The organism is Klebsiella sp. MPUS7, from assembly GCF_009905335.1.
Lineage (GTDB): Bacteria > Pseudomonadota > Gammaproteobacteria > Enterobacterales > Enterobacteriaceae > Klebsiella > Klebsiella grimontii.
Window position 1 is genome coordinate 3,099,949 of record NZ_CP047604.1, and the last position, 115,343, is coordinate 3,215,291.

A 115,343-nucleotide genomic window follows, 5' to 3' on the forward strand; every position below is an offset into this window, starting at 1 on the left:
CGTCGCGCAGGAGCCGGCGCTGCAGGCGTCTAAGCTGCATAAAGCCTATAACAATGTCGAAGTGCTGGGCGCGGTCAGCCTGCAAATTCAGCCCGGCGAAGTCGTCTCCGTCATTGGCCCATCCGGCTCCGGTAAGACCACGCTGATCCGCCTGCTGAACGGCCTTGAGCAGATCGATAACGGCGAGATCAAAATCAACGGTCAGCCATTTATTCACCTCGACCGCCAGGGGCAGCAGAAGCCGCGTTTTATGGAGAACAGCGAGCATCGCCAGAATATCGGCATGGTCTTCCAGAGCTTCAACCTGTTTCCCCACCTGACTGTGCTCGGCAACCTGCTGCTGGCGCCTCGCTATCACCATCTCGCCAGCGAAGGCGAGCTTAAGCAGCACGCCTGCGAACTGCTGCATAAAGTTGGGATGCTGGAACACGCGTGGAAATATCCGCATCAGCTTTCCGGCGGCCAGCAGCAGCGGGTAGCGATTGCCCGCGCCCTGATGATGCGCCCACAAATTATGCTGTTCGATGAACCCACCTCGGCGCTGGATCCGGAAAAGGTTAACGAGGTTCTGCAGGTTATCGAATCGCTGGCCCATGAAGGTATCACCATGGTGATCGTCACCCATGAGATGAACTTCGCCTTTAAGGTTTCCGACCGAATTGTGTTTATGGAAAAAGGACGCGTGGTCTGCGACGACACGCCTCAGGCAATGCGCGACGGCCAGCATCCGCGCGTGGACGCCTTCCTGAAAGATGTCTCTTTGGCTTAACGCCTCCGTTCCCGAAAGGAGAAAAATATGATCGCGCAGTGGCAAATCGAACAGTTTCATCAGCAGGGTTTTCTGGTTGTTGAAGAGGTGCTCTCCGCCGAGGAGGTGGCTCTGCTGCAGACCGATTTCGACGCCTGGGTCGAAGAGAGCCGCCAGCATAGCGAGGCGTGGGGCGAAACCCTGGACGGCCGTCCGCGCTTCGACCTCGAAAGCGATCACGCGCCGCATCACCCCTCGCTGCGCCGGGTGAGTTCGCCCACCGAGATTTCCGCCGCCTACCGCCGCGCCGCCCTTGATTCGCGGATGGCGGCGATTGCCGGCCAGCTCATCGGCGGCAGCGGGACCCGTTTTCATCACAGCAAAATCAACTCCAAGCTGCCGCACACCGCTACGCAGGTGAAATGGCATCAGGATTTTCTGTTCACCCCCCACAGCAACGACGACATTATCACCGCCCTGCTGATGGTTAGCGAAGTGACGCCGGAAAACGGTCCGCTCAACGTGGTCCCGGGAAGCCACCAGGGGCCGCTGTGGTCCCACTGGCAAAACGCGCGTTTTACCGGCGCCGTGGACCCGCAGGTCGAAGAAGCCCACTGCCAGCAGCCGCAGGCCTGTTTCGGCCCGGCGGGTTCAGTGTGCTTTATGCATACCCGCCTGCTTCACGCCTCCAGCCGTAATGAAACCGACCTCCCGCGCACGCTGTTTATCAGCGTCTACGCAGCGGAAGATGCCCTGCCGTTCGGCGAAAATCCGCTGCCCAGCCTTCACGCCGGGCAGATGGTTGCCGGCGAAGAGAGCGGCCTGGTGCGTAGTACCGTTAATCATTTACGTCTGCCGCAAAAACCGCGCGGCGCATCCTTTTTCGTCCAGCAGGCCGGTACCGATCGCGCCAGCATGTAATTTGCCCACTCTTTGGAGGTTCTATGAAACGTATTAATGCTTTGCGCCCTGCTGTCCTGCTCCTTTGCGCCGCCGGCGCCCTGTCGTCCTTTAGCGCCCTGGCCTTCCAGCAGCCGGGGAAAATCACCGCCGGTTCGGATATGACCTTTTTCCCGTATGAATATATGGAAAACAACAAACCCGCCGGGTTCGATATCGAGTTTCTCGCCGGGCTGGCGAAAACCATGGGCCGCGAGGCGGTGAATATTGATACCCGGTTTCCGAATTTGATTCCGGGTCTGCAGGGCGGACGCTTCGATATCACCAACTCGTCGATGTACATCACCGCCGAGCGTTTGAAGGTTATCGATATGGTGCCCTATCTGAAAAGCGGCGAAGCGATCCTCGCGCTGAAAGGCAGCGACTATCAGCCGAAAACGCCGGAAGAGTTTTGCGGTCATAAAATTGGCTCTATGGGCGCGACCTCATGGCTGGCGCAGCTGCAAAAGCTCTCCGCCGACTACTGCGTGAAAAAGGGCCTGAAGCCGATAGCGCTTAGCGAATATACCACCGACCCGCAAACCACCCAGGCGCTGCTGTCGCGGGCGGTTGAGGCGCAAATCACCGATGCGGCGGTGGCGCGCGGCGTGATTGATAAGCTTGGCGATCGGGTGACGATCTCTTCCGAAACCTTGATTTATCCGGTGCTCAACGGCTTTGGGGTGAAAAAAGGCAATAGCGAAGTGAAAACCGCGCTGGAGGAAGGGCTGAAGAAATACAGCGCGACGCCGGAATACGCCGCGCTGCTGAAGAAATATAACTTCCAGGCGCCGACGCCGGAGGACCTGCAAACCCTGATGCCGAAGGCGGAGTAACGACATGGCCCGGTCTTATGAAGAACAGACCCGCATCGACCTGGCGGCGACCTTTCGTATCATCGCCCATCTCGGAATGCACGAGGCGGTGGCCAACCACTTTAGCGCGGCCCTCTCGGCGGACGGCAAAAAATTCCTGCTGAACCCGAAATGGAAACACTTTTCGCGCCTCCGCGCCAGCGACCTGCTGCTGCTGGACGCCGATGATGAAGCCTGCGCCCGGCGATCTGACGTCGACGCCACGGCGTGGGCGATTCACGGGCAAATCCACCAGCGCCTGCCGGAGGTGCGGGTGGTGCTGCACCTGCATCCGGTGTATACCACCAGCGTCGCTTGCCTCGAGACGCCGCATATCCCGCCGATCGATCAGAATACGGCGCGCTATTTTAATCGGCTGGCCGTCGATACGTTATACGGCGGTATGGCGGATACCACGGCGGAAGGCGCGCGTCTGGCGGCACTGCTGGCCGATAAGCGCCGGCTGCTGATGGGCAATCACGGGGTGCTGGTGACCGCGCCGTCGATTGGCGAGGCTTTCGATGATATCTGGACCCTGGAGCGCGCCTGTCAGATTCTGGTGACCGCCTGGTCAACGGGGCAGCCGCTGAAGGTGCTCTCCGCTGCGGTAGCGGAGAAAACCGCGCAGGATTGGGAGGGGATCGCCGACTTTTCGCGCCAGCATTTTGAAGAGATGAAGCAGATGATGATCGACGCCGATCCGTCATTGCTGGACTGACGGCCTACTCCCGGAGAAAAACGCCCGGTGGCGGCTGGCGCCTTACCGGGCCTGCGGGGTCGTGCAGGATTCAAGGCGCCGAGCAGCTTGTAGCCCCGGTAAGGCATCAGCCGCCGCCGGGGAACAGGCGGCTAGTAACGCACGCAAACCGACTTCGTTTCGCACCAGTCGTCCAGCCAGTCGGGGCCGAAATCGCGGCCGGTACCGGACTGCTTCATGCCGCCGAACGGCAGATTGGCGTCGATCAGCGTATGGCTGTTGACCCACACCGTCCCCGCCTGCAGGCGGTCGGTGTAGCTCAGCGCCTGAGTCAAATCGCGGGTCCAGACGCTGGCGGTCAGGCCAAAATCGCTGTCGTTGGCCAGGCGCAGCGCCTCTTCGTCATCGGCCACGCGCACCAGATTCACCACCGGGCCGAAAACCTCTTCCCGGCTCAGGCGCAGCCCTGCGTCGGGGTTAATCACCAGCGTCGGTGCAATATAGTAGCCCTGCGCATCCGGCCCCGCGTGACCGCTAATTAGCTCAGCCTTCTGCTGACGGGCTTCATCAAGATAGGCGGCCACTTTGGCGCAGTGCGCCTGAGACACCACCGGGTTAATCTGGCTGCTCTCGAGCATTCCGGGTCCGATCTGTAGCGACTTCACCGCCTGCTCAAAGCCGCTCACTAGCGTATCGAACAGCGGCGCTTCGATATAAATTCGCGAACTGGCGGCGCACACCTGCCCCTGATTCAGGAAGCTGCCGGTCATTAAGCCCTCAATCACCCACTGCGGATCGGCATCTTTCAGCACGATAGCCGGGTTCTTGCCGCCCAGCTCCAGCGTGACCCGGGTCAGGCGATCGGCGGCCATGCGGGCAATCTGTTTACCGGTAGCAGTCGATCCAGTAAAGCTCACCTTGGCGACCAGCGGATGCGAGGTCAGCGCCGCGCCGCATCCGGCCCCGCTGCCTGTCACTACGTTAAAGACGCCGTCCGGCACGCCCGCCTCGGTTGCCAGTTCCGCCACCCGCAGCAGGGTCAGCGGGGTGGTCTCCGACGGCTTAATGACGATTGAACAGCCAGCCGCCAGCGCGGGCATCACTTTCCACATGCCGATCATCAGCGGGAAGTTCCACGGCACGATCCCGGCCACAACGCCCACCGGCTCCTTTTTGGTCCACGCCTGATAGCGCGCGCCCGCCGGGAAGGGAATCGATACGTCCAGGGTGCGGCCGCTGATTTTGGTGGTCAGCCCGGCGGTATAGCGCATCCAGTTCAGGGTGCAGCCCACTTCAAAGGCGCGGGAAATGTTAATCGATTTCCCCTGTTCAAGGGTCTCCAGCTGCGCCAGCTCCTCGCCGTGCTGCTCCACCAGATCGGCGAAGCGCAGCAGGATCCGTTCGCGGTCGGCGGGGGTCCGCCCTGCCCAGCTGCGGGAAACGAAAGCGCGCCAGGCGGACATTACCGCCCGATCGACATCCGCGGCGTTAGCGTCCGCGGTGCTGGCGATAGCCTGACCGGTGGCCGGGTTCCAGATGGTTAAACGCTGTTCACTCTCTGCCGCCTGCTGCGTACCGTCGAGGTACAAACCATGCTGTCTGTCTAAAAACTGCTGCACGCTGGCGAGTAGCGCGACCTGTGATGTGGACATACCCCTTCCTTATTGTTCGCGGATAGTGGTATCAGTCTATGCCGGGGTCGCGATTCACGCTTTTTTCTCTGTGACATTCGTTTTTGCCGCTGTGACAGCCGCCGCAATGAAGTCGATTAGATGGGCAGGTATACATTATTGAAAAACGCCTGCTGACCAGGCCTGATACAGATGTTCGAGGCCACCTTCAATGATGATATCCTCTCCTGTCGTTATATTAACCTTGCTACCCTTCTCATTTATCCTGGCAAAATGATAATATTGCCTCGTCGATAAACGACCTTGACTTTCTGTCCGACAAAAAAAGGCATTCCTCTTGTTGGCTGGACAACAACAAAATCACGTCCGTCAGTGGGCCTGATAAATAATTCAACAAGCTGGCTACGAGCCAACCGTCTTTGCATCGCTTGCCCGGCCAACACGCCAGCGGCCGCAACACCCACTATCACCTGGCGCTGACCAGTAAGGGTATATCCGGTAATACCACCGAGAGCCCCGCCGCTAATTGTACCTACAGTATTGTAACCCGTATCGTTTTGGATAGTTATATAGTTTACACCAGTAACAATACCGTATGAGGGGGGTATTTCTTGTCCATAAAACGCCTTTTTCATATAATTATCGGCATTAATTGAAGGTCCTCTACACCCTACTACTGCGAGTAAAAAAAACACAAAAAAGACGATATTCCTGAGCATTAACCCTATCACTCACAATAATCATGGTATATTGAAAAAACTATGCAAGCAGTGGTTCTATTAAACCCACCCCAATATTATCAATACTTATATTTCAGCATATAAATAGTTCTCACTGTACTGAGCATGGCATATTTAAACATTATGGAGATAATATTCTGCAATCGCAGATAGATTCGTCGATGACACATCGAGCTCCTGACCACGGCTCTCTTTTTTTTATTTAATAAGCAAACCACATGTAAGATAATGCCACAATATCATGCCTTATTAAACGATTTATAAACGACCCTCAATAGTCTTTTAACGTTCGTTAAATTGATTCCGATCAAGGAGCCTGCCTCCTTTGTTTAACATCCGTTTAATATTGATTACTAACATCTGGTTAATAAAGCGAAAACCAATTGCGTGAACATTATGAAACATAAACTAAAGAGAAAAAAAAGTATCAGCAGAATTATATTCACTGCATTCATCATAGTGAATGCAGTAATGCTAACCATCAGTATTTACACACTATATTTTAGTCCCTCATCCCCGTTCACGGAACATCGAATGCGTCACGATACGACATTCTGGATTGGCGCTATTAAAAATATCGCATTGCTAAGCGGTCTATGGATTTTCGTAGATGTCATTTTTGCCATTTTTTTCTACTTAAAGTCTAAATTCCATTAAAACCATTGTATAAAAGGAAATGATATGTTGTTTATTATAGCCTGGCTTATCGCCATGGGCACCAGTGAACTGTTGTTGTGGTCTTATGGCTACCTTCACCTTATTTCTCCAGTACTATATATTTCACTATGTGTTATGTTTATCTATCAACGTAGAAAAATCCATAAAAATAAAGATCTCAACTTCTATGAGAAAAAAATAGAGTCTATGCGAATGGGCATAATGTTTGTCCTGTCTATGCTGGTGATGTTAGCCATCACTGTCAATATTCGTTTTTTTACGCTTATTTATACCGGGCTTTGACATAATTTGACGGGATGCTACCTCATTTTTACCTGTATGGACTTACGCAGAGAATCTACTGCGAGAAGAGTTTTATTATTAATTTATAAGAGCAAGATATTCAATCATGAATAAATCAGATGCAAAGCTGTCTTTGCCTGCGCTGACCGCATTGGTGGTCGGTTCGATGATTGGTGCAGGGATATTTTCACTTCCCGCCACTTTCGGACGCGCAGCTGGAGGGCTTGGTGCCATCATCGCGTGGTGTATCGCTGGTGGGGGAATGTTAACCCTCGCCCTGGTCTTTCAGACTCTGGCGACAAGAAAACCACATCTGAATTCGGGTATATTTATTTACGCTCAAGATGGCTTCGGTAATTACCTTGGGTTTACTTCTGCGCTCGGTTTTTGGGCGGGGACCTGTATCGGCAACGTATCTTATTTTGTGCTGATAAAATCAACCCTCGGCACATTTTCCCCTATCTTTGGTGATGGCAATACTTTATACGCGATTCTCACTGCCTCTATTGTTCTGTGGTGTTTCCATATTCTGGTATTACGGGGCGTAAAAGAAGCTGCAATTATTAATACGGTGGTCACCTGGGCCAAAATTATTCCGATAGGTGTCTTTATTGTCGTTCTTATGTTCGCGTTCAACGCTGACATTTTCACCGTTAACTTCTGGGGGGGACCCGACATCAGGGATATTGACTCCCATACCCTGTCTGAAGGGTACCATGACCTTGTGCACTATATCGCCGCGCCTGACAATGAGCACGAGTCCTTATTTTCGCAGGTCCGCAATACCATGCTGGTGACGGTATTCGTCTTTCTCGGGATAGAGGGAGCGAGCGTGTATTCCCGCCTGGCGAAAAAACGTAGCCATATCGGTACCGCCACGGTGTTCGGTTTTATCGGTGTCCTGTGCATTCTGTGTCTGGTTACTCTCCTCTCATATGGGGTACTTTTACGACCGGAGCTTGCCGCGCTTCGTCAACCCTCGATGGCGGGGGTACTGGAGACAATTGTCGGTCGTCCGGGGATGATATTTATCAGTATTGCTCTGGTCATATCGGTTTTAGGCGCCTATCTCTCCTGGTCATTACTGGCAGCAGAAGTGTTATACAGCGCTGCAAAATCTGGATTGATGCCAAAAATATTGGCTAAAGAGAACGCTAATCGAGTTCCTTATAAGGCCGTGTGGTTGACCAACATATTTATTCAGGTCTTTTTAATCATCACGTTGTTCACCGACTACGCCTTTCAGCTAGCGTTGGAGTTAACCAGCTCGCTGACGTTAATTCCTTATTTCCTTGTCAGCGCATATGCTTTAAAGCTTGCGTTAACCGGGGAATCCTACTCCGGCTCTGGAACAGAGATAAGGAAGGGGCTGATATTGTCCGCTATCGCCCTAATTTATTCACTGATGATGATTTATGCTGGCGGCGTAAAATATCTTTTACTTTCTACCATTATTTACGGCCCGGGAACCATTCTTTACTACCTCGCAAGGAAAGAAAATTCGTCAAAAGTTTTTACCCGACGTGAACGCCTGCTGTTTGTCCTGCTGATGGCCGGAGCCATCATCGGTATCTATGCTATCGCAACTGGGCTCATCCATATTTAATAAACGGAAATATTATGCTTACTGAAAATAAAAACATATCTTCCACCTTTGGCGTTTATTCTGAGGTCGGTAAATTAAGGAAAGTCATGGTATGTTCACCCGGGATGGCGCATGAACGCCTTACCCCGGGCAACTGCGACAGAATGTTGTTCGACGATGTGCTGTGGGTGGCAAACGCCAAGCGCGATCATTTCGATTTTATGAATAAAATGCGCGAGCGCGACGTTGAAGTTGTTGAGTTTCATCACCTGCTGGAGGAGACGGTAAACAATCCTCTGGCGCGTAAATGGATCCTGGATTTACAAATTGTAGCGGATGAAGTGCCCCTGGGCCTGATAGACGAAACGCGAGATTTTCTCGATAATATTCCCGCCCGCGAACTCGCGCAGACTCTCCTTGGCGGTCTTTCAACGCTGGAACTGCTACACGCCTCAGGCGGAAAATACGATAAAGAAGAGTGCAGACTTCTTCACGCCGCTATCGCGCAGAGTCAGTACCTGCTTCCTCCTTTACCTAACGCGCTTTACACCCGTGATACCACCTGCTGGATCAATGGCGGCGTTACTCTGAATCCCCTCTACTGGCCAGCCCGCCATGAAGAGACGGTGCTTGCGACTTCCGTTTATAAGTTCCATCCGGATTTCGCTGGCAAGGTTAACGTGTGGTACGGCGATCCAACGATCCACCACGGTACGGCTACTCTTGAAGGAGGTGACGTCATGCCGATCGGTAATAATACAGTGTTAATTGGCATGAGCGAGCGCACCTCTTACCAGGCGATAGCGCAGCTTGCTCAAGCGCTCTTTGCGGATCAGCATTCGGGTATTGAGAGGGTGATGATTGCCGCCATGCCGAAGCAGCGAGCCGCGATGCATCTTGATACCGTCTTTACCTTTTGCGACCGGGACCTCGTCACGCTTTATCCACCTATTGTTAATCAAATTAAAACATTTTCATTGCGCCCTGATGAAAGATCGCCCTACGGAATACGCTTAACCAAGGATGAAGATAATTTTGTAGACGCGGTAGCCAGCGCGCTTAATCTCAAAAAATTAAGAGTCGTGGAAACAGCCGGTAATGACTACGACATGGAGCGTCAGCAGTGGGATAGCGGCGCGAATATGGTTGCGCTGGAACCTGGTGTTGTCGTGGCCTATGACCGCAACACCAAGACCAACGCACAACTCCGTAAAAGCGGGATTGAGGTGATAACCATTGTTGGTAGCGAGTTAGGTCGCGGTCGCGGTGGTGGTCACTGCATGACCTGTCCGATTATCCGGGACTCAGTTGATTATTAATAGCAAAGCGAAACAAATTTGCAGCTCGCAGGAGGCGGATAGCATTTTGGAAAAGGAAAAATAGTCTCGTGGTGAACAGTACAGGAACAAGGATATTTATCTGGTTCCTGTACCGTTCCATTAATCGGGATAATTTTGAAGTTATCCTTGTTAATTACTGCATGGCCTACTGCTTCAAAAACTGGCGCTACGCATAGCGTTATTTAAAATAAACAGATTACGCCCCATCCACGAATCACCTCTTGTATTATCCGACAATGGGAAACCGGTCGATGATAACGCCATGTCGCGTCAGAGCATCTCTTTTAGATAGGTAGCTTACATACCCGACCGCGTTTCCTGTTAGCGTCCCGAGAATGATCTATTTATTACGAAAAATCCCGTTATCGATATAGATGCTTGGGTCAGGATAGATTTCCCTGGAGCCGATCCCCGCATATCCAGTCCTCCAGCGGGCAGCAACATGCTGCGAATGATACAAGCAGATTCTAAATATATTTATATTCCACATTTACAAACATAAACACAGACTGAAATACACCACCCTCTGGTAATGCTAATATCAATCCAACATTGATGAATAACGCTGGAATAGTCTAAAAGACTGAACGGGAGTGCTTTATGGAAAAATCGTCTCAGAAACCCTTTTGTGCAAAACAATGGTCACAGAGACCTGAATTACAGGACCCTCAACAAAAACGCTTTGATCAACTATGGACACGCCGCAAGGTTGCGGGAGAGACAAAAAGAACATGAAAAAGGTGCGAAGCTGGCGTACATGGTAGTTCTGCACAAGACGGTAAAACGGTCCCTGAATTTTTGAGTAAACTCACAATATAATGACTTCGTCTGCCGCATTGACGAGAGAATATACTCTCAACTATAGCGTGAGAACTGCGGGCACGAAAATCATCCGATGAATATAGGGAGGGAATTGTATTCTTATCTAGTTTACTAGCAGAATATATCCCCTCCTTTTTTAAGCGGGTTAATTGTCAAAAGGATAAGCAGCAGAAGAGTAACGTGTAACATAATATTTTTTTAAAATGATACTGTGATCCAGGTAATAGTTCTTTCATATACTCCGCCTTCTGCCCTTGCCTCCGGCATCATAAATGCAACAATGCAAAAACATTATTATTACAAGGGATGCGCGATGAATACGGAAAATCGTGGGCAGAATTACCAGCATTGGTTAGCAAAAATCAATCAGGTCTGCGGGCAGTTCGCCGCCCGTCCGCTGGATGATCATTTCCACGGTGAGATCGACGCCAGCTATGCCGGCGACCTGAAAGTCAGCACGGTGACCGCCCGCGGCATCAATCTCTACCGTACCCGACAAGAGATCCAGCGCGATAATGACGCCTGGTTTTATACCGTCTTCCAGCTCGCGGGCCAGGCGACGATCGAGCAGGATGGCCGCCAGGCGATGCTGGAGAGCGGCGATATCACCCTGATTGATGCGTCTCGTCCATGCTCGATTATCTGGCAGCAAACCTCGCGCCAGGCCTCCCTGCTGCTGCCAAGATCGCTGCTGGAGCAGCAGCTGCGCGGCAGTGAAATCAGCATCGCTACGCGGCTGGCGAAAAGCCTGCCGATGGTCCAGCTCAGCCAGCGCCTGCTACATGAAAGCATGAACAGCCCTGAACTCTCGGCCAGCGAAAGCAAAGCGGCGCTGGAGGCCATCGTCTGCCTGCTGCGTCCGATGCTGCATCATCAGGAAGCCCAGCCGTCCCGGCGCGATAAGCAGTTTCAGAAAATCATGGCGTTAATCGATGAGTCGATTCAGGCGGAACATCTGCGCCCGGAGTGGCTGGCCAGCGAAACCGGCATGTCGGTGCGCAGTCTTTACCGGCTGTTTGCGGAAAAAGGGCTGGTGGTGGCGCAATATATTAAGAATCGTCGGCTCGATTTGTGCGCCCGCGCGTTGCAAAGCGCCCATGATGATGAAAAGCTCGCGGGGATTGGCTACAGCTGGGGGTTCAGCGATCATAGCCATTTCTCCACCGCCTTTAAGCAGCGTTTCGGCGTCTCGCCGGGAGAGTATCGCAAGCGCTGCCGATAGCTATTTTTTCAGCCATTTGCCGTTAAGGCCCTTCACGTACTCGCCCGGCTGCGCCCTGGCGACCAGCTTCTGCCCGGCCATTTTCGCCACCTGATCCACCGGTAGATTATTGTCATCCGCCAGTTGTTGATAGCTGTCGCTGCGGGCGGCGTTGATCTGCTTCACCAGTTCAAGGGTTTCGTTATCCTGACGCAGCGGTTCAAGATAGCCATTGAGGGTTTCGCCGACCCGCCCCTGCTGGCGAGCTTCATTGAGGGTCAGGGCCAGCGCCTGAGCGCTGAACAGCACCAGCGCCAGCGTCGTGGTTATCAGTCGTATTCTCATCATCGCCTCAGAACAGATCGCTACGCGATTTGAGCAGATTCTCAACGTCTTTATCCAGCTTGATATGAATTTCATGCTCAATTTTGACATTCATATTGATGGTGATCGGCTCTTTCGATGCCGCGATTTCAATACGCGGCGTACAGCCCGCCAGCAGCGCGGTGGCCAGAAAAGCGGCGAATAGTTTGATCATTATTGTTGTTCCTTACAGGTATGACTGTCCTGACAGCGCGGCGCGGGCAGCCTGGCGTTCTGCTCCAGCCACGCCTGCAGATTGTCGCCGAAACGCAAGCTGCGCCACAGGTCAAAAATATTCTCTTCATGGGAGTAGTTTAAGTGCACCGTATTACTTTTGCCCTCTACCCGGCTGGTGCCGCTAATCGTTGCCTTCAGCGTCAGTACGCCGAGGTTATCGAGGTTGATCCGCGTCCACGATCTGGCCACCTCCATATAGCGCAGCCAGTTAATGGCCGCCCCGGCGGAGACGTTGTCGGCCACCAACGCGTCCGCGGTGTCTTTATCGAGGCGCATCGTCATCGGCCCCGGATTGCTGAACCAGCCGTCTTTGATAATCCATTTATCGTTATCCAGCCACAGCGGCAGCGCGCCGTTAAACGGGCCAGAGACGGCGAACTGCTTCACTTTAATCGCGCTCACTAATTCGCTGCTGGAGATGTTTTGCAGACGCAGCAGCGCCGGGTCATGCTGCGGCATCCTCAACTGCTGCATGGTCAGCTTGCCGCCGAGAATATCGACGCTGACGTTGCTCAACTGTAAAGGCGCGTCGTCACTCCAGGGCCAGGCGCCCTGGAGATCCGCCGTCAGATTGCGCGCGGTGAACTGGTTGACGACTTCCCCAATGCGCAACGATACCGGATGGCGAGTGCCAAGCTGCCAGGTGCCGTCGCTAAAGCGGAACGGCAGCACAAAATCGACGCCGTTGATCTGGTTATCCGGCATCCAGGCGCTGCCGCCCTTGAGCACACCGTGACCGCCCGCCTCGAAGCCCTGCCCGGCTGCGGCGGAGAATGCCACCTGCGCGTAAAGCGTTCCCTCACGCAGGTTCATCTTCCACTCCGGCGGCAACAGCGGCTGGAAAACGGTCAGCGACTGTTTTGGCCACCATGCCTCGCCGCGCAGACGTTCGCCGTCCCAGCGCCCGGTAACGCGCACGGGGCCAATTTTTTGCGCATGCAGGGAGCCGTTGAACTGGAACCAGGTCGGATCGCGGCCGTCGATATTAAATTTCAGCGTCGACGGCGGCAGTTCGCTGCCGCCGCTGAAGGTGGTTTTCCCGGCATCCAGCGATAGCGCGCCGGTCAGTTTGGGATGCTGCTCATCGCGCAGCCAGTGGATCGGTTTTTCCAGGGTCAGACGCGGCGCGCTCACCAGCATGGAACCGTACTGCAGCTTATCGAACCCGGTCGACAGGCTGTTGAGCACGATGGTGCTGTCGGCCCATTCGCCCGCGCCTTTGACATCCCAGCGCGCCTGCATTGGGGTGAAATGGCCCACGCCCCAGTAGCGCCACTGCCAGCGGCCATGGTCGGGCATAAAGTTGTCGGCCTGGCCGTCAAGATGCAGGGTAAAATCGCCCATCTCCTGTTCATGGGCGCGTAAAATAGCCTGCAGGCGGCCATCAACGCCCTGCTGCGTCACTTTGACGCCCGCCAGCGGCCAGCGGATTTCATCGATATTCAACGAATCGATGACCCGCCCGCGCGAACGCAGCAGCGCGCCGGGGTGAAAGTTGAGCACCGGCGCGGTAAGCGGCCCGCTCAGCTGCGCGGGCAGTTTGGCGTAAAAAATCAGATCGCCGAGCTTGGCCTCGCCGGTCAGCTGTAGCGGCATGTCGCTGCTGTCCATGCTCAGCTTGCCGGGGCCGATATTCAGCACGGCGTTGCCCTTCCCGGCCTGGCCCTGAGTGAGCACGTTAAGTCGCCCGCTGACCTGCATCTGCTCGGTGCCCTGCTGCCAGTTGCCCAGCGAAAGCGCGACGCGGCCGCTCAACGCGTTGCCCGCGTATTCGGTGTGCCAGCGGCCATCGCTGATGGTGATACGATCCGGAGCGATTTCCCACGGCAGGTCAAGCATCGGCTCCACCTCACCGCGCGGCGTGACCAGCAGTTGCCCGCGGTTCTCTTGCCACTCCAGTTCGGCATCGACCAGGCCGGGAGTTTGTGGAAATTCAAAGGTGCTGAACAGGTGGCCATCGACCGGCAAGCCGTCCGGCACCAGCGGCATCTGAAACTCGCCCACCAGCTTCACCGGCGCCTGGTCTTCCACCAGACGCGCGGAGAAGTCGCTGACCGTCAGCGCCTGGCCGCGCAGTCGCGCCTGGAAGGTGACCTCTTTCCCGGCATAGCCGATATCCTGCTGCTGCGGCGTGAGCGACATCACCAGCCGCCCCTGCCATTTATCCCACGGCGACAGGCGCAGGTTGTCAATCGTCAGCCAGCTATAAGGGAGCATTGATTGCCATTCGGCGAGGGTTTTCGGCGCCCCCGGCGCGGCTTCGCTCTCCGGCAGCTTGTTCAGACAGGCGCTGTTAATATCCAGCTCGCCGATATGTAAACGCCAGCGGCTGGGACGCGAGAGCGAGGCATTGGTGACGCGCGCGATTTCGCAGTCGCCGACCAGGTAGCGGAGATCCGGAATGCGCAGCGCAGAGCGCGTCAGGCGCGGGCTTTCATTGAGGGAGATTCGGGTTCCCGTAGGTAGCCAGATACCTGCCAGCGTGGGCACCCAGTGGGTGAGCGTCAATAGCAAAGCCAGCGGTAGCAGCACGAGGGCTAATAATAGCGCGATGGCGGCTTTATATTTACCCTTCATGGGCAGCTAATATCCTGATTCGAAATGAGTAAAAGCCGAGAGGCCGTTATTGTGGCACGTTCGACCTGTGAGTTAAAGTTTCCATCCCGTTTAAGCGTAGTCGTCGCCATGTGATTCTCCAGCGGGTCATTTAGCCGGGGTTTAGTTTTCTCCTGCGACACTGCTTTATACCTGCGAACGTAAACGGATGAGGCTGTGGACTTAATTATCTCGCTGATGGAATACGCTCAGGGCCGCTATTCATTGGTTTTGCTGATGGTTTTCCTGCTGACGTTCGCTAAATCCTGCGCCGTCATCTCGCTGCTGATCCCGGGCACCTCGGGGCTGCTGCTGTTCGGCGCGCTGGCATCGGCCAGCCCGGGGCATTTCCTGTTAATGTGGATGAGCGCCAGCCTCGGCGCTATCGGCGGATTCTGGCTCTCATGGCTGACGGGCCGCCGCTATCGGCGCCATCTGTATCGTATCCGCTGGCTCAATGCCGAGCGCCTCGCTCGCGGCCAGCTGTTTCTGCGCCGCCACGGCGCGTGGGCGCTCTTTTTTAGCCGCTTTCTTTCTCCGCTGCGCGCCACCGTGCCGCTGGTAACCGGCGCCAGCGGCACCTCTTTCTGGTATTTTCAGCTCGCCAACGTCAGCTCCGGGCTGCTCTGGCCGCTGATCCTGCTGGCGCCAGGGGCGTTAAGCCTCAGCTTTTGATGAAAGGTATTGTCTTTTAAAGAGATTTCTTAACACCGCGATATGCTCTAGAATTATTACTATAACCTGCTGATTAAACTAGTTTTTAACATTTGTAAGATTATTTTAATTATGCTACCGTGACGGTATTATCACTGGAGAAAAGTCTTATGAAAATCGCTGTGTATAGTACAAAACAGTACGACAAGAAGTATCTGCAGCATGTTAATGATGCATATGGCTTTGAACTGGAATTTTTTGATTTCCTGCTAACCGAAAAGACCGCCAAAACCGCCAACGGCTGCGAAGCGGTATGCATTTTCGTGAACGATGACGGTAGCCGCCCGGTACTTGAAGAACTGAAAGCCCACGGCGTGAAGTACATCGCGCTGCGCTGCGCCGGGTTCAACAACGTTGACCTCGATGCCGCCAAAGAGCTGGGCCTGCGCGTGGTGCGCGTCCCGGCATACTCGCCGGAAGCGGTCGCCGAACACGCTATCGGCATGATGATGTCGCTGAACCGCCGCATTCACCGCGCCTATCAGCGTACCCGCGACGCTAACTTCTCTCTGGAAGGGCTGACCGGTTTCACCATGCACGGCAAAACCGCCGGCGTTATCGGCACCGGGAAAATCGGCGTCGCCGCGCTGCGCATTCTTAAAGGCTTCGGTATGCGCCTGCTGGCGTTTGATCCTTACCCAAGCGCCGCCGCGCTGGATATGGGCGTGGAGTATGTCGATCTTGAAACGCTGTACAGAGAGTCCGATGTTATCTCCCTGCACTGTCCGCTGACCGATGAAAACTACCATTTGCTGAACCATGCCGCGTTCGAGCGAATGAAAGACGGGGTGATGATCATCAATACCAGCCGTGGCGCGCTCATCGATTCGCAGGCGGCGATCGACGCCCTGAAGCACCAGAAAATTGGCGCGCTGGGGATGGACGTGTATGAGAACGAACGCGATCTTTTCTTTGAAGACAAGTCTAATGACGTGATTCAGGATGATGTGTTCCGTCGCCTCTCCGCCTGCCACAACGTCCTGTTTACCGGTCACCAGGCGTTTCTGACCGCGGAAGCGTTGATCAGCATTTCGCAAACCACCCTCGACAATCTGCGTCAGGTGGCTGCTGGCGACGCCTGCCCTAACGCGCTGGTCTGATATTCCTTTCCCTTTTGTGCTCCCCCATGGCGGGGGGCACATTCAGATAATCCTCACAGAAATCGCCTGCGATAAAGTTACAATCCCCTTCATTTATTAATACGATAAATATTTATGGAGATTAAATGAACAAGTATGCTGCGCTGCTGGCGGTGGGAATGTTGCTATCGGGCTGCGTTTATAACAGCAAGGTTTCGACCAGGGCGGAACAGCTTCAGCACCATCGGTTTGTGCTGACCAGCGTTAACGGGCAGCCGCTGAATGCCGCGGACAAGCCGCAGGAGCTGAGCTTCGGCGAAAAGATGCCTATTACGGGCAAGATGTATGTTTCAGGCAATATGTGCAACCGCTTCAGCGGCACGGGCAAAGTTTCCGACGGCGAGCTGAAGGTTGAAGAGCTGGCGATGACCCGCATGCTCTGCACGGACCCGCAGCTGAATACGCTGGACGCCACGCTGAGCAAAATGCTGCGCGAAGGCGCGCAGGTCGACCTGACGGAAACGCAGCTGACGCTGGCGACCGCCGACCAGACGCTGGTATATAAGCTCGCCGACCTGATGAATTAATAGTTACCGCAGCTTCCGCCTGCCAGCGCCTGCTCGCTGCAGCGCTTGCCGTTCGGCAAGGCGCACATGCCGATAGCGGAGCCATCAAGCTGGCGGGCTACCGATAACGAGCCGCCAACCATGGCGCAGTTTGCCTGGCCGGAGCTGCTCATCGCGGCGCGCATCCCGGGCGACACGTGCGCCGCCGTCGCCTGCTGAACAGGCTCATCATGACTACTACACGCCGACAGTAACAGCGCAGCACATCCCACTAAAAACGCAGCTCGCATCTTCTCTCCCCCTCAGATACATCTTAAAATGAACAAGCCTAAGGATAATAGGCAGCTCAGCGCGCCGCGTCGAGAGGCGAAGTACGTATTTATGCGCTGTATTAACATTTATTAGCAAATTTTTTTGGCGTCAGAAGCCTCTCAGCATAAGCACATTCATCTCTGTACGACTGAAAAGCATCATAATGAGGCAATAGTTGCCCGACAGTAAAAGATGTAGTGCTTTGTTGTGCAAGAAGATTTCCTCCGCGATAGCACTATTCATAAAGCAGGGGCCGATATTTTTATGAATTGCATATCTTCATCCTTAGTTAAAATTAACGACCTGCGTTATTTTGATGGATTAATCAACGATAATATTAATCACCTGTTTTATCAAAATGCTGAAATGTCTTATCAGAATATTTGATATGAATCAGTTGCTTATTAATACTATTTGGTAAATACTACCTCAGTGACCACTAGTTGTTATGGCAACGCTATATAATATGTTCTGCTAATAGATGTTTTATTTCGTATCAAGAAATCCATTCGGCCCAGCCACACAGGCAATCAGAAATAGCCATTGCGGATGTGTACGCTTTTTTCTCAAGGTTTAGAGACCGGTGCCCATCCTGTATGCCGGTAATAAATCCCCACCTGCTTTCAGCCCTGCCCCAATTCTAATGGTATGACATAAATGGAAGATGCTGCAGAGGTGCCAGCGAAGAGCGCCAGGTTGCTTTATTATCGAATTCAGTGACCGCCTGAACGGCCACTGCTAAGAAAAGGCAGTTACACAGAACGTATGTACAGCCCCGTATATAACCAAATCTAGCTTTTAACAGCAATATCAACGGCTTCCCTGATTGACTTCAGCAATCCTGCTTTATCACGAAGTCCTATAAATTTTCTGTATACAGGCGCCTCCCAATTGCTCCCACATATCACGTTGACACTTAAATTATTTGAACCTTCGTGGAATGACACATCTACTGAAAAATCATTTGGATACTCAACTAATAATATATCTTCATCAATATAGCCTACTGGACCATCGAAATCCGTGATAAATAATGTATCATCAGTCACCACTCCACCTTTGAAATCTATATCTATACGATTGATACTCATTTCATGTACTCCTTGGCTTTTTGCTCCGATATTGGATGAGAGTGAACAACCCCCTGAGACTCTTTAACAACAACCCACTGGGTTTCTTTTCCAGCATAAGCACCAATTACATGATCATATTTTTTCACCTTCCATGTTGGGTGTTTGGCTGTCATTTGCCCATTTTTCCATGCGTCGATATCGATTTCAGCAATATTAACATCTGGTTTGAATTTAGCACTCCCTCCATTAGCTGTTGCATTAACAATATCCTTCCAGGATACACCTTTAGGGGGATAATGCTTGTGCTTATGATTAACTGATTTTGGCAGGCTACTTAACATAACATAAATCGGCTCAACGCCGGTTCCTGTCGCATCAGGTTGCCAGTAGATGAAGTCCTGCAGCGGCGGAACATCGGCTACTGGCAGTGAGGTGGTGACAATACTGTCCGCCTGTTTTACTTCCGTGCCGGTGTGAACCGGCGTCACTGGCACTGGCGTGCTGTTGCCGGTATGGGATGGCGCAGCGGGACCAAATGGTACAGGGTTGATCAGAATGCTCAGTGACGGAGCCCCGTCCACCGCCGGTACCATGATTTTATCAAGTCCGGAGGCCTTGTCGCGTACGCCACTCAGTACCGGTACAGTGGCAGATATGCCGCCTGTGCCAGTTTTCACCAGTTTCAGAGACTGGCGCCCATCCATTTCCATGGTGATAAATCCACGCACCGGCAGGTCAACGCTTTTCATCCCCGGATCGATGATCAGTTTACCAGCTGTAAACAGGCGGGCCTGGGCGGCCATTATCTCAATATCACGCCCGGGAACCTTACTGTCGTTACCGCCACCGGCACGGGGCGAGAAGAATATCGTCGATGCAGCAGCTACCATGGCACCAGCCGTTGTGGCAGTGGCGGCTCCTGCCACGCCCACAACACCCCGCCAGAGGGCTGATGAAATCCAGCCGGAGAATTCAGCGGTAGCCGTTATAACGGCACTGGCTACACCGGGAAGGGCAGCCGGTGCCCGTACCGCCACGGCGGCCATCTGTATCATTCCCGGCGCCCGGTTTAGCAATATTACCCCCGGTTTTAACATCAGAACGGAGACAGCTTTTACCATCTCCTGGGTGTAAACCGGGGTGCCCTGAATACCCACCTTCGCAAAAAGAGCCTTTTGCGCCTCCTCAGCCTTCAGTCGTTCAGCTTCCTCTTTCTCCGCCGCAACCCTGTCAGCTTCAGCCTTTGCTTTTGCAGCGGCCTCATGCGCCCTGGCTTCCTTGAGTTCCCGCTCAACTTCTGCCTGCTGGCGCTGCGCTTCTTCCTGCGCCAGCAGTGCGGCCTGATAAGTTTCCTCAGCCTTTTTAGCTTCCCTCTCCGCCTTTTTTCTGGCTTCGTTCAGTGCTTTTTGACGGCCAATTTGCTCCCCAAGCGCCGCAAGTTCCTGGTTGTTCTGATGTGCAAGGTCGGTGACGCTCGGCCCGGACCTGGCTTTTTGAAGAGCTTTGTCCGTCACGTCTTTCAACTGCTGCATGAGTCTGTCAAGGGATGCCTTTGCTGACTGCTGAGCTGCCGTAGCGGCACGGATTCTTTCCGCCTGCGCCGCCATCGTTTTTTCCAGATTTTCGGTTGACCATTTTGCGGTGGCTTCAATGGCCGCCGAGCATTCAGCCTGAAGACGGGAAAGCGTCTTCTTGCGCTGGTCAGCCAGTATACTGCCGCTACCAGGAACAATATTTGCGTGCCCGCCAGAAAAGCCTGCGCCGCCATCCCCGCCAATCACGGTCATCACCTCTTCACCGTCGGCATTAACGCCGAGGGAAACCATTCCTGGAGGAGCTGGTGTTAGCGGTGCCGGTTGATTTTCAGCCATCATTCTGTCTCCTGTCCGTCGCGGAGCTCCAGATCGGCCAGACGCTGGTCAATATCTGTTCGCGATTCCTGTTCTTGCAGCATCAGAGCTTTGTCTTCCAGACGAGCCTGACGTTCTTCCTTCAGAGCCTCAATAAGAAGTGCTACTACCCCGTTAATATTTAGGCTGAGGGCATCCTTCAGCACACGGCCATCGTTTAAAATCACTTCAGTCCGAGAGACGGTTTGAGGTAGAACAGCCTCCACCTCTTGCGCGATAACGCCAGCTTCGCTAACCCCCTGCTTCAGGTAGGTGTAACCACTGATGCGATTCAGTTTTTCAAACGCATTATCGATTTTTTCAACCTGGGTTTTCATGCGTGCGTCAGAACTGCTGTGCCAGGCGCCATTAGTATAGGCATGACCATCATTACGGAACTCGTACCAGCCCTGCGCGCCACCGTTGGCCACATGTAGGCCGAGAAAATGATGCTGGCCAATACGTTCCGAGTGATAGAGGTCTGCGGATAAATCTCCTGCCCCCTGAATGCATAAACCGTTCGTTATTCTGGCTGCGTTGTTATCTATCTGGCGATAACCTTTCGCGACAAACCATCCGTCTGAATTGCGTTTAACATACTGACCCGCATCAAGTTCATTGTTAGGACGGACGCGAAGCTCATTCCACTTTCCATGCCAGTCACGGTATGAAAGTAATCCGTAATCATCATGACCGGCGTTAACCCGAGCCCCCATAAGCATTCTTGTAACGACGCTGCCAGTCTTGAAATCGGTATACATAGGGGCAGAGTCATAGGTTTGACCGTTAATAAGCGCATCTGGCCCGGTCAATGTGGTAAAAACTCCCGCATTGTGAGAAACCATAGCCCCACCTGAAATATCCACGCCATTACGAAGAGCAACGCGCCCGGTTTTGAGGTTAAAGGATAATGGGCGAAGGGTATTCCATTGCCCGTCTTGCGCCTGCCCTTCAGGGGTGACGAGGGTGTGAAAATCATTCCCGTCATTGCGCAAGACGACTCCCGTTTTGCTACCTGCCAGGCGGAACGCGTTCTGCGATTTAGAAACGACTTCACCATCTGTCACCACACGTTTACGCAATGTGGTCAATGATTTCATTTCTGAAATATCGTCGTTAACGCCATTTAAAACTTGCGCATTACTTTTTTGGTCAACCATTTCTATATTCCTTATCGATGATTTAATTACTTACGGTATGAATAGCTGAATATATTTATCCAGCACTTCCACTTGGATTACTCCATTAACACCTAATTGCAATTCATTTAACTTAATTACCCGTCACGCTCATTCCAGAAAGCATTGAGAGGGTTAAATCATTAGATGTATACATATTCAATTTCTCCAGATTTCGATTACTGAAATGATTAAATTAATAAAACAGAAACTACATAGATACTCGCGTTCGCAACCAGCCATAGATAAACGATTCATTGGCATCATTTCTTTCAGCCAGCTCCAGATAATACTGCCCTTGACTACAGTTTAATGCCCGTAACAGTACAAGCTCTCCTTCGTTTCCTCTGCGAATAAGATAATGGCTCAAGGCATTTAAAGTTCTCGGCCCCATTACACCATCGGTCATAAGATCCGGATAAAGTGCCCCACGATGATTAAACGCATTTAACCAGCGTTGAAGCCATTTACCGGGTAGAACAGGCCCCATATTAACCCCGGCATCACACAGTTTTTCAGCGATCGCGGTAGATATTTCAGCAACATGATCGAACCGGGGCGCAATCCAGTAGTCAGCGTTGAGAATATCCAGCGCCTGCTGGCGCGTCAGTTTTTGCATATCGCCATCATAACCATGAGCCCGCGCGGTGACTTGAGTAATCCCCCAGTTTGTCGGCCCACCTCTATCATCAGCATGATTTACATAACCGCCCTCCTTTTCCAGAATGGCATTAAAAATCTCATCTTTATTCATCTATTCCTCATTTATCGATTAAATGCGCGATATTCCCTCTCACCAGGAGCACGGCAATAAAGACAAAAAAATTCACGGTAACAACCAACCAGTGGGTCGAGGTATACAAGCCGAAGAGATAACGAAACGGTATGCTGGCATAAGTGATGACCAGCAAATATGCCGTATACGATATCCATGGTCGATATCTTCGGTGCCGGACGCGCCGATAAAACATCAAGCTTAGGGTAATAAAAGCGCAGAGCGTTGCGTTTACCAGCGCGGGAAGATCATTTTCCATTCGGGCGCCCACTGTTGTTGCGGGTGAGTATTTTATACAGGTCGCTGAGATCCTGATTATTCAGAAAGGTAAGTATCTTAATAATCAGCGCCGATATCAGTACGGCACCTAACGCATCTAACGGTCTATCACTATATCCTGTCCAGATAGCCAACTTTGTCCCAATTAGCCCGGCGCCCAGGACACCAACAATGAAGGACGTCATAAAATAGGCCACTAGTCTAAAACGCGTTATATTAACCGCCGTCGCCACATAAAATACCGCGCCAGCAAACGCGCCAAATACAACGCCATAATCAATACCTGTCACCAGGCCAAACATACCGGCGCCCATTAATCCACCCGCAACAATTATCGACGTACCGGAAACAGGATCGGACATATACCCTCCCTTCTTTCACTATGAATAATGATGGTAAATAACGAAGCGCAGGGTCATTTTTCCTGGCACTGAGGCGTTACCTCGCCGTTACTTTCTTTCTTCTTTGCAAACCAAGCGCATAAATTGCCCTCTGACAGAGATAGCTGCCTGGTTCTATATAATCGTGTGCAAACTCGTGCTGATAAATAACGGTCGCTCGCACAATCTGTCGTTTATATTCCTCGCGCTGCCAGAAAATATCCTGCGCAACAAATTTAATCGGCAAAGCATCCTCAATACGGCTGGGCGTGTGGTGTCCTCCCTTTGCCTGAATCTGAGCGCGGGAAGGCGTGGGCCGGTGGATGAGATCGGAACTGAGGGTTTGCGGATTTTGTAAGTGGGCTCGCTGCGCGCGGCGTCGGCCGGCGGCGGAGCCATTAAACGCGGTTTTACGGGACATTGCGGTCTCCTTTAATGAGCTTTGGCGGTATGTACCCTTAATGGCTATACCCCAAAGCACATTGCGTCATGGCGCTGGCCTTTCAGCCACGTAGATTCCGTACGGAATCGTTGTATTTCATCATCAAGATGGTGCTGTACATCAGGTTGATGAAAAAAGAATACCTTAAGGTAACTTAAAAATAAATACCCATGGGTATACTTTATGGCGAATAAATCGCAATCCATTGAAAAATGAGAGATATTTTTTAACCTGTTGCCCAGCGACACCATTAAGAGCCGGAAAGGCCGAGGGAGCGCGCTGAACAGGGTGTGGCAGGGTTATGCGGGAAAAGACGCAGGTATGCCCGGCTTACACGCGGCATACCGGGTTAAAACTTATCGGCTGAACTCAGTACGAATGGCGACCTGCGTGGCAATGCACGCCTTTAAACGAAGCGTTTAACGCTGTGGCTATAAATCACGCGACCAATGATCTTCAGATACTGTTCATGGCTTTCGCCAATCGTCCAGTCTGCATATTTACTGTTATCCGAGTGAACAAGCAGGCCATCCGCCGTGAACTGAAGGCGCTTCACCAGCACCGCGCCTTTAAAGGAAAAGACGTAAATGCCGTCGCCTTCAAAGTAGTCTTTCGAGACATCGACAAAAATGTAGTCACCGGTCTCAATGGTGCCGGACATGCTATCGCCGGATACGGTGATCACCTTGATATGCTCTGCGGGCCTGTTACCAAAAAGCCGCAGCGCGCCGGCAGAGTCATAGGTGATACTGCTGACCGTTTCATCAACCTCGCTGGAGACAATGCAGCCCGGCCCGGCGCTGGCCTGGGCATCCAGAACCTCAATGACATATGGCATCTGTGGCGAATCCTCTACCGGTTCTCGCTCAATATCAATATTCCCGGTGATACCGTCCATCCATCCGCGGGGAAGATTGAACGAAGATTCAATAAGTTCGACCATCTCGTCAGCTATCCTTTTCTTTTGCTTTTTGCCTTCGGGGTAGAGCATTCTTGAGACGTAAGAAGGCTCCCGGCCAAGGGTTCGGGCCACATCAACGGCTTTGCCGCCGCATAAATTATCGCGGATATAGAGCAAGCGCTGCCGTCTGATTTCGTATTTATCCATCGCAAAGATTCTAACGCCATTTACCATCAGGTATCTAAAATATAGCAAAACCCAATTAAATTACCTATAGGTAATAAAAAACGGTCTGCTGCGGCTCCTTCGTCGCAGCGGAACCGCAACACTGCTACTTATGGAAAAATGACGCCATTGATTTTGGTGTAGGGTGTCGTTCATACGTGGACACCTATGTAATACGTTGAATTAATTTATCTGAACTATGGATTTTGTCGCTACTGGAGATCAAAAAATCATGTTCCTCCGGGGTCTATACTTAGACAGTAATTCGCAAACCCGGTCCCCCTGCCGGTAACCATGCAGGGAGAAACGAACTTTTACGCTACCGGTGAAATCGCGCCGATAGCGGTTGCGCAGAATGCAGAATAGATAAGCGAGTGCTCAGAAGGTATCAATGGGCATAAAAACATTTTTATCAAACATTTAGCAATGTGAGTATTGATATGATCACTATCGACGGTAATGGCGCGGTTGCTTCAGTCGCGTTTCGCACCAGTGAAGTTATCGCCATCTACCCGATTACGCCCAGCTCCACCATGGCGGAGCAGGCGGACGCCTGGGCCGGCAACGGGCTGAAGAACGTCTGGGGCGATGTTCCCCGCGTCGTCGAAATGCAGTCGGAAGCCGGGGCCATTGGCGCCGTACACGGCGCGCTGCAAACCGGCGCTCTCTCGACCTCTTTTACTTCATCGCAGGGTTTACTGCTGATGATCCCGACGCTGTACAAACTCGCCGGTCAGCTGATGCCGTTTGTGCTGCACGTCGCCGCACGCACCGTGGCAACCCACGCGCTCTCTATCTTTGGCGATCACTCGGACGTCATGGCCGTGCGCCAGACCGGCTGCGCGATGCTCTGCGCCAGCAGCGTCCAGGAAGCCCAGGATTTTGCGCTGATTTCGCATATCGCTACGCTGCAAAGCCGGGTGCCATTTATACATTTCTTCGATGGTTTCCGCACCTCGCACGAAATCAACAAAATCGCCCCGCTGGCGGACGATACCCTTCTCAGCCTGCTGCCGCAGGATAAAATCGATGAACATCGCCAGCGCGCCCTGAATCCCGAACATCCGGTAATCCGCGGAACCTCAGCTAATCCGGACACCTACTTCCAGTCGCGTGAAGCGACTAACCCATGGTACGACGCGGTTTACGAACACGTTGAAACGGCGATGAACGATTTTGCCGCCGCCACCGGGCGTCAGTACAAACCGTTTGAGTTCTACGGACATCCGCAGGCCGAGCGCGTTATCGTGATTATGGGCTCCGCAATCGGCACCTGTGAGGAAGTGGTTGATGAACTGCTGAGCCGCGGAGAAAAAGTCGGCGTGCTGAAAGTTCGCCTTTACCGGCCCTTCTCCGCCGCGCACCTGCTGGACGTTCTGCCGGAAAGCGCCCGCGCCGTGGCGGTCCTCGATCGCACCAAAGAACCGGGCGCCCTGGCTGAACCGCTGTATCTCGACGTGATGACCGCGATGGCGGAAGCCTTTAACCGCGGCGAGCGGGAAACGCTGCCGCGTACCATTGGCGGCCGCTACGGTCTCTCATCAAAAGAGTTCGGACCGGAGTGCGTGCTGGCGATTTTCAACGAACTGAGCGCCGCCAAACCCAAGCCGCGCTTTACCGTTGGCATCTACGATGACGTCACCAACCTTTCCCTGCCGCTGGTAGAAAATACCCTACCGTCGGAGGCGAAGCTGGAAGCCCTGTTCTACGGCCTCGGCAGCGACGGCAGCGTCTCGGCCACCAAAAACAATATCAAGATTATCGGTAACTCGACGCCATGGTTCTCGCAGGGCTATTTCGTCTATGACTCGAAAAAAGCCGGCGGCCTGACGGTCTCTCACCTGCGCGTCAGCGAGAAGCCGATTCGTTCTTCCTATCTTATTTCGCAGGCCGATTTCGTCGGCTGCCACCAGCTACAGTTTATCGACAAGTATCAGATGGTTGAGCGCCTGAAGCCCGGCGGTATTTTCCTGCTCAATACCCCATACAGCGCCGAAGAAGTCTGGTCGCGCCTGCCGCAGGAAGTCCAGGCCACGCTGAATCAGAAAAAAGCGCGGTTTTATATCGTTAACGCGGCCAAAATCGCCCGCGAGTGCAGCCTTGGCGCGCGCATCAACACCGTTATGCAGATGGCGTTTTTCCATCTGACGCAGATCCTGCCGGGCGATAGCGCGCTGGCGGAACTGCAGGGCGCGATTGCGAAAAGCTACAGCAGTAAAGGCCAGGAACTGGTCGAACGCAACTGGCAGGCGCTGGCCCTGGCCCGCGAGTCGCTGGCGGAAGTGCCGTTACAGCAGGTCGATGCCAACAGCCCGAACCGCCCGCCGGTCGTCTCCGACGCCGCGCCGGATTTCGTCAAAACCGTGACCGCCGCCATGCTGGCCGGACTCGGCGATGCGCTGCCGGTTTCCGCCCTGCCGCCGGACGGTACCTGGCCAATGGGCACCACCCGCTGGGAAAAACGCAATATCGCTGAAGAGATCCCTATCTGGAAGGAAGAGCTTTGCACCCAGTGCAACCACTGCGTTGCCGCCTGCCCGCACTCGGCAATCCGCGCGAAAGTGGTCTCCCCGGACGCGATGGAAAGCGCCCCGTCCAGTCTGCACTCCCTGGACGTTAAATCCCGCGATATGCGCGGCCAGAAATACGTTCTGCAGGTCGCGCCGGAAGATTGCACCGGCTGTAATCTGTGCGTCGAGGTTTGTCCGGCAAAAGATCGGCAGAACCCGGAGATCAAGGCCATCAATATGATGTCGCGCCTTGAACATGTCGAAGAAGAGAAAGTGAACTATGACTACTTCCTCAATCTGCCGGAAATGGACCGCAGCAAGCTGGAACGTATCGATATCCGCACTTCGCAGCTGATCAGTCCGCTGTTCGAATACTCCGGCGCCTGCTCCGGCTGCGGCGAAACGCCGTATATCAAGCTGCTGACTCAGCTCTACGGCGACCGGATGCTGATCGCCAACGCCACCGGCTGTTCATCGATTTACGGCGGCAACCTCCCTTCCACACCGTACACCACCGATGCCAACGGCCGCGGGCCGGCGTGGGCCAACTCGCTGTTCGAGGATAATGCCGAATTTGGCCTTGGCTTCCGCCTTACCGTCGATCAGCATCGTCAGCGCGTCATGCGTCTGCTATCGCAGTTCGCCGATAAACTTCCGCCCGAACTTAACGATGCGCTGCACGCGGAGGCAACGCCTGAGGTACGCCGCCAACAGGTGGCCGAGCTGCGCAAGGTGCTGGCAAATGAAGAAGGTGCGAAGGAACTGTTAATCGACGCCGACGCGCTGGTCGAGAAATCTATCTGGCTGATCGGCGGCGACGGCTGGGCCTACGATATCGGCTTCGGCGGTCTCGACCACGTGCTGAGCCTGACCGAAAACGTCAATATTCTGGTGCTCGATACCCAGTGTTATTCCAACACCGGCGGCCAGGCATCGAAGGCTACCCCGCTGGGTGCGGTGACTAAATTTGGCGAGCACGGCAAGCGCAAGGCGCGCAAAGATCTTGGGGTCAGCATGATGATGTACGGTCATGTTTATGTGGCGCAGATTTCCCTTGGCGCGCAGCTCAACCAAACGGTAAAAGCGATTCAGGAAGCGGAAGCGTATCCGGGGCCGTCGCTGATTATTGCCTACAGTCCTTGCGAAGAACACGGTTACGATCTGGCGCTAAGCCACGATCAGATGCGCCAGCTGACCGCGACCGGGTTCTGGCCGCTGTATCGCTTTGACCCACGTCGTGCCGATGAAGGTAAACTTCCGCTGGCGCTGGACTCCCGTCCGCCGTCAGACGCGCTGGCGGAAACGCTCCTGAACGAACAGCGCTTCCGTCGCCTGAACGCGCAGCAGCCGGAAGTTGCGGAGCAGCTATGGAAAGATGCGGCCGCGGATCTACAAAAACGCTATGACTTCCTGGCGCAGCTGGCCGGTAAGGCGGAAAAACCCACCAGCGAAAGCTAATTCGCTGCCGTTTTTATCAGCGCATAAAAAAAGCCCGAATATTCATTCGGGCTTGTCGCTTTACCGCTCAATAAAAACCATTCTCAGGAACGGAGGGTAATATAAATTCTTGAATGACAATAAAAGGCATATAACGAGCGGATAATACGATACTAAAATCGATATGTATAATTTTTATTTTGTATATTTCCCACCAAATCATTCATTATAATTATTATCATTTCATCTGAATTATTTATTTTAGATTTTACTCATATCGTAACAATTGATACTTACCATATCTCTATTTGCTCCTTTAGCATGAGTTCACTTCCCAGGAGGAAGCTAAAACAAAAACCGTTAAAGGATTGTCCAAATGAAAAGAAAAGTACTGGCCCTCGTTATTCCAGCATTATTAGCTGCTGGCGCTGCTCATTCTGCTGAAATTTATAATAAAGACGGAAATAAACTGGATCTCTATGGCAAGGTAGACGGTCTGCATTATTTCTCCGATGATTCATCGAAAGATGGCGATCAATCCTACGTCCGTCTTGGCTTCAAAGGCGAAACCCAGATTAACGATCAGCTGACCGGCTACGGTCAGTGGGAATATAACGTTCAGGCGAACAATACCGAAGGCTCTGACAACCAGGCCTGGACCCGTCTGGCATTTGCTGGTCTGAAATTCGCTAACTACGGTTCATTCGACTATGGCCGTAATTACGGCGTACTGTACGACGTAGAAGGCTGGACCGATATGCTGCCAGAATTCGGCGGCGACTCCTACACCCAGGCCGATAACTTTATGACCGGCCGCGCTAACGGCGTTGCAACCTACCGTAACAATGACTTCTTCGGTCTGGTTAACGGCCTGAACTTCGCCCTGCAGTATCAGGGTAAAAATGAAAATCAGTCCGGTGATGAAAATCAAGAAGGCACCGCCAACAATAATGGTCGCAACGTAAAAAACTCTAACGGTGACGGATTTGGCCTCTCCTCCTCCTACGATCTGGGTATGGGCGTGAGCATCGCAGCGGCCTATAGTTCTTCCGACCGTACCAATGAGCAGACCCATTATTCTACAGCCGGCGGCGATAAAGCCGATGCCTGGACCGCAGGATTGAAATATGATGCCAACAATATCTACCTGGCAACCATGTATTCAGAAACCCGTAATATGACCCCATATGGTAATAACAGCGATACTATTGCCAACAAAACGCAAAACTTTGAAGTGACGGCTCAATACCAGTTCGATTTCGGTCTGCGTCCGGCTATCTCCTACCTGCAGTCTAAGGGTAAGGATTTGGTTATGCAGGGCAATGCTGCTAACCCGGCAGGAAATACCGGTGACAAAGATCTGGTTAAATATGTCGACATTGGCGCGACTTATTACTTCAACCGTAATATGTCTACCTACGTTGATTACAAAATCAACCTGCTGGATGAAGACGATAGCTTCTATTCTAACAACGGCATCTCTACGGATGACGTCGTCGCGTTAGGTCTGGTTTACCAGTTCTAATGTCCGGGCCCGCTGGCAACGGCGGGCTTTGTCTTCCCCTCCCGGCGATCGACTGCATTCAAAGCAAAACAATATATCGATTACCTTAAAATAATCGTCCGTTAAATGATATATTGCTCCCTGGAATTGCCGTAGCCGTAAGAGGACGCCCGCCATGCACCATCACCCCGTAACATCATCCCGAATCACCTCCGTCGCCTATGATGAATCCGCCGGCATTCTTGAAATCCGCTTTCGCGATAACCAAACGCTGCAGTATATCGGTGTCCCGCCGCGCATTTTCCGCGACTTTCTGCTGGTGGTTTCTAAAGGCCGTTTTTACGATGGCGTCATTAAAGGAAAATTTACCGAACGCCGCTGCGCCTGATGACGAAAGTGTGATTGCGCGCAATGTACAATAATCGCCTGGATGACCTACACTTTAAGTGGTTACTTAAACAGGAGGTTTTATGAACAGAATGATTCTTGTGCCCATCGATATTTCTGATACAGAATTAACCGATCGCGTTATCAAGCATGTTGAAGCTGAAGCCAGAATCGATGATGCCGAGGTGCATTTCCTGACCGTCATTCCCTCCCTTCCCTATTACGCTTCGCTGGGAATGGCCTACACCGCAGAGCTGCCGGCGATGGATGACCTCAAAGCCGAATCGGAATCGCGGCTCAAAGAGATTGTGAAAAAGTTTAATATCCCCGAAGACCGTATCCATTTTCACGTTTCAGAGGGCTCGCCGAAAGATAAAATCCTTGCTATGGCGAAGTCTCTCCCCGCGGACCTGGTGATTATCTCTTCGCACCGTCCCGATATCACCACCTACCTGCTGGGCTCTAACGCCGCCGCCGTTGTCCGTCATGCGGAATGTTCGGTGCTGGTCGTGCGGTAAACTGACTCTGCCCGCCGCCGTGCGGGCTTTTTGTTTCTTTGATCTGACCCGCAGCGCCGCAGATAGGGTCATTTTTTAGCTGCGACTATTAAAATTAGTACGTTGTGACTTTTTCATTTTGCTGTATAAAGCCCTTACCCGAACATGGGTATGTCTTACAACAATTATAGGGATGATATGAAAAAGTTAATTATGGTAGTTTTAGCCGCAGCCGCTATTTCTGGTTGCGCCCAGCAGAGCTTCTCGGTAAATCCTGGCGTGACCGTTCAACCTCAGCAGGTTACCACTCACCACTTCTTCGTCAGCGGTATTGGCCAGACTAAACAGATTGATGCTGCGGCCGTGTGCGGCGGCGCCGACAAAGTCGTCCGTACCGAAGTACAGCAGACTTTCGTCAACGGCCTGCTGGGTTTCGTCACCCTCGGCATTTATACTCCACGTGAAGCGCGCGTTTATTGCGCTAAATAATCGCTGGCGGCAGGCATCATAAGTGCCTGCCCGTTTTCAACCACCGTCCCTTTGCCCCAACATACTCATCTTTTCTCGCCCCCCACCTGGAGGCTACCTTCTGATCGACCATACGAAGAAATCACATAAACGCCCGGCGCACGATGATGAGTGACCACGCACCGGCAGCTGGTTTCTCAGTCCCTACGGCGCTCCTTTAGCGCATGCCCATAAGCCCCCGAATGATACGTCCTATGGAAAACTGGAGTGCCCAGGCCGGGAAACACTCCAGTGTAACGATCTCATGATCGGGACTTAGGGGTTTTGCTTACAATACCCGCGAGCGGCAATGATTTAGAATCGATATTGAAGACCAGCTGTAATGGTATAGTTTTTATTTGCAATACCGGCCGCATCTCCTCCAATTGAACCTGATTCGCCGCTATTGGTATCTATAATCTGCGTGCCTCCCTTGCCCTCTTCATATTTACTGTAGGTGAATTCAGCAAAAACTTTGGCATGCGACGTGATGTAATATCCGGCATCAACCGATGTACCGTAATAACGCGAATTAGTGGATTTCTCCCGGAAGGTCAGCTCACGCATATAGTGCTCGTCGTTATCATGAGCCCGGACCCAATCACTGAATTTAAACAGGGCATTAAACTCAAAGTCATTAACACGATACTGCCCCGCGAGGCCAATGTAGGGCATGGAGAATCGCTGGCTGTAGCCAATACCGCGCTCGCCGGTCGGGAAATTGCCCGTAGTCGCACCGTTATCATAATTATAAGAACCACCGGTGGCCGTCCAGCTAAAACGGGTTTCCTGATATCCCGCAATGACGCCCGCTTTATAATTTTCGTTCTGGAAAATCCAGCCTTGCACGCTGAGATCGTATTCATTGGCATAATTGACGCTGGTGCTGGGATGAGATGAGTGGTCTGTCCACCCGGACTGATTATCGTTCATCCAGTCATAGTCATCCATATGACCGGAACCTGAAGCTAACGACGTCCAGCCGCGGGCGGCCAGGGTCAGGAAGGAGTAAGCATCCCATGAGATATCGCCTTTCACAATGGCGACATTCTTTATTTTCCAGTCCAGTTGGCTGACTTTTCGCCCCGTATCCGCGTCATAAACCCTCTCCTGAGATTTCCCACTCAGCATCCCCGCGGACGTCGATACGGTAAAACTTTCCGCCGAAAAATTCGGGCTTAATTGCGCTGGCTCAGCATAAGCTGTTCCTGAAAGAGTCGCTATCATCATTACTGCAACGGTACTTTTTTTCATTTTTATTCCCATCATTAAAAGATAATCCATAAGTTGCAGTGGAAGTTTAAATCTCCGACAAATGCCAGGCAACTGTCAATTTTTGTCATTACTTTATTCATAACCCAGAGAGTGAAAATGTTGGCTGGTTAAGCGCTTCGTTTTACAAGAGAAAATCATATTAATGAGATAGACTTTCAGATTATTATTAGGCATAAATCGAATAGCTATAAGCTTGAAGAAAAACCGCTCCTGTGACGCTTTTCTCTCAAACTTCGCGTCTATTAGACAGCGCCATAAAATATCTTCGCTGTATAATTATCAGGGTGCAAATAATCATATTGCGATCCGAACGGAACATGGCAAGAACAGCAATAATAAGCGTCAAAGCAGCGGCGTAAAAAATGATTCATGCGTAGATTACGCGCTAGCATTCGTCCTATCGCGAGGAGAGCATGGCCTCGGCGTGGCCAAAATTCGCCGCAGTATCGCCGGCAGATGAAAAGCCGCAGTAAAACGCGCTGGCATTCGTCGTCGGAATCCGTACCATACGCGACATACTTTTGCCTGCTGGCGACTCTCAGCCGGCGCTAACCCCTTGCTAACCAGATGGGGCATGAAAACGCGTAAATGATGCAGGCAGCTGACAGGACATGGATAGCAGAAACGAACGGCGATTGGGTACTGATGCCCAACGCCAGGCTTGCACCGTGGCGTACCTTTGCCCCTTTTGTTTCAGAGAACGTTAATAATGCTAGATAATCAGCAAGTTACAAAGAAAGAAAAATACAACCTCGACAAATTGCAGAAGCGCCTGCGCCGCAACGTCGGCGAGGCGATCGCCGATTTTAATATGATTGAAGAAGGCGACCGCATCATGGTTTGCCTCTCCGGCGGTAAAGACAGCTACACCATGCTGGAGATTTTGCGCAATTTGCAAAAAAGCGCGCCAATCTCTTTCTCACTGGTGGCGGTCAACCTCGATCAAAAACAGCCGGGCTTCCCGGAGCATATTCTGCCGGAATATCTTGAGCAGCTGGGCGTGGAATATAAGATTGTTGAGGAAAACACCTACGGCATTGTTAAAGAGAAAATTCCGGAAGGTAAAACTACCTGCTCGCTCTGCTCGCGTCTGCGCCGCGGCATCCTTTACCGCACAGCTTCTGAGCTGGGCGCGACCAAAATCGCCCTGGGCCACCACCGCGACGATATCCTGCAGACCCTGTTCCTGAACATGTTCTACGGCGGGAAGATGAAAGGTATGCCGCCGAAGCTGATGAGCGACGACGGTAAACATATCGTGATTCGTCCACTGGCCTACTGCCGGGAAAAAGATATTGAGCGCTTCTCCCAGGCGAAAGGTTTTCCGATCATTCCGTGCAACCTGTGCGGTTCGCAGCCCAACCTCCAGCGCCAGGTGATTGCCGATATGCTACGCGACTGGGATAAACGCTATCCTGGGCGCATCGAAACCATGTTTAGCGCGATGCAGAACGTGGTGCCTTCCCATCTTAGCGACGTTAACCTGTTCGATTTTAAGGGCATTCATCACGGTTCTGCGGTGATTGACGGCGGCGACCTGGCGTTCGATCGTGAAGAGATCCCGATGCAGCCGGCCGGCTGGCAGCCGGAAGAGGATGACGCGCAGCTGGATGAACTGCGCCTGAACGTGGTGGAAGTAAAATAACGTCTTGCGTCTCAGGCGCGCGCCTGAGACGCCTTTGTCGCGCTTATTTCAGCAAACGAACCCGGCAGGCCTTACCTTTAATCTTCCCGTTTTGCAGCTGCTTAAACGCTTTATGCGCTACGCCCTGGCGCACGGCTACGTAGACATGCGCCGGATGAACGGCAATCTTGCCGATGTCCGCGCCATCAAGGCCGATATCACCGGTCAACGCCCCCAGCACATCGCCCGCGCGCATCTTCGCTTTTTTACCGCCATCAATGCACAGCGTGGCCATCTCTGCCTGCAGCGGCACAACAGTGCTATTCGTCGGCCCGTTCATCCAGTTGAGCTTCATTTGCAGCATTTCGGCAAGAATATTCGCGCGCTGCGCCTCTTCCGGTGCGCAGAGGCTAATCGCCAGACCGCTTTCACCGGCGCGAGCGGTACGACCAATGCGGTGCACGTGAACCTCCGGGTCCCAGGCCAGCTCATAGTTCACCACCAGCTCGAGCGACTTAATATCTAACCCGCGGGCGGCAACGTCGGTCGCCACCAGCACGCGCGAACTCCCGTTAGCAAAGCGCACCAGCGTCTGGTCGCGGTCGCGCTGTTCAAGATCGCCGTGCAGCGACAGAGCGCTCTGTCCGGCGGCGTTTAGCGAATCGCAGACGGCCTGACAATCCTTTTTGGTATTGCAGAACACCACGCAGGAAGCGGGCTGATGCTGGCTCAGCAGCTTTTGCAACAGCGTGATTTTACCATGTTGCGAAGTTTCAAAAAACTGCTGTTCGATAGCCGGCAGCGCATCAACAGCATCAATTTCAATGGTCTGCGGGTTGTTCTGCACGCGGCCGCTAATCGCCGCGATCGCTTCCGGCCAGGTGGCGGAAAACAGCAGCGTCTGGCGCGAAGCCGGCGCAAAGCGGATCACTTCATCAATGGCGTCGCTAAACCCCATATCCAGCATGCGGTCCGCTTCGTCCATCACCAGGGTTTGTAGCGCGTCCAACGACACGGTGCCCTTTTGCAGGTGATCGAGCAAGCGCCCCGGCGTGGCGACGATAATATGCGGCGCGTGCTGTAGCGAGTCGCGCTGGGCGCCAAAAGGCTGGCCGCCGCAGAGGGTTAAAATTTTAATATTTGCCAGAAAGCGCGCCAGGCGACGCAGCTCACCGGCGACCTGATCCGCCAGTTCGCGGGTCGGACACAGCACCAGCGACTGCGTCTGGAACAGCGAGGCGTCAACGTGCTGGAGTAACCCGAGGCCGAATGCCGCCGTTTTACCGCTGCCGGTTTTTGCCTGCACGCGGACATCTTTACCCGCAAGAATCGCCGGCAAAGCCGCCGCCTGAACTGGGGTCATCGAAAGATACCCTAGTTCATTCAGATTAGTGAGCTGGGCGGCGGGCAAAACATTCAGAGTTGAAAAAGCGGTCACAATTATTTCTCGCATTACATTTAGGGGCGGACAATCTGCTGGCGCGTATCGTCGCAGATCTCCGCTCCCGATGCGACAATTTAATCGGCTCATCGTCAGGCGGTGGGTCGGGTAACGGGCGCGGGCGGGGTTTGGGATCGTGGACCGGTACAGGATCGTTGGGTTCCGGCGGAATGGGGATTGAGTTCAGCGGATGAATAGGCATATTGACTCCCGGTTATGGGCGGGTACACCAGTTAAGCGTAGAAGCTGAGAAACAGAGCGCAAAAAAAAAGCCGACTCATTAAAGTCGGCGTCGTACGAATCAATTGTGCTATGCAGTAATTCAAAAAAGGAAGTAAGACAATATGGAGCGCAACGCCCATCGCTTGACGTTGCATTCACCTGCGAGAGAGATATTGCCCTGAATGGGTAGACGGTTTATTGATTTCGCTCAAACATTGCCGGGTTTTCATCATCATCACCGCGCCAAAAGGCGATTCTTTACAACCATTTACTACGATGCAACCACCATGTAACACCCCCAATGAGAACGACTAACATTATGCAGAAAATAGAAAAACCCATATGCCAGCTATTGCCGGGAATGCCGCCGAGGTTGACGCCAAAGAGTCCGGTTAAAAAAGTGCTGGGTAGAAAAACCATGGCCATCAGCGACATCGTATAGGTTCTACGTGATAGCGACTCCTGCATAATTTGCGCGATTTCATCGCTCATAATCGCCGTGCGGGCGATGCAGCTATCAATCTCATCCAGACCTCGCCCCAGACGTTCGGCAATATCCTGCATCCGTCGCCGATGGTCGTCCGTCATCCACGGCAGACGCTCGCTGGCAAGCCTTGCATACACATCACGCTGCGGCGCCATATAGCGGCGCATGACGATAAGCTGTTTACGTAACAGCGCGAGGAAACCGCGCGGTGGGACCTGCTGATCCAATAAATCATCTTCCAGATCGATAATCCGGTCGTGAAGCTGCTCGATAAACTCGCTGGCGTGATCGGTTAGCGCATCGCAAACATCCACCAGCCAGCCGCCGCCGTCAATCGGGCCGTTGCCCTCACGCAAATCGCCGAGCACATCATCCAGCGCCAGGACTTTGCGCTGCCGGGTGGAGACAATCAAACGCTCGTCCATATAAAGACGCATCGCGACCAGCTGGTCCGGGCGCTCATCGGTACTGCCGTTAATACAGCGCAGCGTGATTAATGCCCCATCGCCAATTCTCGTCACTCGCGGGCGAGTGCTCTCGCCGGCCAGCGCATCGCGCACGTTATTGGGCAGCAGCGGCGTTGATGACAGCCATTCCGCGCTATCAACATGGGTATAGTTGAGATGCAGCCAGCAAGGATGCTCTTTATCAATGGTGTCACTATCGACCAACGGCTTTACGCCGCCCTGCCCGTCGAACACCCATGCAAAAACGGCATCCGGCACGTTCAGTTCCGATCCCTTAATGGCGTCCACTGGACCTCCGTTAACTCATGCACATTTCCGTAGTCTAGCCTTACGCGACGGTTACGCAAGAGCTAATCAGGGCATGCTGCTGAATTCACTGGCGAAAAGCGAGGAGCCTGAAAAAAAGAACCCGCCGGCGGCGGGTTGTGGATGTACTTTGCAATACTGTGTCTAACCTGCATTATTAGCCGCCGCCAGACGCTGGGCTGACGGGAAGGCAGGCTAGCAGGAGCCGTTCATTTTTTCTCTTCTGCGTATTGACGAGCGTTGTCATGCAAATGGGTACACATGCTTTTTTCCTCCATTTTAGTAAGCAAAATAAGAATAGAGTGATATTGCCGCTTTGCAAGTTTAACCGTGACCTTTAGCGCTATTCAGATAGCGCAGCAATAGCAGCAGGTCTAAATCGTTGCGTAGATGAAATTTAGACATAATCTGGCGCTTGTGTGCAAAAACCGTTTTATTGCAAAGCGAAAGTTTTCGGGCAATCGCGTTCACCGTTAACCCCTGATAGATTGCCGCCGCGATAATTCGCTGCTGTGGGGATAGTTTCCTCTGCGGGCAACGCTCGCATCGCAACACCGATTTTTCTTCCGCTGGCGGTGGGGGCAGAATCCATGAGAGTTTAATTTTCGCCATAACCTGAGAGATTTTCTCATCGCGCCCAACAAAGACGATCTCTTTCAGACAGAGCGGCAAAGCGGCTCTTCCCCGTCGGTTTCGCCTGGCAACCAAACCAATCAGCAATCCCGGTTTCCGATTTAACAACTCGGGATGACATACGAATTCTGCTCCGCGACATAAATCCAGCACGACCACATCAGCATCCTGCACGATCCGTTGATTAAGCGATGCGGCACATTGCGTAGATAATGCGTACTCCGGGAAGAGGCCCTGTAATATAAAGTGCAATCCTAAATTAAAAAACTGATTATTATTTTTAATGACGATATTCAACATCGGCTTAGCCTGCTGAAGAAAGTAAATCAAGTATTATCCAGACAGCTAACGATACGCAAAGTACCGCTATCGTCGATTTACAAAACACGATATAAATAAACATTATTTTTCGACCTGAGAACTGGCGCCCCACGAAATTTAAGTAGAAATAGCGTTCTGGCGCGGCGAATCAGCCCCGGCTAATTAAAATCGACCCGCCCCGTTGTGGATTACCCTCCCTCGCCTTGACTAAAAAAGAGATATTGCAAAAACGTTATATCATTCACATGGATATATTTATGCTCGCCGGAGCGTCGCCACTAAGGCTGGCTTACGATCAAGCATCGTAAAAACCCACGCTATTACGGCTGAATTGAATTTTCATCTAAACACACTCATTAACTCAAGTTATTTTTCGGTGTCATTTTAGACTATTCATAGCTTGCCTTGTTGCTCCTCTCAGCGGTTATTGGCTGGCAGAGGGGCGGACTCCCCTGCGGAGAAATGGGAGAGTGGCAAACCATCCCGCGAAAGCATTCAACAAAACGTCACCTTCTGTGGGGCATCACGTTCGGCGCATTTCTTTTTGCGCAAAATGCTGTATTATGCGATTTATTGCAGTATTTTGCGGGTTTAGATTATGCACAAAACGGCCAGACAGAAATATCTAATTGATATTATTAGCGAAAAAGGCCAGGTCACGATCAGTGAGCTGGTCGATAACCTGCAAGTTTCTGCAGATACGCTGCGCCGCGATCTCAGCGACCTCGAGAAACAGGGGCTGGCCCAGAAAAACCACGGCGGCGCTATCGCGCTCAATCTCTCCAGCATGAATCGCCAGAACAGGAATACGCTGCTACCGGATATCAAGCAGCGCTTAGGTAAAATGGTGGCGGAGAAAATCCCCAGCGGATCCACGCTGTTCCTTGACGCGGGGAGTACCGTGTTGGCCGTCGCCGCTCAAATACAGGGCCCAATGACGGTTATCACCACCTCTTTGGATATCGCCCAGCACTTCAGCGCGCGTCCGGATATTCAGCTTATTTTGCTGGGGGGAAAATGGGATATGCAGCAGCGCCTGTTTGCCGGTAGCGCTACGGTTTCGCTGCTGGAACGCTATCGGGCGGATATCGCTATTCTCGGCGCCTGCGCGCTCCATGCCGATCTCGGCCTCAGCGCCAGCCAGGAAGCGGACGCCGAAGTTAAGCGCGCCATGCTGGCGGCCAGCGCGGAACATTGGCTGGTGGCCGATCATATGAAACTCAACCACTGCGAGCCCTGGCTGGTTGCCGGACTCGCCGACATCCATCAGCTCTTTCTTGACCGGCCATGGGAAGAACTGAAGGATAACGGCTCAATACAACTCACTATCGCTGATGCTTAAGAACGCGGAGATGCTTATGACTAACGGTAAGAACATTAATATTGCCCTGATTGGCTACGGCTTCGTCGGCAAAACTTTTCATGCTCCGCTGCTCCAGTCCGTCGACGGCCTGAATCTGGCGATTGTCGCCTCGCGCGATGAAGAGAAAGTGAAACGTGACCTGCCAAACGTCACCGTCATCGCATCGCCTGAAGAGGCCATCCAGCATCCGGATATCGATCTGGTGGTCATCGCCTCTCCTAACGCAACCCATGCTCCGCTTGCCCGTCTGGCCTTAAACGCCGGTAAGCACGTCGTCGTCGACAAACCCTTTACTCTTGATATGCAGGAAGCCCGCGAACTGATTGCGCTCGCGCAAGAGAAACAGCGGGTGCTGTCGGTGTTCCATAACCGCCGCTGGGACAGCGATTATCTGGCAGTGAAGCAGGTTATCGAACAGGGGCTCATCGGCAACGTGAAACATTTTGAATCCCATTTTGACCGCTTCCGCCCGGAAGTACGCGTCCGCTGGCGGGAGCAGAACGTACCGGGCAGCGGCCTGTGGTTTGATTTAGGCCCGCATCTGATCGACCAGGCGCTGCAGCTGTTCGGCCTGCCGCAGTCGGTGCAGGGAAACATCGCCACTCTGCGTGAAGGCGCGGAGATCAACGACTGGGCGCACGTGGTGCTGAACTATCCGCAGCACAAAGTGATTTTGCACTGCAGCATGCTGGTCGCGGGTGGCGTATCGCGCTTTACCGTCCATGGCGATAAAGGCAGCGCCGTCAAACAACGCGCTGACCAGCAGGAGAGCCAGCTGCTGGCGGGCGTGGTTCCGGGCAGCGAAAGCTGGGGCGCGGACGACGATAGCCTGGTGGTGTTTGACGCAGACCTGCGCGCCAGTGAAATCAGCGCGCCACGAGGCGATCAGCGCCAGTACTATATTCACGTCCGCGACGCGCTGACCGGCAAAATCAACAATCCGGTATCGCCATTAGAGGCGCTCGCCGTGATGGCGGTGCTGGAAGCGGCAGCGCAATCCGCCGAGAGCGGTACAACACAAACGCTCGCGCTGACCGCAGATGAACTGGCGGGTCTGCAATAAGCGCCGCGCAATATGTCTGAGGGGTTGTCGCCCCCTTTAATGCCAGCCTACAGTTTCACCCGCAGCAAATCGCTGAGCCGGGTGGTGTAGGCTGGCGACAGCATCTGCCGCTTCATCTCCCAGCTGCGCTCTATCCCCTGCCCGGCAAACCAGAGCCGGCCTTTTTCACGTCGGTTAACAGAATCAAGAACCGTCATCAGCCGTTCGCTATTCGCGCGCGGCCGATAGTCGTCAAACAGGCCTAACTGCGCCACTCCCTGGCTAAAGAAATCGCCCAGCATCACGCCGCACTTTTGATATCGGTATCCCTCTCGCCAGATGGCGTCCAGGCATTTTAGCGCCGCCGCGATGATATCCCGGCTATCCTGGGTCGGGATGTGGATTTCCGTGCCGGCATCATTGCCGTAATAGACTTCATGACCCGCAAACGGACTGGTCTTCACAAAAACGGAAACATAGCGGCAGAACTGATGCTCCGCGCGCAGCTTCTCGGCGGCACGGACCGCATGGCTGCATACGGCTTCGCGTATCGACTCGTATTCGCTCACCTTCTGACTGAATGAACGCGAGCAGATAATTTGCTGTTTAGTCGGCATATACTCTTCCTGCTCAAGGCAGGGCTCGCCTCTCAGCTCCCGCACGGTGCGCTCCATCACGACGCTGAAATGTTTTCTGATAAGCGAAGCGGGCGTCTCGGCCAGCTGAAGCGCCGTGTTGATCCCCATCTCATTGAGCTTTTTCGCGATGCGGCGCCCTACTCCCCAGACCTCGCCGACGACCACCTTCTCCAGCAGCTTTTTCTGCCTGACCGGTGAGGAGAGATCGACCACGCCCTCGAATTTTGGCCACCTTTTGGCCGCATAATTAGCCAGCTTAGCCAGCGTTTTCGTCGGCCCGATCCCCACCCCCACCGTCAGGCCGGTACACTGGAGTAATGTACTACGCACATGGCGACCAAATGACTCAAGCTCCTCAGAACGATGGATCCCGGTCAAATTCACGAACGCTTCATCAATAGAATATTGATAAACCGCGGGGGCCAGCTCTTCGAGAATTGTCATGACCCGACGGGACATATCGCCATATAGGGCATAGTTGCTGCTAAACACCGCCACCTGATGGCGCTCAAACTGTGATTTCACTTTGAAATAGGGTGCGCCCATTGGAATCTCCAGCCGTTTAGCCTCGTGATTCCTGGCGATGACGCAGCCATCGTTGTTGCTCAACACCACCACCGGACGCCCGCGTAAATCAGGGCGAAAGGCCGTTTCACAGCTGGCATAAAATGAATTCACATCGACCAGGGCAAACATCAGCGGAGCCTGTTGATACTGAAAGTAACGACACCAAAAATCTCCAGCGCCTCACCGTCGTTGTGCAGCACAATGGGTGGAAAATCCGGATTCATCGGCAAGAGTTGCATGATGGGGTGCGTACAGAGGCGTTTAACCGTGTACTCGCCGCCGACGGAGGCGATGATGATATCACCATGCTTCGCTTTCAGGCCGCGGTCCACCACCAGCAGCGTGCCTTCATAAATGCCGGCATCAACCATTGACGTGCCCGTCGCCATGACAAAATAGGTCGCCGCGGGATGGCTGATACAAAGCTCATTGAGATCGATCCCCTTCTCAATGTAATCCTGCGCGGGGCTGGGAAAGCCGCAGGGAACAAGGTCGCTAAACAGCGGAATCGACACGATCTTTCGCCATTCAACCGGTTGATAAAACATCATATTAGATTCACCCGTGATAATACTGTATTTATATACAGTATCAATAGTTCATCCGAGTTTTTCAAGTCGCCCGTCAGAGATTGATGCGAAGACGTTGAAGTTGCGCTGAATTTTGCATCCGGGTTTGCATAGGGCGCCTTCCCCGTACGTATTACAGATGGTTTTGTACTGCATGCTGGAAATTTCCCCTAATTGGGAGGAGGATAGAATCCGTTGATGCGTACTTTGCTCATAGCCTGTTGTGGTCCACCCGACATACTGAACCGGAGATTCATATGTATTACACGTTAGGAGACAAAACTCTCCACTTTTATCGCTATCAGTGCCGCTTTTATGTCGCTCATTGGGACGGAGGGCACGTGATGACGGAGAAGTTCAAGCCGTTTATTGCCTCAATCACCGAGAAAACCGGCATTGAGGCAAAGAACGTTGAGGCGGCGGCGCGGGACTACTTCAATAACGTCGACTGATATTGTACGCCATACCATCGCTATCAGCTTATTCGCATAGCGATGGTAACGATGGACGATCGGCAGAAAGCGCAAAAAAGCCGTGTCACGCGATCGTAAAACAAAGCCTGTAGGATAAGCCCGGACGCCACCAGCGCTAAAACGAGGTGAAGAGATGGGAACAGTTAAAGCTAGCAATCTGGAACAGGCAAAGCAGCTTCTGCAGTCCGGCGACGCCATTAAACTCGAACTGGATTTCGAGCTCGACTCTGATGAATTTTTTAATTTTGCTATCGAGTACTGTACGAATGGAGCGAAGCTTACGCTAGCCGGCGATCGCTTCCTGATTTCACGTAAAAAAAAGTAGCCTGAGCGTTATCCCCGCCATTCACAGCATCACAGGGGCATTCGTTTTTAGCGCCTGTGATGCTCGCCAGCAGAATAAAAATATCCGCATAAATTAACCTGGAATATTGATACATCGCGCATTTTCGTTGCCGAGGGAGGAATAATGTAGCGGCGGTATCTTACCGAGGGTTAAACCGTGAAAAAACTATTAATATGCTGTTTGTTTGGCGAAACGGCAGGGATTATTGCTCGTAGAATGCAAAAAATTGCTGACGATCGGCAACTGGATTTATTAATCAGCGCCGTTGGGGTTGAAAACTTCTTTAGCGTCGCTCCGGCTTATGATGCCGTGCTGGTTGCCCCGCATATCCAGTATAAGATCGAGCAATTCACTCGCGCACCGCATGCACCGCAAGACATTGCCGTTATTGAAAGCTTGCCCTATGCCTCATTTGATGGTGAGAAGATCCTTAACTTCGCCCTGAATACGCTGTTGTAATCTCTTTGCTGCCCGGCCAAAAGAACCCGCGACAGCACGGGTTCTTTGGAGATGAATTATCTAAACGGCGCGTCAAGAGGTACTTCGGCGTCAGGTTCATGGGTAATGCGGTTACGAAGATCGCGACGAATCATCTCAATGGCCCAGAACCAAAAAATATGTCCCAGCAATTCCGAAATATACTCATCGGTAGGAATATTCAATAAAGAAGGCGTCAGCCCCAGTAGCGGAAATGAGATCCAGTGAACGGCGATGGTGGCGACAATCCCCGCCCATGCTCCCTGCCATAATTTCACTTTCGGAAAGACTTCCGCGACGACACAATAGCCAACGGCAAACACCAACGAGAATATAATATGTGTGACCATCACCGGATTGATGATGTGTTCGGAGAAAGTATATACCGTATGCGTTGGGTCAATTCCCAGATAGTCGCGTAAGAAAAGATAAGGCGGGTTAAACTCATCTCTGCCGCCGGAGAAAGTACGCGGCGGTAATGGAACTTCAGCCCCCCATTTAACAAACGCCGACATAATGCCGGCAATCACCCCGACAAATAGCGCTACGCCATAACGACGTCGGGCGGGTGTTGTTTGTATAAAGAAATCCTTAATCGCCATAAAAATCACCATTAATTTATTACATTTATTTTCCCTGTGTCATATTTAAGGGCATTGGCGATTATCAACATTGATCGCGATCACACTTTTCTCAGGTGCCATGACGACCCATTATATACTGTCATTATGACCATAGGTCTACTACCAGCAGATAAAGAGCCCCCCTTTTATTCAAAGGAGGCACCTTCCGGGACGATGCTTTTATTGCCCAAAACGGTAACTGATGCCCGCCATCATGGAGCTAACGTCGCTGCTCACGCCAATTTGATTTTCGTTACCCACATTGTTGACCCACTGGTACTCCAGACGTCCCGACCATCTGTCATTAAAGGCATATTCGGTACCGAAAGCCAGTACCGGGCGCACGCCGGTATCAAATCGATTTTTTCCATTCACATCGGATTCCGCGCGATAGCCCATCAGCCCTGCCCGGCCGTAAAGATCCCAGTCGCTGGTCAGGCTATAGCTGGCCTTCAACGAAAGCTGTAGCCCCTGACTTTTCATTTGCGAACCGGATGCGCCATGGCGACCATTGATGCCCATATTGCCTAAATAGTCATAGCCACCTTCAACCGCCAGCCAGGGGTTAATCTGATAGCCGGTAAACACACCGCCGCCGACGTTATCGCGGTCGACATCGACTTGCCGATCGGTGCTGGAATCGCCGTAGTGCGACCAGCCAAATTTAGATCCCGCGTACCAGGTTCCTGTCTCCGCAGCAGCAAAAGCGGCCGTCGCCGTAAAAGCATGAGCAATAATTAACGTAATAAGCGTCTTTTTCATAATCATCTCGTTGTCGACCCGTTGTCGAATAAATGTCATCGTCAAAAATTAAGTGGGCCTACAATAAAATATTAACGCCGCGCTGATAATCGTTTTCTTATTTAATTTTGGACAACCCGCCAGACTTAAAACCGCTCGGGTAATTTATTCACGCCAATCAAATACCCCCCGCGTTTAAACGTAATATAGTTACCACTTTTTAACGCCGATAATACGTTTAATACACTGCTACGTGATAAGTGGGTACGCTCCTGAATATAATCCAGAATAGATATGCGCATCCGCGTCTCTTCGGGAAGCTGCCCCATCTCCTGCAAATGGTTGCGAATAACGGCGTAGGTCCGCTGCTGGACGACTAATGCATCACGATAGAAAAGATAAGCCGTGTGGTACGACAACAATGAGGCGACATCTTCCCAGACGCCATGCTGGCGAAAGGTTTCCATCGCCTTTTGCGCATCAACGCGCAGTATTGTCGACTCGGTTTCCGCCCGCAGCTGATGGCCGCGTACCGGCTGGATCATCTCGGCAATACCAAACAGATGCGGGTGGTAAACCGTGACAATCAGCAGACCGTCCGAGGCTCTGAGGATAGAAAGCTCTCCGTTGAGGAAAAGGTACAGCTGCGGTTGATTTTTATGCGTCCAGGTCATACGTTTTCGCGGCACGACGATCATTTTTTCGGCTATTGGCGTCAGGAGCGCCGTTAAACGCTGGATACTCTCTTCCGGGCGGACGGGCGGTAGGATATGCATAGAAATACCTGATTAGTTCTGGTTTAAAAATTATAGAACGCAACAAGATTTCCGTAAGAATTGCGTGACTACGCATTTACTCACATCTGCAAAGACAAGAAAAGTCCGGCCTGATTTAAATTTAAACAAACTAAAAAGCTGCCCGCAGGCAGCCCGATCGAAATGGTAATAACGCTTACGATTCAGATATCAAAGGCCCTTTTCGAGGGCCCGATCTTACTTCCGTAACTCAAGCGATGCTGAGTTTCTGGAAATATGCGCTGCGATATTATCGAATGTAATCATCGCGGATTTACAAAAAATGCATTTCGCGCCAAACGGATTTTTTTCAGAAACATCGTAGGTGGATGTTCTGTACTGCGACCCATGACAGCATGGGCATCTGAAATGAATGTGGTCAATCATGATGTTAGCCTCTTTTTGCTACAACATTCTCTACCGCAGGGACATTTAGCCATATTTCACAGAAAACGCCTTCCCGGCTTTTCTGTAACAGCGTGAAAACGCTGCTCTGAATGGTTGAGAATAACAATGACATCATTGTCATTACTGCTTATAGATACCTCTGAAGCGCACTTCAGACTGAATTCTATTACTGCACCAGCGATTTTTTAATGTTGTTCGTTTCTTAGTTTGCCCTAGGGCACGTAATGTTCGGTAGATTTCAATAAAATAATCTTGTGCTATTGGGATAACGCTATCTCTTATGCACTTTTGCACGCTAAACGGAAGATTCCGGGCCTACCCCTTCTCTATCGCCGTTTGCCGGTTTGTGAACCTGTCTACTCGGGTTTAGACCGTCATCGTTGTCGCAGGTTCAAAAAACTTTAAAATTATTCGCTTCACAGAGCTTAATTAATCACGATAGGGAGAGTCTAAAGAAGGATTATCTATGGATAACGCTTGAGATGAGAACTGCTTCACTAAACCGTTTATTACTGGATCTGTGTAGTAAATCGACCTGCTATTAATCACATAGATGACGATCGATAGCAAGCTTTATTTTCAGCGCTACCGCGAACGGATGGTCATAGCATAAAGACGTTTCCGCGGCCCTCGCCGGCTGGGCGCAGATAAAAAAGCCATGCCGCGAAATTAGGCCTCCTCGGCCGCCTGCTGCAAAACCACTTTGCTCCAGGCATAAAACGCGCGAACCGCAGGAGGAAGGTACCTGTTTTGCGGATAAACCAGCGAAAGCGGTAAAGCACAAGAGACGTTATCCAGACAGGCAACCAGCTCGCCGCTGCGCAGGTACGGCCTGGCCAGATAGCTGGCGACGCGGATTAACCCAAGTCCTTGTATTGCGGCCTGTATGTAGGCGTCCGTATCATCGACGACCAGGGTCTCTTTCATGCGGATCGCGTAATCCTCCTCAGCAAGCGTGAAAAACCACTCGATGGTTCTGCCGGTGCGGTGATCCAGATAGCCAACAGCGAGATGCCTTTCCAGATCATCGAGCGTTTCCGGCTGACCATAAGCGGCAATATAGGCCGGAGAGGCCAGAACCCGCCATGAAAAGTTGGCGAGCGGCCGGGCAACCAGGGTCGTTGAATCGTCGATCCTGCCCGCGCGGATCGCGCAGTCATACCCTTCCTGAATGATGTCCTCCACGCTATCGCTTGAGCAAAGTATCAGCTCCAGACCAGGATGCTGCTGCAGAAAGGCCGGGAGCCTGGGGATAATACTCTGCCGCGCAAGGGACTGCGGCATGCCGACTTTGAAACGGCCTCTGGGCTGCGCGGACCGCCCGGGGAAAGAGGACTCCAGCGTGGCGATCTCAGCCAGAAGCCTTTTGCACTCAGCATAATAGTGGCGGCCGTCAGGCGTAACGCTAAGCTTGCGGGTCGTACGCTGTAAAAGCTGAATCCCCAGGTATGCTTCAAGCGTCTTAATCACCCGCGACACCGTAGAGCGCGGCAGCCCAAGCGCCTCCGCCGCTCTGGCGAAACTATGCGTATCCACCACACACATATAGACCTGCATTGATTCCAGCTTATCCATCTTTCCCCGTAAGGCATCTCGTGATTATTCCATTTCTACGAACAGTCTAACTTATCCCCGCGGACTTATCGAATCAGGCTCGTCGGCCTAAGCTTCCTCCAAAGCTCGTAATACCGTGATTAAATGAATAAGGAGTCAAAATGGAAGAGCATAATGTCGCTACAGATGAAAAAGTATTGGTGCTGGGAGCGGGACAACTCGGGGCCGCCGTGCTCGACTCGCTGGTGCCGGCGGTCATTCAACGGAATGGCGCTATCAGCGTTATCGTGTCGCCCGGCTCGTGGGATGCGCGGGGAAAACTGCGCTCCGCGGCTCATCAAAAACTGGCCGACAGGGGGGCGGAATTTATCGCCGTCGACGTTGCATCCAGTACGCCAGCCTCGCTAAAAGACCTCTTTGCGAATTTTGCTACCATCATCAACTGTATGGGATTTGTCGCTGGGGCGGGTACGCAGATAAAAATTACCCGGGCGGCGCTGGAGGCCAGGGTGAAACGCTATTTTCCCTGGCAATTTGGGGTGAATTACGATGCGGTCGGAAAAGGTAGCGGCCAACCCGTGTGGGACGAGCAGTATGACGTCAGAACGTTATTACGCGCTCAGACCGCCACGGAATGGGTGATTATTTCAACCGGCATGTTTACCAGTTTTCTTTTCGAGCCGGCGTTCGATGTGGTCAATTTATCCCAAAATACCCTCAATGCGCTCGGGGGATGGGATACGCAAATCACCGTGACGTCACCTGCGGATATTGGCCGCCTGACCACCGCCATTTATTTGTTTGAACCCAGATTAATCAATGAAGTGGTCTTTGTCGCCGGAGAAACGACCTCTTATGGAAAACTGGCGGACACCGTTGAGCGCGTAACAAAGCGAACCTTTACCCGGCAGGTATTTACCCTGCCCACGCTACTGGAACAGCTGCGTATGAAGCCGGACGATCGGATGCTTCGCTATCGCGTCGCCTTCGCACGCGGAGATGGGATGTGGTGGCCGATGAGTGAAACCTGGAATGTACAAAATAATATTCCAACCCAAGATATTGAATCCTGGCTTAGAAGCGTTATTTAACCCATTTTCTTTCACAGGACATCATTGCGATGAGAATGGCTATCATCAGCGCGAAAGCCATCCTCATAGTATTAAGTGCGAGCGAGGCTCTTTTGCCCCGCTCTCAGTCCACGGTTAAGGCATCGACCACTTCTGCTACGCTTTTGACGCTGCGGATGTTGCCGATCCCCGTGCCGAGCGAGATATAGCCTTCATCAGCGTTGCCTTCCAGCATGCCGATACGCAAACCGCGTAATCCCCCCATGGCTTCGCCGAGCGCCTCGCGGCTGGCGCCGGCTTTATCCATCGACACCAGTTTTTCTGCCAGCCTGCCCGGCAGCGAGCGATAGTAATGCGGCAGCGTGCGGAAAAGCCGCAAATCAAGGCCATTGGCGGCAATAATTCTATTTTTGACCGAGGCTGGCACTCTGCTTTCTTCCGTCGCGATAAAAACCGAACCGGCAAATATCCCTTCCGCGCCGAGCGCGTGCGCTGCTCTGGCGGTACGGTGGTCGGTAATACCGCCCGCCGCCATCACCGGAATGCGCTCCACCGCATCGGCAATCAGCGGCACAATTGAAAAGGTTCCCAACGCGGTGCCCGGCAATGTGCCTCCCTCATCAAAGCCGGTCGCGACGATGATATCGGCGCCAGCGGCTTCAGCAAGGCGGGTATTTTCAGGCGTCGGATTGATATCACGGTAAATGATAGCAATGCCTGCCTCTTTTAACTCGTTGAACAGCGCCGGTATGAGCGCCCCTTCGCCGTAGCCGGTATACACCACGGCCCTGACGCCCTCTTCTTTTATCACCTGCAGAATAGGCGGGGTCCAGATATCGTTTTCAGGCGTTGGGATCAGGTTCACGCCGAAAGGCTTTTCGGTCAGCCGTTTGGTTTTGCGGATCTCTTCGCGCATTTTTTCAGCGGTTTCTTCCGGCGTGGAAACCGCGGTCTCAGCGGTTAAACCCGCATTGGGCCCCAGCACGCCAAGCCCGCCGGCATTGCTGACGGCTGCGACTAAACGGGCATCGGTCAGCCACGATAGCGGCCCCTGAATCACCGGTTTTTCTATATTCAGGATCTGACAGATACGGTTATTTTTCATGGTGCAATATCCTTCACAATAGCGCTATGGCGCGGTTCAGTTGCTTAGTGGAAGGAGTGTAGGCCGTTAGATTATTTAGAAAAATAGCCAAAAAAGTTCATCACTATTATAAAATCAGTAACAATGAAATCTCCGGCTGTGGGCAAAAGAAGCCAGCTATGCAAATAAATCTCTTTGAATCGATTCGCATTTTTATTGAAATTGTCGAGGCGGGCAGTTTTACTCAGGCGGCGGAGAACCTGCAAATCCATCGTCCCGCCGTTACGAAAGCCCTGCAGCTGCTTGAGCAGCACTGCGGCACGCGTTTGCTGCAGCGAACAACGCGCCGCATTAACCTGACGCCTGACGGGGAAGCGTTTTATCGGCAGAGCAAACCTTTACTCTCCCAGGCGGATGCGTTGCTGGAGTCGTTTGGTACAGACCGGGCATTGCACGGCCAGCTACGGGTCGACATGCCTGTCGCTTTTGCGACGTTATTGGTCGTCCCCCATCTGCCTGATTTTTATCGTCAGCATCCTGGCGTCGAAATCATCCTCAGTAGCTCGGACCGCCGTCAGGATATGCTGCGCGATGGGCTTGACTGCCTGCTGCGGGTGGGAGAACTGGACGACGGGGACTATATCGCCCGCAAGTTGGGCAGCATTAAAATGACGACCTGCGCCAGCCCGGCTTATATTGCGAGCCACGGCGCGCCGCAAACGCTGGAGGATTTGCAGGAGCATCAGGCTATCAACTGGGTTAACAGCAGCAGCCGGCAAATTATGCCGTGGACCTTTGCGACGCCAGAGGGTATCGCCGAAATGACGCTTCCCGGTAAGCTGGTCATCGATAACTCTGAAACCTATTTATCGGCAGGCCTGGCGGGGCTGGGATTAGTCCAGGGGATGAACCTTTTTTTACAGCCTTATCTCGACCGCGGCCTTTTGGTGGAAGTCTTACCCGACAATCCCACCCCCGATCGCAAACTGTCACTCTTGTACCCGCACCGCCATCTCTCACGCAAAGTGCGGGCGTTTACCGAGTGGCTAGAGAGCTTATTACAAAAGGCGCGATGCGACGTTAAACAGTAACGGTAGCGCCTGTCATCAACCAGAACGTGCCCCCGGAGAAGGTTACGCCCCTCAGGATTGACGGCTTAAATTCTCAGGGTATCAATCACCGCCCGCAGCGCGGGCGACACGTTGCGATGGGGATAATAGAGAAAAGAGCCTTCCAGCCGCTGGCTGTAGCGTTGCAAAACTCTGATAAGCGCGCCTCGCTCTAAGTCGTCGGCGACCAGCTCCTGCGGGACATAAGCCAGACCCAGACCCAACCTGGCGGCTTTTGCCTCCATATAGCTGTCAGCAAAGGCCCACTGCCCCTGCGGACGGTGGGTGATTTTTTTACCGTCCTGATCGAGTTCCCAGGCGTACAGGCTGCCGTCGCCAAACTGATAGGCAATGCAGGGATGAATCACTAAATCCGCGGGCGTTTGCGGAAAGCCGTAGCGGCGAAAATGCTCGGGCGTGCCGACAACAACCATCTCCATATCGGGCGAAATGCGCACCGCCACCATGCCGCCGCCGACTTCCGGCCCCAGACGCACCCCGGCATCAAACCGCTCCGCGATAATATCGACAAACCGGCTTTCGCTGATCAGTTCCAGGCGGATATCAGGATAGCGTTGTTTAAAGACCGCCAGCTTCGGCAGCAGCACTTTATCAATGGCGTGCTGGCTGGCATTGATACGGACGGTACCGGACGGGGTATGGCGATAATACGCCAGCGTGGATAGCCCCGAGTCTAACGCATCAAAGCCGGATTCGACGGTTCGATAGAGCTGCTCGCCCGCCTGGGTGAGCGAAAGTTTGCGGGTGGTACGCACCAGAAGCTGCACGCCCAGCCGCTCTTCCAGTTCACGAACGGAACGGCTGACGCCGGATTGCGCCAGTCCAAGCCGCTGCGCCGCGGCGGTAAAACTGCCCTCCCGCACCACCAGCATAAACAGGTACAGATCGTTATAGTTTTCCCGTTTCGCCATCGTTTCCTTCTCGCCATTCATAACAATATGATATCAATCTTAGCATTATTCACCCTCTAATCAGCACCATTACTGCTAACTATAATCGGCGCATGGCAACAAAACACCGCAGCGTTGCCCGTATGCAACCTGTACCTGGAACCTGTTTTAGGGGAAATATTGATGAAAGCATTCGCCAGAAAACTGATGGCCGCCATGCCTGCCATGCTGCTATGCGCATCATTCAGTGGAGTCACTACCATGAGCTATGCCGATACCATTCATCCAAACGCGCCCGTTTCGATGGTCGAAAAATGGGACAAAACCTTCGCGGAAAGCGCGAAAGTCGATCACCGTAAGGTGAGCTTCCAGAACCGCTACGGAATCACCCTGGTCGGCGATCTCTACATTCCAAAAGATCGCGGCGAGCGTAAGCTGGCGGCGATCGCAGTCAGCGGTCCCTTCGGCGCGGTGAAAGAGCAGTCCAGCGGCCTCTATGCGCAGACCCTGGCGGAACAGGGTTTTGTCACCCTGGCCTTCGATCCTTCTTATACGGGCGAAAGCGGCGGCTATCCGCGTAACGTTGCCTCTGCGGATATCAACACCGAAGATTTCAGCGCGGCGGTCGATTTCTTAGGTCTGCAAAGCGAGGTGGACCGCAACCGTATCGGGCTGCTCGGCATTTGCGGCTGGGGCGGCATGGCGCTAAACGACGCCGCGATGGATACCCGCGTGAAAGCGGTGGCCACCAGCGTCATGTACGACATGAGCCGCGCGATGGGCCATGGCGTTGGCGACGGTAAAGATCGCTATACCACCGCCGATCGCCGCGCCGTACTGCGCTACCTCAACGAACAGCGCTGGAAGGATGCGGAAAACGGCGCCTACGCGCCGGGCGGACATGATATTTACGTCGATGAGAAAGGCAACGCCAGCGCGGGCGATCGTATCTTGCCAGAAACCTTACCCGCCAACCCGAACCCGGTTTTGAAAGAGTTTTTTGACTATTACCGGATGCCGCGCGGTTTCCACGCCCGCTCCGTCAACTCAACCGGCGCGTGGAATGCGACCATGCCGCTGTCGTTTATGAATATGCCGCTGCTGAGCTATGCCAATGAAGTCACCATCCCGACGCTGATCGTGACCGGCGAAAAAGCGCATTCCCGCTATTTTGCCGAAGACGCCTTTAAGGCCATCGGCAGCAAAGAGAAAGAGCTGATAATCGTCCCCGGCGCGAACCATGTCGATCTCTATGACAATGCGGCCGGTAAAATTCCGTTTGCCAAATTTGAACAGTTTTTCAAAACCAGCCTGAGATAACGACCGAAAGCCGTCCGGTATTCGCGGGCGGCGTTCCATCGCCCGCGCTTTACCTTTATCCACGTTTTCATCAATAGCGTCTGATCCGGCCGCGCCTGAAGCGGGCCGGGAAAATATTCCGGAATGCAGATCATGTCCACACTGAGCCGTACTACCCCCCCCACGCCAGCGCACGCCCACTGGGGCGGCGTATTTGCCATGACGCTGTGCGTTTTTGTCCTCATCGCTTCCGAATTTATGCCGGTCAGCCTGCTGACGCCGATTGCCAGAGATTTAAACGTCACCGAGGGGCTGGCAGGCCAGGGCATTGCGATTTCCGGCGCCCTGGCGGTCCTGACCAGCCTGACTATCGCCAACCTTGCCGGGAGCCTGAATCGTAAATATCTCCTGCTGGGGCTGACGGTTCTGATGGCGGCGTCGGGTTTGATTGTCGCGCTGGCGTCCAGCTATGCGGTTTATATGGCGGGAAGGGCCCTGATTGGTATCGTCATCGGTGGATTCTGGTCGATGTCGGCGGCCACCGCCATCAGGCTGGTGCCGCAGCGCCAGGTTCCCCGCGCGCTGGCGATTTTCAATGGCGGTAACGCGCTGGCGACCGTCGTGGCGGCGCCGCTGGGCAGCTACCTGGGGTCAACCGTCGGCTGGCGCGGCGCCTTTTTATGCCTGGCGCCGCTGGCGATAGCCGCCTTCATCTGGCAGTGCGTCAGCCTGCCCGCGATGGCAAGCGATAACGCGAGCCGGCCGCGCGGCTCCGCGCTTCGCCTGTTCAGAACGCCCATCATCGCTATCGGCCTGCTGGCCTGCGGACTCTTCTTTATGGGGCAGTTTACCCTCTTTACCTACGTGCGGCCGTTTCTGGAAACGGTAACCGGCGTCAGCGCCTCTGGCCTGTCCCTGATTTTGCTCGCGATAGGCATCGCGGGTTTTATCGGCACCCTGGGCGTTTCACCACTCCTCACCGCCCGATTTTATCAGACCTTAATCACCCTCCCCTTACTGATGGCCGCGATTGCCGGAACGTTGCTGCTGGCAGGACACCACGCCTGGGCCGTAGCCATTCTGTTAAGCCTGTGGGGAATGCTGGCGACGGCGGCGCCAACCGGCTGGTGGACGTGGATAGCGCGGACGCTGCCCGACGACGCGGAAGCGGGTGGCGGATTGATGGTCGCCGTGATTCAGCTGTCGATTGCGCTGGGTTCGACGGCAGGAGGCGTGGTATTTGACCGCATGGGGTGGCAAAGTGCTTTTGGATTAAGTGGAGTATTGCTGCTTGCCGCGGTCGGAATAACGGCGCTCACCGGCCGCCAGGCGAGGAAGTAGGCTAAGGCCGCGGGTTTTTCTCGCCGCGGGTCGTGCGTATAATGCGGTTTCAATACGCGCTGAAAAACTGCGGCTAAAAATATGAATCTCAATCGGTGTTGTTATTTGCTCCTGATCGCTGCGGCGATCGGCAGCATTTTTACGTCCTGGCCCTTTGCTATTTGGCTCCTGCTGGTCAACGTCCTGACGCTGGCGATTTACGGCGTGGATAAAATGGCGGCGCGCAGGGCCTGGCGCAGGGTACCGGAGTCCACGTTGCTGGTGTTTGGGTTCGTGGGCGGCTGGGCTGGCGCGATAGCGGGTCAGCAGCTGTTCCGCCACAAAACGCAAAAGCAGCCGTTCAGGACCTGGTTCATCATCAGCGCGATCGCCAGTCTCGCAGGGATGGCAGCGATTTATGTGTTCTCTCCTTTTTCTTTTCACTAAGTTTTGGCGAGGCTAACGGCTTGCAAAAGCGCGGGAATGCACTCAACCCGCCGCTATTCGTAGTATATTGAGAGTATTGTTGATTATCAGGTGTCCCTTATGACCTACTCCATCGGTGAATTTGCGCAGCTTTGCGGCATTAACGCGACGACGCTCCGCGCCTGGCAGCGTCGCTACGGCCTCCTTAAGCCACAGCGCACCGACGGCGGCCATCGCCTGTACAACGATGACGATATCCAGCAGGCGCTTAAAATTCTCGACTGGGTCAAAAAAGGGGTTCCCGTCAGCCAGGTGAAACCCCTGCTGGCGCGTCCCGGCGCGCGGCGGACGAATAACTGGCTCACCTTGCAGGAGAACATGCTCCAGCGCCTGAAAGAGGGGAAAATCGAATCCCTGCGCCAGCTGATTTACGACGCCGGGCGCGAATCCCCTCGCCCCGAGCTGGTCACCGAGGTGCTGCGCCCGCTGCGCAGCCAGGTCTCCGCCAACGTACCGGCAATTATGACGCTGCGCGAAATCCTCGACGGTATCATCATCGCCTACACCTCCTTCTGCCTCGAAGGGGACAAAAAGGCGCCCGGCGATAACTATTTGATCACCGGCTGGCACCTGACAGACGCCTGCGAAATCTGGCTTGAAGCGCTCAAACGCACCGGACAGGGCCACCGCATCGACGTCCTTCCGGCGCCCCCCGCAACCCTGGCGCCGGAGATCCTGCCGGAGCGCAAATGGCTGCTGGTGACGACCGGTAAACTCTCTCCTGCTCGCCAGAAGCAGGTCGAACGCTGGCAGCAGCAGGTGGTCTCTCTGGAGATTGTCGCGCTGTAATTTAGTGCGCCGCGGCTAACACGTCCTTCGTCATATCCCCCGTAAACCGATCCTCTGTACGTAAAATGCGCCCCCCTGTCCGCGTAAGGCGCGGCGGACATACCATTTCGCCTCTCGCTAAAGCCTCAAAACCTGCGCTGCAAAGATAAAAATAACCATCTGATTTTTAATAAAAATAAAAAATATTCCTACCAAAACTTGGACAAATATTATTAATTGTGTAAGTTTTAAATACGCTATGTTGATTCACTCAGGATGTGAGCCATGAGTCCTTCGCCCTCCGTTCTCAGTCGTTTTACTGAGTACTACGCCATGCTGGATACCCAGCCGCCCTCGGCGCTGGCCGCGCTCTATCATGCGAATGCCGTACTGATCGATCCATTTGGCCAGCATCGGGGGCTGTCCGCGATCCAGGGGTATTTTTCCCATCTGTTAGCCAACGTGGCGCGGTGCCGTTTCGACATCGATACGCCGGTCTGCAACGCTCAGCGGTTTGCCGTCGCCTGGACCATGCACTGGTCGCATCCGCGCCTGGCCGGCGGGAAGGCGTTAGAACTTGCGGGCTGCTCGATGGTTACGGTTGAAGAGGAGCGGATTATTCACCAGCGCGACTACTACGACGCCGGGGAGATGCTGTACGAACATCTTCCCCTGCTGGGCTGGGCGGTACGCGGCGTCAAGCGGAGGGTGCGGACATGATGACGGTGCTTATCACCGGCGCCAGCTCCGGGATTGGCGCCGGACTCGCCAAATCCTTCGCCGCGGACGGCCACCCCGTCATCGCCTGCGGTCGCGATCCGTCGCGTCTGGCAGCGCTACAGCGGCACAGCCCCAACATCAGCCTCCGCTCATTTGATATGACGGACAGGGAGTCCTGTCGCCAGGCGCTCGCAGAGTGCCGGGCCGATCTGATCATTCTCTGCGCCGGGACCTGCGAATACCTCGACCACGGAACGGTAGATGCCGCGCTGGTGGAACGGACGATCGCCACCAACTTTCTCGGGCCGGTGAACTGCCTGGAGGCGCTTCAGCCGCAGCTGTCTGTCGGCAATCGCGTGGTGCTGGTAAGTTCAATGGCGCACTGGCTGCCCTTTCCTCGCGCCGAGGCGTATGGCGCCTCCAAAGCGGCGTTAACCTGGTTTGCCAACAGCCTGCGCCTGGACTGGGAGCCGAAAGGCATTGCCATCACGGTGGTCTCGCCGGGATTCGTCGATACCCCGCTGACGCGCAAAAACGATTTTTCCATGCCCGGCCAGGTGAGCGTGGAGCACGCGGTAAAGGCGATTCGCCGCGGTCTGGCGAAAGGTAAAAATCATATCGTCTTCCCGACAGGCTTTGGCATGCTCCTGCGCCTGCTGGCAGGGCTTCCCGAAGGTCTGCAACGCCTACTGTTGCGCAGGATGGTACGCTCATGAATATCGCGATTATTGGCAGCGGCATTGCCGGTCTGACCTGCGCCTGGCGCCTTGCCGGACAACACCAGGTCACCCTGTTCGAAGCGGCATCCACGCCGGGGGGACACACCGCCACGGTGGATATCGCCACGCCGCAGGGCACATGGGCCATCGATACCGGGTTCATCGTTTACAACGATCGCACCTATCCGCGCTTTATGGGGCTGCTCAGCGAGCTGGGACTCAGCGGTCAAAAAACGCAAATGAGCTTCTCGGTACACAACCCGCAGAGCGGGCTGGAGTATAACGGCCACAGCCTGAGCTCGCTTTTCGCCCAGCGGCGCAACCTGGTAAAGCCGGCCTTCTGGGGATTGCTGACGGAGATCGTCCGCTTTAATCGTCAGGCGAAACAGGCTCTGGCGGGGGCGTTCGACCCGGGCGCCACGCTACAGACCTTCCTTGAGCGGCACCGCTTTAGCCCCTTTTTCGCTCGCCATTACATTCTGCCGATGGGTGCCGCTATCTGGTCTTCATCGCTGCAGGAGATGCGCCGCTTCCCGCTGGCGCTGTTTCTGCGCTTTTTTGAAAACCACGGCCTGCTCGATATCCGCCAGCGTCCGCAATGGTACGTGGTGCCCGGCGGCTCGCGCGAATACGTGCGCGCCCTGCTGGCTCAGCGTGGCGATCGCCTGCGCCTTCGCCTCAATGCGCCGGTGCAAAACGTTATCCGTCGCCAGGAGGGCGTCACGCTCCAGCTGGCATCGGGGGAGCAGCATTTCGATCAGGCGATCTTCGCCTGCCACTCGGCCCAGGCGCTGGCCATGCTGGCGGACCCGACCTCCGCCGAACGCGAGATTCTGGGAGATATCGGCTGGCAGCAAAATGAAGTGGTCCTGCATAGCGATCCCCGCTGGCTGCCGACGCGCAAGCGCGCCTGGGCCAGCTGGAACTATCGCCTGAGCGAGCAGGATCAGGCCAGTGCCTGCGTCACCTATAACATGAATATTCTTCAGGGCCTGCCCGCCGACGCCCCACTGTTCTGCGTCACCCTCAATCCGCCAACGCCGGTGGACCCGCGCTTCGTCTGGAAGCGCATGGTCTATGAACATCCGCTGTTTAATCCGCAAAGCTGGTCCGCCCAGATGCGCCGCGAGGAGATTAACGGCCGCCAGCGGAGCTGGTTCTGCGGCGCGTACTGGTATAACGGTTTTCATGAAGATGGCGTGCGCAGCGCCCTCGATGTGGTCAACGGCATCGCGGCGGCGGAGAACTTCTGAAATGAACAGCTGCCTTTATGAGGGCGTATTACGCCACCGCCGTCTCCAGCCGAAGGCGCACCACTTTCGCTATCGCATCTTTATGGCCTGGCTCGACCTGGACGAACTGGATACGCTCGCGGCCGTCGGCATCCGCCGCAATCGGTTTGCCGCCGCCGCCTTTTACGATGCGGATTATCCGCTGGGCACGCCGTTAAAACAGCAGGTTCTGAACCGCCTGGAAAGCCTGACCGGCTGCCGCCCGGAGGGCCGCGTCATGCTGCTGACCCAGCTGCGCTACCTGGGCTTTCATTTTAATCCGGTCAACTTTTACTACTGCTATGACGGCGCCGGCGCCCTGCGCTGGGTGCTGGCCGAAGTACGCAACACGCCGTGGAATGAGCGTCATTACTACGCGGTAGACGGTCAACGGGCGCGCCCGCTGGCGAAAGCGTTTCACGTCTCCCCGTTTAACCCGATGGACATGGTCTACTGCTGGCGCTTTAACAGCCCGGGTAAAACGCTGCACATGCATATTGAGAACCATCAGACCGCCAAAATCTTCGACGCCACGCTGGCCATGAGCCGCGTGCCTTTGACGCGCGCCAGCCTGCGCGGGCTGCTGCTGCGCATTCCGTTGATGACGCTGAAAACCGTCCTCGCGATCTACTGGCAGGCGCTGCGGCTGTGGCTCAAGCGCGTGCCGCTGTATAACCATCCTGTCAGCAGGAGTGAACGCTCATGACCGATCCCCTCTTTGCGCTTGAACCCGATATTCCGCGCAACGTGCGTATCGCGCGCTGGTTGCTCTTTCGTCTGTTGAGCGGCATTCGCGAAGGTTCGCTCACCGTGCGCGAAGGGGCGCAGACCTTTCATTTTGGTGACCCCGCCGCCGCGCTGCGCGCCGAGGCGCGGGTGCTTTCCGCGGACGTCTACTGGCGCTTATTGACCGGCGGCAGCCTCGCTGCCGCGGAGGCGTGGATGGACGGCGACTGGGAGAGCCAGCAGTTGACGCAGCTGCTGCAGATCCTGGCGCGTAATGGCCAGGTGCTGGGACGACTGGAGCGCGGCTTCCGCCTGCTCGGCAAACCCGTGGCGCGGCTACGCCACTGGACGCGCCGCAACTCGCGCGCGCAGGCGCGGGAGAACATTGCCGCCCATTACGATTTGGGTAACGACTTTTACGCCCACTTTCTTGACGACGAACTGCTCTACTCCAGCGCGCTGTTTACCGACGACGGCCAGGATCTGACCCAGGCTCAGCGGGCCAAAATGGCGCGCCTGTGCGATCGCCTGGCGCTTACGCCCGGCGATCGTCTGCTAGAGATTGGCACCGGCTGGGGAGCGATGGCCGAATACGCCGCCCGCCACTACGGCTGCCGGGTCACCACCACCACCCTGTCACAGGAACAGTTCCAGTGGGCCAAAGCGCGAATTGCCCGCGCCGGGCTGGAGGATCGCGTCGAGGTGCTGCTCTGCGATTACCGCGATCTCACCGGCCAGTACGACAAGCTGCTGTCGGTGGAGATGATTGAAGCCGTGGGACAGCGCTATCTGCCGGCTTTCTTTCGCACCTGCCAGGCGCGCCTGCGTCCGGGAGGAAGAATGGCGATCCAGGCCATCACCATCCAGGATCAGCGCTATCGCGATTACAGCAAAAGCGTCGATTTTATTCAGCGCTACATCTTCCCCGGCGGCTTTCTGCCCAGCATCACCGTAATGAACGAACTGATGACGCGGCATACCGATTTTGTGGTGCGCGATCTGTTTGATATGGGACCGGACTACGCCCGCACCCTGGCCCACTGGCGCCAGCGTTTTACCCACGCCTGGCAGGACATTGAGAAGCTCGGCTTTGATGACCGCTTCCGCCGCATGTGGCTCTACTACTTCGGCTACTGCGAAGCCGGGTTTAACGCCCGCACCATCAGCGTTGTACAGCTCACCGCGGAGCGGGTATGAATCGCCCGGCGTCGCTCCTGCTGACGGCCATCGCGTTCGACCTCTACTGGACGCTGGTGGTGCTGTTTCGCGAGCGCGGTCTGTTCATCTGGCTGGCGCTGGCAATCCTCTGCTGGCTACGGCTACCGCCAGAATACCGTGCGTCTGCGCTGCTGCTGGCCGCCGCGGGCTGCGGGCTGGATACGATCTGGGCGCTATCGGGACTGGTCGATTTTAACGGCGATACCCTGCTGCCCCTGTGGATGGCCGCGCTGTGGCTGATGTTCGCCGTCGTCTGGATCCGCCTGACCTGTGCCGCGACGTTGCCAGGATGGCTGCTGGCCCTGGCGGCGGCCTTTGGCGGCCCGACGGCATACCTGCTCGGCGCCTATCTGGGAGCGATGACTTTGCTGGCGCCGACGGCGGCTGTCTTCGGTGCGATGGCCTGCGGCTGGCTGGCAATGATGCTCGTGTTCCATATGGTGATGGGGAGGCGGCAATGAGAACGGCTTTATTACTGCTGTGGCTGGCGGCATTCTCTCCAGTTGCTCACGCAGCCGACTGGCTGGAGTGGCCCCGCGTTGGCGAAGCGACCCTCAGTTGGGGGCCCTTCACCGTCTATACCTCGCAGCTACGCACGCCGGACGGCCGGTATGACGGCCCGCATCAGGATCGGGCGCTGATTATCACCTATCAGCGCAGCATCGATCGCGACGAGCTGGTCGAGGCTACCCGCGACCAGTGGCGGGCGCAGGGCATTCTGCAACAGGAGCCGCAAAGCGAGGCCTGGCTGCGCATGCTGCGAGGACTCTGGCCGGACGTCGCATCGGGCACGCAGCTGGCGTTCGTGGTGAGCGGCGGCGAGGGCCAGTTCTGGTATCGCGCCAGCGCCGCGCAGCCCACGTTTACTGCGCTGGGGCCGCGCCAGTCGGCAGCGTTCAGTACGCGCTTTCTCGCTATCTGGCTCGATCCCGGCACCACCTATCCCGAACTGCGTCAGCAGTTGATCGGAGGTACACCATGAAACGCATTCTGACCCTTGGCCTCGCGCTGCTGATGCTGGCGCTGGCGGGCTGCAGCGCTGAAGTCGCCGACTATCGGCAGCAGCAGCCGGCACTGGACATTTTCCGTTACTTTCAGGGCAAAACGGAAGCCTGGGGGATGGTTCAGGATCGCAACGGCAAGCAGCTGCGCCGCTTCCACGTGGCGATTGACGGCGACGTGGTTGGCGACACGTTGACGCTTCACGAGCGCTTTGTCTATGACGATGGCGAAAAGCAGCAGCGGGTATGGCGCATTCGCCGTATCGGCGCCGACCGTTATGAAGGCACCGCGGGCGACATCGCCGGGGTGGCGACCGGCCAGGCGGCGGGCAACGCTTTTCACTGGCGCTACAGCATGAACGTGACGGCCAGCGGAAGCACCTGGCTGCTGCACTTCGACGACTGGATGTTCCTGCAGGACGATGCGCATCTGTTCAACAAAACCGAGATGAAGAAATTCGGCATTACCGTCGCCACGGTGACCCTTTTCTTCACCCGAGCGGTACATTAAAAGAGGACAACGCCATGAACACGCAACCTGTCATTGGGATCAGCGGATGTTTAACCGGTTCAGCCGTGCGATTCGACGGCGGGCACAAGCGAATGGGCTTTGTAATGGATGAGCTCGCGCAGTGGGTGGCGTTTAAACCCATCTGCCCGGAGATGGCTATCGGCCTGCCCGTTCCGCGCCCGGCGCTGCGGCTGGTGCAGACGACCGAGGGGGAGCTTCGTATGCGCTTTAGCCATGCCCCGCACGACGACGTGACGGAGAAGATGGCCGATTTTGCCAACGCCCATCTCTCCACGCTGGGCGAACTGTCGGGATTTATCGTCTGCGCCAAATCGCCCAGCTGCGGCATGGAGCGCGTTCGGCTGTACGATGAAAAGGGCAACCGCGGGCGTAAAGAAGGCACAGGATTGTTTACCGCCGCGCTGATGGAGAAATACCCCTGGCTACCGGTTGAGGAGGATGGTCGCCTGCACGATCCTGCGCTGCGTGAAAACTTCGTCGAGCGGGTCTTCGCCCTGCACGAGCTGAATAGCCTGCGCAAAAATGGCCTGACGCGTCGTGCGCTGCTGGATTTTCATAGTCGCTATAAACTTCAGCTGCTGGCCCATCATCAGCCGGGGTATCGCGAGATTGGTCCGTTCGTTGCGTCGCTCCACGAGTGGCAGGATCTGGAGGCTTTCTTTGCGGTGTACCGCGAAAAACTGATGGCGATCCTCAAGCAGCCCGCCTCGCGAAAAAACCACACCAACGTGCTGATGCATATCCAGGGCTACTTTCGTAACCAGCTGAACAGCCGCCAGCGCGGCGAGCTGCGGGAGGTGATCCTCAACTATCGCTCCGGGCTGCTGCCCATCCTTGCGCCGATAACGCTGCTTAAGCACTATCTGGCCGAATATCCGGATCGTTACCTACAGGCGCAGAACTACTTTGACCCCTACCCGCAGGACCTGGCCCTGCGCCTGACGGTGCATTGAGAGGGCTGAGCGAGCGGACAGGCTGGCGCGCGCCAGCCTGTTTCCCCTGGTGAATCCGTCAGCTTTTAGAACCACGCTTCAAACATGCCGCCGACGTTCAGCGAATCCAGCTGTTCATCTTTGGTGCCGTTGACCTTCGCGGTGCGCTTGTTATCCACCTGGCCGCCGGTTACGTAGAAGCGCAGCATCGGGCGGAACTCCGGCCCCATTCCGATGGCGATGTTCTGCGACAGCGTCAGCTTCCAGCCGTGGTTATCGCCGCCCTGGTCGTAGTCGACGCGCTGGTAGCCCGCTTCCAGCCAGGTGGAGTGAACGTCGTTCCAGAAGTACATCGGGCGGACGATGGCGCCGTAGTTTTTACGGTTGTCGGTGTTGTCCTTGCCGTTGTCATAGTCGTGGAAGGCCAGCAGATATTCGATCTGCGCCTGCCGGGTAAATTTATGCAGACCTTCAAAGCTGGCGTAGATAGCGGTCAGGTCATCGGTTTTGTTGTAGACGCTGTTATCCGAGTTATCGGAGTAGCGCAGGATCACTTTATTGACGCCGCTGTCGTTGGTGTGGCTCAGCACCAGCCCGCCCTGCCAGGCGTCGAGACGTTCGTCGCTGTCCACCGCTTTCGAATCGAAGCCGTAGTTGGCGTATACCTCAACGTCGATCGGCCCGGCCTTGATGTTGTGGGTTTTGGTGGTCAGGGCGTAGTGGCCGTTATCGCCGGTACCGGAGCCGCCGGTACAGGTGATGCGCGACGGGTTGGCCTCATCGGCCATCACTTCCGGGCTACAGGACTCCACCTGCGACACCCCCGCCACGTCAAACTGCACGCCGCCGATATCAAAGTTTTTCACCCCGGCGCCCTGGCCATCGTGGTTCATCCAGAAGTAGTCGTTGATCCCCTGCTGCGGACGCTGATGGAAGTCGCGGCCGGCCCAGATATAAGCGTTGGGGTTAGATTCCAGCACGTTGGTGACGCCGACGTAGGCTTTTTTCAGGTTAACTTCATCGCTCCAGTGGTCAAACATGACGTTGATATCCCAGATAGCGCCTTTACTGCTCTTGAAGGCTTTGGTTATCTGGAATTCGCCGCCGTTGCCTTCGTTGCCTAAACGACCGATCGCCGAGGCGCCGTTATAGGAGCCATCCACGCCGACAAACTTCTGATCGCCGGTCTGGAACTGCGCGCCGTAGCGGGCGTAGCCGCTGAACTTGAGGCCGAAGGGGATCGCCATATCCGGCGAGGCCGCGGTGGTCTGCGGGTTGGTAATGACATCCACTTTTTTATCGGCGGCAGCGTCGATTTTCGCCTGGCGCTCGGCGAGGGCTTTATCGACGGCCTTCGCCACAATGGCGTCGATCTGTTCCTGCGTGAACTCTTGGGCTATTGCAGAGGTAAACGGGAAAAAGGCGGCGATAACCGCCACGGGTAATGGAAGTTTTTTTATCATTGTCAAAATTATCTCAATATAGGTTAATTTTATTCAGATAATAACAATCCCATTCTGGGTAGACAGAATATCTCGCTATCATAAGAACATTATTTTAATTTTATACATCTACAGAGGCTTTACGCTATTAGGGTTATCCGACCTCCTCGCGCGTTGTTTAATAATGAGCCGCCCCCGGATAAATTATCATTTTGGATAATTTACGGGCCAGCAGCGGTGGTATTGATTGCGCCGGGCATGCGCCATAATTAACGTCGTTGTTTCAGCAGCTGGCGACGCCCTCCGTCCTCACGGTACCACCTTTCACCCCCAGGCGGCGGACAGCGTTGATGACGCCAGCGACCTGCGCTATTACCGTGGGAAACAGGAACGGCGCGGCGTTGGCCGCCGCCCCGGCACCGTCGAGTGGATGAATAAAACCGCTGGCTGCGCCCCGCTCAGCATAAGATTGCATGATGAACCCCATAATTTATGAAGCCAAAATTTAACAACTGTGACACATCCTCTATTCTCCCGGCCGGTTGCTCAATTACGTTATTTCACTCAGCGATTAAGAAAATGCTCAAATGTGAGCCATCTCGCAAATATTAGCGTCATTTACTCAACGCCTGGAGAACCATGTAAAGTACATTTTTTCGGGTGATAAAGAGAGAAACAATAAAATAAAAAATGATTTTTTCGCGCCCTGAATCCATCGGGATATAGCTGCTAAATCGTTAGTCAACAAGAGAGACAAGATAGTCTTGATGGGTATTTGCTTCGATGATCACAGAAGTAAAAAAACATAATAAATTAATTTAAAAACGTAATGGATTCTTCGAGATCATTTATGTCAGAAATTGTTACACATCCACACAACACACCGGAGTCTGCTCAGAATGAGTAAAAACATAATGCAAAGCCGCCATGACGAATATCATAAATTAACGCGCGGGGAACGTATTGGTTATGGAATGGGCGACTTCGCTCAAAACCTGGTTTTTGGCACAATAGGCGGCTTTCTGGCTCTTCACATGCTGACGGTAAATACCATCAGCACGGCAACGGCTGGGTTTATATTTCTTTTTGTCCGAATCATCAATGTCTTTTGGGATCCGATGGTCGGCACGTATGTTGACAAAAGAACGTCAAAAGCAGGCAAATACCGTCCCTGGCTGATAAGAGCCGGCGTGCCGCTGGTGATCCTTTCCGCGTTACTTTTTGCTCCCATTCCTGGCGTCCGAGGTTCAGTCCCTTTTGCTTTTATCGTCTATTTGGCTCTGGATTTAGTTTATTCGGTGGTGAATATTCCTTATGGTTCTCTTAACGCGTCCCTGACCCGGGATCCGGAATCGATTGATAAACTCACCAGTACCCGCATGATGCTGGCCAATAGCGCGAACCTTCTTGTCTATACCCTGTTCCCGATGTTTGTACAAATGGCCTCGCCAAAAGATCGTAGCCTTAAGGACACCGGTTTTTTTGGCATTGAGCTCAATCTTGGAAACTATACCGATCCATCAGCGAACTACGCCTGGTTCGGCGTTTACTCCGTTTATATGCTAATCGGCGCTGCGGCGCTTTTCATCTGCTATAAATTCACCAAAGAACGCGTTGTTGCGACGGCAGAACAGACTGCCAACGTCAAAACGACCGATCTGTTCCTTGAACTTAAACATAATCGTCCGCTGGTTATTCTCGGGCTGTTTTTCATGCTGGCGTTTACCTTCATGTTTTTCATGAACACGGTTAACGGCTTTTTCAATCAGTACGTTGTGGGTCATTCAGAGTGGATGGGGGCCGTCGGCCTTGTCGCCTCGATTCCGGGCATTGCCTTCCCTATTTTCTGGCCCAAACTCAAGAAAATTTTTGGTAAAAAAGGATTCTTCCACATTTTTCTGGCCATGTTTATTGTCGGTGAATTACTGACTTACGTCTGGTCACGGGAGGGTATGCACGATGCGCTTTGGCTTGCTTACATCGCGACCTTCATTAAACAGTGGGGCTTAACCTCGGCGACCGGCTTTATGTGGGCGCTGGTTCCCGAAGTCATCGCGTACGGCGAATTAAAATCTGGCAAACGGAATGCGGCGATCATTAACGCGATTATGGGGCTGTTTTTCAAGATTGGTTTTACTATCGGCGGCGCTATCCCGCTGTGGCTGCTGGCCGTCTATGGATTCAATGAAACCGGCGCCCAGCAAAGCGCCAGCGCTATCGACGGGATCATTATGACCGCGGTGTGGATCCCTATCGCGTTAGCCATTATATCGATGATCATCATTCAGGTTTATCCCATCTCTGACAAAAACGTTAACGATATCAACCGTCAGCTTGATGAGATACGCGTGTAGCTAAAAATTATAAATCCAGCCATTAAGTCACTTTTCATTTTAAAAAGGTGTAATGATATGTCTCTTATTCAAAACCCTATTTTACGTGGGTTTAATGCCGACCCCAGTATTATCCGCGTGAAGGATACCTACTATATCGCCAACTCGACGTTCGAGTGGTTCCCGGGCGTTCGTTTACATGAGTCAAAAGACCTGGAGCACTGGAATCTTCTCCCTTCGCCATTGTCAACAACCACCCTGCTGAATATGAAAGGCAATCCTTCATCAGGCGGGATTTGGGCACCGGCGCTCTCTTATGCGGATGGTCAATTTTGGTTGGTGTATACCGACGTCAAAGTCACCGAAGGCGCCTTTAAAGACATGACCAACTATCTGACCACCGCAACCGATATTCGCGGCCCATGGACGGATCCCATCAAGCTCAACGGCGTAGGTTTTGATGCTTCACTTTTCCATGACGATGATGGGCGTAAATATATCGTGCAGCAAACCTGGGATCATCGTGAGTATCGCCATCCCTTTGACGGCATCACCTTAACCGAACTGGATACCAGGACCCTAAAATTAAGACCAGAAACCGCGCGTACTATTTACCGCGGCACTGCCGTTGCGCTCGTTGAGGGCCCGCATCTGTATAAACTGAACGGCTATTATTATCTTTTTGCCGCCCAGGGCGGCACCGTATTTACGCACCAGGAAGTGGTTGCGCGTTCTAAAACCTTAGACGCCAACAGCTTTGAAACCGAGCCTGGTGAGGTCTTCTTAACCAACGTCGATACGCCAGACAGCTATATCCAAAAGCAAGGACACGGTGCCTTAGTTTCTACCCCAGGTGGGGAGTGGTACTACGCCTCGCTCTGCGCGCGTCCGTGGAATCGCCCGGGTGAGTCGGTCTACGATCCTCGCGGTTGGTCAACGCTGGGCAGAGAAACGGCTATTCAAAAGGTGTATTGGGATGAAGATGGCTGGCCGCGTATTGAAGGAGGCCATGGCGGGAAAACGTTTGTTGAGGGTCCAAAAGATGCCATTTATACCGAAAGCCCGGAAAACCATAGCCAGCACGACGACTTTACAACGGCGACGCTCGATCGCAACTGGAATACCCTGCGGGTGCCGTTCACAGAAAAAATGGGTACCACAGGCGATGGCAAGCTAACGTTAATTGGCCAGGGCTCTTTAGCGAATACCCACGACCTGTCGCTGATTGCCCGCCGCTGGCAGGCCTTCTATTTTGACGCGAAAGTTAAAGTCAAATTTAATCCATTTAACTACCAGCAAATGGCAGGATTAACAAACTACTATAACGATCGTCACTGGAGCTTTGTGTTCATTACCTGGAATGAAATTAACGGCAAGGTCATTGAATTAGGTGAGAATAACCGCGGGAAATATACATCATATTTAAAAGATGATGCTATCAAGGTCCCGGAGCATGTTGAAGAAGTCTGGTTCCGCACGAAGGTCAGGAAAGAAACGTATAGCTATGAATATAGCTTTGATGGGGTTGAATTCACTGAAATCCCCGTCAGGTTAGATGCCGCGATCCTTTCGGATGATTATATTCTGCAAAGCTACGGCGGGTTCTTTACCGGGGCGTTTGTTGGCCTTGCGGCAGTCGACTACTCCGGTTATGACGCCAGCGCTGAGTTTTATCATTTCGATTACCAGGAGCTGGGCGATACGTTAATCGCCAGTGACGCTTACAGCTGGGAAGCCAGTGAGTTACGTGGTTATTAGATAGCCCTGACCAGAGATGTGAAATGAGGAACTGGCGCGACAGGCCGCGCCGGTTCCGGGTATTGCGGGGGTGTTCTGGCCGCAGAATGGATATCCCGGATACCTTTTCGTCGATTATCTGTGGAAAAGAATATCACGGTGGATGCGATCCCAGGGTTATTCCGCCGTTTTTTGTTTCAACGCGGCGTAGCGGGCAATCAGTTGCTGCAGGTGCTGTTCCGTCTGGCTCTGCTGCGCCGAAGTCCCTGGCTGATTGTGCGGCTGTTCTGACAGCTGCCGCAGCTGCTCTTCCGCCGGAACGGCCCGGCTGAACGACTGCGTTATGGCAAACACCGCCGACTTCAGCTCACTCACCGTGATATACCCCCCCTTCTGCTCATCCAGCGCGTTAAGCCGGTTCGTCAACTGCTGTAGCTGCGTCATTCCCTGGTGCCAGCCGTTGAGATTCTCTGCGGGAAGCGCGGCGGCGCTGACCTGCTGTTGCCATTGTCGCGCCAGCGGTTTCGCCTGTTCCGGCCATAATGTCAGCGCCTGCTGCACCAGATGGTCGCCATAATCCAGCGCCCAGTCCGGTTTTAGCTGCAAAAGCTGCGCCAGCCGCTGCTGCGTTTGTTTTATACCCGTCTCCGGCGTAGGGGTGTGTTGTCGCAGCGACCGTAGCTGCTCGGCAGAAAGCGCCGCGGGTAATGGGGTAAGCATGGCGGTAAACTGCCGCAGCGCCGTTTCGGACGGACGCATTGCCAGCCATCCTCCCGCCGCGGCTCCGGCCAGCGCTAGCATGGTCAGCATCCCGGCGGCAAAGGGTTTCCAGGGCTTCGCGGACGGCGGGAATGCCGTTACCGCGTCAGCTTCCGGCCGCGGTGCCGGCTCGGCGACATAGACCCATTTCATCTGCACGGTCGGTTCAGGGAGGCTGGCGCAGGAAGGTTCAGGCATAGCGGCGCCCGTTTGCAGCGCGGTCTCCTCTTTATTTTCGCTGTCTTCCAGCCGCACCGCCGTGTTGTGCATCAGGGTATACAGGGCGTCAAGCTGGCTGACATGTTTGAGTTCCAGGCGCTGCAGTACATCATCCAGCGCCGCCAGGTGCGCTTCGGCCTGGTAAAGCTGTCTCAGGTCTATAGAGGTCAGCGGCAGAGTACGCATCGCCAGCTGCAGCCGTTTACTGAGCGAACTGAGTATTTTCATTCGCACCGCCGTCTGCTGCGGCCACACATTGCCCCACTGCCGGGAGACCAGAGCGACCAGGATCGTCAGCCCCTCATTCAGCCCGTTTAGCCCGGCCTGATGGGTTCGGGCAAGCGTATACCAGGCGGCAGTCTGCAGTTCCACGCCGTTGTGCTCAAACAGCGACAGGCAGAGTGTTTCCGCGTGCTGCCAGTTGACGTCCGGGCGCGCCGGATGGGTCAGTTTATTCATTTCATCGCGAAGGCGCGCGTAATCCGCAAGCGTGCGCGGGTCGCCGCCGGTTTTGAGGTGGCATTCAGGAGGAGTAGTCATGATGGTTTCAGCCAGAATAAAAACTAGAGGGAGGAACGGACTTCCAGGTACTGCTGCTGTTTCAGGTGGCGGATAAGCACCCTGCCCTCAGGCATAAATTCGGTGCCGTAGCGCACCAGCCCGATACCTTTCAGTTCCGCGTCAATGGCATAGCGCAGTTCGCCGGGAATATCCTGTTCGAGCAGAATCACGTCAATCTTCTGCAACCGTGGTTCATATTTGAGCAGTACAGCTGACAGGGTTCCCATCAGCTCATGGGCTGTACCCGGCATACCCTGGAGGATTTTGGTCATATCCGGCAAACCATAATCTGGTAGATGGGATACGGTACCGGCCCGGGCGTTCAAAATACGTTGGATGTTATCCAGTACTGATAGAATGACCTGATCTTCCTCATTTACAACGTCAAGAGAAAGGTAACCAGTGAAATTTCCGGTGAGAATTTCGTATAAAGATGGGGATTTTCTATCCATATTAAACTCTAGAGTTCGTACGCGAAGAATGGAAATATTTTTTATGAGTGATACGTACAAATAACTTATTATAACCCCCCCATAAGACCTACACGTAATGGATGTAAAGAAAACCATTCATAAAATAGATATGATATTGTAAGTGCAAAGATAGTTAAATTCACCCTTAATGGTGAAAGCAAAGTCAAGAGTAAAGTTGGGGCCGCGATAAACATAAAGAAGAACGATATGAATATCATTCCGACAGTTCGATGGGAAGAAACAATGAATGTCTGTTCATATACCCGTGATGCTAAAGAATACCCCCCATCATAACTATAATTGAAGATATAAATGCCAGTATGATTATGCTGTTCTTTCCAGATGCCATATTTCTTTAACTCCTTTTACTTGGTGTAAAGTATGTCATGTACCAGTCGTAACCCAAATGATGCACTACCAGGATGATGGTACATCCAAGGAAGGATATTATTAGTTTTGCTATGATTTTTTATTTTTTTTGCATTCAGGTAAAGTCCAGCCTGAAAACCCGCTGTCAGATGGGTAAAGAAAATCGATGCCTGACCATCCAGGTGCAACTAAATCAGAGAACTGATATTCCCAAAAATGCCAAGCTGAACTTTTTATTTTTTCTCCCGTTTTATCATAGACGACGAAAAATGATTGATTTGAAAAAAGACGTAATACCCGTCCTACGCCGCCAAAAGGCTTGTAGTTAGGAATGTAAGTGATGGCATAGCAAGTGTTGTTTTCATTCCACATTTTTCACCAGGTGTGGCTTTTATATAAGCCAGTATCTTTATAGAAAAAAGGATGGAAGATAATGATATGAAACTCCAAAGTGCCATTTTCAGGAGCAATTTAATGGTTCTATGCACGCTTATTCGTCCTCGTTACATACTACCGCTTAATACCTTTATCACATTTCCATATACGGGAATGCTTGTTTATTATTTTTTAACCTGACCTACTGAATTGCCAAAATATTTTAACTATACAGGAATTTGTGAGGAAATTATCTTAGCCACACTCTGGAATTTTCCATCCTGCCCATCCTTCGCTTGTTGGATAAACTGCATTTTGCCCGTGCCATTCTGGTGCAACCGAGTCTGAGAACTGAGTTTGCCAAAAGTACCATGCTGAGCTTTTAATTTTATTCCCATTAGCATCATATACGACAAAAAATGATTGGTTGGAAAATAACCGCAACACTCTCCCGATACCACCATGTGGTCGATAGTCAGGAATATAAGTAATCAGTTCGCATTTATTATCACGATTCCATATAGAATCTTTCTTTAATGCATTTTGATAAGACATGATCTTAATCGCCATTAACAAAACGAAAAAGAAGAGAACTGATATCAACATGAAGCAGAATATTTTTTTTATCAATCTATGCATTAACATTTTCCTCTTTCCAGTAAATATATTCCTCCATATCTATCTTATTCAAATGAATAATAATGTTTGCAGGGATTTTTTTTACCGTCGAGTATACGAAAAAATCTTCAGTTTTATTTTCGCTTTTATATTTTTCCCTGTATCTCACAAAAGATGAGTTAGTAACTCTAAAGTATCTACAGCCGTCTTCATCAAGATATTCTTTTTCCAATAATTCACTCATCACCCCAGGTTTGATGACACCCTTCTCCCCCCAATAACCTAACAGTTGATCATCACCATCATTCATAAACTCGTATGTATCCCTAACGTACAATCCAAGTTCTTTAATTTCTAATCTCATGAAACCATCAGTATCTCTGGTGACAGTAAGATCTGTAAATGCAATTTTGATTATAAAAGAACCAAGGGCACCATACACATCATCCAGGGTATCTGTTGCTTTTTCCCACAATGTACTACCAATTTTAATAAAGTTAATCTGACTTATTTTATCAAGCTCTATTGCTGACAGGTTGCCATAATTTAAATAACATTCCTTTATTTCGTTGTTAACAAAAAGACCTGATTCATCCAGCCTGTTAATTATGTAACAAAGGCCATTAGACAACTGCTGTGATATTTGTTTTTTCTCCCCAAGTAGTCATTATACTCAATAACATTCAAAACTTGCCTCACGAAATTATCGTAAATCGGTTTAATTCGTAACGAAGAAGTTAACAACCAATCAAAATCCAAATCTTCAATGACATGGCGTTTGTCCACAGTATTCATATCAACTTTATTTAGCTTCTCTTTGGATGTCATTTCGTAAAATGGGTCATTGAACCATTTTCGCATAAAACGTGCTGACACCGTCCAATCTTTTTCCTCCATCACATCTGGGATGTCAGTTATTTTGAAGATTTTGACCGGGACCGTTTGTTTGTTTTCATTTTCGCTTGTTAACTTTGATCTAATCTTTACATTGGACACAAAATCACCCTATAAATAATGAATTTTGTTCAAGAATATTTAATTCTACTTCAGCCTCATCAGGATGACTAACAAAACCTGTTAGGCCCTTCTCGCATGAAACGCCTTTAACGACAGAACCTGTAGGTGAGGTCAATTCATATCTAATATTTGATATTGGTTCTTGAGTTCTATCATCAACAAGAATAAAACTCCTTCGAAAAACATCACCAGGCCCTGGTAAAAATGGGATTTCTGGAGTCTGAGAATTACTTCCCGCAGCCATAGTCCGCTTCACTTTGCGTATATACGTCGCCGTCGTACCATATTCAACCTTTCCGGCCTCAAGTCGCAGATAGCTTCCGCCGCCGATCAGCGTGATACGTTTTTTTCCGGCAAAGGAGATGTCACTCGCTGAGCTCAGCGTCAGCTTCTTCTCAGCAAACAACCGCATGCTGGCGTTCTGCGCCTGGACATCTATTGGCCCTTCTCCGGATTTCAGGCTGACTTGCCCCGTCCGGGCAAACAGTCCCAGCTTCTCTCCGGCCAGAGCGGTCATATTGCCCATCACGCCAGCACTGAAGTCTTCTCCGGAGTTAACCGCCAGGTTCCGGCCAGCGGCCAGCTGCATATCTTCACCACTGGTCATGGCCATGCCTTCCGGGGCCGAGAAAAGCACCGCTTCATTGAGCGGTTTCAGCCGCTGCTCAAACATCTGTATCTGGCTGTCGACATCCGCCTTCAGCGCCTGCGCCTGTTCTGCGGCCATTTCCAGCTGTTGCAGTTGCTGATTAAGCCTGTCGATTTCCCTCAGCGCGGTATCCATATTCAGAGCATCACCCTGGGCTTTCGCCTGAGCATCCGCAGCGACAAAGAGTCCCTTCCCTGCTCTCAGGGTTCCCCACTCATCGGTGCGCAGCTCTGTGCCCGTACCGCGACGTTGCCCCTGGCTGTCCACAAGGTGCCCGGTATTGAGCTGTGTTTTCCCGTACTCCGTGGCGAGCTTGATGTGCTCCTCACCGCGCCTGTCTTCCATCCGCAGTTTGTTGTTCGCCGGAGTCCGCAGGATATTGCGGGTGTGATTGTCACGGGTGACGTGGTCGGAATGTTCGGAGTCGTGCAGCGCATACGCGATGTATGGCAGATCAATATCGCCGTTGCTGTACGCAATCGCCACTTCGGTGCCGTCGATGAGCGGCGTATGCCAGCCCAGCGTTTCACCGGCATACGGTTTCGCCATTCGCAGCCACAGGTAACCGTAACCGGGTTCCGTCCCCTCCCGGTCGAAGTCCAGCTTCACCCGGTAGCGCCCCTGCTCGTCCAGGTGTGCGTAGGTATCATTTTTTTCGCGACTTTCGATCCGGGCCGGAAGCGTACCCGGGATGACCGGGCGAGGGATCTCTACCGGACGGAAGCAGTAACGTTCGGTGTAAGGCTGGCCCCAGACTGACACATGCAGGCGGGAATCACGGGCGCCCCGGAAGGTCACCAGGGTGAGGATAACGCCTTCTTTCAGGGCGGCAATGACATCGCCCTGCGGCTCCAGCACCTGCCCGGGCGTGAGATGGGCGGTGTTGCTGAACAGGTGAATACGGGCCGACCTGTTGAGCTCCCGCTCGTGGTGAAGCCGGGCCCAGAACGCGCCAGATTCGGTTTCCGGCTCCGGACTGGCGTCATCACCTGCGTCACGATAAGGCGCGGCGTAGCGGTAATGCTCCCCGGCGGTGACCGCATCGTTACGTACGCTGACCGTCGCATCCATCGGCGTGCTGGCAGTCCGGTAGTTGTAATCACGCGTGACGACGGTGCCGATGGCGATGTTGTGCCAGGTTCGGACATCCCAGACCGATTCTGCCGCGCCGTCAAACAGACCCGATGGCTCGCTGTAGGGCAGGCGCACGTCAAACTGATAGTTCAGCTGGCTGTCGGCCAGTATGTAGGTATCCAGACCACGCACGTCGTCCATCTCCGTACGCCAGTAAATTCCCACATCAGACAGAATGCGCAATACGAATTCAATGTCGGAATACGGTTAAGCTGGTTGTGTGCGTGGCTGTCGGGATAATTGGATTTGCGTCACAATCCTCAGGTTCTGTAGAACGTCATCCACATGAAACATCCAGGTTAAGCTCCCCACGCTTCAGCATCAGACTCTCGCAAAAAATTCATTAAAAACTATTTTGATCTTCATTAAAAGATATTATTTCGTTCGACATATTTAATCACTCCTTTTTTTTGCAAATGACAAAAAAAGTAGCAGCATAGCACCGGATAATATTAATGGAGTGATATAGACCAGATTGACAACCCCACCATATTCTTTTAATAAAACAACAAAAACATTCAACTCAAAAATATCATAATGGTTTCGTATATGATTTTTTATTGCGAACACAAGGCTATTTATGAAATTAAAAAGAAAATAACCAGCCAGGGTGTAAAATCTAAACCTGAAATTATTATACTTATTTTTTGACAAAAAAACACAGCTCAAAATCAACAAGGAAAGGTTTAAAATGGCAACTATTAAATCAAATCGAAGTAAAGAACTCAAATAACTTGATAGCCCTCCTTCATTAACAAGGTTATAATGATATAACTCCCCGCGATAATATCCTATATTTAACAAATAAAACAAAAAAACGCTAAGAAGTGTAAGCAATGAAATATAAATTAAAAATCTCATCTTTTATCCTCAATCCATATTTCTGATCGCAGCTCTCACTGGATGGTATTTTTCATACAGCCTCGTTCCGTAGGCTTGCCCTAAGTTATTAGCCTCCATGTCTGATTTGGTGTCATCCCAGCCACCTCCATTTATTAAATCATATGCTTCCCCCGCATATTGAGCTGTATCTGTTATAATTTGCATTGTATTATAACTTTTCCCCGCGCTATATGTAAAATGTTGAATTTTGTCGTATCCTGGGCTTGTGTGTGTTTTAGGAATAAGCGCCTCATAGATATGATAAAAGGCCAGTAGTTCTGACCTCATGTAACTATCCTCCATATTTGTACCAAATATACTGACAATTTCATCAACAACCGAATCAGGATCTTTTGAGTTCTTTAGGAAATATTCAAATATCTTCACCATTAAATCTCTGTATATTAGTCTTGAATAATCCCCCTTACCTGCATTGCTTTCATTTTTTAAACACTCTAATGCATGCTTAATATATTTATTGGCGATTTCACTCGGGTTGTTTATCTTATCTATTGTTTCCTTCGATGTTTTAGATACACCGCCAGTTCTTCTCTTTATATAATACCCAAGCGTTAAGCTCCGTTCTTTCGCTATTTTTTCAATCTCACTCAGGTCCAGTAAAATGGCCTGATTGCTCCGCTTGTTTATGGCGTATATATTTAACTTTAAGTTAAATGAACACGTATTATCTTGTTCGGCACAGGTTTCTGATACAGTAGATTTTAAAGATATTTCTTTTGTTTTTATATCATCAAAAACGCTTAAATTTATTTTCTTAAGTTCAATGCCCTGAATGTAAATGATTAGCGTTACTTTAACGTGCTTATCATTAATACCAATTGACGCGATCGTTTTTGATGAGTCCAGCTTCCCCGTAAGAGGCATTCCTATTTGGTCCATAAAAACAAGTTTATAATTGATATATTGTTCATCCAAATACACAGGTAAATCAACAACCTTTACGGCCTCAGTGTAATAATTCTTACTATTACTCATTTTCATCCTCTTGATTTAAGATAATATGAATACTGAATTTTTTCTTTCCATTTGTATAAATGGGATCAGTGTATCCATTTTCATCAGTTATGCCTGACGTTATCTCCCCTGATTCATCAATTAACAAATATCTTGCATGGGGAACAAAATTTCCGACTGTGTTGTTTAACTTAAATTGAAGATTATAGAAGGAGTGAATTTGCTGAATCATTTTTGATTCTATCGGTATTGTATTTGCCCCCGCCGCCATAGTCCTTTTCACCTTCCGTATATACGTCGCTGTCGTACCATATTCAACCTTTCCGGCCTCAAGTCGCAGATAGCTTCCGCCGCCGATCAGCGTGATACGTTTTTTTCCGGCAAAGGAGATGTCACTCGCTGAGCTCAGCGTCAGCTTCTTCTCAGCAAACAACCGCATGCTGGCGTTCTGCGCCTGGACATCTATTGGCCCTTCTCCGGATTTCAGGCTGACTTGCCCCGTCCGGGCAAACAGTCCCAGCTTCTCTCCGGCCAGAGCGGTCATATTGCCCATCACGCCAGCACTGAAGTCTTCTCCGGAGTTAACCGCCAGGTTCCGGCCAGCGGCCAGCTGCATATCTTCACCACTGGTCATGGCCATGCCTTCCGGGGCCGAGAAAAGCACCGCTTCATTGAGCGGTTTCAGCCGCTGCTCAAACATCTGTATCTGGCTGTCGACATCCGCCTTCAGCGCCTGCGCCTGTTCTGCGGCCATTTCCAGCTGTTGCAGTTGCTGATTAAGCCTGTCGATTTCCCTCAGCGCGGTATCCATATTCAGAGCATCACCCTGGGCTTTCGCCTGAGCATCCGCAGCGACAAAGAGTCCCTTCCCTGCTCTCAGGGTTCCCCACTCATCGGTGCGCAACTCTGTGCCCGTACCGCGACGTTGCCCCTGGCTGTCCACAAGGTGCCCGGTTTTGAGCTGTGTTTTCCCGTACTCCGTGGCGAGCTTGATGTGCTCCTCACCGCGCCTGTCTTCCATCCGCAGTTTGTTGTTCGCCGGAGTCCGCAGGATATTGCGGGTGTGATTGTCCCGGTTAACAAGGTCGGAATGTTCGGAGTCGTGCAGGGCATACGCTATATACGGCAGATCAATATCGCCGTTGCTGTACGCAATCGCCACTTCGGTGCCGTCGATGAGCGGCGTATGCCAGCCCAGTGTTTCACCGGCATAAGGTTTCGCCATTCGCAGCCACAGGTAACCGTAACCGGGTTCCGTCCCCTCCCGGTCGAAGTCCAGCTTCACCCGATAGCGCCCCTGCTCGTCCAGGTGTGCGTAGGTATCATTTTTTTCGCGACTTTCGATCCGGGCCGGAAGCGTACCGTGAATTTCCGGACGCGGCATTTCCGCCGGGCGGAAACAGTAACGTTCGGTGTAAGGCAGGCCCCACACCGACACATGCAGGCGGGAATCCCGGGCCCCCCGGAAGGTCACCAGGGTGAGGATCACGCCTTCTTTCAGGGCGGCAATAACATCGCCCTGCGGCTCCAGCACCTGCCCGGGCGTGAGATGGGCGGCGTTGCTGAACAGGTGAATACGGGCCGACCTGTTGAGCTCCCGCTCGTGGTGAAGTCGGGCCCAGAACGCGCCAGATTCGGTTTCCGGCTCCGGGTTTGCGTCATCACCCGCTTCACGATACGGTGCCGCGTAGCGGTAATGCTCCCCGGTGGTGACCGCATCATTATGCACGCTGACCGTCGCATCCATCGGCGTGCTGGCAGTCCGGTAGTTGTAATCACGCGTGACGACGGTGCCGGTGGCGATGTTGTGCCAGGTTCGGACATCCCAGACTGATTCTGCCGCGCCGTCATACAGACCCGATGGCTCGCTGTAGGGCAGTCGCACATCAAACTGATAGTTCAGCTGGCTGTCGGCAAAGATGTACCTATCCAGACCACGCACGTCGTCCATCTCCGTACGCCAGTAAATCCCCACCTCCGACAGAATCCGCTGGATGAACTGCAGGTCCGTTTCCCGCCACTGGGTAATCAGCTCCCGTGCCGGATAGGTGCGTTCCAGGCGAAACTCAAAGTCCGGGCCTTCAAGTCCGTGTTTGCGCAGCACCTGCTCAACCACCTCAGGAACGGACTGGTTCTGATATACCGCGCACTGTCGGGTGTAACCCAGGAGCGCCAGGCGGGAACTGAGCGTAAGCCGGTAGTGGGACTGGTCGTTTGAGGATGAAAGCCATTCCAGGCGGGTCACCATGCCGTGAACACTTTTACCGCTCCGCATCCGGAAAGAGGCATATTTCATCAGTACCTGTTCCGGGGGGATGTTCGCCTCCGGGGAAGTGAACTCGATATCCCATCTGAATGGCTCGCTCAGTGCTTCCCTGCCACGAAAGCGCAGAACATCCGGCTTCACCGAACTGTCATTAATATCCAGAAAGTAACGGGTCTGTCCGTCAAAAAGCGCTGACCTGTTATCCATCACGTCACTCCTTTACCGGCACGAGGCCGAGCCAGCCATCACCCAGTTCAATTGTGCGGGGTTTGTCCGGGTCGAGGTCGTCACGGGTCAGTACCAGGCGCCAGCGGTTGTCCTTCTGATCCGGCCGGTTAAACAGCCCCACCACCGCCACGAACTGAGCATTTTCATCCATAGGCATATTGAGCGTCACGCTGCCGTTGGGCATCACCAGCAGCTCTTTTGACGCCAGTACGTCGTCCTTCAGTACCGTATCGGCATTGCGCAGCAGCGTCTGATAATCGGCGGCATCAACCGCTTTACGATCCCTGAGCTGATAAACCCGCACCATTGTCGCCAGCGGCGTCTGTGCGCCATCGGCGTTAATGGCCGTGCGCGGGATAAAATCCAGATGCAGTGTTTTAATTTTCTTGTAGAAGAGGGATTTCGTGATGCTGACCGTACCGTCCGTGACGGTCTGCGTCAGACCGCAGCCTGCGAGCAGACCACAGGCAATAAGCGTCAGCGCCCACCAGCGGGTTACTGTTGCCATTCAAAAGTTCCTTTAGTGAAAGTGGGAGTACGTGATTAGTCGAAGCGGTAATGCCCGTCTTCAGCGGGCGGTAGCGCAGAACATTGCAGCCCTTCATAGCAGCCCAGACTGACGGTCAGACTCTCCCGGCTATTGCTGAGTTTGCCCGCTTTCAGACCCAACAAACCGGTACGGCCCAGTTGGATACGCCTGCCTTTGCCAAGGCGGGGCTCAGGCAACAACCGCACGGGTACGGTGAGGCGCAGTCGGGCGTCGCTACGGTAGCCGAGATAGACGCGCAGCAGGACCAGCAAATCAGTATGGAGGACGCCACCGGGTAACCAGCCTTCCGCCTCGTGCGGATCCTCAGTATCCAGGCTCACCAGTACCCGGCTGCATGCTTCCTTTGCCGTTTTGCCGAGCGTGGCCCGCTGCGAAAGACGGATGCGGTTTTCGGCCCCCAACCCACTGCGATTATTGATATGGACCTTAACCGGATCGGGTTCGGTGATAAATGCCCGGGTGTTCGGTGCCAGCAGGCTCACCAGCGCCCGAATGCCTTCCGCATTGCGCGTGGGCAAACGCATGGTGCCCAGCAGGGCCAGGAAACGGGAAACGGGGGTTGCCACATGTTCCGCCGTGCCCGGTATACCGAGGCCCACCAGCCCCAGCAGACACTGTGATGTGGCATCCTGGCCACCGGCCTCGAAGGTCGCCGGCCAGGCGTATTTTCGCCAGATCCGGTAATACTGCGTGGTGATCCGGTGGCTGAAAATGTCCAGGAATGAGGTGACCGCCTCATGTCCTTCGCGGCGCTGCGCAATGTCATCCAGGTAGGATGTCGGCAGAGGGGAGTCCACGCCATACACCCCGAGAAATGTCGTGCGGACCGTTGGGGGTAATGTCGGATGGTCTTCGTCGGTCTCCACCGCTTTCAGGGTACTGACCGGGAAACCCATACCAGGCCAGGGTCTGAATCGTACCGGATCGTCGCCCGGATGGCTGGTGGTGCCCATTTTCGGCGCGTCCGGATTTTCCTGTTCCAGCAGTTGGCAGAAACGATAAAAATTGGCCCGCCAGATATCTTTGTTAAGGGCCAGCGTCAGCCTGGTACGTGCTGGCTGTGATTCTCGCGCCATCTCAGTCGTTTCCCTGTCGGTTGCAGCACCAGCGTGAGCTGGTTAAAGAGGTGAATATCGGCATAGAGCGCGAAGAACCGGTGCAGCATCTCCCCGAAGAGATTCACATCGCCCTCGCCTGCAAAATTATCCATATTCAGCGTGACCTCAATGTCCACGCCCCGGAGCATAAAGCCCTTCTCAAAACGGCGGATCAGGGTGTGCTTCACGGCGACGATTGCTTCAAGCCGACGGCGGTTCATTTCATCGTCGGTCCAGTCATAGAGCGCCAGCGTTCCCCGCAGAACCTCCGGATTGTCCATCATGCTGAGGAAGTTTGATCCGAGGTGACTCATCACCCGCCAGTGAAAACGATCGTTTGCAGGGGGATATAGCGGCATCGTCGGTGCTGTGACGTTCAGTACCCTGACGGGCACTTTGCCGGTTTTGACCACCCTGTCCAGGAGCGTACTTTCCAGCGCCTTACGCGGAAGCTGCCCGTTGGTACCGGTTATTCGCATCGAAAGGGATTCTGGCTTTTCGGACAGCTGCTCCAGCTCGAACGAGCGCCCCCCGAGAATTATCCAGGTGTCATACAGGCCAGAGGGGCCGCGTTTCACGCGGGTATGGAAATAGCGTTCAGGGGCATCGTGGCGCATCATACCGCCCCGGTGCCTGAAGCTGGTGAACGGTACATAGGGGTGTTTGCCATTCTTCACCGCCCCATGGATGTTATCGACGCTGTAAATCTCGGTGTGACCATCCTGAAGACGCAGCGGCCTGAGCAGGTATTCGTTATCCAGCGGGTCAAGCGTCAGCGGATCGGCTTCCAGGGTAAAGAGATTGATGACCGGGGCACAGTGCAGCCGGAAGTTTTCTGTCTCAAAAGGCAGATCGGATGACCAGGCTTCACTGAGCACAATGTCGACTTCAAACCAGGTGCTGGCCGTAGTGAGCCCGATGGCGTCGAGACCGCGCAGCTCAACAAACATAAATTTCGAACGGAAGCTGAAATATTCCAGCAGCAGTTGATAACCGCTGAAGGCAGTATCGGCTTTCTTCCACAGGCCATCATTGTCATCAAAGCCCATGGGTTTGCACCAGCCGTCAAACTGATGACGTTCAGTGTGCGTCCCGGCATGACGCGCATACATGGCGTGGACACGACGGGTCATTGCCAGATGCAGCGCTGAGCTAACCGGACTTTCTGCGTTAAGAAAAATGGCGACTTTGTCGATCCCGGCTTTACTCCAGTCCACTTTTTCAGGGCATTCAAAGCGCAGGCGAATAGCAGAGCGGCCATCGTTTTCTGTGTGCAGGCGGGCGTCGGCAAGGTGCAGCGGTTGTAGCGGCACATCGCGGGTGGTCCGATACTGGCAGGCTGTTTTATGCGGCCCGACAGGGCGTGACAAAACGGAGAAACCTTCCGCCAGCATTTCGGCCTGACGCAGACTGCGCCAGTCAGGCGAGAACTCGACGATGGCCAGCGACGGGATAGTCCGCATATAGTGCGGCCAGAGCAAGCTAACCAGCCCTTCGGTCAGTTCCGGCAGGTCATCATCCAGCTTTTCACGCAAACGGCCCATCAGGAAGGCAAAGCCTTCAAACAGGCGTTCTACATAAGGATCGCGGGCGCCGGGTTTATCCAGATTAAGCATCGCTGCCCGATCCGGATGGGCTCGGGCAAACTCTTTACCCGCCTCACGCAGATAGCGCATCTCTGCTTCGTAATAGCGCAGGGTTAAATCATCCATGCACGGCATTCCTGAAAATTGTTAATGAGAAAATCAGCCACAGAGCACCATGGCACGGGCCGGGTCAATGGCGATCAGACCCGCCAATAGCGTATCCATCTCAGGCATCAGACGGGCTTTATCAGATTCGCTGCGACCGGCTTTCATGCGCAGCAGCTTCAGGCGTCGGGCCTGGACTTCAAACAACAGAGCGGGCTCCCAGTCTCCCAGCGTCAGCAGTGGCGCACGGGCAGTGAGTTCACCAAGCAGATGAAGCGCCATATCGTTTCGGCCATACTGCTCGGCCACCCGGGCCATCAGCAGGCGTATCAGCCAGCGATGGCGGGGGGTATCCATCCCCGGTCGGGACTGGAGCCAGGCAAGCGCCGCTTCGGGCCCTTCCGTGTCTCCCTTCTCCATAGCTTCGGGCTCAAGGAGCAGCACATCATCAGCCTGACCATTAACAACGGTAGCGGGTTCATCGCCGTACATCAGGCCTTCTTCATTTACTTTTTCAGTAATCCAGGCGGTGGTGACTTCGTCGGCAAAGGGGGTGCCGTCATTCCATGCCAGCCCTTCAAGGCCCGGGAGGCGTTTAAGCAGCAGCCGCAGATCGAACAGGACGGAGTCAGCCCAGGTATCCCAGGGCTGACCGGCATGGCTGAGCCCCTGCCAGAGGTACCACTGAAGATCGAGCCAGAAATGATTGACCCCTTCGCAATACATCTGGCTGGCCTGCTCAACCAGTTCGGTCCAGTTTTTCTGAAGATATAGCCGTTTAAGTTGAGCACGATACTCGGGTTTCGGCGCTACCAGGCGGGTACGACCACTACTGTCGAGTGGGGGGTTCTGATCGACCGTATCCCACCGCACGGTCTTTATCAGCCGGTGAGAAGCCAGCCAGCCCTGCGGTTGTTCGCTCAGCCAGCGGGAAAGTAACTTTGCCTGGTCGAGTAGATCGCGGCCCGATTTCACTGCTGACAGTTGTGGTGAATCTGAATGGGTTGATTCACGCCCGAGCTCCTGGGCGCTGCTGTTCTGGGGAACCAGAGCCTCCATGCCGCCTGAATGTGCCAGGCGGTTTTCAAGAGCGGTACAAAGCCCTGCAAAAGACGGTTTTTCCGCTTCCGGCAAGTCAGCCACGGCGGATTCAAGCAGGTGTATGGCGCCAGCCGTCAGACCGGCATCATTGTGGTCCACCTCGGGCCATAACAGCAGTGCATCAATCACTTTTGCACTGTTCAGCCACCCCAGCGCAGCTTTACGGGCAACCGGACGCTGGGGATGACATGTCTGCCCGTAGCGGTTCAGCATCGCGACAAGAAGCAGTAGGCCTTCGGACAACCCTTTTTCACCGTCGCGGCTGAGTCGGGCCAGTACGTACCAGGTCACGACACGAATATCTTTGGCGCATTCGCAAAGACACTTCTGGGCCAGCTCGCACAACAGCGCTGAATCGGTACCTGAAAGTTTATTAATCTCTTCACGCATCAGCTGAAAATTATCATCGTATGCAGGATCGTCCCCCGCTTCCGTTTCAGGGTTGATGGGTTTTAACCAGTTATCCCAGAGTGTCAGGGCGTCATTTGCCCGGGAGATGAGGCGCTGCCTCTCTTCCTGGCTGGTGGCGCAGGCAGTTAACAGATCTTCCGGTGAACTCATTCTTTTTCCCGTTTGTTAGTTTCTTTCATAAACCTCACGACCGCTTCCAGACAATCGTCGTCCTTGCCATTGACGATTTGCGATGGCTTCCATTTCAGCAGCATACTTTTCTCCTCCCCCTGAGTGGGTTTGCCAGTGGGCTTTTCTGACATGGGGGCGAAGGCGCTGATGGGCGTGGAGGGGCTGTCCCCTGAGGTACTGGCTTCCGGCGCTCGCGGTGCCTGCCTGAGCGCAGAACCGGCCCGGTCGCCCGCAAAAATCTGCACCGGCTTGTCCGGGGGATGAGGCGTTGATGCTTTTCGACGCCTCTTGGCGCTGGTCTCCGAGCAAAGCCAGAACAGCGCGCCAGAATCCACAGATCCCCTCCTCCTGCTGACTGATAGCCGTGGAGACAGGATCGGTTAACGCGAGATACTCCATCCCCATCGGAATGTGCTCCCGGAAAAGCGGATCCTGAGCGAGCGTCAGGGCGAGCAGCGCATCCGTCTGGTTATCATGATCGGCAAGGGTGAAAAATGCGCCCATCAGCGCACCCTGGCCTTCAGCAAAGACCGTGTCAGCCGGAAAATCGAGCCAGAATCCCCAGAATGGCAGGCGGCGAAGCATTTCTCCTGACAGTGCGTCGGTCTGGCGGGTTTCTCCCAGGATCCGAAAGAGAGACTCATCGCAGTGGAGAAGTGTTTTACCGGTTCGCCAGGCCGCAAGCGTCATATAACCGATATGCGGCGGGAAATCTTTCATGAGCGCGGATAAAGGAATCCTTCCTCAGACTCTGGATTATGCTTCAGCCAGTCACTGAGCCAGGCCCGACACTACCGAAGGTCATAAACTACCAGGGGGCTGGTGATTCGTCCTCCCGCCACTTATCCACCATGCTGAAAATACCCGGGGACCAGCCTTCCACCTGTTTTGCGAAAGAGAGTGCCGGATGAAGCTTCCCGCCCATCGTTTTTAGCGCTCTTCTGCGCCAGGTGCGACGTTGAAGATAGTGTCAGGCAGCGTGAATCCCTGAAGCTTCAGTAACGCAAGAGGGCCGTTGCCGAGTTCACTGCGCATCACAAACTTCAGAGGATTGCCGTCGGCGGTGATCCACACCAGCTGTGTACGGCTGGCATCGAGTGGTGTGATCAGGGCTGTGTCCAGCAGGCGAATGAAGCCCCAGTTCCCCTGGTTACTGGCGTAGAGTTGCATACCACTGCTTACACTACGCCAGCGGAGGCTGACGCCCGGGTAGTACGTATTCCCCGGCCAGGTAAAGCTCTGCCAGCTTTCCATCTGGTTAAAGAAATCCAGATTTTGCTCGTCAAGCGTCAACTGCATACGGGCTATATCACGGGAAGGACGCGCCATCAGTTCAAAGTGAATACCCGCATCGCCCTGAGCAAAAACGATATCCGCCAGTTCAGCCAGCAGATTAATTGCCCGCAGGAAATCCGGGCTCACCTCCATCCCCTGACTTGCTGAAGGATCGACCACCCAGCGATTCCCCTCCTGGTGAAGGATCCCGCCAAGATTAGTTTTCAGGAAGCTAGTGATTCGCCCCGAATCACTGCGCAGGAACTGAGCCAGTAACGGCAGGGAGGCATCGCTGCCGGTAGCTTTAAACGGATAGCGACCGGCAAACGCTTTGTTCCATTGATCGACAATAGTTGTCTGCCAGCGGTTATTAAGGCTTCCTGCAGCCGGAGCAAGTATCTGTCTCCAGGCCAGATCCAGCGGTTGCACAAACAATGACTGGCCGAACCCGTTCCACTCCTGACCCAGGCTTGCCGCCACCAGACTGCTATAGTCACGCGTATCCGTCAGATCGATAGCTTTACCCTGGAACACAGTCTGGGCCAGCATCTGCGACATAGCCTGCGGATCCGGGGCGCTAGTGACCTGCTGAAGCTTCAGCCTCACCTGGGTAACACGGGCCAGCCAGGATTGGAAACTGAGATTACCGTTGCTACCGGTCCCCTCTTTACCCTCCATCAGACCCATCAGCGGTCCAAACACGCCATCGAGCGGACCTTTAGGGCCCTGTGCCTGTTCAATAAACTGTCTGGCATTTTTTTTCTGACCGATCAGCTTTTTCGCTGAGTCCACTATCGAATCAGCCAGTGCCTCACTCTTCTGCCCCGTTTTCCCCTGCCAGGCCAGCGTGTTCATCAGTGCCACCAGCGGGGACTGGCGGACGTCGCCGATCAGGTTGAGCTGGGCAATAGCTTCTGAAAGTGAAGTTGCATCCTGCCACTGAATGCTGTTGACCATATTCAGCCAGGCATTGCCAAAATCGGTAAAGTAACGTTCGATCAGCCGGGCCTTCAGTGCTTCCGGGGAAATATCGCTCCCTGTCTGATGGATTTTATCCGTCAGTACCCAGTCGATTTCGTCACGGCGGGTTTTAACGACCTCGTTGATCGCATCCTGTACCTGCTCTTCCCAGGCCTGGCGCGTAAACATACCCGGGACGACTTCGTCCGTGCTGAATACCGTTGAGGCATCGGTATCGCCGGTCATATCGGCAAGCGTTAAATCAGGCCAGTTGCTGGCCACGCGCTTAAGCATGTCCTGGTACAACCCGGACTCAGCGTTACGCTGGCCTATTTGTTTAAGCAGGATCTGGCGGACCGTGCTGATTAATTCAGCGTCAGGCTTAATTTTCCATTCGGGGTGTGCAGGGAGATTCTGCGCATAAAAGCCCAGCAGCTTCGGGGCGAGGTCCTGCCAGGTACCATCCGGTACATTCTGACGTTTCGGCCAAGCGACCAGTACGTTTTTTGCCAGCCAACCTGCGTCCGCTTTATCCGGACGGGCCAGCATCAGATAACTTTTCAGCATGTCATAGGTGTGCTGTGTGCCCTGTGTTCGGGCATCACTGGCAGGAGGAAGTTGCACAAAGGCATTCAGCTGCTGCCTGAGATTCTCTGCGGTGGCATCCCTCATCAGCTGTGCGTTATTTGTAGCATACAGGGGCCAGAGTGCGGCCAGCGTGTCGCTGTCCTGATTAAGACCAAATCGTGTGTACCATGGAGCGCCGGTCGCCTCACGATGTTGCAGACGGGCAATGGCTTGCTGGAGTACGAGCTGGTTGTGCAGGCGTTCAGCCAGTGTTTTTGCAGTATCCGCTGCCTGCCTCGCCGTTTCCTGCGCCTGATAAATCTGGGTACGGTTAACGATCAGGGACAACAGTGTACCGGCCCCCCACAGGACAATCAGGGAAAGCAAAATTAACCGCAGCATCTTTAGCCAGCCGATACCCAGTTTCCTGCCGCTGACCGCATCACAGTCATCAATGACGGCTTTCCATGTCGGGGTGTCCAGACGTGTGTTCGGCACCGTTCCGGCAACAGCCAGTTCAGGGCTGAACATGACCCCCCGTAAACGAAAGGCCGCAGATCCCTGCATCAACCCGCTGAGCAAAACGGTCAGACTGCCTTTCAGTTCGTGCCGCAGGTGGGAGGATAACTGTAGCAGGCTGCCATGCGCCGGATTATTCAGTATCTGTGCTATACCGGCTTTTTGCAGGCGTTGCGTCAGTATGCTAAACGCCTCATCCGCCTCTTTTACGGTGCCTCCCGGTCCGAAAATAACCCCTGTTGCAGTGGTTTCCTCGTCCTGCTGAGCCCCCGTTGCCTTGTCAGTCAGCCACAACCAGACTGGGGCCTGCCAGCCCAGCAGATGGTCGGCTTTCTGGCGACAGCGCAAAAAGGCATCCCGTTCGATATCCGTCGGGAGGGCTGAGGTACTTATCACCTGAATGATGCTATCAACCGGATGACCAGGACGCAGGCGTTTCAGTTTTGACAGGAAGATCTCATCCGGAAGCGACTGGGCGTCGCCGCCATAAATCAGTACGTTGCCGTCGCCTTCCTGCCAGAGGTCATGACACAGGCCCGGGGCCGCGTTGTGGACGTCGTCCGGGTTGCCCATAACCAAAAGGAGACGCACTTTACGCTTCCAGCGGCGTCCATAGCGAAAGCGCAGGTGTTCGGACACGACGTCTTCGCTGAAAACGGGTTCATCATCGTCTTCTTCACTGGGAATTGGGTTCGTCAACGGAGCGGCAGTCTCAGCCTTTTTCTGCCCCCACTGGAAATACAACCCGGATTTACCCGCGTGGTCGAAAGCCTTCTCTATCAGCCAGCCGAGTAAAAACAACGCGGCAACCAGTATGGCGCAGAATGTGAGTATTCGTTGACCGTCATACGGTCCGAAGCCGGTGCCCGAGGCTACGTTTTCCGGAAAGGCATAAAACAGAAATGCCACGATGACTGTCAGAAAAAAGGCGACAGTCACAACGGAGCCGATGAGTGTTTTTACTTTTACCTTAGACATTCTTAGGCGATTCCTTGCGAACTTCTTCTTTGGTGATGACGGCGATCCAGATGTCGTCTTTATCAGCGGCGGGTTGTGCGGCGATAACCTGCGGGCCTCGTTGTTCAACGTCAGCATTGGCAAGCGTGATGACCAGCCATGGAGCCGCATGGCCCGTGTATCCCAGAACTGGATCGATACTGAAGTTGTCCTCTGAAAGGCTAAATTCCACCCCGCTCTGCTCGCAGGCATTATTCCAGCCGCTTCCAGCGGTCAATGTGGGACCGGAGATCCAGCTTCCTTTGAGTTCATCTGGCCTGGTCTTCGCCCAGAGCAGCGCCCGGGTGAGTGTCTTTGTGAGCGTTGATTCTGCTCCCCTTTCGGGGCGATGAAGGCGTAGTGCATCCGGCCAGGCGTGGGCTTTGCGGTTGCTCAATACCACCATCGAGATGGCATCAGCATCTTCTTCCCGGGGAGACGCGGGTAACGACAGAGTGATGGCAACCAGAATGCTCGGATTGTCCCATCGCTTGTCCAGCCAGGCATCGAGTGCGCTCAACCCTTTTCCGGACATCAGGCGAAAAATCCTGCCGGTCTTTAGTGAGAGAGCGGCCTTAAGCTGCTCTTCAATCAAGGGGTACAGGTCGTTATCACAATCCAGCACCAGCCAGCATGGCAACTCCGGCGGAAGCGGCTGAACGATCCCTTCTACACGCGTGGTCAGTTTAGTCACCGCTGCTGTCAGGGCCTTTGTTAAATCAGCCTGGTATTCTGTTAATGCCGCGTATCTGACCGGTTTGTCACATCCTCTTGGGCGGGAGAAGTCGATAGCGGGTGCTGCGACTTTCATTGCCTCAAGCAGGTCATCGGTTTTGTTTCCGGCCGGGGCCTGAATGTATGTACCGAGGATCCAGGCACAGCGCTGACCGCGAAGAATTTCACTGTCAATAAGCGCTTCTCGCTGTACATTTCGGGACTCGACTCCCACCTGTTCGGCTTTGTAGGCAAACCGGCGTAAGCCGAAAATAAGCCCCCAGGTGCACAATGGAAGACCCAGCGCGGTGAACCAGAAGACAAATCCGGTTCGCTCTGACGTCCAGCACCATAGCGTGAGCGCTATGCCCCCCAGCATGACAAACGCGAGGAATAGCAGCCAACGGCCGGTGCCGGGACGCGCTACCTTAGGAGCCTTTTCAGGAATGGCATCCAGCCAGACGGGCATAATCAGGCAACCTTTGCTGCGGCAAATGAACTGATCAATGTGCAACCACAGGCACATTTGTGACCGTGAAATGCCACCGGGATACCATGATCAAGATAATCAGGATTGCCTTCTATGATGGTTGTAGGGCCATGTCCCGGAACCGGGCATGACACTTTGTCGCCTTTACGGGCAACACCAATACCGCCGAATTTCATTGTTTCGGAAGCGGTCAACACCGAACCACCGTAGGTTGTTTTATCGCCTTTACGGATAATCTGGAGCATTAATAAAGATCTCTATCAGTTAATATTTGTCCGTGGATGAAAGTAATTGGCAGTCGAACCTATTTAGTGTCATACTCTTCTCCATTCCAGCGTAAAATATATTTAGGACCACAAAAAATATCTTTCAACCCTTTGTGCATATTTTTTGAAACCCCAATAGATGTACACATATATGCTGCATCTATTGATTTTCCATCGTGCATCGTGATTTGGAATGTCAAAGTAGGAGAATTGTCGAGATTTGACATACAATCCGATTGATTACAGGTACCTGGCGGCGTTGAACTCACAAAAGTATATTCGATGATATCTTTTTTACCGTCACCATTTAAGTCTGTTATCACGCGCCCTGTTTGCCCATCAACAAATCCAGAACTCTTAAGTTTATTTGCTGTGACTAACATATCTACATCATTACTTTGAGAGCAATGAGCATATGTTGTTGACGCCATTAAAATCAATGCAGTCAAAGAGTATTTTATTTGTTCTTTCATTATTACCCGGCCTCAGGAATACCTTGCTTATAATTTACGCGTATATTTTCCGCAATTTCATTTTTAGTGATTTTACCATCGTTGTTTCTGTCATGATAAAGATTTTTGCTATACAGATCACCATTGCTTTCTTGGTAAACAATATCATTGGGACCAAGTTTTATTGTTTTTGGACTGAATATAGAATAATAGACATCTTCAAGTGTCCACTTGTCAGTTGAAACACCAACATTGTTCGCCTGCATTTTGAAGTATTTTTCAACGTAATCCATTTGCTCAACGTGATCCATCTTTCTAAGTTTTGCAGTAGTTGTGCCCAACTCGTCTGCTGTGCTTTTCATGAATTGTATTAAACCGGTTGCTGAAGAGCCTGGATTTTTTATGTCGGTTCTAAAGGTTTTTCCTGTCTCAAGTGCTATACAAGCCATGATATAATTTGGGTCAATGCTTAGATTTCTTGATACACTCAATAGCTTCGTTCTAAATGCTTCTGCTTTAGTTATTCCAAATTTCTCTGTGAATTTTTTCATCCATATTATTTTATCTCGTTTAATAAACGCCCCTAAAAATACGATTGGATGCATATGCCAAAGCTCGGGGCCCAGTTTTTCAGTCGTAACATCCTGCATCCATGCCATTTTGTCGAGAAAATCTTCGCTGTACTTCTTCCATTCCGGTGCTTCTTTCTTCAGCGCATTCAGGAACGGTTGCCAGATAGCATCGTCTTTTTTGAAGTACCAGTCGCTGGGATGTTTTACGATAGTTTTCTGAATAACTTCACGATAGTCGGGGTTATGAAGTGCTCTCCAGTACTCCATTGGAGAATAACGGTCGCTTCCACTGTCAATTTTATCCAGCAGGCGCTGATAATTATGCTTAACCAGGGCATGACTGGTTCGCGTATCACCGGTCGCAGCCTCATAGAGCGAGTTGATAAGGCTGCGGAAGAATCCAACAGGCTGGTTTTTTCCATCCAGGTAATCAAAACTGGTAGGCTCTGAGGTTTCAGTTCTGAAGCCTAGCTTCGCCAGATCATACTGTGACAGAAGTTGAGGCTCCGCCTGGCCTTTGAGCACATAGGCATTTTCCGGCCGCAGCTGCCAGTATTCTTGCTTTGTTGAGTTATCAGTTTCAGTTGTGACCTTACTCAACGGTAGAATGCCTATCCGCGTTGTCGACGTCGAGCCCTTTGCGAAGGTGCCCTTCGCAACATCTTTTGTGAAAAGAGCAAGGCCAGGAGAATACTTCAACCAGAGCGGGTTTTTCTCCCCCACTTTTTCTGGGTTGGTCAGGAACTTCTCCAGATTATCATCCATGCTCGTGCATTCGATATGTACCTGGTATCGTGCCTCATAACCACCGTCTTTTGGTGCCTGATAGTAGCCCATGTGGCCAATCGGGTCACCGGCCTTAATAGCAAATGGAGAACTGAGACTTACTATCTTATCAAATACCATGACTTCCTTTGCGGGAGGAAGCAAATGCTGCCACCAGCCTGGACCGGCCCCCGGCGCTGGCTTAATATTGTTGTTATCCACAACAACCCAATAGCGCTGACCAAGTGTGAGGGTACTGCTGGTTTCTTCTGGTAATCCTTTTAGTGTCACAAGGCCATATTTTCGCTTGTTATTTCCTGTGGCGTTAAGATTACTGTCTGCTGGGTCCCACTCCACTCTTGCCCCTTTAGGCATGTGTCCGGAAATTTGTGGAGAAGTTTTATCTGAAATCAGTTTCGCCGTCAGCCCATCCATTTTAGAATATGCTCTTAGAGTATCCTGAATGACCCACTGATTTTCTGCTTCAGCTTCATAAGCTGAATACGGCGCAAGATGCATATACAGGGTGTAGAAATGCAGCCTGCTGGATTCTTTCTCCCCCGGTTGAATAAAGTGTTTAACCAGAACAAACGAACCGGAAAAGCTCAGTGGGCCGGACTCCCATGCAAGCATCAGATAATCCTTGCAGACACGATAAGCAACCACTTCGCCGTCAGCCATGCATCGCACAGCCTGCTCACCTTTAAAGGGAACCGGGAAATCTAATGCTTCAAGAGGAGACTTGCCACTAAGAGCACACCACGGGGTCGTTGCTTCCGTGATATGGATCCCGCCATGCCACATTCCACTCCGACCAATAGCGTACTGTCCGGTTGACTCCCCGCTGAGGTGCGAAAGGATATCTTCCTGACTACCAAACTCAGTTCCACGGTTGTTAGAGGGGATCGGCCATACGATATTTATTTTCCCCTTTGTAAAGGCTGTACTTTTATTTTCAGCTGTTGTTCCTGCATAGCGATAAAGTTTATATGCGACACTATTTTCCCTGTACGCTGGGCCTGGATAAAATCCACGGTCCTGTACAAAGTCAGACACCCATTTGGCTCCATCGAACATGGTCATATGGCCATCGGTGTGCTTTCCCACGGCCTGGATGATAGCTACATCACCGGCTTGTTGTCCTGAGATGGAATAAACGCCACCACTAATTACCGTTGTTACGCCTTCAACAGGTTTGAAATTATTCTCAACCAACCAAGGCCCGTAATCTTTTGCTGAGTTAATGCCTGAATTTTTTGCCGAAAGCCCACCAGAAACCAATGCCACTTTTACATAATGCGCACATCTGGACTTTCCGTATTTAAGCTTTTTATCTTTGCCGCTATCAAAGTTCTTTTTGTTAATAGCAGCAATGGCCGCAGCATTTGATTTTAATGTGCTCAGAGCAGTGGTTTGATTGAACATTGTCTCTCTCCTTTAGTTCTCGTTGCAATGACCTGTTTTTCTGGATATGAACTTCACCGAATTCATTAGCCATTTGTCATTCTTGAGAACAAGGCCGATATCATATTTTGATTCACTATCAGCATGTCCAAGCGTTAACTCAGCTGCAACCTTGTTACTGCTCACGGAAGATGTTTTAACCTCGATTTGATTAACCCAGTCAGGACATATTTCCTGAGCGTTGAGAAAATAATCAGCCCCAGTATCATTGTCACTGTTAAGTTGCTGAAGGTGTTGTGTCGTATAGCTATCAATTGCCTTCTGGCTTTTCTCTGCACCACTCCCCACATCAGGGTCGTTCCACGCGGTGAGATAGTCAGAGTAAAATTTTTTAACAACGAATTCTGGACTTTTCGCATCGAGTATCGGGCTGTTATTTTCTCCAAAACTGAAGTTTGAAAATATCGCGAAAACAAAAGTCAATAACAGCAATAAATTTTTGAGCGTTGATTTCATAGTCTAAGTTCCCTGTTCACTATTTTTGTATCAGTCATTGAATGACTTACTGCTGATCTTATTTTCCTGGGTAATGTCCGTCAGGCTGAAATTGGGTGTTTCGTTGGGGAGATTTGCGCCCGATCCTGGTACCAGATAGTCCGACGTTTTCATAATGAACTCACCTGATGAACCATGCTCAATACCGTTCTTACTCAGCCTCAGGTAAGATCCGCCACCGTTCAGCGTCAGCGTTTCCGGGGTGCTGATAATAATTTCGTCTTCACTACTGGTCACCGTCAGCTGCTTTTCAGAAAACAGGGCCATCGTGTTGTGCTGAGCCTGAATCTCGATGTCTCCCTGGTTGGCAACCAGCTTCGCCCCGTCTTTATGCACAAACAGACCGAGCGCTTTTTCAACGCTCACAGACAGATTTTTCATCACACCGATATCAAGATGCTGGCCTGCATTGATCATGGTATTGCGGGTACTGCTGAGCTGAAGATGTTCACCTGAGGTCAGTGCCACCCCCTGCGGCGCGCTACCCAGCAGGACCGAAGACTGGAGGTCCCTGATTTTGTCGGTCACAAAATTTATCTGGGTATTGATGTCAGAGACCAGGGATCCGGCGGCTTCAGCGGCGCTATTCAGGGCCTGCATCTGGCTGTTGGCCTGGTTAATCTGGTTAATCGCAGGCGCCATTTCCAGCACCGGGCCCTGAGCTTTGGACTGAGCATCCGCTGTCAGGAACAGTCCTTTTGCCGCACGTACAGCGCCATGCTCATCCGTTCGCAGTTCAAAACCGGCCCCGCGCTTTTCACGCTGGCTGTTGACCAGGTGTCCCAGGTTCAGTTGCGTTTTGCCGTATTCGGTCGCGAGCTTGATATGCTCTTCCTGGCGCTTATCCTCCATACGCAGCTTATTGTTCGCCGGAGTGCGCCACACGTTCCGTGTATGATTGTCACTGGTGACAGGGTCCGGATGCTCTGAATCATGCAGGGCATAAGCGATGTAGGGGCGATCCGGGTCTCCGCCGTCGAATACAACGGCCACTTCCGTTCCGTCGATAAGCGGTGAGTGGAATCCGTACGTATCTCCGGCATAGGGTTTCGCCAGCCGCAGCCACACACAGGCATAGCCCTGTTCAGCACTGTTGCGGTCAAAATCCAGCTTCACCCGGTAACGCCCGTCCGGATCGAGCCAGGAATAGGTGTCGCCTTTCTGTGTGCTTTCCACCCGGGCAGGCAGCGAGCCGGATATCACCGGGCGATTGAGCAATGCCGGACGCCAGCAGACAGTTTCGCTGTAGGGGATACCCTCAAACGTCAGCGTAAAGCTACTTTTGCGTGAACCGCGAGTGCGCACCGTGGTGATGACGATGCCTTCCCTGACGGCATCGGGTAACGTGCCGTCCGTTTCCAGTACCTGACCCGGAGCCAGATGAGGGCTGGAGGAATGCCCGCTGACGCAATACTGCCCGTTCAGAATGCGTTCGTGACGCAGACGGGCGAAGTATGCCCCGGTCTCCGGGCTTTCAGCGTCACCTGCCGTCAGGAAGGGTTCAGCATAATGGTACGTTTCTCCGGTGGTGATCCCTTCCTTGCTGAAAATGCTCTCGGCACTGTCCTGAGGTTGTAGCGCTTCACGGTAGTTGTAGTCCCGGGTAGACACACTTCCGCTCACCACGTTATATGCGGTCTGAATACCCCAGATGCTCTCCTGCCCGCTGTCACTCATCCCGGCCGGGTTGCGTAATGGGAGCGTGACGCCAAATTCATACTGCTGCTGGCTGTCCTGGAAAATCACCACGTCCTGTTCAAGACGGCTGTCCATTTCATAGCGCCAGTAAATGCCAACCTCGGCCAGCAGGCGCTGGATAAACTCAAGGTCCGTTTCCCGCCACTGGGTGATGAGCTCCCGGGATGGATATTCCCGGGAGAGCCGGAACTCAAAATCGGGGCCTTCCAGACCGTGCTTACGCAGTACCTGTTCAACCACTTCCGTTACCGACTGGTTAAGGTAGATCCCGCTCCCTTTCGTATAGCCCAGAAGGGCAATACGGGGAACGATCGTCAGTGCGTAATGGATCTCATCATTCGAGGTGGACACGCGGCGAAAGGACTCCACCACGCCGAATACCGTCCTGACCGGCAGCGCCGGTGTTCCGTCAAACACTGGGATCTGGAAAGTGAATGACGCGGGCTTCAGCAGTAACGTGTCGCAGGCAATATCCGCAGAGGAGCAGGTGACCGCCACGTCATACCGCCAGGGCTGACTGAGGGATTCAACGGCGTTGTAACGCAATACATCCAGGAAATGGCTGCAGTCATGCACATCAACCCGGTAGCGCGATAGGCCCAGGGCTTCATCCATGGCCTTATGTACCAGACTGCTTAAACTTTCAATCATGGTTCCTCTCCCTGCAGCATACTACTGATCGTCAATTAATTACCGCCACCCAAAATAGTGATTCGCTCATTAGTCATTTTTGTCTGGCAGTTAAAGATATTTACCTTCGTAGCAATATCTGCGGTATTGCCCGTTGCATCACTAATTTTCCCGCATTTCACTGCTTTGTCTTTCACCCATGCCAACTGGGAGGATTTCATCGAAGCACGTATAGAATCAGGCATATTTTTCCACAGGATATTTAACTCGGTATCTGCTTCGTTATATTCATTTTGTGCAACCTTGATTTTTATGTCATTATTTTTGTCAATGAGTTCATTTTTGTTAACAGATGACAATGTAATAAAATACAGCTCAGAGGAAGCACTGTCTTTCATGAGATCTGTTACAGAAATATCTTTTTTATCATCTGAGAGTTTCAGGTTATAGCTATAATCCTTCCATATAACAGCGTTGTTATAAAAAGATTCTTGTCCCGACTGGAGACGAGCAATTTGCTCCGGGATAGCATGAATGACATCAATACTTTCCTGCGGTAATAATATACTTACCTTAGCTTTACACGATACTTCCGTAGGGCTGGTGTTACCGATCGTAGACGCCCCCTTAACATCAACTGTAATGCTGTTCATCTTTTCTGAATAGACATTAACCGGCTTATTTAAAAGTATCTTTGCATTTTGGATGGAATCATGCTGAAGCATTTCTGATGCCCCATCTCTTATGTACTGCTGTAGCGCTTTAACAGCATCATCTCGACCACATTTGAATTCATCAGATGAACTAAAGAATCCAGCATATGAATTGGCAGCGCAGGTAAATGTGATAAGAGCCGTAATATATTTCATAAACTTCATTGTTAGGGTTCCTTTTATTAGTTGTAGCGGCAACATACGTTGCAAAATGAATACGTTAGGATCGCTTTATGATCTTTCTATTCCAAACTCCAGTACGATTCCTTCTTCCTCATCCCAACTGAGCATCACGGAGTGTGGTTTTTGTTTTGCCGCCATATGGCTTAATAACTGCTGGCTCAGAACCGGCAGGATCTGCTGGTTAAGCAGGCTGTCCACGTTGCGGGCACCGGTATCCGGCAGCAAACACGCCTTCGTCAGCGTGTCGATGAGACTTTCTCCAGTGTGAGTGGAAATACCGTAGTGGCGTTGCAGACGCATGCTCACCTGTGCCAGCTTCATGCCGACGATGGTGCGCATGGCATCCATTGCCAGCGAGCGGTATATCACCGTCTGGAAGCGAGCCAGCAGCGCTGGCTGGAAATGATCGCGCAGGATCGGGCGTAACAACTCATGCAGATCGCTCTCAGTGGCTTCTGGTTGCTCTTCCAGTAACTGCATCAGCGGGTCACTTCCCAGGTTGGACGTCATCAGGATCACGGTATTGCGGAAATCAATTTCACGCCCTTCCCCGTCCCGCATAAAGCCCCGGTCAAAGACCTGATAAAACAGGTTCATCACATCCCGGTGAGCCTTCTCCACTTCATCGAGCAGCACTACGCTGTATGGCCGCTTACGGACTGCCTCGGTGAGAATGCCGCCCTGACCATATCCGACATAGCCCGGAGGTGAGCCTTTCAACTGCGAGACCGTGTGCGGCTCCTGGTGTTCAGACAGGTTGATGGTAATGAGCGATTTCTCACCACCATACATAACGTCAGCAAGTGCCAGCGCTGTTTCGGTTTTGCCCACTCCGCTTGGCCCCACCAGTAAAAATACACCCTGCGGTCCGTTCTCCGGCGTCAGACCGGTTTTTGACGCTCGCAGTCGTTGGGCTATGGCATTCAGAGCTGAATGTTGGCCGACAACACGGGTTGCCAGCTGCTCTTCCAGCGTCAGTAATTCGGTTTGCTCATCCTTCATCAGGGACGAGAGGGGAACCCCTGTCCAGTCGGCGATAACGGTCGCAACGGTGCGGACATCAACATCCAGACCCAGTAATGGGCTGTTATTTTGTACCTGCGCCAGCTCCTGCTGGAAGGCGGAGATCTCCTTCTGGCGGCTGATATCTTCACGGCAGGCTTTCAGCGAGTCGGTGAGCTGCTTTTCGGTCTCATATTGTGACTGAAGGGCAGTTTTCTGCTGGTTGAGATCCAGAGTAAGGTGCTCGATCTGAGGCAGACGGCTGGCATCAACAGCGTTACCCAGGGAGATATCTTCCAGCAACTCCTGCTGCTCCATGGCCAGCGCAGTCAGCCGGGCCTGCAACCGGGTAAGCTGTTCTGGCTGCATGTCCAGACTCATCCGCACCCGGGCCGCAGCGGTATCCAGTAAGTCCACCGCTTTATCAGGCAACTGGCGCCCTGTCAGGTAGCGGCGAGATAGCGTCACCGCTGCCCGGACGGCCTCACCGGTAATGTGTACGCCATGATGTTCGGCATAGCGGGATTTAAGACCGCGCAGCATCAGGCAGGCCGTGTCATCATCGGGCTCATCAACCTTAACCATCTGGAAGCGGCGCTCCAGGGCAGCGTCACGTTCGAAATATTGCTTGTATTCACTCCAGGTAGTGGCCGCTATGGTACGCAATTCGCCACGCGCCAGCGCCGGTTTCAGCAGGTTAGCCGCATCTGCCCCGCCCGCCTGATTACCCGCCCCGATAATGGTGTGCGCTTCATCAATAAACAGCAGCACCGGCACCGGGGATTGCTGGACGGCGTCGATGATATTTTTCAGACGCTGTTCAAATTCACCCTTTACACCGGCGCCCGCCTGCAGCAAACCCAGATCCAGTGTCCTGACGATGACAGGCTTAAGACTTTCGGGCACATTCCCCTCGGCAATACGTAGCGCCAGGCCTTCAACCAGGGCCGTTTTGCCCACGCCTGGCTCACCCACCAGAATGGGGTTGTTCTTCCGGCGTCTTGAGAGAATGTCCACCATCTGGCGGATTTCGTTATCGCGGCCAAAGACCGGGTCAATCTTTCCTTCCCGGGCACGGGCGGTCACATCAACCGTAAAACGATTGAGAATGGACTCCACCTGTGAAACGGCAGGCTGCGCAATTCCACCCTCAGCATGCTTTTGGGCTTCATGTTGTAATGGCGGCGCCCGGCCAATAATGGAGGCATTGCCAGCCTGCTCGCTGAGCGCAACGTCATGCCGCTCATCCGACTGGGCTTCCAGTAAGGGGCGTAACCTCTCCAGCTGGCTGGTGGTCAGAGTCATCAAAGGCCAGAGGCCATCGCAGCGCGTCAGCTCTGACGTTTCAATCATGGCCGTAAGCAAATGTATGCTGCGGATCTGCTCATCTCCGACGAGCGTGGCGGCAAGCCATGCCTGTTTCAGCAGCGTCTGAAGGGACGCAGAGAGCTCTGGTCGGGTGCGAACTGAACGAGGCTGTACATCCAGCCAGCTCAGGAGTGACTGCCAGACGGCATCCATGTCCCATTCATAGCGGCGAGCGAGAACGGTCAGATCACCTTCTCCCTGCTCCAGCAACTTTAACAACCAGTGCTCTGGCGTAATTTCTGCATGTGCACGGGTCTGACATAAAGAAGCCGCCCCCTCCAGTGCTCTGGCGCAATAAGGGTTAAGTCGTCGTAGCAGGACTGCTGAATGATGTTCCATGTCGTTCCCTCTTGTTCAAGCACGCTACCGCCCCTGGCCGTCAACCGATGCCCATAAGGTTCATGCCGATAAATTGTGAGACTGCTCTGCAAAGCGTCCGTCTGACAGGCGCTGTGCGGAGCAAAACAAAAATGGCGGACAGAAAGGAGTCTGTCCGCCAGGGTCTTACGCCGTGGTACGTTCGTTCCAGGAATCGGAATGAATGATGTTGCCGTCTTTGTAGGTCCAGGTGATTTTTTCGTAGCGCAGCTCGATCTGCTCAAGGTGGTTATGCTTCTCGAAGGAGGCATCCTTGATGTCGTGCATTTTCGGTGCGACTTTCACCACCTTGACGTTTTCCAGTTTGGTGTTGAAATACTCAACTTCCTGACCGGCGTCGTTGATTTTGTACCACTTGAATTCAGCAGACTTCAGGGTCTGGCCGGTGGTCACCGCTTTGTACAGATACGGGCTGGAAGAGTCGATTTCTTTGGTAAACAGGAACGGCGTGTGAATACGGGTTCCAGTCAGTTTGCCAGTGTTGTTATCCGTCGGGATATACAGGGTGTGTTCCTGAGCAACAACTTCGATACTTCCTTCGCGATCTTTCACATCTACGGAACCTTTGATGTCAGCGCCGCCGTCGTCTTTCAGCCACAGATAAACTGGGATTGCCATGTTTACTTCTCCATTTCTTGAGTTGAAACGTCACGTACATCCTGTGACGCGTGCTTTGCGCCTGGCAGACGACAGGCGTCAGCCTGCGGTACCAGGCTGATCTCGACACGCCGGTTATGCGCGCGGCCATCAGGCGTATCGTTTGATGCAATCGGTCGGCTGTCACCGTAACCCTGCACGGCAAAGCAACTTTCCGGTACGTCTCCGGTATCACGCATCCAGTTACGGACGGCCTCCGCTCGTTGCAAAGACAGAGTCTGATTGAGTTGTATGCTGCCGGTATTGTCTGTGTGGCCGCTGACCACGATCAGCCAGCCTGGCTTGGCTTTGATCCCCACCAGTGCGTTGACGAGTATTTTGGTTGAGCCGTCTTTGAGTGCCGATTTGCCGGAATCAAACAGCGACATGCTGTCGAGTCGTACAATTTTCGCTACCGGTTTCGGTTTAGGGGCGGGGGGTGGTGTCCAGGTATCGATAGCCTGCTGCAAGGCCAGCCACAGGCGTTGCCCCGGGTAATAACCCAGGCTGTAACGTAAAGGCTCTCCCTGACGCTGCCAGCGTTCAAGCAGGAGCGCATCCTGTTTCAGCGCGGCCAGTGATTCCGCTTTAGGCCGGTAATGATCCATGGGAATGGCGTTCCAGCGCTGTAAATCGGCACTGACATGACGGATAAGGTAACGATTATTGAGCGCGGAGATGCCCAACGCCGTCAGAATGCACAGCCACATCAGCAGAACCAGACGACGGGTACGCTGGCCCCCCTGTACCATCGACGCAAACGGTGCCAGAAGGGGCAGAACCGCATCCGGGAAAAAAACTGTCGGGATTGAATGCCCGGGGTCTCGGGAAAACTGTAAACAGGTGCGGGAATAGAGCCAGTCGGACCAGACGGACTGAGTCTCAGGATTGACTACACCCAGGCGCATTGCAACGGAAAATGCGCGTACAGGTGGCGTAAACCGATCAGGTTTCTCCAGCTCATTTGTCAACGTATTACGGATAAAGGAGAATGCCTGACTAACCGCCGGCAGCGCCAGGATATTGTCTTCCGCCTGCTGCCAGTCAATGAACGCCTGCGGTGAATCATTAACCGGACACACAATCGACTTGTCACCCCGAACGATTATCCACGGCGTTTCAGGCCCGGAAAATTCGGCACTCAACACAACCGGCAGTGTGAAACCCGTCAGGGATTTAATCTGTTTACATTGCTGGCGGAGCGTTTTCAGCGCGGAACGAAGAACGGCCTCATCCTGATGATGGTCTGGCAGGCAGCGGTACATCACCGAGAGCTGACCGACCTGGCGCGGGAACTGCGTCTGTATGCTGCGGACAACGTCAGTTAACCGGCTGACGTCATCGGTCCGTAGCCACCATCCCTGCGCTGTTTTACGCAGAGGGCTTCCCTGAAACAGCGCATCCAGCATGTCACCACACACCAGTACAACGGGGACATGGGTGTCGAGTAATGGCAGTTCAGCAGCCGGGAGGGTCGCGTCGGATGCTTGCTCCTCACGCCGACAGCTTTTAAAAACATACCAGCCTGCCAGAAGGAGAATCAGCAGAGTGGTCAGGCCTTTAAAAACGTTACCTGTCGGGATGAAATACCACAGCAACCACAGCAACGTGGCAACGGCTGCTAAAGTGTGTAGGGCTACCGGAATGATGACTGATCTACGCATTAGCCATGCAGCTCCGGTATTTGTGCTGACAACAGAGCCTGAAGCCACAGATGGCCCCCCCACCAAATACCCCCGGTAAGAATGACGGCTAGCGCTATCCAGAACCAGACTGAGCGCATCAGGCTCCAGCGATGTTTCCCCGGCCGGTGAACAACCAGAGACAGGCCTGCATCAGGCGGAGAAACCCGCTCGGAAAGGGCTTTCACTACCTCATCCCGCTGCGACTGGCTGACCGCCTTCAGGCTGTATAATCCTTGAAAGCCCAGCGCTATCACACGGTGATAGCAGGTTAAAACTGCCGGGTTCGGTGAGGGCTGACGCAGAACCTCGGCAATGCAATCCCATAACGCTTCACCTGCCCGAAGTGAGCCAAAAAAACGGGCCTGAAGCGGAGCTTTACGCCAGGCCATTTGGCCTTCATCAACTTTCGGCTCCTCTCCTTCTTCGCTTTTTCCGGGCTTACGGCTCATCACCGTTTCGTCCAGCAAGGCACATTGCGCGTAGGAAATATGCTCCACGCTGGCGTCGTCATAACCGGCACGCTCCAGCGCTTCCCGCACACTTTCCACCTGTTTAACGCATTTGTTGTAAAGCGCAGGGCCATTAAGCGTGACGGCGCCTTTTTTAAGCATGGTGACGGTGAGCCAGGTCTCCGTCATCAGTTGGTCGATATCGATATCCTGTCTCATGAGCGCAATACCGCAAACAGTTCAAGTTCCAGAGCGCCAAGTAACTCAGGCACATAGAACATACATACCCCCTGCTCCTGCATTTCATGCGCAGCAGGGCTTTCCATATCAAGTGCGAAGTACTGGTTTTCCATGCGTACAGGCAACGCAGCCGGGACCCTGCTCACAGGGATCAAAGGGATCCCCTTGAGCGCCGCACCATAGATCTCGCTGACATCATCAGGAGATCCCGCCTGACAGAGCGCAGGGAATTTCTCGGCAACCTGCCAGGCCGAGATATCCGAGCGCACAGAGAGATAGAGGTCGGCCTCTTCACGCAGACGGATATCGTGAAGGTTGGCCTTCCAGGTCTGTCCATCCGGGCGGGACATTTCCAGAGCAATAACCCGGGATGGCAGACTGGCCTCCAGCAAACCCGTTATCAGATCAAACAGCGGAGGAAACGTATTACCCGGTTCCTCGTGGTCATAAGCCGGTATGGCGTCAAGATCATGGTCCAGGGAAAAGGTCAGCATACTGCCTGCCAGACGAGCGAGCTCCGCCCACACCTGTTCAGGTGGACGGCCAGGAAAACGTTCGTATTCCGTCAGCACCCTGGCGTGAGAATTCAGTGCATTCAGCAACCAGAAAAGAGAAACATCGGCGACGGCAAAATCGGCGAGCCTTTCGTTGCTTTCACGACGCATCGTCATCAGACGCTGGCGTCGAGATCGTAACTGGCGATTGAGCAACACCAGACGTTCGCGAAGGACCGGGTTTGCCCCAAATGACGCCACTGGAGGAATAAAAGACGGATCCTGTCGCCACGCATTTTGCCCATCCCGGATCAGCCTTGCTACCGGGCACACTTTCCATGAATCATTGCTTTCATGGGCAAACCGGATGGTGAAATTAAATCGGGCAACTGCCATGGATTCGTCTTCAGAGCCAAAGGCATCCTGTAACGTCACCCACTCTTCACGATAGCGAAGCGGCCGGTCTGAATTGACGCCTTCCTGTTCAACGTTGCTCACACCTGGCTGCATGTGAGGCAGGGCGATGACGACGGTTACCGCATCAAGACCTGCCAATTGGCTGGCATCTAACTCACGCGGCGCCGGAGGCAGATCGCTCCTTTGCGCATCAATAAGAGTTCCATCTTCCAGCCAGAGGCGTAACTGCGTAATCTGGATCAGCCCGGACGAAAGAAGACTGTCATTAAACTCAATCTTTTCCACACCCCAGGGGAATGGGGATGCCAGCGCTAATGCGCCGGCAGTGCGAAAAGACTCCCATTCAGCCTGCTGCTGGAACTGTTGAGGAGACAGTAAAGCCCCCTCATTCCACAGTGGACGATAAATTTTCATCCCTGATTTCCCTCGCCTTACGATTTGGCTTTCGGCATCTGAGAAACCAGCGACAGGTTGACGTCCATCCCTTCCACCTGGAAGTGCGGCACCGCGAACAGCTTCACGCGGAAGAAGCCCGGGTTGTCCTCAATGTCTTCCACCACCACCTTCGCGTCGCACAGCGGGTGAGAGGCCTGCAGCTCGTCGCCCGGGTCGGTCATTTCGGTGACCAACCCACGCACCCAGGTGTTGAGCTCCAGTTCCAGCAGACGACGATCCTTGGTGGTGCCGATGTTTTCACGCTGGATAAGCTTCAGGTAGTGCGCAATGCGCGACAGCAGGAAGATGTACGGTAGGCGCGCGTTGATCCGGCTGTTGGCGGTGGCGTCGGCGGTGTCGTACCGCGCCGGTTTCTGGGCGGAGTTCGCCGAGAAGAAGCAGGCGTAGTCGCGATTCTTGTAGAACGACAGCGGGATAAAACCGAGGCCGGCAAACTCAAACTCGCGGGTTTCCGGGATCATCACCTCGGATGGGATCTTCACCTGGTTGCCGGTACCCAGATCATAAAGATGGATCGGCAGATCTTTCACCGCCCCGCCCGCCTGCGGGCCGCGGATCTGCACGCACCAGCCGTTATTGATAAAGCTTTTCACCATGTTGGCGGCGAAGGAGAACGACGCGCTGGTCCACAGGTATTTCTCGTGATCCGGACCTTTCACCTGCTCGACGTAGTTAAAGCTGCGCACCGGCACGGTGTCCGGACCATACGGCAGGCGGCCCAGCACGCGCGGCATTACCAGGCCGATATAGCGCGCATCGTCAGTATCGCGGAAGGATTTCCACTTGATGTACTCGGCGCGGTCGAAGTAGTTGCCGATATCCTTGATCGCGGCGACCTCTTCCATGGAATCTTTCAGGAAGAAAGCCGGGCCGACGGCGCCGATAAACGGCATATGCGCCGCGGCTGAGACGTTAGATATGTTACGCAGCAGCGCCATGTCCTGCGGGCTAGCGTCGAACTCGTAAGCGGAGATCACCGATCCAATGGGCTCGCCGCCAGGGGTGTCGTACTCCGCGGTGTAGGTATGCCAGTAGAGGCCGCTCTGGATCAGCTCCGGCGCGTCTTCGAAGTCCTGGCGTAGATCGTCTTTCGATACGTCCAGAATTTCGGTTTTCACGTTCTGACTATAGTCGGTGCTGTCCACCAGTTGCTTCAAGCCGCGCCACAGGGACTCCACTTTCTGGAACGCTTCGTGGTGCATGATCGCATCCAGCTGGCAGCTAATCTGGTAATCCAGCTCCGCGATATGGTGATCGATCAGGGTCTTATCGAGCTTCTCCACCGGCTGGCCGGCCTTGCGGATGCAGTCCATAAACACCTGCATCGCCGCCGTCAGACGCTCGCCCGCCGGGGCGTCAGACAGTGCGGCATCGTCCAGAAAGTCGTTAATATCCCCCAGGCGGGATGCCGGGGTCAGGTTGATTTTTTCAAACAGGGAGGCGTACACGCCCTCTTTTTCCAGTACAGCAGTCTGCCCCTGCGCGGAGGCGGTTTCAGTATTTACAGACATCAGCATATTCCCGGTTAATCCATTAAATAACACACGCCGTTTATTTCGGGGCCAGTGCGCTCATTTCATCGCGTAATTCCTGAGACAGCGCCGGGTCTTTCAAAATCTTTTCGAGCTCTTTTCGGAAAGTGGCGTTATCAAGAAGGTTGGATTTGAGGTCGCGCAATAAATTACGCATCGCCAGCATGGCGCGAAGCTGCGGGATTTGACGGGCAACCTGCTCAGGCTCGAAGTCTTTCATATCGGCGAAGTTCAGCTTAATGCTTTCCTCCGTGCCTTCTCCGGCCAGGGTATTCTGCACGGTCAGGTTTATTTCTGGATTGAATTCCGCAAGGACGCTGTTGAAGTTATTTTTATTGATGTTGATTTTTTCTCTTTCAGATAATGGCCGGTCCTCTTTACCATTACTGAAATCACCGAGGGTGAGAAGCTTTAGCGGTAACTCGACTTTCTTCTGTACCCCCCCTGTATGCAGAGCCAGCTTTAAATTAATGCGTGCCTTTGGCACTTCATTCTGGAAACTATCAGCCATAGCGGTCCCTTCCCTTGAGGAATATTTGTTAAAATAACGACGTTTGATGACAAAACCATAGTAGAGCAAAGCATCAGAAAATATCAACCTGTCAGTTCTAAAGTTCAATACAAGACTTTCCTTAAGCATTTTAATCCAAATATAAAAAATCAAAAGCATCAGACGAATAAAGCCAATATGAAATACCAACCATTTACTTACAATAAGGGCAGGATTTACGCCTGCCTAATGAATAAATAATGAATTTACATCTCAACAAACCTATTTAGTTGATAAGAATCAATATAGAACGGTAATAATGATTATTTCCAGTATTGAGAAGATGGCTGATAACAGAAAGAAAAATAGAATTATTTTTACCGTTCACAAACTGTTCATGAGTCCTGAGCCGAAATTAATATAACCATAGCAAATGACAGACAGGATTAGTATAAAAGTTACAAATAATTTTTCTCAGATGTCCTCTTTTGATTATTAAACCTGACGGGACCTTAATGATCAGTAAGTGCAATGAAATATTGGCATTTCATTCAGCCGGTATATTTAAATACGGCAGACAATAATGCTCATCGCCCATTAGTCCCTTCCCGCCGCCTGATTACTGGCGCCAGGTAACGTGAGTTTACTGGCTAAACGCCCAAGTAGCAGAGGTTGCCAGCGCCCTTCGAAAGCAGCGCGCCCACTTCCCGCCAGCCAGGTCGCAAAGGATTGCAGCTGCGGATTCATTGTTTTGTTGTCCTGAGCCGAGTTGCGGTTCGCATTCCCTCTCCCGCCAGGCTATATCTTAGACACATTAATTCATACAGGAGTGAATATGATGGGCAAAAAGATTCTGATGCTGGTGGGCGATTACGCCGAAGATTACGAGACCATGGTGCCGTTCCAGGCACTACAAATGATTGGACATCAGGTTGATGCTGTCTGTCCTGACAAATCCAAAGGCGACTACATTATAACCGCCATCCATGACTTTGACGGCGCCCAGACCTACAGCGAGAAACCCGGCCATCGCTTTGTTCTCAACGCCGATTTCACAAGCGTGAAAGAGGCGGATTATGACGCGCTGTTGATCCCCGGCGGGCGGGCGCCAGAATATCTGCGCCTGAATGCGGAAGTCCTTAAACTGGTGCAAGCGTTTGACGCGGCGCGTAAACCGATTGCCGCCGTTTGCCATGGCCCTCAGCTATTGGCCGCGGCAGGCATATTAAAAGGCCGCACCTGCAGCGCCTATCCGGCCTGTGCACCGGAAGTGCGGCTCAGCGGCGGACATTTTGCCGACATTGGTATCGATCAGGCGCATATTGACGGCAATCTGGTTACCGCCCCCGCCTGGCCCGCCCATCCGCAATGGCTGGCGAAATTTGCCGAATTGCTGCGGTAGAAAAACAACCGGATAACAGCCTCCATGAAGACCGTCTGAAGGAGGCGCTGGCGCTAAAATCGCGCCAGCTCCGGGCTAAATACCAGGACCCATCAGTGCTTCACGATATACATTGTGCGGCTATAGGCCACGTCCTCCGGATTGGCTATCGGATACCCTTTCAGCCACGGTTTAATCAGACGCCCGTTGGTGTACTGATATATCGGCGCGATGGGCGCTTTCGCCATAATGATTTTTTCCGCCGCGTTGTAATCGTCATTGCGCGCTTTTTCCGACGTTTCCAGCGCCGCCTGGGTCAGAATTTTGTCGTAGGCCGGATCGTTGAAACGGGAGATATTGCCGCTATGGGTTGAGGTCAGCAGCGACAGAAACGTCGACGGCTCGTTGTAATCCCCCACCCACGAGGCGCGGATCACATCGAAATTGCCGGTATTGCGGCTATCGATATAGGTTTTCCACTCCTGGTTTTGTAGCTTCACGTCGACGCCCAGATTTTTCTTCCACATTGACGCCACCGCGATCGCGATCTTCTGGTGGTTCTCCGAGGTATTGTACAGCAGCGTCAGCTTCAGCGGACGGTTTGGACCGTAGCCCGCCGCCTGCAGCAGCGCTTTCGCCTGGGCATTCAGTTCGGCCTGGCTCATGCTTTCGATTTGCGTCGGCTGCGGAGTAAAGCCTGCGGTCACGTCCGGAGTAAAGCGCCAGGCCGGTTTCTCGCCGGTACCCAGAATTTTCTCCGCCATCAGACGACGATCGATAGTCATGCTGAGCGCCAGGCGGACGCGCTCATCGGCGGTTGGCCCTTTCTGAGTGTTAAAGGCGTAATAATAAGTTCCCAGCTGCGGCGGAGTATAAACCTGCCCCGGAATATCCTTCAGCAGCTTCTGATACAGATTTTTCGGGAACGACTCGGTGATATCGATATCGCCGGCCAGATAACGTTTGGTGGCCGCTGACTCCTGGTTAATGGGCGTAAATGTGACCTGCTGGATCACCGTTTTGCCGTTATCCCAGTAGTGCGTATTGGGGACCACCACCAGCTTTTCATTCACTACGCGATCTTTTAAGACATACGCGCCGTTGCCAACCAGGCTTCCCGGACGCGTCCAGTTGTCGCCGCTCTCCACGTTAGCCTTCTGCACCGGATAGAAAGCAAAGCTGGCCGTCAGATTACTGAACCACGGCAGCGGTTTATCCAGCTGCACGCGCAAGGTACGCGCGTCCACGGCGGTGACGCCGAGGGTGTCCGGCGCGGCTTTACCATCAATAATATTTTGCGCATTGGCGATTCCGGCCAGCGCAGCAAACCAGGCAAACGGGGACGTGGTTTTAGGATCAACCAGCCGCCGCCAGCTATAAACAAAATCCTCTGCCGTTACCGGCGTGCCGTCGGACCAGCGGGCGTTATCGCGCAGGGTAAATGTCCAGACGCGATTATCATTGCTCTGCCAGCGAGTCGCCACGCCCGGGATCAGGTTGCCTTTCTCGTCCTGATTGACTAAACCTTCAAAAAGATCGCGGATAACCTGAATTTCAGGCAGACCGACGGCTTTCGCGGGATCTAAGGAGGCGGGCTCGTCTTTAATGTGCCGCACCAGCACCTGGTTTTCGGCTAAAACGGTGCCCGGCGGGACATCAGCTGCCCAGGCAAGAGAAGAGACGCTGGCTAACCACAGCGCGCCGCATGTCAATGTGACAGGATACTTCATAAGATCCCCTTTAAAATAAAAAAACCAGAGCTGGCAGTGCGATAATTATTTGTTTCATCACCTGAAATTGCAAACGGCTTGTGAAAGAAAGTTGACGTCTATGCTGATTTCACTATCGCTGGAAACTATTTGATTCCGGGACGGTTTTACACAACACTGCTGAAAAATAATCGGATAACAGGATGCCCTATGCCCGTTTCTCGTCCGCGCCCCCAGCGCGGTGATTTTCCGCCAGGAACACAACGCTACGGCCAGTCTCACCTTGGCGCGCCGCTGCTGTGGTTCCCGGCGCCGCTGGCCGATAGCCGCAGCGGCCTGATTCTTGCCGGAACCCACGGCGATGAAGGTTCATCCATAGTCACGCTTTCCTGCGCGCTACGTACGCTCAAACCCGAGCTGCGCCGCCATCACGTGGTGCTGGCGGTCAACCCGGACGGCTGCCAGTTGGGGCTGCGCGCCAACGCGCGCGGCATCGACCTGAACCGGAATTTTCCGGCGGCGAACTGGAAAGAAGGCGAAACGGTTTATCGCTGGAACAGCGCGGCGGAGCAGCGCGATGTAGTCCTGCTCACCGGCGAAAAACCCGGTTCAGAACCGGAAACCCAGGCGCTGTGCCAGCTGATCCACCAGATCCACCCCGCGTGGGTGGTCTCGTTTCACGATCCGCTGGCCTGTATTGAAGACCCCGGCCACAGCGAACTGGGCCAGTGGCTAGCCGATGCGTTTAGCCTGCCGCTGGTGGGCAGCGTCGGCTATGAAACGCCCGGCTCCTTTGGCAGCTGGTGCGCGGATATCGGCCTGCCCTGCATTACCGCCGAATTCCCGCCGATATCCGCCGACAAAGCGACGGATAAATACCTGGCGGCCATGACGGACCTGCTGCACTGGCGCTCTCAAAGATGAAGCACGCCGGTGCTGAAATGCAGCGCCGGTTCGACGTCCACCGCCAGCCAGGTCGGGCCATCGAGGTCGGCAAAACGGGCAAGCGGCGCCAGCGGCAGCGCCGCGCTGATGGCTCTTGAGGTACACAGCATGCAGCCCAGCATCCGCGCAAATCCCAGGCGCTCCGCCTCCTGCGCCAACAGCAGCGCTTCGGTCAGGCCGCCAGTCTTATCAAGCTTGATATTGACCATCTCATAGCGGCCGCGCAGCGCCGCCAGGCTGTCGCGAGTATGGCAACTCTCATCGGCGCAAATGGGCAGCGGGTGGATAAAATTATCCAGCGCCTCATCGGCCCCAGCCGGGAGCGGCTGTTCCAGCATCGCCACGCCGATATCCGCCAGCAGCTGGCAGCGCTCGGCCAGGCCATCGCCGCGCCAGGCTTCGTTAGCATCCACGATGAGCGTGGCCTGCGGAACCGCCTCGCGAATGGCAATCAACCGCTCGCTGATCAGATGGTCGTCGAGCTTCACTTTCAGCAACGTGGCCCCTTTCTCCCACAGCGCCGCAGCGCTGGCCGCCATCTGCTCCGGCGTGCCGATAACCACCGTCTGCGCCGTGACCATCCGCACCGGCAGGGCCACGCCTAAAAGCTGCGCGATGCTCTTACCCGCGCTGCGCGCCTGCCAGTCCCAGAGCGCGCAGTCCACGGCATTACGCGCGGCTCCTGGCGGCAGCAGGCGCTGGATCTCCTCACGGGAGACGCCGCGCTCAATCTGTTCGCCAATCGCCATAATCTGCGCCATCACCGAAGCAATACTCTCCCCGTAACGAGGATAGGGCGTGCACTCACCTGTGCCCTTGACGCCATTCTCTTCAATTTCCACCACCACGACTTTTGCCTCGCTGCGGCTGCCGCGGGCGATCACAAACGGGGTATGTAGCGGCCAGGCTTCTTCATAGACTCGCAGATTTCGCATTCCCTGAACCTCGCAGGTAAGTATTAAAAGGATTTGCCGTGCCGATGACGGATGTCATACACTAGCCGCGACGTTAACTATATGTAAACAGGAAGATAACCATGTCACAAACCGTGCATTTCCAGGGCAACCCCGTTTCTGTTCAAGGCACCATTCCGCAGGCAGGCGCTAAAGCGCAGCCGTTTACGCTGGTGGCCAAAGATCTCTCTGACGTCGCGCTGAGCCAGTTCGCAGGCTCCCGTAAAGTGCTGAACATTTTCCCAAGCATCGATACCGGCGTTTGCGCGGCATCGGTACGTAAATTTAACCAGCTGGCGTCTGAACTGAACAACACCGTGGTGCTGTGCATTTCCGCTGACCTGCCGTTCGCGCAGTCTCGCTTCTGCGGCGCGGAAGGCCTGAACAACGTTGTCACTCTGTCTACCCTGCGCGGCGCGCAGTTCCTGGCCGACTACGGCGTCGCTATCTCCGCGGGCCCGCTGGCCGGCCTGGCGGCGCGCGCTGTGGTCGTGATTGATGAAAACGACCAGGTTGTTTACAGCCAACTGGTGAATGAAATCACCGAAGAGCCGGACTACGACGCCGCCCTGGCCGCGCTGAAAGCGTAATAACGCCGCCAGGCCACGTAAGCCCTCGTTAACCGGGGGCTTTTTTATTCCCGCGCCGCATAGCGGGAGATAAAGCGCGCAATCGCCGGCCCGGTCAGTAAGATGGTGAACAGGCGCAGCGTCTGCATCGCCATAATAAACGACATATCCGCCCGCGTACCGGCGGCGATAATCGCCACCGTGTCCAGCCCGCCCGGACTGGTCGCCAGGTAGGCGGTCATAAAGTCCAGCGGCAAAACCTGCGTCAGCCCAAAAGCCATCAGCGCGCACAGCAGGATCAGACCAATAATCGATGCGAGGATCTGCGGCAGGGTTTTGAGCGCCAGCAGGAAAATCTGTTTATTAAACTTTAGACCAACGCTCCAGCCAACGGCGGCATAAGCCAGCGCCAGCAGCCACTCGGGAAGTTCAAGCTGCAGCCAACCTTCCCCCTGCGCCAGCGCCCCGATCAGCATTGGAAAGAGCATCGCGCCGGATGGAAAGCGCAGCCGTAGCCCCAACCACCCCGCTACCGCCGTCAGCAGCAGCGTGAGCGGTAACTGCCAGCTCACCGGAGGAAACCAGGCGACCTGCTGAGTCATCTCCTGCGCTTCACCGCCGAGCGCGACGCGAACGACCAGCGCCGCGGCCCCCGCAACAAACAGCACCCGCAGATACTGCATCAGCGCCACCAGCCGGACATCGGCGCCGTACTCCTGGGCCATAATCACCATCGCCGAGGCGCCGCCCGGCGAGCTCCCCCACGCCCCGGTGGCGCCGGGCAGGTCGCTGTAGCGCACCAGCAGCCATCCCGCCAGCGCGCTGATAGCGAGTGTAGAAAAGAGAATCAACAGCACCAGCGCCCAGTTCGCCAGCAGAACGCCGAAAATGGATGGCGTCAGGCTGCGGGCGATCATGCAGCCGATAATCGCCTGGGCGGCAATAAAAAAGGGACGGGGTACGCGAATTTCCGCGCCGCGCAGGCTGAGGATGATTCCGGCAATCATCGGCCCCAGCAGCAGCGCGGCGGGAAGGTGAAACCAGAACAATACAAAAGAGAGCGCGCTGGAGAGTACCAGCAGTTTCATCCATTGAAAAAAATCACTACGCCAGATCCGCATGCGTATTCCTGCCAAAAAGAGGGTAAAGACGAAGTATATACAGAATCATTCTACACCTGGACCCCGCCCTTTTCTGGAAATACCAACCGCCTGCCCGGGCAGACGGTTGGTGAGCATTACTCGTCGCCTTTTTTCTGGCTCAGGCCATATTCGCGCAGCTTATTGGCGATCGCGGTGTGCGAGACGCCAAGACGCTTGGCCAGTTTACGCGTGCTGGGGAAGCTGCGATAAAGCTGGGTGAGCACCGAGCGTTCGAAACGGCGGGTAATATCATCCAGAGACCCCTCCATCGCTTCTTCGCCAACCGCCAGCGACGAGACGTCGTGATCCGGCAGCAGGATATCCTGAGGACGCAGCTCAAACCCGTCCAGCTGAGTCAGCGCGCGATAGATCGCGTTTTTCAGCTGACGCACGTTGCCCGGCCAGCTGTAGCGCGTCAGCACGCTATTTAAATCGGCTGAGAGTTTCGGCCGCGGAATGCCCTGCTCATCGGCAAAGCGCGCCACGAACAGTTCGGTCAGCGGCATGATGTCCTGCGGGCAGTCGCGCAGCGGCGGCAGATACAGCGTCAGCACGTTCAGGCGATAATAGAGGTCTTCGCGGAACAGCCCCTTTTGCACCAGCTCCACCAGGTTTTTCTGGGTCGCGCAGATCACCCGCACATCAACGTGGACCTCATGATCTTCACCGACGCGGCGGAAGGTGCCGTCGTTGAGGAAGCGCAGCAGTTTGGTCTGCATGCGCGGCGACATTTCGCCAATTTCATCCAGCAAAACCGAGCCGCCGTTAGCTTGCTCGAAGAAGCCCTTTTTCCCCTGGATGGCGTCGCCGAACAGCTCGCTTTCCACCGCGTCTTCCGGGATGGAGCCGCAGTTCAGCGCCAGATAAGGTTTCCCTGCGCGCGGACTCGCCAGGTGGCAGGCGTGGGCCAGCAAATCTTTCCCTGTGCCGGTATCCCCGACGATTAGCAGCGGCGCGCTGAGCATGGCCAGCTTGCGGGCCTGCTCGACGACATGGCGCATTTTCGGACCAACGGCGAGGATCTGGCTAAAGGCGCTGGTATCCTGAATAGTCATGGTTTGCAGCTGGCGCCCCATGCGGACCGTCGAACGCAGCATCGCTACCGCGCCGGTTAGCACCTTCTCGCCGTGCTCGCCTTCCAGGTAGACCGGGGTGATCTCCAGCAGAAAGTTCTGCCCGTTGACCACCACGTGTTCCGCATGCGACTCCTGAGGATCGTTTTCCAGCCAGCGCTGGACGTTAAAATCGGTAATCAGCTGCGCGACCGGATGGCTGCGCAGCTTATCCTGACTCTGGCCAAACAGCTGGCAGCTGGCCGGGTTAGCCAGTTCGACTTTTCCTTTGGTATCCAGAGACAGCACCGGTTCCGGCATCGCCACCAGCAGCGCGCTGAGCGCCAGGTGCTCCCGCTCTGACGGCATCCACGCCACGGTGCGCACGTCGGTGACGCCGGCGATACGACGAATTTCCGCCATCAGGCTGCTGAAGCTAGCGAACTCCAGCTCGGCGAAATTGAGATAAATTCGGCCAATAGGGTCAATGTCGATACCCCGCAGGTCGATACCGCGCAGCACCAGTAAATCGAGTAATTCACGAGTCAGACCAAGACGGTCTTCACAAAAGACTTCAAGACGCATAGGAGTTTTCACCCTAAAGAGGCCAATGACGGATGAATAATAGGACAGTTATGTGCTGGCGTGAAGCCAGCTGTCAACAATTATTGACAGTATGGCGGAAAAATGGCCTTTCTGCCGTAAAGTTATGCGCTACAGGGAGAATTCCCGGCTTGCGGCGCGAACGCCTTAGCCGGGCTACCAACTTATCAGGGCAACCGGCCGTAGCCCGGCTAAGCGTAGCGCGAGCCGGGAATGCCCAAAAACGCTATTTCTCCGGCGCGTTTTTGCTCTTCTGTAGGGTATCTTTTAGCTGACCGATCAGCTCGCGACGAAAATCCCCCAGCCGCGGTTTATCGTCGGCGATCCACGGCAGCGGGCGGCAGAGTTCCATCGCCTTAATACCCAGCCGCGCGGTCAGCAGCCCGGCGCCAATCCCCTGCGCCGCGCGCGCCGATAGCCTGGCCGCCAGATCCTGCGACATCCAGTCCATCCCGACTTCCCGCACCAGCTCGCTGGCGCCGGCAAAAGCGATATTCAGCAGCACCAGACGGAACAGGCGCAGGCGGCTGTAGTAGCCCAGCTCAATACCGTAGAGGGTGGCGATGCGGTTGATCAGCCGTAAATTGCGCCAGGCGATAAACGCCATATCCACCAGCGCCAGCGGACTGACGGCGATCATCAGCGTCGACTCCGCCGCCGAACGGCTGATTTCACGCCGCGCCTGCGCATCCAGTACTGGCTGTACGATCTGCGCGTACAGGCTCACCACTTCACGATCGTTCTGCGTTTCGTGGATTGCCGCATACCAGCGCTGCAGGGCCGGGTGGGATTGATCGAGCCCCGCCTGCAGGGCCAGCTTCTCGCAAAAGGCGCGCCCTTTGCCGACCGCATGGCTGTGCATCAGATCCCGCGCCTCATCGCGCTCGTGGGCACGCTGGCGTAGCCGCCACAGCCGGCGCCACTCGGTGGCCACCGAACCGACGCCCGCGCCGACGATCAAGGCGCCGGCAGCGCAGCCGCCGAGGGCGATCCAGTCCTGCGTTTGCCAGGCGGTCATCGTCCACTGCACGCCCTGCGCCACCACGCTGACGCCAAAGATAGCCAGCCCGGCGCTAACCATTTTTCGCCACAGGCTGCGCTTAGGCCGCAGCGCAGACTCC

The 115,343-nt window shown here is 53.6% G+C and carries 104 protein-coding genes and 3 pseudogenes (2 of these 107 only partly in view); 43 read left to right on the top strand and 64 right to left on the bottom strand.

Annotated features, from left to right (window positions below):
- The 4 genes in view from GUC22_RS14450 to GUC22_RS14465 are tightly spaced (at most 27 nt apart) and all read left to right on the top strand, a layout consistent with a single transcriptional unit that may run on beyond the window.
- Window positions 1–769: the 3' portion of an amino acid ABC transporter permease/ATP-binding protein gene (locus GUC22_RS14450; RefSeq protein WP_024358339.1), read on the top strand. The gene continues 752 nt to the left of window position 1, outside the view; only the last 769 of its 1,521 coding nucleotides appear in the window; its start codon lies beyond the left edge, outside the window; its stop codon occupies window positions 767–769.
- A gap of 27 nt (window positions 770–796) precedes the next feature.
- Window positions 797–1,669, top strand: coding sequence for a phytanoyl-CoA dioxygenase family protein (locus GUC22_RS14455; RefSeq protein WP_154955400.1), 873 nt, complete (start codon window positions 797–799; stop codon window positions 1,667–1,669).
- Between the two features lie 23 nt (window positions 1,670–1,692).
- Window positions 1,693–2,523: an ABC transporter substrate-binding protein gene (locus GUC22_RS14460; RefSeq protein ID WP_004121052.1), complete on the top strand. Its 831-nt coding sequence runs from the start codon at window positions 1,693–1,695 to the stop codon at window positions 2,521–2,523.
- Window positions 2,524–2,527: 4 nt separating this feature from the next.
- Window positions 2,528–3,259 carry a class II aldolase and adducin N-terminal domain-containing protein gene (locus GUC22_RS14465; RefSeq protein ID WP_049090307.1) on the top strand — a complete coding sequence of 244 codons (732 nt, stop codon included), beginning with the start codon at window positions 2,528–2,530 and terminating at the stop codon, window positions 3,257–3,259.
- A 131-nt stretch (window positions 3,260–3,390) separates the two neighbouring features.
- Here the strand turns inward: GUC22_RS14465 and GUC22_RS14470 are convergent, their stop codons facing one another.
- Both GUC22_RS14470 and GUC22_RS14475 read right to left on the bottom strand, forming a co-directional pair.
- Window positions 3,391–4,890, bottom strand: coding sequence for an aldehyde dehydrogenase family protein (locus tag GUC22_RS14470; RefSeq protein ID WP_160183597.1), 1,500 nt, complete (start codon window positions 4,888–4,890; stop codon window positions 3,391–3,393).
- Window positions 4,891–5,129: 239 nt separating this feature from the next.
- Complete coding sequence (locus GUC22_RS14475) at window positions 5,130–5,504, bottom strand: hypothetical protein (protein ID WP_142384580.1); 375 nt, start codon at window positions 5,502–5,504, stop codon at window positions 5,130–5,132.
- A gap of 786 nt (window positions 5,505–6,290) precedes the next feature.
- On the opposite strand from GUC22_RS14475, the gene GUC22_RS14480 reads away from it, so the two are divergent.
- From GUC22_RS14480 to feaR, 4 genes are all read left to right on the top strand, one after another.
- On the top strand, window positions 6,291–6,569 hold the full coding sequence (locus GUC22_RS14480; protein ID WP_024358347.1) for a hypothetical protein: 279 nt from the start codon (window positions 6,291–6,293) through the stop codon (window positions 6,567–6,569).
- A gap of 106 nt (window positions 6,570–6,675) precedes the next feature.
- A complete protein-coding gene (locus GUC22_RS14485) occupies window positions 6,676–8,175 on the top strand; it encodes an amino acid permease (protein WP_071991909.1) in 1,500 nt (499 codons plus the stop codon).
- A 14-nt stretch (window positions 8,176–8,189) separates the two neighbouring features.
- Window positions 8,190–9,473, top strand: coding sequence for an arginine deiminase (gene arcA, locus GUC22_RS14490; RefSeq protein ID WP_024358349.1), 1,284 nt, complete (start codon window positions 8,190–8,192; stop codon window positions 9,471–9,473).
- Between the two features lie 1,156 nt (window positions 9,474–10,629).
- Window positions 10,630–11,538, top strand: coding sequence for a transcriptional regulator FeaR (gene feaR / locus GUC22_RS14495; RefSeq protein ID WP_160183598.1), 909 nt, complete (start codon window positions 10,630–10,632; stop codon window positions 11,536–11,538).
- Here the strand turns inward: feaR and GUC22_RS14500 are convergent, their stop codons facing one another.
- The 3 genes from GUC22_RS14500 to GUC22_RS14510 are packed head-to-tail and all read right to left on the bottom strand — an operon-like array spanning window position 11,539 to window position 14,694.
- Window positions 11,539–11,862, bottom strand: a complete 324-nt coding sequence (locus GUC22_RS14500) for a YdbL family protein (protein WP_154063528.1) — start codon at window positions 11,860–11,862, stop codon at window positions 11,539–11,541.
- 7 nt (window positions 11,863–11,869) lie between these two features.
- On the bottom strand, window positions 11,870–12,055 hold the full coding sequence (locus tag GUC22_RS14505; RefSeq protein ID WP_004121063.1) for a YnbE family lipoprotein: 186 nt from the start codon (window positions 12,053–12,055) through the stop codon (window positions 11,870–11,872).
- Window positions 12,055–14,694 (bottom strand): YdbH family protein, encoded by a 2,640-nt coding sequence (locus GUC22_RS14510; RefSeq protein ID WP_154923012.1) that lies wholly within the window; start codon window positions 14,692–14,694, stop codon window positions 12,055–12,057. The genes GUC22_RS14505 and GUC22_RS14510 overlap by 1 nt, the downstream gene beginning before the upstream one ends.
- A gap of 195 nt (window positions 14,695–14,889) precedes the next feature.
- Here GUC22_RS14510 and GUC22_RS14515 point away from each other — a divergent pair, with 195 nt between their 5' ends.
- The 3 genes from GUC22_RS14515 to hslJ all read left to right on the top strand — a co-directional run bounded on the left by GUC22_RS14515 (window position 14,890) and on the right by hslJ (window position 17,092).
- Entirely contained in the window at window positions 14,890–15,387 is a 498-nt protein-coding gene (locus GUC22_RS14515) for a DedA family protein (RefSeq protein WP_049130350.1), read from the top strand.
- 149 nt (window positions 15,388–15,536) lie between these two features.
- The gene (locus GUC22_RS14520; protein WP_004139156.1) at window positions 15,537–16,526 is read left to right on the top strand and encodes a 2-hydroxyacid dehydrogenase; all 990 of its coding nucleotides are present in this window, start codon (window positions 15,537–15,539) and stop codon (window positions 16,524–16,526) included.
- 125 nt (window positions 16,527–16,651) lie between these two features.
- Window positions 16,652–17,092: a heat shock protein HslJ gene (gene hslJ / locus GUC22_RS14525; RefSeq protein WP_004139159.1), complete on the top strand. Its 441-nt coding sequence runs from the start codon at window positions 16,652–16,654 to the stop codon at window positions 17,090–17,092.
- On the opposite strand, the gene GUC22_RS14530 is transcribed toward hslJ, so the two are convergent.
- The 9 genes from GUC22_RS14530 to GUC22_RS14570 all read right to left on the bottom strand — a co-directional run bounded on the left by GUC22_RS14530 (window position 17,089) and on the right by GUC22_RS14570 (window position 24,507).
- The gene (locus GUC22_RS14530; protein ID WP_024358353.1) at window positions 17,089–17,361 is read right to left on the bottom strand and encodes a DUF333 domain-containing protein; all 273 of its coding nucleotides are present in this window, start codon (window positions 17,359–17,361) and stop codon (window positions 17,089–17,091) included. The genes hslJ and GUC22_RS14530 overlap by 4 nt on opposite strands.
- 813 nt (window positions 17,362–18,174) lie before the next feature.
- The gene (locus GUC22_RS14535) at window positions 18,175–18,474 is read right to left on the bottom strand and encodes a hypothetical protein (RefSeq protein ID WP_004139169.1); all 300 of its coding nucleotides are present in this window, start codon (window positions 18,472–18,474) and stop codon (window positions 18,175–18,177) included.
- Window positions 18,471–20,330, bottom strand: coding sequence for an S-type pyocin domain-containing protein (locus tag GUC22_RS27430; protein WP_053086483.1), 1,860 nt, complete (start codon window positions 20,328–20,330; stop codon window positions 18,471–18,473). The genes GUC22_RS14535 and GUC22_RS27430 overlap by 4 nt, the downstream gene beginning before the upstream one ends.
- Window positions 20,327–21,505, bottom strand: coding sequence for a tail fiber domain-containing protein (locus GUC22_RS14545; protein WP_004139172.1), 1,179 nt, complete (start codon window positions 21,503–21,505; stop codon window positions 20,327–20,329). The genes GUC22_RS27430 and GUC22_RS14545 overlap by 4 nt, the downstream gene beginning before the upstream one ends.
- Window positions 21,506–21,734: 229 nt before the next feature.
- A complete protein-coding gene (locus GUC22_RS14550; RefSeq protein ID WP_004139174.1) occupies window positions 21,735–22,277 on the bottom strand; it encodes a glycoside hydrolase family 108 protein in 543 nt (180 codons plus the stop codon).
- 7 nt (window positions 22,278–22,284) lie between these two features.
- Window positions 22,285–22,557, bottom strand: coding sequence for a phage holin family protein (locus tag GUC22_RS14555; RefSeq protein ID WP_004139176.1), 273 nt, complete (start codon window positions 22,555–22,557; stop codon window positions 22,285–22,287).
- A complete protein-coding gene (locus tag GUC22_RS14560) occupies window positions 22,547–22,939 on the bottom strand; it encodes a phage holin family protein (protein ID WP_004139178.1) in 393 nt (130 codons plus the stop codon). Before GUC22_RS14560 ends, GUC22_RS14555 begins: the two co-directional genes overlap by 11 nt.
- Window positions 22,940–23,015: 76 nt before the next feature.
- Window positions 23,016–23,378, bottom strand: a complete 363-nt coding sequence (locus tag GUC22_RS14565) for a hypothetical protein (RefSeq protein WP_004139179.1) — start codon at window positions 23,376–23,378, stop codon at window positions 23,016–23,018.
- A gap of 427 nt (window positions 23,379–23,805) precedes the next feature.
- Window positions 23,806–24,507 (bottom strand): helix-turn-helix transcriptional regulator, encoded by a 702-nt coding sequence (locus GUC22_RS14570; RefSeq protein ID WP_049090298.1) that lies wholly within the window; start codon window positions 24,505–24,507, stop codon window positions 23,806–23,808.
- A gap of 458 nt (window positions 24,508–24,965) precedes the next feature.
- On the opposite strand from GUC22_RS14570, the gene nifJ reads away from it, so the two are divergent.
- From nifJ to GUC22_RS14595, 5 genes are all read left to right on the top strand, one after another.
- Window positions 24,966–28,493, top strand: coding sequence for a pyruvate:ferredoxin (flavodoxin) oxidoreductase (nifJ, locus tag GUC22_RS14575; protein ID WP_102650180.1), 3,528 nt, complete (start codon window positions 24,966–24,968; stop codon window positions 28,491–28,493).
- Between the two features lie 355 nt (window positions 28,494–28,848).
- Entirely contained in the window at window positions 28,849–29,997 is a 1,149-nt protein-coding gene (gene ompC / locus GUC22_RS14580; RefSeq protein ID WP_004139187.1) for a porin OmpC, read from the top strand.
- A gap of 154 nt (window positions 29,998–30,151) precedes the next feature.
- On the top strand, window positions 30,152–30,364 hold the full coding sequence (locus GUC22_RS14585; RefSeq protein WP_004139189.1) for a KTSC domain-containing protein: 213 nt from the start codon (window positions 30,152–30,154) through the stop codon (window positions 30,362–30,364).
- An 82-nt stretch (window positions 30,365–30,446) separates the two neighbouring features.
- Complete coding sequence (gene uspF / locus GUC22_RS14590; RefSeq protein ID WP_004121089.1) at window positions 30,447–30,881, top strand: universal stress protein UspF; 435 nt, start codon at window positions 30,447–30,449, stop codon at window positions 30,879–30,881.
- Between the two features lie 177 nt (window positions 30,882–31,058).
- A complete protein-coding gene (locus GUC22_RS14595) occupies window positions 31,059–31,349 on the top strand; it encodes a Bor family protein (protein WP_024358363.1) in 291 nt (96 codons plus the stop codon).
- Between the two features lie 333 nt (window positions 31,350–31,682).
- Here GUC22_RS14595 and GUC22_RS14600 read toward each other — a convergent pair whose 3' ends face one another.
- Window positions 31,683–32,621, bottom strand: a complete 939-nt coding sequence (locus GUC22_RS14600) for an omptin family outer membrane protease (RefSeq protein ID WP_024358364.1) — start codon at window positions 32,619–32,621, stop codon at window positions 31,683–31,685.
- 484 nt (window positions 32,622–33,105) lie between these two features.
- On the opposite strand from GUC22_RS14600, the pseudogene GUC22_RS27615 reads away from it, so the two are divergent.
- Both GUC22_RS27615 and ttcA read left to right on the top strand, forming a co-directional pair.
- Window positions 33,106–33,362: pseudogene (locus tag GUC22_RS27615) on the top strand (site-specific integrase); the annotation flags it as partial.
- Window positions 33,352–34,287 carry a tRNA 2-thiocytidine(32) synthetase TtcA gene (ttcA, locus tag GUC22_RS14605; protein ID WP_024358365.1) on the top strand — a complete coding sequence of 312 codons (936 nt, stop codon included), beginning with the start codon at window positions 33,352–33,354 and terminating at the stop codon, window positions 34,285–34,287. The pseudogene GUC22_RS27615 and the gene ttcA, both read left to right, overlap by 11 nt.
- Before the next feature lie 43 nt (window positions 34,288–34,330).
- Here ttcA and dbpA read toward each other — a convergent pair whose 3' ends face one another.
- From dbpA to GUC22_RS14620, 4 genes and pseudogenes are all read right to left on the bottom strand, one after another.
- Window positions 34,331–35,704 (bottom strand): ATP-dependent RNA helicase DbpA, encoded by a 1,374-nt coding sequence (dbpA, locus tag GUC22_RS14610; RefSeq protein WP_004139192.1) that lies wholly within the window; start codon window positions 35,702–35,704, stop codon window positions 34,331–34,333.
- Window positions 35,705–35,744: 40 nt separating this feature from the next.
- Window positions 35,745–35,909, bottom strand: a pseudogene (locus GUC22_RS27550) (hypothetical protein); the annotation flags it as partial.
- Between the two features lie 278 nt (window positions 35,910–36,187).
- Complete coding sequence (gene zntB / locus GUC22_RS14615; RefSeq protein WP_098363358.1) at window positions 36,188–37,171, bottom strand: zinc transporter ZntB; 984 nt, start codon at window positions 37,169–37,171, stop codon at window positions 36,188–36,190.
- 342 nt (window positions 37,172–37,513) lie between these two features.
- Complete coding sequence (locus GUC22_RS14620) at window positions 37,514–38,122, bottom strand: helix-turn-helix domain-containing protein (RefSeq protein ID WP_098363389.1); 609 nt, start codon at window positions 38,120–38,122, stop codon at window positions 37,514–37,516.
- Between the two features lie 619 nt (window positions 38,123–38,741).
- On the opposite strand from GUC22_RS14620, the gene GUC22_RS14625 reads away from it, so the two are divergent.
- Together GUC22_RS14625 and GUC22_RS14630 are read left to right on the top strand one after the other, a co-directional pair.
- Window positions 38,742–39,485 carry a DeoR/GlpR family DNA-binding transcription regulator gene (locus GUC22_RS14625; RefSeq protein WP_160183599.1) on the top strand — a complete coding sequence of 248 codons (744 nt, stop codon included), beginning with the start codon at window positions 38,742–38,744 and terminating at the stop codon, window positions 39,483–39,485.
- Complete coding sequence (locus GUC22_RS14630; protein WP_004139200.1) at window positions 39,478–40,569, top strand: oxidoreductase; 1,092 nt, start codon at window positions 39,478–39,480, stop codon at window positions 40,567–40,569. The genes GUC22_RS14625 and GUC22_RS14630 overlap by 8 nt, the downstream gene beginning before the upstream one ends.
- A gap of 47 nt (window positions 40,570–40,616) precedes the next feature.
- Here the strand turns inward: GUC22_RS14630 and umuC are convergent, their stop codons facing one another.
- Window positions 40,617–41,882, bottom strand: a complete 1,266-nt coding sequence (gene umuC / locus GUC22_RS14635; RefSeq protein ID WP_154925722.1) for a translesion error-prone DNA polymerase V subunit UmuC — start codon at window positions 41,880–41,882, stop codon at window positions 40,617–40,619.
- Window positions 41,882–42,304, bottom strand: a complete 423-nt coding sequence (gene umuD / locus GUC22_RS14640) for a translesion error-prone DNA polymerase V autoproteolytic subunit (RefSeq protein WP_004139203.1) — start codon at window positions 42,302–42,304, stop codon at window positions 41,882–41,884. The genes umuC and umuD overlap by 1 nt, the downstream gene beginning before the upstream one ends.
- 275 nt (window positions 42,305–42,579) lie before the next feature.
- Between umuD and GUC22_RS14645 the strand changes: the two genes are divergently transcribed.
- From GUC22_RS14645 to GUC22_RS14655, 3 genes are all read left to right on the top strand, one after another.
- Window positions 42,580–42,774, top strand: coding sequence for a hypothetical protein (locus GUC22_RS14645; protein ID WP_014229113.1), 195 nt, complete (start codon window positions 42,580–42,582; stop codon window positions 42,772–42,774).
- 154 nt (window positions 42,775–42,928) lie between these two features.
- Window positions 42,929–43,120, top strand: a complete 192-nt coding sequence (locus GUC22_RS14650) for a hypothetical protein (RefSeq protein ID WP_160183600.1) — start codon at window positions 42,929–42,931, stop codon at window positions 43,118–43,120.
- 177 nt (window positions 43,121–43,297) lie between these two features.
- Window positions 43,298–43,600 carry a PTS sugar transporter subunit IIB gene (locus GUC22_RS14655; protein ID WP_101867895.1) on the top strand — a complete coding sequence of 101 codons (303 nt, stop codon included), beginning with the start codon at window positions 43,298–43,300 and terminating at the stop codon, window positions 43,598–43,600.
- A gap of 56 nt (window positions 43,601–43,656) precedes the next feature.
- Here GUC22_RS14655 and GUC22_RS14660 read toward each other — a convergent pair whose 3' ends face one another.
- From GUC22_RS14660 to GUC22_RS14680, 5 genes are all read right to left on the bottom strand, one after another.
- Entirely contained in the window at window positions 43,657–44,220 is a 564-nt protein-coding gene (locus GUC22_RS14660; RefSeq protein WP_064410705.1) for a YagU family protein, read from the bottom strand.
- A gap of 201 nt (window positions 44,221–44,421) precedes the next feature.
- Window positions 44,422–45,003, bottom strand: coding sequence for an outer membrane beta-barrel protein (locus tag GUC22_RS14665; RefSeq protein WP_024358371.1), 582 nt, complete (start codon window positions 45,001–45,003; stop codon window positions 44,422–44,424).
- 125 nt (window positions 45,004–45,128) lie between these two features.
- Entirely contained in the window at window positions 45,129–45,758 is a 630-nt protein-coding gene (locus GUC22_RS14670; protein WP_004139219.1) for a winged helix-turn-helix transcriptional regulator, read from the bottom strand.
- A gap of 216 nt (window positions 45,759–45,974) precedes the next feature.
- Window positions 45,975–46,163, bottom strand: a complete 189-nt coding sequence (locus GUC22_RS14675; protein WP_071830654.1) for a cold-shock protein — start codon at window positions 46,161–46,163, stop codon at window positions 45,975–45,977.
- A gap of 690 nt (window positions 46,164–46,853) precedes the next feature.
- Window positions 46,854–47,759, bottom strand: a complete 906-nt coding sequence (locus GUC22_RS14680; RefSeq protein WP_154915433.1) for a LysR family transcriptional regulator — start codon at window positions 47,757–47,759, stop codon at window positions 46,854–46,856.
- Window positions 47,760–47,899: 140 nt separating this feature from the next.
- Here GUC22_RS14680 and GUC22_RS14685 point away from each other — a divergent pair, with 140 nt between their 5' ends.
- Window positions 47,900–48,829 (top strand): aromatic alcohol reductase, encoded by a 930-nt coding sequence (locus tag GUC22_RS14685; RefSeq protein WP_049131925.1) that lies wholly within the window; start codon window positions 47,900–47,902, stop codon window positions 48,827–48,829.
- Between the two features lie 103 nt (window positions 48,830–48,932).
- Here GUC22_RS14685 and GUC22_RS14690 read toward each other — a convergent pair whose 3' ends face one another.
- Entirely contained in the window at window positions 48,933–49,913 is a 981-nt protein-coding gene (locus GUC22_RS14690; RefSeq protein WP_116943732.1) for an NAD(P)H-dependent flavin oxidoreductase, read from the bottom strand.
- Window positions 49,914–50,071: 158 nt separating this feature from the next.
- On the opposite strand from GUC22_RS14690, the gene GUC22_RS14695 reads away from it, so the two are divergent.
- Window positions 50,072–50,983 carry a LysR family transcriptional regulator gene (locus tag GUC22_RS14695; RefSeq protein ID WP_116943733.1) on the top strand — a complete coding sequence of 304 codons (912 nt, stop codon included), beginning with the start codon at window positions 50,072–50,074 and terminating at the stop codon, window positions 50,981–50,983.
- Between the two features lie 65 nt (window positions 50,984–51,048).
- On the opposite strand, the gene GUC22_RS14700 is transcribed toward GUC22_RS14695, so the two are convergent.
- On the bottom strand, window positions 51,049–51,933 hold the full coding sequence (locus tag GUC22_RS14700; protein ID WP_004139230.1) for a LysR family transcriptional regulator: 885 nt from the start codon (window positions 51,931–51,933) through the stop codon (window positions 51,049–51,051).
- A 162-nt stretch (window positions 51,934–52,095) separates the two neighbouring features.
- Here GUC22_RS14700 and GUC22_RS14705 point away from each other — a divergent pair, with 162 nt between their 5' ends.
- The 13 genes from GUC22_RS14705 to GUC22_RS14765 all read left to right on the top strand — a co-directional run bounded on the left by GUC22_RS14705 (window position 52,096) and on the right by GUC22_RS14765 (window position 62,925).
- Window positions 52,096–53,232 (top strand): alpha/beta hydrolase, encoded by a 1,137-nt coding sequence (locus GUC22_RS14705; protein ID WP_116943734.1) that lies wholly within the window; start codon window positions 52,096–52,098, stop codon window positions 53,230–53,232.
- Window positions 53,233–53,364: 132 nt separating this feature from the next.
- Window positions 53,365–54,552 carry an MFS transporter gene (locus GUC22_RS14710; protein WP_177927496.1) on the top strand — a complete coding sequence of 396 codons (1,188 nt, stop codon included), beginning with the start codon at window positions 53,365–53,367 and terminating at the stop codon, window positions 54,550–54,552.
- A gap of 81 nt (window positions 54,553–54,633) precedes the next feature.
- Window positions 54,634–54,978 (top strand): DUF1294 domain-containing protein, encoded by a 345-nt coding sequence (locus GUC22_RS14715; protein WP_049103400.1) that lies wholly within the window; start codon window positions 54,634–54,636, stop codon window positions 54,976–54,978.
- A 99-nt stretch (window positions 54,979–55,077) separates the two neighbouring features.
- Window positions 55,078–55,806, top strand: a complete 729-nt coding sequence (locus GUC22_RS14720; RefSeq protein ID WP_004139240.1) for a MerR family transcriptional regulator — start codon at window positions 55,078–55,080, stop codon at window positions 55,804–55,806.
- Window positions 55,807–56,070: 264 nt separating this feature from the next.
- Complete coding sequence (locus GUC22_RS14725; protein ID WP_049099291.1) at window positions 56,071–56,505, top strand: nuclear transport factor 2 family protein; 435 nt, start codon at window positions 56,071–56,073, stop codon at window positions 56,503–56,505.
- Window positions 56,502–57,221, top strand: coding sequence for an SDR family NAD(P)-dependent oxidoreductase (locus tag GUC22_RS14730; RefSeq protein ID WP_004139251.1), 720 nt, complete (start codon window positions 56,502–56,504; stop codon window positions 57,219–57,221). Before GUC22_RS14725 ends, GUC22_RS14730 begins: the two co-directional genes overlap by 4 nt.
- A complete protein-coding gene (locus tag GUC22_RS14735; protein WP_049086786.1) occupies window positions 57,218–58,477 on the top strand; it encodes an NAD(P)/FAD-dependent oxidoreductase in 1,260 nt (419 codons plus the stop codon). Before GUC22_RS14730 ends, GUC22_RS14735 begins: the two co-directional genes overlap by 4 nt.
- A 1-nt stretch (window position 58,478) precedes the next feature.
- On the top strand, window positions 58,479–59,201 hold the full coding sequence (locus GUC22_RS14740; protein ID WP_098363365.1) for a DUF1365 domain-containing protein: 723 nt from the start codon (window positions 58,479–58,481) through the stop codon (window positions 59,199–59,201).
- Complete coding sequence (locus tag GUC22_RS14745) at window positions 59,198–60,418, top strand: SAM-dependent methyltransferase (protein WP_116943737.1); 1,221 nt, start codon at window positions 59,198–59,200, stop codon at window positions 60,416–60,418. Before GUC22_RS14740 ends, GUC22_RS14745 begins: the two co-directional genes overlap by 4 nt.
- A complete protein-coding gene (locus tag GUC22_RS14750; RefSeq protein ID WP_004139259.1) occupies window positions 60,415–60,900 on the top strand; it encodes a DUF2878 domain-containing protein in 486 nt (161 codons plus the stop codon). The genes GUC22_RS14745 and GUC22_RS14750 overlap by 4 nt, the downstream gene beginning before the upstream one ends.
- Window positions 60,897–61,421, top strand: a complete 525-nt coding sequence (locus GUC22_RS14755) for a hypothetical protein (protein WP_049131433.1) — start codon at window positions 60,897–60,899, stop codon at window positions 61,419–61,421. The genes GUC22_RS14750 and GUC22_RS14755 overlap by 4 nt, the downstream gene beginning before the upstream one ends.
- Window positions 61,418–61,951, top strand: a complete 534-nt coding sequence (locus GUC22_RS14760) for a DUF3833 domain-containing protein (RefSeq protein WP_004139263.1) — start codon at window positions 61,418–61,420, stop codon at window positions 61,949–61,951. Before GUC22_RS14755 ends, GUC22_RS14760 begins: the two co-directional genes overlap by 4 nt.
- Window positions 61,952–61,965: 14 nt before the next feature.
- The gene (locus GUC22_RS14765; protein ID WP_049131434.1) at window positions 61,966–62,925 is read left to right on the top strand and encodes a YbgA family protein; all 960 of its coding nucleotides are present in this window, start codon (window positions 61,966–61,968) and stop codon (window positions 62,923–62,925) included.
- 65 nt (window positions 62,926–62,990) lie between these two features.
- On the opposite strand, the gene GUC22_RS14770 is transcribed toward GUC22_RS14765, so the two are convergent.
- Both GUC22_RS14770 and GUC22_RS14775 read right to left on the bottom strand, forming a co-directional pair.
- Window positions 62,991–64,373 carry a carbohydrate porin gene (locus GUC22_RS14770; RefSeq protein WP_031446334.1) on the bottom strand — a complete coding sequence of 461 codons (1,383 nt, stop codon included), beginning with the start codon at window positions 64,371–64,373 and terminating at the stop codon, window positions 62,991–62,993.
- Window positions 64,374–64,629: 256 nt separating this feature from the next.
- Window positions 64,630–64,821: a hypothetical protein gene (locus tag GUC22_RS14775; RefSeq protein ID WP_004139267.1), complete on the bottom strand. Its 192-nt coding sequence runs from the start codon at window positions 64,819–64,821 to the stop codon at window positions 64,630–64,632.
- 439 nt (window positions 64,822–65,260) lie between these two features.
- Between GUC22_RS14775 and GUC22_RS14780 the strand changes: the two genes are divergently transcribed.
- Window positions 65,261–66,700, top strand: coding sequence for an MFS transporter (locus GUC22_RS14780; RefSeq protein WP_162685345.1), 1,440 nt, complete (start codon window positions 65,261–65,263; stop codon window positions 66,698–66,700).
- A gap of 57 nt (window positions 66,701–66,757) precedes the next feature.
- Window positions 66,758–68,437, top strand: coding sequence for a glycoside hydrolase family 43 protein (locus GUC22_RS14785; RefSeq protein WP_049130563.1), 1,680 nt, complete (start codon window positions 66,758–66,760; stop codon window positions 68,435–68,437).
- 156 nt (window positions 68,438–68,593) lie between these two features.
- Here GUC22_RS14785 and GUC22_RS14790 read toward each other — a convergent pair whose 3' ends face one another.
- The 29 genes and pseudogenes from GUC22_RS14790 to GUC22_RS14930 form a co-directional block, all read right to left on the bottom strand.
- The gene (locus GUC22_RS14790) at window positions 68,594–69,934 is read right to left on the bottom strand and encodes a VasL domain-containing protein (protein ID WP_049130564.1); all 1,341 of its coding nucleotides are present in this window, start codon (window positions 69,932–69,934) and stop codon (window positions 68,594–68,596) included.
- Window positions 69,935–69,957: 23 nt separating this feature from the next.
- Window positions 69,958–70,407 carry a type VI secretion system baseplate subunit TssE gene (gene tssE, locus GUC22_RS14795; RefSeq protein WP_154933195.1) on the bottom strand — a complete coding sequence of 150 codons (450 nt, stop codon included), beginning with the start codon at window positions 70,405–70,407 and terminating at the stop codon, window positions 69,958–69,960.
- Between the two features lie 480 nt (window positions 70,408–70,887).
- Window positions 70,888–71,169, bottom strand: coding sequence for a hypothetical protein (locus GUC22_RS14800; protein ID WP_131930111.1), 282 nt, complete (start codon window positions 71,167–71,169; stop codon window positions 70,888–70,890).
- A 258-nt stretch (window positions 71,170–71,427) separates the two neighbouring features.
- Window positions 71,428–71,727, bottom strand: a complete 300-nt coding sequence (locus tag GUC22_RS14805) for a hypothetical protein (protein WP_227636924.1) — start codon at window positions 71,725–71,727, stop codon at window positions 71,428–71,430.
- A 76-nt stretch (window positions 71,728–71,803) separates the two neighbouring features.
- A pseudogene (locus GUC22_RS14810) lies at window positions 71,804–72,786 on the bottom strand (DUF6402 family protein).
- A gap of 4 nt (window positions 72,787–72,790) precedes the next feature.
- Window positions 72,791–74,731: a DUF2345 domain-containing protein gene (locus GUC22_RS14815; RefSeq protein WP_264984187.1), complete on the bottom strand. Its 1,941-nt coding sequence runs from the start codon at window positions 74,729–74,731 to the stop codon at window positions 72,791–72,793.
- A 729-nt stretch (window positions 74,732–75,460) separates the two neighbouring features.
- Window positions 75,461–76,468 (bottom strand): hypothetical protein, encoded by a 1,008-nt coding sequence (locus GUC22_RS14820; protein ID WP_116943805.1) that lies wholly within the window; start codon window positions 76,466–76,468, stop codon window positions 75,461–75,463.
- Entirely contained in the window at window positions 76,461–78,920 is a 2,460-nt protein-coding gene (locus GUC22_RS14825) for a type VI secretion system Vgr family protein (RefSeq protein WP_116943804.1), read from the bottom strand. The genes GUC22_RS14820 and GUC22_RS14825 overlap by 8 nt, the downstream gene beginning before the upstream one ends.
- A 4-nt stretch (window positions 78,921–78,924) precedes the next feature.
- Entirely contained in the window at window positions 78,925–79,449 is a 525-nt protein-coding gene (gene tssJ, locus GUC22_RS14830) for a type VI secretion system lipoprotein TssJ (RefSeq protein ID WP_049130571.1), read from the bottom strand.
- A gap of 35 nt (window positions 79,450–79,484) precedes the next feature.
- Window positions 79,485–80,567, bottom strand: a complete 1,083-nt coding sequence (gene tssG / locus GUC22_RS14835) for a type VI secretion system baseplate subunit TssG (RefSeq protein ID WP_082236748.1) — start codon at window positions 80,565–80,567, stop codon at window positions 79,485–79,487.
- On the bottom strand, window positions 80,531–82,300 hold the full coding sequence (tssF, locus tag GUC22_RS14840; protein ID WP_116943803.1) for a type VI secretion system baseplate subunit TssF: 1,770 nt from the start codon (window positions 82,298–82,300) through the stop codon (window positions 80,531–80,533). Before tssF ends, tssG begins: the two co-directional genes overlap by 37 nt.
- 33 nt (window positions 82,301–82,333) lie before the next feature.
- A complete protein-coding gene (gene tssA, locus GUC22_RS14845; RefSeq protein WP_116943802.1) occupies window positions 82,334–83,941 on the bottom strand; it encodes a type VI secretion system protein TssA in 1,608 nt (535 codons plus the stop codon).
- Window positions 83,942–83,956: 15 nt separating this feature from the next.
- Complete coding sequence (locus tag GUC22_RS14850) at window positions 83,957–84,682, bottom strand: hypothetical protein (RefSeq protein WP_160183602.1); 726 nt, start codon at window positions 84,680–84,682, stop codon at window positions 83,957–83,959.
- A 210-nt stretch (window positions 84,683–84,892) separates the two neighbouring features.
- The gene (locus GUC22_RS14855) at window positions 84,893–88,261 is read right to left on the bottom strand and encodes an ImcF-related family protein (protein WP_116943801.1); all 3,369 of its coding nucleotides are present in this window, start codon (window positions 88,259–88,261) and stop codon (window positions 84,893–84,895) included.
- Window positions 88,254–89,462, bottom strand: coding sequence for a hypothetical protein (locus GUC22_RS14860; RefSeq protein ID WP_160183603.1), 1,209 nt, complete (start codon window positions 89,460–89,462; stop codon window positions 88,254–88,256). The genes GUC22_RS14855 and GUC22_RS14860 overlap by 8 nt, the downstream gene beginning before the upstream one ends.
- 2 nt (window positions 89,463–89,464) lie before the next feature.
- Window positions 89,465–89,728, bottom strand: a complete 264-nt coding sequence (locus tag GUC22_RS14865; protein WP_075210835.1) for a PAAR domain-containing protein — start codon at window positions 89,726–89,728, stop codon at window positions 89,465–89,467.
- A gap of 59 nt (window positions 89,729–89,787) precedes the next feature.
- Window positions 89,788–90,222: a hypothetical protein gene (locus tag GUC22_RS14870; protein WP_139157162.1), complete on the bottom strand. Its 435-nt coding sequence runs from the start codon at window positions 90,220–90,222 to the stop codon at window positions 89,788–89,790.
- Window positions 90,223–90,224: 2 nt separating this feature from the next.
- Window positions 90,225–92,963 (bottom strand): hypothetical protein, encoded by a 2,739-nt coding sequence (locus GUC22_RS27435; protein WP_224357254.1) that lies wholly within the window; start codon window positions 92,961–92,963, stop codon window positions 90,225–90,227.
- A 12-nt stretch (window positions 92,964–92,975) separates the two neighbouring features.
- The gene (locus GUC22_RS14880; protein ID WP_102650167.1) at window positions 92,976–93,458 is read right to left on the bottom strand and encodes a DUF3828 domain-containing protein; all 483 of its coding nucleotides are present in this window, start codon (window positions 93,456–93,458) and stop codon (window positions 92,976–92,978) included.
- A gap of 30 nt (window positions 93,459–93,488) precedes the next feature.
- Window positions 93,489–95,846, bottom strand: coding sequence for a type VI secretion system Vgr family protein (locus tag GUC22_RS14885; protein WP_102650166.1), 2,358 nt, complete (start codon window positions 95,844–95,846; stop codon window positions 93,489–93,491).
- A 35-nt stretch (window positions 95,847–95,881) separates the two neighbouring features.
- A complete protein-coding gene (locus GUC22_RS14890) occupies window positions 95,882–96,703 on the bottom strand; it encodes a lysozyme inhibitor LprI family protein (RefSeq protein ID WP_160183604.1) in 822 nt (273 codons plus the stop codon).
- Window positions 96,704–96,769: 66 nt separating this feature from the next.
- A complete protein-coding gene (tssH, locus tag GUC22_RS14895) occupies window positions 96,770–99,430 on the bottom strand; it encodes a type VI secretion system ATPase TssH (protein ID WP_160183605.1) in 2,661 nt (886 codons plus the stop codon).
- A 165-nt stretch (window positions 99,431–99,595) separates the two neighbouring features.
- Complete coding sequence (locus GUC22_RS14900) at window positions 99,596–100,087, bottom strand: Hcp family type VI secretion system effector (RefSeq protein WP_049130593.1); 492 nt, start codon at window positions 100,085–100,087, stop codon at window positions 99,596–99,598.
- 2 nt (window positions 100,088–100,089) lie between these two features.
- Window positions 100,090–101,769, bottom strand: coding sequence for an OmpA family protein (locus tag GUC22_RS14905; protein WP_049130594.1), 1,680 nt, complete (start codon window positions 101,767–101,769; stop codon window positions 100,090–100,092).
- Window positions 101,769–102,458 (bottom strand): type VI secretion system protein TssL, short form, encoded by a 690-nt coding sequence (gene tssL / locus GUC22_RS14910; RefSeq protein WP_049130595.1) that lies wholly within the window; start codon window positions 102,456–102,458, stop codon window positions 101,769–101,771. The genes GUC22_RS14905 and tssL overlap by 1 nt, the downstream gene beginning before the upstream one ends.
- Entirely contained in the window at window positions 102,455–103,804 is a 1,350-nt protein-coding gene (tssK, locus tag GUC22_RS14915) for a type VI secretion system baseplate subunit TssK (protein WP_049130596.1), read from the bottom strand. The genes tssL and tssK overlap by 4 nt, the downstream gene beginning before the upstream one ends.
- A 17-nt stretch (window positions 103,805–103,821) precedes the next feature.
- The gene (gene tssC / locus GUC22_RS14920; protein ID WP_049130609.1) at window positions 103,822–105,357 is read right to left on the bottom strand and encodes a type VI secretion system contractile sheath large subunit; all 1,536 of its coding nucleotides are present in this window, start codon (window positions 105,355–105,357) and stop codon (window positions 103,822–103,824) included.
- Between the two features lie 40 nt (window positions 105,358–105,397).
- Complete coding sequence (gene tssB, locus GUC22_RS14925; protein ID WP_049130610.1) at window positions 105,398–105,889, bottom strand: type VI secretion system contractile sheath small subunit; 492 nt, start codon at window positions 105,887–105,889, stop codon at window positions 105,398–105,400.
- Window positions 105,890–106,465: 576 nt separating this feature from the next.
- Window positions 106,466–106,615, bottom strand: a complete 150-nt coding sequence (locus GUC22_RS14930; protein ID WP_158414303.1) for a hypothetical protein — start codon at window positions 106,613–106,615, stop codon at window positions 106,466–106,468.
- A 91-nt stretch (window positions 106,616–106,706) separates the two neighbouring features.
- Between GUC22_RS14930 and GUC22_RS14935 the strand changes: the two genes are divergently transcribed.
- Window positions 106,707–107,270 carry a DJ-1/PfpI family protein gene (locus tag GUC22_RS14935; protein WP_064362856.1) on the top strand — a complete coding sequence of 188 codons (564 nt, stop codon included), beginning with the start codon at window positions 106,707–106,709 and terminating at the stop codon, window positions 107,268–107,270.
- 92 nt (window positions 107,271–107,362) lie between these two features.
- Here the strand turns inward: GUC22_RS14935 and GUC22_RS14940 are convergent, their stop codons facing one another.
- Complete coding sequence (locus GUC22_RS14940; protein WP_049085751.1) at window positions 107,363–108,979, bottom strand: peptide ABC transporter substrate-binding protein; 1,617 nt, start codon at window positions 108,977–108,979, stop codon at window positions 107,363–107,365.
- Window positions 108,980–109,168: 189 nt separating this feature from the next.
- Between GUC22_RS14940 and mpaA the strand changes: the two genes are divergently transcribed.
- The gene (mpaA, locus tag GUC22_RS14945; RefSeq protein ID WP_049130599.1) at window positions 109,169–109,882 is read left to right on the top strand and encodes a murein tripeptide amidase MpaA; all 714 of its coding nucleotides are present in this window, start codon (window positions 109,169–109,171) and stop codon (window positions 109,880–109,882) included.
- Here mpaA and ycjG read toward each other — a convergent pair.
- Entirely contained in the window at window positions 109,873–110,838 is a 966-nt protein-coding gene (ycjG, locus tag GUC22_RS14950) for an L-Ala-D/L-Glu epimerase (protein ID WP_049130600.1), read from the bottom strand. The genes mpaA and ycjG overlap by 10 nt on opposite strands.
- A gap of 101 nt (window positions 110,839–110,939) precedes the next feature.
- Between ycjG and tpx the strand changes: the two genes are divergently transcribed.
- Window positions 110,940–111,446, top strand: coding sequence for a thiol peroxidase (tpx, locus tag GUC22_RS14955; protein ID WP_004101479.1), 507 nt, complete (start codon window positions 110,940–110,942; stop codon window positions 111,444–111,446).
- A gap of 44 nt (window positions 111,447–111,490) precedes the next feature.
- Here the strand turns inward: tpx and GUC22_RS14960 are convergent, their stop codons facing one another.
- From GUC22_RS14960 to GUC22_RS14970, 3 genes are all read right to left on the bottom strand, one after another.
- On the bottom strand, window positions 111,491–112,546 hold the full coding sequence (locus GUC22_RS14960; protein WP_049090013.1) for an AbrB family transcriptional regulator: 1,056 nt from the start codon (window positions 112,544–112,546) through the stop codon (window positions 111,491–111,493).
- 116 nt (window positions 112,547–112,662) lie between these two features.
- A complete protein-coding gene (tyrR, locus tag GUC22_RS14965) occupies window positions 112,663–114,204 on the bottom strand; it encodes a transcriptional regulator TyrR (protein ID WP_004121199.1) in 1,542 nt (513 codons plus the stop codon).
- Window positions 114,205–114,448: 244 nt separating this feature from the next.
- Window positions 114,449–115,343: the 3' portion of a YcjF family protein gene (locus tag GUC22_RS14970; RefSeq protein ID WP_049086263.1), read on the bottom strand. The gene runs 167 nt beyond the window's last position; 895 of the gene's 1,062 nt are visible here — the last part of the coding sequence; its start codon lies beyond the right edge, outside the window — the gene reads right to left on this strand; its stop codon occupies window positions 114,449–114,451.

Bases quoted from the DNA above. Each gene is read 5' to 3' on its own strand.
- GUC22_RS14455 (WP_154955400.1), top strand. From the start codon at position 797: ATGATCGCGCAGTGGCAAATCGAACAGTTTCATCAGCAGGGTTTTCTG.
- GUC22_RS14460 (WP_004121052.1), top strand. From the start codon at position 1,693: ATGAAACGTATTAATGCTTTGCGCCCTGCTGTCCTGCTCCTTTGCGCC.
- GUC22_RS14465 (WP_049090307.1), top strand. From the start codon at position 2,528: ATGGCCCGGTCTTATGAAGAACAGACCCGCATCGACCTGGCGGCGACC.
- GUC22_RS14470 (WP_160183597.1), bottom strand. From the start codon at position 4,890: ATGTCCACATCACAGGTCGCGCTACTCGCCAGCGTGCAGCAGTTTTTA.
- GUC22_RS14475 (WP_142384580.1), bottom strand. From the start codon at position 5,504: ATGAAAAAGGCGTTTTATGGACAAGAAATACCCCCCTCATACGGTATT.
- GUC22_RS14480 (WP_024358347.1), top strand. From the start codon at position 6,291: ATGTTGTTTATTATAGCCTGGCTTATCGCCATGGGCACCAGTGAACTG.
- GUC22_RS14485 (WP_071991909.1), top strand. From the start codon at position 6,676: ATGAATAAATCAGATGCAAAGCTGTCTTTGCCTGCGCTGACCGCATTG.
- arcA (WP_024358349.1), top strand. From the start codon at position 8,190: ATGCTTACTGAAAATAAAAACATATCTTCCACCTTTGGCGTTTATTCT.
- feaR (WP_160183598.1), top strand. From the start codon at position 10,630: ATGAATACGGAAAATCGTGGGCAGAATTACCAGCATTGGTTAGCAAAA.
- GUC22_RS14500 (WP_154063528.1), bottom strand. From the start codon at position 11,862: ATGAGAATACGACTGATAACCACGACGCTGGCGCTGGTGCTGTTCAGC.
- GUC22_RS14505 (WP_004121063.1), bottom strand. From the start codon at position 12,055: ATGATCAAACTATTCGCCGCTTTTCTGGCCACCGCGCTGCTGGCGGGC.
- GUC22_RS14510 (WP_154923012.1), bottom strand. From the start codon at position 14,694: ATGAAGGGTAAATATAAAGCCGCCATCGCGCTATTATTAGCCCTCGTG.
- GUC22_RS14520 (WP_004139156.1), top strand. From the start codon at position 15,537: ATGAAAATCGCTGTGTATAGTACAAAACAGTACGACAAGAAGTATCTG.
- hslJ (WP_004139159.1), top strand. From the start codon at position 16,652: ATGAACAAGTATGCTGCGCTGCTGGCGGTGGGAATGTTGCTATCGGGC.
- GUC22_RS14530 (WP_024358353.1), bottom strand. From the start codon at position 17,361: ATGCGAGCTGCGTTTTTAGTGGGATGTGCTGCGCTGTTACTGTCGGCG.
- GUC22_RS14535 (WP_004139169.1), bottom strand. From the start codon at position 18,474: ATGAGTATCAATCGTATAGATATAGATTTCAAAGGTGGAGTGGTGACT.
- GUC22_RS27430 (WP_053086483.1), bottom strand. From the start codon at position 20,330: ATGATGGCTGAAAATCAACCGGCACCGCTAACACCAGCTCCTCCAGGA.
- GUC22_RS14545 (WP_004139172.1), bottom strand. From the start codon at position 21,505: ATGGTTGACCAAAAAAGTAATGCGCAAGTTTTAAATGGCGTTAACGAC.
- GUC22_RS14550 (WP_004139174.1), bottom strand. From the start codon at position 22,277: ATGAATAAAGATGAGATTTTTAATGCCATTCTGGAAAAGGAGGGCGGT.
- GUC22_RS14555 (WP_004139176.1), bottom strand. From the start codon at position 22,557: ATGGAAAATGATCTTCCCGCGCTGGTAAACGCAACGCTCTGCGCTTTT.
- GUC22_RS14560 (WP_004139178.1), bottom strand. From the start codon at position 22,939: ATGTCCGATCCTGTTTCCGGTACGTCGATAATTGTTGCGGGTGGATTA.
- GUC22_RS14565 (WP_004139179.1), bottom strand. From the start codon at position 23,378: ATGTCCCGTAAAACCGCGTTTAATGGCTCCGCCGCCGGCCGACGCCGC.
- GUC22_RS14570 (WP_049090298.1), bottom strand. From the start codon at position 24,507: ATGGATAAATACGAAATCAGACGGCAGCGCTTGCTCTATATCCGCGAT.
- nifJ (WP_102650180.1), top strand. From the start codon at position 24,966: ATGATCACTATCGACGGTAATGGCGCGGTTGCTTCAGTCGCGTTTCGC.
- ompC (WP_004139187.1), top strand. From the start codon at position 28,849: ATGAAAAGAAAAGTACTGGCCCTCGTTATTCCAGCATTATTAGCTGCT.
- GUC22_RS14585 (WP_004139189.1), top strand. From the start codon at position 30,152: ATGCACCATCACCCCGTAACATCATCCCGAATCACCTCCGTCGCCTAT.
- uspF (WP_004121089.1), top strand. From the start codon at position 30,447: ATGAACAGAATGATTCTTGTGCCCATCGATATTTCTGATACAGAATTA.
- GUC22_RS14595 (WP_024358363.1), top strand. From the start codon at position 31,059: ATGAAAAAGTTAATTATGGTAGTTTTAGCCGCAGCCGCTATTTCTGGT.
- GUC22_RS14600 (WP_024358364.1), bottom strand. From the start codon at position 32,621: ATGAAAAAAAGTACCGTTGCAGTAATGATGATAGCGACTCTTTCAGGA.
- ttcA (WP_024358365.1), top strand. From the start codon at position 33,352: ATGCTAGATAATCAGCAAGTTACAAAGAAAGAAAAATACAACCTCGAC.
- GUC22_RS14620 (WP_098363389.1), bottom strand. From the start codon at position 38,122: ATGTTGAATATCGTCATTAAAAATAATAATCAGTTTTTTAATTTAGGA.
- GUC22_RS14625 (WP_160183599.1), top strand. From the start codon at position 38,742: ATGCACAAAACGGCCAGACAGAAATATCTAATTGATATTATTAGCGAA.
- GUC22_RS14630 (WP_004139200.1), top strand. From the start codon at position 39,478: ATGCTTAAGAACGCGGAGATGCTTATGACTAACGGTAAGAACATTAAT.
- umuC (WP_154925722.1), bottom strand. From the start codon at position 41,882: ATGTTTGCCCTGGTCGATGTGAATTCATTTTATGCCAGCTGTGAAACG.
- umuD (WP_004139203.1), bottom strand. From the start codon at position 42,304: ATGATGTTTTATCAACCGGTTGAATGGCGAAAGATCGTGTCGATTCCG.
- GUC22_RS14645 (WP_014229113.1), top strand. From the start codon at position 42,580: ATGTATTACACGTTAGGAGACAAAACTCTCCACTTTTATCGCTATCAG.
- GUC22_RS14650 (WP_160183600.1), top strand. From the start codon at position 42,929: ATGGGAACAGTTAAAGCTAGCAATCTGGAACAGGCAAAGCAGCTTCTG.
- GUC22_RS14660 (WP_064410705.1), bottom strand. From the start codon at position 44,220: ATGGCGATTAAGGATTTCTTTATACAAACAACACCCGCCCGACGTCGT.
- GUC22_RS14665 (WP_024358371.1), bottom strand. From the start codon at position 45,003: ATGAAAAAGACGCTTATTACGTTAATTATTGCTCATGCTTTTACGGCG.
- GUC22_RS14670 (WP_004139219.1), bottom strand. From the start codon at position 45,758: ATGCATATCCTACCGCCCGTCCGCCCGGAAGAGAGTATCCAGCGTTTA.
- GUC22_RS14675 (WP_071830654.1), bottom strand. From the start codon at position 46,163: ATGATTGACCACATTCATTTCAGATGCCCATGCTGTCATGGGTCGCAG.
- GUC22_RS14680 (WP_154915433.1), bottom strand. From the start codon at position 47,759: ATGGATAAGCTGGAATCAATGCAGGTCTATATGTGTGTGGTGGATACG.
- GUC22_RS14685 (WP_049131925.1), top strand. From the start codon at position 47,900: ATGGAAGAGCATAATGTCGCTACAGATGAAAAAGTATTGGTGCTGGGA.
- GUC22_RS14690 (WP_116943732.1), bottom strand. From the start codon at position 49,913: ATGAAAAATAACCGTATCTGTCAGATCCTGAATATAGAAAAACCGGTG.
- GUC22_RS14695 (WP_116943733.1), top strand. From the start codon at position 50,072: ATGCAAATAAATCTCTTTGAATCGATTCGCATTTTTATTGAAATTGTC.
- GUC22_RS14700 (WP_004139230.1), bottom strand. From the start codon at position 51,933: ATGGCGAAACGGGAAAACTATAACGATCTGTACCTGTTTATGCTGGTG.
- GUC22_RS14705 (WP_116943734.1), top strand. From the start codon at position 52,096: ATGAAAGCATTCGCCAGAAAACTGATGGCCGCCATGCCTGCCATGCTG.
- GUC22_RS14710 (WP_177927496.1), top strand. From the start codon at position 53,365: ATGTCCACACTGAGCCGTACTACCCCCCCCACGCCAGCGCACGCCCAC.
- GUC22_RS14715 (WP_049103400.1), top strand. From the start codon at position 54,634: ATGAATCTCAATCGGTGTTGTTATTTGCTCCTGATCGCTGCGGCGATC.
- GUC22_RS14720 (WP_004139240.1), top strand. From the start codon at position 55,078: ATGACCTACTCCATCGGTGAATTTGCGCAGCTTTGCGGCATTAACGCG.
- GUC22_RS14725 (WP_049099291.1), top strand. From the start codon at position 56,071: ATGAGTCCTTCGCCCTCCGTTCTCAGTCGTTTTACTGAGTACTACGCC.
- GUC22_RS14730 (WP_004139251.1), top strand. From the start codon at position 56,502: ATGATGACGGTGCTTATCACCGGCGCCAGCTCCGGGATTGGCGCCGGA.
- GUC22_RS14735 (WP_049086786.1), top strand. From the start codon at position 57,218: ATGAATATCGCGATTATTGGCAGCGGCATTGCCGGTCTGACCTGCGCC.
- GUC22_RS14740 (WP_098363365.1), top strand. From the start codon at position 58,479: ATGAACAGCTGCCTTTATGAGGGCGTATTACGCCACCGCCGTCTCCAG.
- GUC22_RS14745 (WP_116943737.1), top strand. From the start codon at position 59,198: ATGACCGATCCCCTCTTTGCGCTTGAACCCGATATTCCGCGCAACGTG.
- GUC22_RS14750 (WP_004139259.1), top strand. From the start codon at position 60,415: ATGAATCGCCCGGCGTCGCTCCTGCTGACGGCCATCGCGTTCGACCTC.
- GUC22_RS14755 (WP_049131433.1), top strand. From the start codon at position 60,897: ATGAGAACGGCTTTATTACTGCTGTGGCTGGCGGCATTCTCTCCAGTT.
- GUC22_RS14760 (WP_004139263.1), top strand. From the start codon at position 61,418: ATGAAACGCATTCTGACCCTTGGCCTCGCGCTGCTGATGCTGGCGCTG.
- GUC22_RS14765 (WP_049131434.1), top strand. From the start codon at position 61,966: ATGAACACGCAACCTGTCATTGGGATCAGCGGATGTTTAACCGGTTCA.
- GUC22_RS14775 (WP_004139267.1), bottom strand. From the start codon at position 64,821: ATGCAATCTTATGCTGAGCGGGGCGCAGCCAGCGGTTTTATTCATCCA.
- GUC22_RS14780 (WP_162685345.1), top strand. From the start codon at position 65,261: ATGCAAAGCCGCCATGACGAATATCATAAATTAACGCGCGGGGAACGT.
- GUC22_RS14785 (WP_049130563.1), top strand. From the start codon at position 66,758: ATGTCTCTTATTCAAAACCCTATTTTACGTGGGTTTAATGCCGACCCC.
- GUC22_RS14790 (WP_049130564.1), bottom strand. From the start codon at position 69,934: ATGACTACTCCTCCTGAATGCCACCTCAAAACCGGCGGCGACCCGCGC.
- tssE (WP_154933195.1), bottom strand. From the start codon at position 70,407: ATGGATAGAAAATCCCCATCTTTATACGAAATTCTCACCGGAAATTTC.
- GUC22_RS14800 (WP_131930111.1), bottom strand. From the start codon at position 71,169: ATGTGGAATGAAAACAACACTTGCTATGCCATCACTTACATTCCTAAC.
- GUC22_RS14805 (WP_227636924.1), bottom strand. From the start codon at position 71,727: ATGTCTTATCAAAATGCATTAAAGAAAGATTCTATATGGAATCGTGAT.
- GUC22_RS14815 (WP_264984187.1), bottom strand. From the start codon at position 74,731: ATGGACGACGTGCGTGGTCTGGATACCTACATACTGGCCGACAGCCAG.
- GUC22_RS14820 (WP_116943805.1), bottom strand. From the start codon at position 76,468: ATGAGTAATAGTAAGAATTATTACACTGAGGCCGTAAAGGTTGTTGAT.
- GUC22_RS14825 (WP_116943804.1), bottom strand. From the start codon at position 78,920: ATGGATAACAGGTCAGCGCTTTTTGACGGACAGACCCGTTACTTTCTG.
- tssJ (WP_049130571.1), bottom strand. From the start codon at position 79,449: ATGGCAACAGTAACCCGCTGGTGGGCGCTGACGCTTATTGCCTGTGGT.
- tssG (WP_082236748.1), bottom strand. From the start codon at position 80,567: ATGGCGCGAGAATCACAGCCAGCACGTACCAGGCTGACGCTGGCCCTT.
- tssF (WP_116943803.1), bottom strand. From the start codon at position 82,300: ATGGATGATTTAACCCTGCGCTATTACGAAGCAGAGATGCGCTATCTG.
- tssA (WP_116943802.1), bottom strand. From the start codon at position 83,941: ATGAGTTCACCGGAAGATCTGTTAACTGCCTGCGCCACCAGCCAGGAA.
- GUC22_RS14850 (WP_160183602.1), bottom strand. From the start codon at position 84,682: ATGAAAGATTTCCCGCCGCATATCGGTTATATGACGCTTGCGGCCTGG.
- GUC22_RS14855 (WP_116943801.1), bottom strand. From the start codon at position 88,261: ATGTCTAAGGTAAAAGTAAAAACACTCATCGGCTCCGTTGTGACTGTC.
- GUC22_RS14860 (WP_160183603.1), bottom strand. From the start codon at position 89,462: ATGCCCGTCTGGCTGGATGCCATTCCTGAAAAGGCTCCTAAGGTAGCG.
- GUC22_RS14865 (WP_075210835.1), bottom strand. From the start codon at position 89,728: ATGCTCCAGATTATCCGTAAAGGCGATAAAACAACCTACGGTGGTTCG.
- GUC22_RS14870 (WP_139157162.1), bottom strand. From the start codon at position 90,222: ATGAAAGAACAAATAAAATACTCTTTGACTGCATTGATTTTAATGGCG.
- GUC22_RS27435 (WP_224357254.1), bottom strand. From the start codon at position 92,963: ATGTTCAATCAAACCACTGCTCTGAGCACATTAAAATCAAATGCTGCG.
- GUC22_RS14880 (WP_102650167.1), bottom strand. From the start codon at position 93,458: ATGAAATCAACGCTCAAAAATTTATTGCTGTTATTGACTTTTGTTTTC.
- GUC22_RS14885 (WP_102650166.1), bottom strand. From the start codon at position 95,846: ATGATTGAAAGTTTAAGCAGTCTGGTACATAAGGCCATGGATGAAGCC.
- GUC22_RS14890 (WP_160183604.1), bottom strand. From the start codon at position 96,703: ATGAAGTTTATGAAATATATTACGGCTCTTATCACATTTACCTGCGCT.
- tssH (WP_160183605.1), bottom strand. From the start codon at position 99,430: ATGGAACATCATTCAGCAGTCCTGCTACGACGACTTAACCCTTATTGC.
- GUC22_RS14900 (WP_049130593.1), bottom strand. From the start codon at position 100,087: ATGGCAATCCCAGTTTATCTGTGGCTGAAAGACGACGGCGGCGCTGAC.
- GUC22_RS14905 (WP_049130594.1), bottom strand. From the start codon at position 101,769: ATGCGTAGATCAGTCATCATTCCGGTAGCCCTACACACTTTAGCAGCC.
- tssL (WP_049130595.1), bottom strand. From the start codon at position 102,458: ATGAGACAGGATATCGATATCGACCAACTGATGACGGAGACCTGGCTC.
- tssK (WP_049130596.1), bottom strand. From the start codon at position 103,804: ATGAAAATTTATCGTCCACTGTGGAATGAGGGGGCTTTACTGTCTCCT.
- tssC (WP_049130609.1), bottom strand. From the start codon at position 105,357: ATGTCTGTAAATACTGAAACCGCCTCCGCGCAGGGGCAGACTGCTGTA.
- tssB (WP_049130610.1), bottom strand. From the start codon at position 105,889: ATGGCTGATAGTTTCCAGAATGAAGTGCCAAAGGCACGCATTAATTTA.
- GUC22_RS14930 (WP_158414303.1), bottom strand. From the start codon at position 106,615: ATGAATCCGCAGCTGCAATCCTTTGCGACCTGGCTGGCGGGAAGTGGG.
- GUC22_RS14935 (WP_064362856.1), top strand. From the start codon at position 106,707: ATGGGCAAAAAGATTCTGATGCTGGTGGGCGATTACGCCGAAGATTAC.
- GUC22_RS14940 (WP_049085751.1), bottom strand. From the start codon at position 108,979: ATGAAGTATCCTGTCACATTGACATGCGGCGCGCTGTGGTTAGCCAGC.
- mpaA (WP_049130599.1), top strand. From the start codon at position 109,169: ATGCCCGTTTCTCGTCCGCGCCCCCAGCGCGGTGATTTTCCGCCAGGA.
- ycjG (WP_049130600.1), bottom strand. From the start codon at position 110,838: ATGCGAAATCTGCGAGTCTATGAAGAAGCCTGGCCGCTACATACCCCG.
- tpx (WP_004101479.1), top strand. From the start codon at position 110,940: ATGTCACAAACCGTGCATTTCCAGGGCAACCCCGTTTCTGTTCAAGGC.
- GUC22_RS14960 (WP_049090013.1), bottom strand. From the start codon at position 112,546: ATGCGGATCTGGCGTAGTGATTTTTTTCAATGGATGAAACTGCTGGTA.
- tyrR (WP_004121199.1), bottom strand. From the start codon at position 114,204: ATGCGTCTTGAAGTCTTTTGTGAAGACCGTCTTGGTCTGACTCGTGAA.